Raw genomic sequence first — 111,128 nt, 5'->3', positions numbered from 1 at the left:
TACCAAGATGTCAACCGCGCCTCGGTCCGGCTCCTGAAGGCCATCGTCGGCGACGGCCGCAACCTGTGGGTTGTCGGCGATGCACGCCAGTCCATCTACCGCTTCCGCGGCGCCTCTGCGACGAACATCGCGCGCTTTTCGATCGACTTCCCTGGCGCGCAGGCCGCACGGCTGGGCGTCAACTATCGCTCTGACGAGCGCATTGTCGATGTGTTCACCGAGTTCGCGCGTGGTATGCAAGCATCCGCCGGTGCTTTGCCGCTGAAGCTAAAGGCCGACCGCGGCACCAAGGGAGAACGGGTAGAGCTTCGCGTTGCCGAGTCGGCTGACGACGAAGTCTCCGCGCTTGCCGCGTCGATTACAGCCCTGCGTGAGCAGGGCATTGCCTACGGTGGCCAGGCGGTTCTGTGCGCGTCCAACGCGCGCCTGAACGCCATTGCCGAAGGTCTTGAAGCCAGAGGCATTCCCGCGCTGCACCTTGGCAGCCTGTTCGAGAGGCCGGAAATCAAGGATCTCCTGGCCTTGCTGTCGCTTGCGTCCGACCCACGGGCGGCCGCGATGGTGCGCGTGGCAACCATGGCCCGGCATCAAATGCCGCTGCAGGATGTCATGCGGGTCATCGAGCACCTGCGAGCGGCGAATCCAGCCTCGATGGCATGGTTGGCCATGCATGCCGAGGTGGACGGCCTGGCAGAGGGCACTCGGGAAGCACTCTCGCGCTTGTCCACGCTTTTCGCGGGCGTGAGCGCATCGACGAACCCCTGGACTCTGCTAGCCGGATGGACGATCGACAGTCTCGGACTCGCGAAGACGCTGTATCAGGCTGGTGATGCGCAGAGCCGCATGCAAGGTCTGGCCATCTGGCAGTTCCTGAACTTCTGTCGCCGGCAGCCCAGAGGGCAGGGCGTGCCAGTGCTTCGGCTGCTTGATCGCATCCGACGCCTGGTGCTGCTCTCGGAGGATCGTGGACTGAGCCAGCTGCCCCGCAGCGCCGAGAACATCGACGCTGTGCGCTTGATGACCATCCACGGAAGCAAGGGGCTGGAGTTCGATGTCGTTCATCTGCCTGGCATGGTGACGTCCGGCCTGCCGCGCAACAACGTGCCGCCGCGTTGTCTTCCACCGGATGGTCTGATCCACGGTTCGGAGGGGTTGACCGGTATCGAGGCGGTGAAGGCCGGCCACGACGAGGAAGAAGAGTGCTTGTTCTTCGTCGCACTCTCGCGAGCGCGCGACAGGCTGCAGCTGTATGCCTACGCCAGGCAGGCTGATGGGCGTGCGCGTAGCCCCTCCAGGTTCGTCGCTCCGATCGACCGATTCCTTGTTCGTCCGGTCCCGGTGCCGTTGCGAGCCGGCCCGACATCGACGAGCGTGCCGCTATCCATCACATGGCAAGGGCGTCCTCAATGGACCGACATCCAGGTCAACCTCTTCGAGCGTTGCCCGCGCCGCTTCCTGTACACGCACGTGCTGAGGCTCGGCGGTCGGCGAGCCGAAACAGCGTTCATGAAGACGCACAACGTCGTGAGTGAGGTGTTCGAGTGGCTGAAGCGGGAGCACGAAACGACAAGTCCCACGGTGGACGATCTGGCGGCGCGCTTCGAGGAGGCGTGGCGCTCCAAGGGCGAGACAGAGCATGGGTACGCGGAAGACTACCGGCGTATCAGCAGACGGCTCGTAGAATTTCTCATCGAGAGCCGCAGCCGCGGGGTGCCCGCGCCGGCACCTCCGATCTCGTTGGGGTGGGCCGAGGGCGAGATCCTTGTAAGCCCGGATGGCGTAGCTCACGGAGCCGGCGGACGCGTCACGGTGCGGCGCGTCAAGACGGGCAAGCAGCGCTCGAACGCCTTCGATGACATCGAGTACACGGTTCTTCATCTCGCCGCCGTTCAGGCCTACGGCCCGCACGCGCAAGTCGAGGTGACCTACCTGACCAGCGAAACCATCCAGCCGGTGGAAATCTCGTCGCGCAAGCTGGAGTCCAGGCGCGAGAAGCTGCAGTCCTTCCTTCAAGCGATGCAGGCCGGGCAGTTCCCCGCGAAGCCCGAGGCGCGCAGCTGCCCACGCTGTCCGAGTTTCTTCCTCTGCGGCGACTTGCCTGGAGGGACGTGGGTGCAAGAAAAACTTTGACCGGCCTTTCCGGTCTGGCTTTGGACTGCGATTGACTGAGTAAGGGGCCCCAGAAAGCCTGCAATCCCGCAGGTGATGGCTCCCCAAGAAAGGCAATCAAATGCAAACCCAAACCCACAGCGGCGATGACCGCTCCGATGTCGAAGATGTCGCCGCCGCAATCCGCGAAGGCCGCAGCCTGCGCCCGGCGGCGCTCTACCGGATCGTCGTCCTGGACGACCAACTCCACGAGCGTCACGTCGATCTCGCCGATCCGGTGCCGACCGCGCGCCAGATCCTCCAGGCCGCCGGCTTGCGCCCGGGCGAAGGCTACAGCGTCTACGCGATCCTGACCTCCGGCGAGTTCGAAGACCTGCGCCTGGACGAAACCTACGATCTGCGCGGCCGCGGCGCGGAGCGCTTCGTCATCTTCCAGACCGACCGCGCGTTCAAGTTCACGATCGACGACAGGCAGCTCGAATGGGGCAAGCCCAGTATCAGCGGACGCGTGCTCAAGGCGCTGGCCGGCGTCCCGCCGGAGACCTACGACGTCTACCTCGAAGTGCGCGGCGGGGGCCAGGACATCCTGATCCGCGACGGCGACCTGATTGATCTGGGCAAGCCGGGCATCGAGCGCTTCATCACGCTGATCCGCGACACCACGGAGGGGCTGCTCGCGCTGCCTGAAGCGGACGAGCGCTATCTGAGCACCCACGGCGTGGTCTTCGAGATGGTGAGCGACGGCGCGCACACGGGCGTCGTCTTCAAACAGCTGCAGCTGCCCGCCGGAAAGTTCAACCACGCGGCGGCCGACGTGCTCGTTCTCCTGCCGCCCGGCTATCCCGATGTCGCGCCGGACATGTTCTATTGCGATCCCTGGCTGACGCTGCAAAGCGTGGGGCGCTACCCGACCTGCGCCGACCAGGCCCATGCGTTCCAGGGCCGCAACTGGCAGCGCTGGTCGCGCCACAACACGGCGTGGCGGCCGGGCATCGACGGCCTGCACACCATGCTCAAGCGCATCGAGCGCGCCCTGGCGGAGGCGAAGTGATGTCGCCGGCTGCTCTGGACATCGTCCTGCTGGAGCCGCACGAGGCGGCCCTGCGCTCGCTGCTGCAAAGGAGTGACGGGGCCGAGGCGTCCGCCTATGTGCAGTTCGGCAGGGCCGACATCTCGGCAGACCCGTGGTCCGGCCTGCCGCGCACCAGGTTGATTTCGCACGAGGTTATCCCAGTCGCGGCCGATGAGATGGTCTCGGCATCCCCGGTCCACGTCACGTGGTCCACCCGCGGCTTCATGCGTGTTCTCGGCGCCGCGAAGGAACGCGGCTTGGTCGCGGGCCTGGTGCACACGCATCCGAACGCGGCAGCGTTCTTCTCCGACCAGGATGACCGAAACGAGGCGGAGCTCGCCCGGACGACGTTCAACAAGGGCGTTTCCGGCCTGGCCAGCATGGTGTTCGGCCGCGATGACGCTATGACGGGCAGGCTCTGGATCGCACCCGGCGAGACGGTCACGGCGTCCTCGATCTCGCTGGTAGGTAGCCAGATCAAGATCGCGCGCACGGTGGCTGCAGCTGATGAAGTTCAATTCCTGGCGCGGCAGGCCGCGCTCTTCGGCCGAGGGTTCAATCCAGTCGTGCGCGGGCTGCGGGTCGGCGTGGTAGGAGGCGGCGGCACGGGCAGTGCAGTCGCGATGCTGTTGGCGCGACTGGGCGTCGGCTTTCTGGGGCTGATGGACAAAGACATCATCGATGTTACCAACCTCAACCGCGTGCATGGCTCGCGCGCCGCAGATGTGGCCGCCGGCCTGGCCAAGGTGGACATCCTCGCGCGTGAGATTCGCGCGGCGGATCTCGGCACCCAGGTCGTCACCAAGAAGGAGTGGGTCGGCCATCCCGATATGCGCGATCTGCTGCGTTCCTGCGATGTGCTGTTCGGTTGTACCGACGACCATCAGGGGCGTCTGATGCTCAACCGCCTGGCGCACTACTACGGCATCCCGCTGATCGATGTGGGCCTGCGCATGCGCGCGGCACGCAGCGGCGCGGACTACGACATGACGGGGCGCGTGTCGACGATTCGCCCCGGCAACCCTTGTCTCATGTGTCTGGGGGTGGCCGATCCGCGCCGCGCTGCGGCCGAAGGGCTCCGGCGCAGCGATCCGGCCGAGTTCGAGCGGCGTAAGGCGGAAGCCTATGTGGATGGCGGCGGCGACCCCGCACCCGCCGTGGTCACGTTCACCACGGCCATCGCCTGCGCAGCCGTCGATGAGCTCATTCAGGGCCTGACCAGTTTTCGCGGCCCCCAGGGCATGACGCACAACAGGATTCGCCGCTTCGACCGCATGGAGGATCGCGCCATGACCTGCCGGCCTGTCGCCTCTTGCCCGGTTTGTGCCAGCCAGGCGAGCTGGGGGCGCGGCGATGTCAATCCATTTCTTGGCGTGATCGGCTAGCCATGAAGCGGCTTATCGCTCGCGCGCTGCGCAGGTTCGGGTGGCTGCACTACGACCTGCTCGTTTCACCGGTCACGCAGCATCCGGGCAAGAGTCCGGTGCCGCCTGGCGAGCTGTGGCTGGTCATTGACAGCGGCGTCAAGAAATGGGCTTGCATGAGCTGCCCGGGAGGTTGTGGGGTGCAGATCTCGCTTTCGCTCAACCCGGATCGACGGCCCCGGTGGTCGGTCGAAACCGACTTCTGGGGCAGGCCGACGCTCTTCCCCTCGGTTCATCAGCACCGAGCATGCTCCTGCCACTTCTGGGTGAAGAATGGCTTGATCGAGTGGTGCAGGTAGGAAGCGCCGAGTGCTGTTCAGTCGCAGCGGCGCTTGTTGTCGGGGCCTGTCGGGCTTAGGTGCATCGGTATAGGCGGGCGAGTACATATTTCAGGCCGCCGACGAGCTCGCCAGAGGGATGGCAAGTTCCCGGTGGCCGCCAGGCCCTGATACAAAACCTTTGACATTTGCAGGCGATGCCCAAGGTCTTGTATCGATGGATCGGGTACCAGTCGTCGCGACCCGTCACGAGATCTTTGGTCGTGTCCATGGCCGAAATGATCGCGGTCAGGGCTGCGGGCCGGGCGCACATGCCCCCCCACTGCGGCCTCCGTCGATGACATCCTGCTAAAAACCGAAGGTGAATCCCGAGTGCAGGCCGCGCTGCGCCGAATGCCAATCAGCGTGCGGCACCTCGTCACATTTCTGCTCGGCAAGGAGTCAGACCAGTTCGCGACGCCGAAGTCTGGCGGCGTCCGCATCTAGCAGCAGGAAGGGCGAGAAGCCGAGAGACGCCGCGCCGTACCCGGCATTTCTAGTCCCAGGTCCGATGCTGGCTCCTGCAAAATCGTACACGCGGCGCGGCTTACATCCACGGCGTTGCAGCCGCCAGGACCGCGTCGATGACCTCGGCGACACCTGCCGCCGCTCGCCCCTCAAGCACGACGCCCATTTCCATCGAATGTTCAAGGGAGGCCGCTGTCACGTTGGACGAGCCGAGGTAGGCTGTGCTCCGGTCGCAAAGCACCGCCTTTGCGTGGAAGGTTTCCCGCCCGCCGTCCATGCGCGGAATCGAATAGTTGAAGACCCGCACGCCCTCCACCTTGAGCCACTGCGAGATGGCGTCGAATCCGAACGGGTAGTCCTTCCGCGTGTTGTCTTCCAGGCTGCGAAGAATCAGGATGCGCTCGACCCCCGGGGAAACGTTCGACAGCAGCTCCGTCAGCCAGGTTGCGCCGGTGCTGTCAAAGAACGGCGTCATGACGACCATGCGCCGTTTCGCCGCCCGCACCATGCCGTGGAAGGCGTGCTCAGTGGCCTCCAGTTCTGTTGTTCGCCAACCCAGCGCCGATAGCTTCTGCTCCAGCATGCTCGGCCGAGGCGGCTTGGTGAGCACAACCTGCGCCACGGTTGCATCGCGGTGTACGGACGACCGATAGTGCTCAACGGCATGAAGGGCGAAGGCCAGGCGCGGGAAGCGTTCGTGCGCACCGTTACGCGGTTTGTATCCCGCCGGCGTCAACTCAATGAGCCCCAGGCTCGTTGACCGCTCGAGTAGGCCCTGCGTCGCGCCTTCTTCGGTTACACCCAATTGCGCCGCATCGATGAGCGAGCGGGCTGACTGCGCCGAACCGGCGGGCAGGCCTGCCCACGCCTCCAGCACCGCTGCGGCGAGTCCGGCTTTCTCAGCCAGGCCGGCCAAGACGGCTTGCTCGAACGCGGTCAGCTTCTGGGTTGGCATTGCAGACCTACGGTTTGACCATGTCTAGGTAGCCGCGAATCGGCGTGCCCCGCTTGTCGAGACGAGGCCTGCCCCCGATGGACCGCAGAACCGACCGTGAGAGCAGCTTGTTGCCGGCAATGCACGACGTCTCCGGCATCATCACGCAGTCAGGGCAGGCGCCGCCGCGCTCCGTGCACAGTGAGCCGGTCCCGCATTGCGTCGCCTTGGCGCCGAGCATTGCGGTCAGCATCGCCGGGCCGGCATTACGCCAGAGCGCAGACAGGTTGCCCAGGTCCATCGTTGTGCCGTTGCGGTAGACCACGAAGGCCAGGTCAGCCGGAAAGATGTACTCGCCCAATGAACCCAGGTCCAGGCCGGAGTACTCCGACACGTGTTTCATCAGCAAGTGCGAGTAGCTGTGGAGCAGGGTGTACAGGTAGAAGTAGACCGGCGGCGTCGTGGTCTCAGGCAAGTTGTCCAGGAACGGACTCATCGGCTGTGCCGCGCCCAGCAGGCCTGCGCCAATCTTCTCTCCCGCGTTCAAGGTGAACATGTCCGGGCAGTTCAGGTCGCGGAGCCATTCGAGAACGAGTTCTTCCTTGACGCGTACATACAAGGCCTCGTTACCCTGTTGCACGACGTAGACCGGATAACGCGTGCTGTCGTTCTGCTTCACCGGTGGGAACAGGTTTAGGCGAACGGGCATGTCCATGCCCCGCTTGTCCCGCAGGATGGGCGTCGACTCCATGCGCGAGTAGCCGAAGCTGAAGCGACACAGGTCGAATTCCCGGATAAGGCCCATGTCCTCGAGCCCCAGTTTGTCGAGCAACGCGCGCGTCGCGGTCTGCACCTGGTCCGTCTTGTCCTTGTCTTCTGGTGCCAGGTCCTCATCCAGCCGAGTAAAGGACACATACGGCTTCTTCCCGTTGGTCCGCGTCTCCACATCCAGGCGCGTGTTCTTGAGGGCCGCGTGCTCGACGGCCAGGCGGAAAGGGTCGAACTTGGATGCGAACGTCGATTGCCTGTTCTGAAGGTTCGAGACAACCGACACCGGAAGGTCCAGCTTCGGCAGCAGAATCTGTCGTCGGCGAAGGTCATCCAGAATGCGCTGGCGACTCGTGTATGCCATTTCGATGGCGCCTTTCAGCGTAGTCCGCATCGGCTCCGCAAATCCCTCGAGCGTGCGAATCTGCTCCACGGCAGCAAGGTAGTCCGCCAGGTCCTTGGCGCATTCCGGCTTGCCATCGCAGGCCTTCTGCACGTCCTCATCCGTGATGGGTTGCGCGGCAAAACCATACTGCCTCGCCACGAAGTCCTTGAGCTCTGCTTCCCGTCCAGGACGTAGTCGGGTCAGCAACTGCTGGCTGCCGTCCTTGAAGTCGATGAACAGGTCGGACTTGACGTAATACGCGCTCGACGCGCGGTAGGGCGTCGCCTGCATCCGTACCTCGGTCAGGCGGTCCGGCCCCATTGCCGGTCCGAGAATGCGCAAGGTGTCTCGGTCGTTCTGCAGCCACTTCGGTGACAGCGGCTTGTCGCAGGCGGCGCACTCGAAGAACCAATCGCCGATGCCGGCAGAGCGCCGATTCAGCTTGAACAGGAAGCTCCCGCAGACGCAGTTGTCGCGGCGCTTGATGACTTTGGCATCCCGGTCGCTCCAGTGCCACTGGCCCGGAAAGGCTGCCTCCCAGTGACCGGACCAGTGCACGAAGACGACATCGAGCTGCTCCCAGTCGCACTGGCCCTTCTTCTTGGGGTTGGGGCAGCGGTCGGATGTCAAGTTCTCGAGGTTCTTGTCGAGCTCTGAGAGAGTCTCGTAGTCCTGGAACATTCCACAGGTTCGGCACACAAACGTCAGCGGCGCCGGCGTGTACTCCATGTGCGAGGGCCGGCACAGATAGAAGCGATCCTGGCCCGGCAGTTGGAACTCCGACCTGGTTGGGTCAAGCAGGGCCTGGTCGACGCACTGCGCCGGCAGGATGCGCGGCTTCGTTGGGTCGCCGTCGCGTGCAGACGAGGCGGTGTTGAACCAGGCCCGACCCAGCTCGTTCATCCGCTCGAACACCAAGTCCATCGTGGACTCCGTGAGCTGAATGGACTCGCCGGCCGAAGAGCGGGCAATGCAGGCCCCCATACCACCTTCGAAGGTAAAGAAGCTCTCTGGGGCGTAGGCCGTTGCGAGCTGGTTGCGCGACCGGTTCATTGTTTTGGCTTTTGCCATCTTGTTTTTCCCTCAGCTCCGCGCTTCTGTTGCGCTATCGGTCGAATCGATGTCTGCGCCGGAGCCTCGCCGAATGAAGGTCATCGCCCGCGCCGTCATTCCGTCTGCCACGCGCTTGTACGACGCATCGGCACCCGACTCGTGAATGAGGCCGGGCTGGTCCACGTCGCGCAGCGAAGTCATCGGCCGCAGCAGGCTGTTGCGCGCAGCGAAGAACTGGACCAGACGAGTACTGTTCACCAGTCGGTCCACACCCAGGTCCTGCTGGTAGTGGATGAGCTGGCCCTTGAGCAGCGAGCGGTAGTAGTTCTTCCCTTCAGGCGATGGCGAGAATGACAGCCCGAGCGCCTTCTCCATGAACGCCTCAGTGGCCTTCATGTTGGCCGGAACGGCCAGGAAGTCGCGCACGTCGGGCGCCATGGCAAAGGTGGTGCTGTTGCGCTTCTTGTCGTCGTCCGCCGTGCACAGGCGCTCGATGGCGTTCATACCGCACACATACTCTTGGAAGAAGCTCGGCATTACCCGCACCAGCGCCTTCTCGGCCCAGCGGTCAACCGCTGCCGGCAGAATCATTCGCTCCAGGAACCGGTGGAAAATGTCGTGAATCTCTAGCACAAAACGGTCGCGATACCGCTGCGGAACGGGCACCAGCAGCGAGAAGCCCACGTGTGTGCGGCCCACGCGTGACGACGCCTGGATGTACTCTGCGATGTCCGACGGGATGCCCGCGAAGAACATCGCGTTGAACTCTTCCACGTCGACGCCGTGCGAAATGGCGGAGGTGGCAATAACCGACCGAAGGGTGTCGTTCAGCTCCGGGAACGGCTTGTTGATACCAACACGGGTCTCGGCCCGCCGGACGATGTCCTGGATGTCGGCGGCCGACACCGCTCCCGAGATGAGTTCCGAGCTCAGGGCTTGGTCAGCGTAACCCTCGGCCTGGTGAAGCTTCTCGAACTGAACCTTTTCGGTATCGATAACTTGGTCGCCACCTTTCTTGTTCGTGACGTAGGTCAGGGCGATGCGGTGCAAGTCCACCAGTGTCAGCAATGTGGCGGCATCCGCGCCCGCCAGGAGCCGGACAAACTGAGCCCGCAGCGGGCCGGGAGACACCCATCGAATCAGCTCGTCGCGGGCGGCCTTCTCCTTGGTCGGGTCCTCGCTGCGCAGGCGCTCGTACAGGCCGGTGAGCATCACGTGGTAGTGGCCGAGCACCGAGGCCATGGCCACGGTATGGCGGTGCCCATTGGTCAGGACCGAGGAGTAGACGCGCGCCCAGTGGCTGCGCAGCTCCACGTCGCCTGCATCAAGGGCCGCGCGCTCGGTGTCGTCAGATGTAGCGTCTGGCTGGAGGGGCGTCGCGTAGAACGAGTCGTAGAGCGTGGGACCCGGATAAGGGAACTGGACCGTGTTATCGCGCTGGTAGAGGTTGCGCATCTGGCGCTGCGGCTCGCTGACCGTGGCCGACGCGGCAATGACCTTGATTTTTCGACGGACCGTGGACTCGGGCTCGTATGAGAGATGACCCTTCAGCAGCGGCGAGAGTTGGTCGAGCGCTGCCTCCAGCGCTGATTCGAACAGACCCGAGAACGTCCCCAGGGACTCGTCCAGCAGGTGGGCCTCGTCCTGAATCAGCAGGGCCGGAAACGGGTCGAAGAACTTCTTTTCGCCTGCGACGAAAGAGGGGAACAGGGCGCGCGTGCTGGTGCCAGGGTGACCATCCCAGTCCTTGGGTTTCATCGGCACGTACAGGCGCTCGCTGCCGGTCTCGACAAGCGGCGCAAAGCCGAACATCCCGAAGAACTTGCGAATGGTGCCCTGCGACTGGCCAATAGCAGCGAGCTTGTCGACCGTGCCCAGGAGGACGGACGGAGCCAAGTCGTAGATGTCCTCGTCGACGATGTAGAAGGGTAGCGGCGTGGGCTTGGCGAACCGGGCATTCCAGGAGCACTTGTCCTTCGGGGCCGTGCAGTAGTGCCCCATCGCGTTTGCACCGGTACCCGATTGACGGCGCAGCGCTAAGAGGCTCCCGTCCCTGTTGCCACAGAACGGGCACGAGGACAGCTTCAGCCAGCGCTCACGGGCGCTCTTGTAGGGCTGGACGTCCTTGTGCTCGGCCTCCGCACTCGGGGCGAGTTCATCATCGCTGGGGACTTCTGTGTAGCCGTCCTCGGAATGCCAGTTTGGAGTGTTGCTGCCGCCCACCCAGAATCCGAGCGAGAACGGCTCGCCGGGATGCCCGCGCGTGTGTCGGACTTCCTCGGCCGCGCCCATCGTCGCGAAGGTGCGGCGCGCTTGTTGCAAGGTGAGCAGGCGCAACGGGTAGCGCATAAGGGCCGAGACACCTCGGTGCTTGGCCCGCAGGCGGTCGAGAAAGAGAACGAAGGCCAACAGGCCCAAGAACGCCTCGGACTTGCCGCCGCCGGTGGAGAAGTACAGCAGCGTCACGGCATTGGCGTGCTTTGCAACCTCGGGCGTGTAGTAGCTGTGGAACTCTGGAATGCGCGTCGCGAAAGCCGGAATGGACGCCAGGATGAAGGCGAGCTGGAACAGGCGCCACTCGTCATAGCCCTTCGACTTCGCCACCTTGGCCATCGCGGTGTTCATCGAGACCCAGGCTTCGAACGGAATGCCGAGCGGCGACTTCTGCACGCCAGGCCCGCTCCAGCTTGCGCGGGACTTCTCGAGGATATCCAAGCCGCAGCGGATAGCGCCCAGCTCTCGGCGCCAGGCGGCGACGTCCAGGTGCAGTTTTTCCTTCTCGGCCGCCAGTTGCTCGGCGGCATTCGGCCCGTCCAGGCCCCGGTCCACCGGATGCTTCTCGACCTTGGTCAGCCATTGTTCGTAGGCCGTGATGAGTGGCCTCAGGTTGGCTAGGCAGTCGGGTTGCGACAGCTTCTCGATGTTTCGCTCAACGGCGCCATCGGTTGGAATGATGCGAGGCAGCACGTAGCGCGGGGCCCACGTCGTGGTCAGGCGGTGCAGCGCGCCGTCGACCGTCAGAGTGATACCGCCATTGAACCCCAGCGCCGGGTACTTGAGGTACTGGTTGTACCGGTAGGACGGCTTGACGCGGTCCAGGCGTAGGAACTGGTGGTCGGCCGCCGGCACCGCAGTGGTCACCGAGACATGGAAGAGTGAGGGTTCCAGCTCCTTGAAGTTCGCCTTCGTGAGCGGAGCGGTCCAGTTTTCCAGCGCCACGTGGACGGTCATGCGAGTCGTATCGACCGGGTCCGGCACCGCCTGGACAACCCAACGCAGTTCAATCTGGGGCACGATGACCGCCAGGCCCGAGGCGCGCACCCGTTCCAGGAAGCCCTTCCAGCCACGCACGTCAGACGGCCGCACTCGTGTGCGCCGGTATCCCCACAACTTGCCACCTGCTTCGGGGTCGGAGCTGGCGGCCCAGTCGCCGAGCTGCTTGGCGATGGCTTCATTCAGGGCATCGGTCGCCTTCTTCGCATCGGCCTCGGCTGTTCCCGGGGTGAACTCGAAGGAGGGCAGGGCGAGCTCGAGCCGGAACCACTTCGGCGGGGGAGGAATGTCGTCAGCCAGGCCGTCAGGAGTGGTCAGGCCGGTGGCGACCTCTTGAACTGGCCGAGCCTCGCCTTCCTCGCCGCCTTCGTCATTCTCACCTTCGGTGCCCTCGGTTTCGCCATCTTCCTCTGCTGGTGCACGGTCCAGTCGGTTGTCGAACGGCAGGCCCATCGACTCGTAGACGGCCTTGCGAGCGTCGTAGCTCTTCGCGGCCCACTCCGGGTGCGTCTTGCCGCCTGGCAGTGCGGCAACGAGCCTGCCTAGTGCGTCCTTGACCTTGCTCCGAATATCGGCGCGGGCCTCCCGCGTCAGGGGGAACGTTGCCTCCAGTCGTCCGCCGGGCTTCACTTCGTCCTCGGTCGGCAAAATGCGGACGTATACGGCGCCAGTTAGCGACACACCCAGCGTGGTGCTCACAGCAGCCGAGCGAATCTGGAAGTCCATGCCGTGCGCGCTGATGCGGATGGGATCCGCCTCCTCGTCGCCGCCGCGCTCCTCTGGCGGCATCGGCACGATGAACTCCGACATCAACGCGGCGCTCGGTTTGGCCCCGTAAATGACCTTGTAAAAGTCGCCTCGGCCGGCGAGTCGCGCAGACAGTCCGTTGAGCAGGCTGTCGACAACCGCCTCTTTGTAGGCCGGATGGATGTTGCGAGGATTCTTACTGAGAATGGACACGTGTCTCTCCCTTTGTGATCGTTGTCTCGCGCGCAAGTGGCGGCACAACCTGTTCGACTCGATAGACGCAGCGCAACGCCTCCTGCTGCAGTTGCCGTATGACGTCTTCGGACACCTTCCGGTAAGTCGCGGCGCTCTCGGGCTGGAACAGAATCTCGGCGTACCGGGCGACCAGCTCCCGTCCCAGGTACTGGTTCAGACGCCGCGCATTGCGCACGAAACCCCAGTGCTGCTCTGCAGCCTCCTCGCTGATACCCAAGGCCTTGCAGAACACCTTGAAGTACTTGGAGTCCTTGGAGGCGTGGGGCCGTGTGTCGTCCTTCGCTTGTAGGGCCAGCCAGTAGTACACACGACCCGGCCGGCAGTCCGCGGCCTTCGGGTCCAGTTCAACCATCTTGGCGTGAATCTCGCGAGCCAGTGCTGACCGCTTGGTGGACTTGAACATCAGCGCACAGCGCCGCTGAACATCGTCGTGGTACAGCTTGAGCAACATGCGCACCGGGTCCACCACGGAGCTCACGCCCTCGCCGTTCAGCTGCAGTGACGACTCCAGCTTGGCGCGCAGCTCGTCGCTCATGTCGAAGATGAAGTCATCAGGCTGGATAGCGCTTGCGGCCGCGCGGCGAAACGGAGGGTCTTCATCGGGTACGTGGCGATAGACCCAGCCAGAAGCATATGCCCGGCCACCACCTTCAAGCTCGAACTTGTAGTACGCCTGCTCGCCGCTCTGACCGTTGTGACCGTTGTCGTCGAACTTAAACGTGAGGGGCATCTCACGCAGCTTGTTGATGACCAGTGGGTTCGGCACCTCCGCTAGACGCCGCTCCAGCTCCTGGGCCAGCAGACCGATGCGACCGCGGTAGGCCTTGAACGCATCCACCTCCTTCATGCTGATGAGCGTTGTGAGCGTGGACTCGGCCTGACGATAGGCCACCAGCGCCACGGTGCCGTGCGGCACTTCCGGATGGGTCAACAGGATGCGGAGCACGTCGGGGTTGATGCCGATGAAGGTGAAGTGCTTGCCTTTGCGGTCGCCCGTGAGCGTCTTACCCACGGCAGAGAGCGTGTGCCAATCGATACGACCTTCAGCGGCGGCCCAATCCGCGCCCAGCTTGCGCTGCAAGAAGCGATGCGCCATTCGCACGTACCGGTTGCTCGGCAGCACCAGGGAGATGCCTTGCCGGCCAGCAACGGCGTGCTTGCGGACTTCCGAGAGCATGCGGGCCGCCATTGGCGTAGCGTCATTCCAGTCGTCGAGGAGCTTCTCCGCACGCTCGATGGCGCGTTCTACGGCGTTGCGTACCGAGTTCAACGTGCCGGAGTCGAGCGCCGAGGCCAGCCGGAGCTTCACGGGCGTCCAGGCGTTCTGCTGGCTGCAGTAGTCGCCTCCGCCGGTCTCCGCCGAAGCCGCTGTCAGGTCGGTGTATCCCGCCGGCATGTTTGACAGCCGCAGAACGTACATGCAGGCTTCAAGAAGTGCTTGATAGGCCGGACTCTCATCTTTGCCTGCCGACGCGGTCAGACGTTGGAATGCCAGCGCAAGCTGAGATGCGTCGCGGTCAACGATGCTCACGCTGAAGTTGGAGTTGCTACGCTGAGCGGGTTGCCAGTCGATAGCGACCGGGTGAGCCGAGAGCAGTACTTCTTCAGATTCGGCGGCCCACACCCGCGTCTTAAGCGTGCTCACGGTATTACGAAGCTGCGCCCGCAAGATGAAGAAGGTCTTGGGGTCGTCGGTCACGACCACGGCACCTGTATCGGAAAGACTACTTTCTTGTGCAATCGATAGAAAATCGGGAATCCGATCAACGGCAGCGTAGTTCGTACGTCGAGCCGCCTCCGTGGCGTCTAGCAGCAAGATTTCTGGGCGTCCGGGGCCCTTCAAAGCTTGGGCAGCCAATGCTGCGCGCCACGACTCCTTCTTCGCGGTATGGTGCATTACCATGAGAGCGCCGGGTGCCTTCTCGGGGATGTCCCATTCCTGGCTGACCCTCTCGCGGAGATCACGCCGGAGCGCCAGACGTCCGACTTTGGCGAGAGTGCGTTCCAGAGGGTTGGAAGCTGTCGTGGCCCAGGCCCGCTTGGTTGGGTCGAAGACGAACGTCGGAACGAGCTCCGCGAGGGATGGATTCGGGGCGCCGGGCGTGTGCTGGGTCAAGTCGTTCAGCGCCCACAAAGCGCCGAGGAACGCCGGTGACGTCGTGTACGACTCCGCCTCGAGTGTGCCGTTCGGTTGTTCCACCCATAAGCTGCGATAGAAAGTGCTCAATGCCTTGCGGTCGGCGAGCACGCTATGGAGTGGCGCACGGCAGGCATGCGTGCCCGGATAGAGCAAGGTGCGCATGCCGCGCAGGTCCTTGGCAAAAACGCGCTCGACGCTTGCTAGCAAGTGCAATAGAGGCAGCGCCGTTACCTTTGCCGGCCAGACCAGGCATAGTGTCACCCCGCCCTGATCGGCTACCTCAAGCACGGTGCTTACGAGCTCCTTGGTCCAAGGCTGCGCTGCCACGGTCTCCCCGGCAGTCCGTGATTGGTAGGTCAGGCGGGCATTGCCGGCGCGGACCTGCGCCCAAGGCCGTTGTGGACGGACAGGGGCTGGCGACTGCGGAGGGGGAAGCGGCACCACACGGGGTTTGACCGGTGAGTGCCTCCCTCCCACGGGCTTGGTGGCGTACTTGCGTGCCCGTTCGGCTTGTTTCTCGCGAGCCTTTGCTTGGTCTGCCTGGCGGTCGGCCAGTGATTTGAATTGAGGCATTACAAAGTCCGAACAGTTCTTGCCGTGTAGTCATCCCTCGGAAACGAGTCCGAAAGCCAGGTGCACTGCTTCCTCCATGGACCTGCCATCGGCGAGGGCCTCTCGAAGTGCCCGCGGGTCGGGGAGCGCAAGTTGATTGAGCTCAAACGCTGAGACGTTGATGGCACCCGAGATGCACCGGAAGTAGCGGTCGACCGCATGCGCGCTCAGCAGCTTGGCGAGCTTAGTGGGCGGCAACGCTGGCTTGTCGCTGACCGCTTCGATGATGACGACGTGGTTCTCACCGATGAAGCCGCCGTACGTGTCGAAGACGCCCGGTGACACTGCAGCCGCCACAAGGCGCCGCGGCTGGTCGTTCGACGTCACTCGCTGCATGACCACGCATGGCGACGTGACTACGGACATATGCCCCTTGTCGCCCAGGTCGACGAATCGATGCTCGCCGTCGTAGGCTGAGGTGTCCTCCAGCCGAACGATGCGGCCCGGGACGATGTCCCGCGACCACATGAGCGGCATCGCTGTGTGCGCCTTGGCCTTCCGGGCGTCCTGAAGCGAATCGAACTTGGGCCGTTTGTCGCGGTTCCAGACGTACGCCCCGATGCGCACCCGGTAGCCGTAGTCGGACAGGCGGAACCGGGATAGGGCGGCCGCCTTAAGCAGGGTCACGTCGTCGACGGAACGCGGGATGGGCCACACGGCGCCGGAGTTGGAGAGGGTGCATTCACCGACGCTCGTGTATTGTCCCGCCCCCGAGACGACGGAGACGTTGGCGCGCACCTGCGTGTGGTCTTCTTCGGCGCGGCGCCGTAGAACTGTCAAGGCGGTCTCTTGCTCGACGTCAATGAATACACCCTGGCGGTCGCTGACCATGCCAATGTGCTCGACGTCGGTGTTGCGCATAAGGAATTTGCGCAGTCGACCGAAGTACTGCCCTGAAAGGAAACTGGTCGGAGTGACCAGTGCGGTATGTCCGCCGATCCGAAGCAAGCGGACGCAGAGGGCGATGAAGAGGCAGTACAGGTTCGGCTGGGCCTCGATTACATCTGAGTACGTGTCGCGCAAGGGCTCCAACTCCTCGGCGGTCATCTTTCGGTAGGGCGGATTGCAGACGACGACATCCGCCGTACCGAGACAGGCGGCTAGGGTAGTCAGGGAGTTGGCCGTGTGGACGTTGAAGGATGGGACGTAGTTCGTTTTCTGGATTTCCGCGTGCAGCGCCATGCATAGGAAATGCTTGGACAACTCACACAGTGTCTTGTCCAGATCGCAGCCGCTGAGGTGCCTCTCGATGTGCTTGAGCACCTTCAGCGCCGTGAATCCCTGCGCAACCAGCGCGGTTCGCATTCGCAAGGCAATCGGTGCCAAAAAGGCCGCGCCTCCGCAGGCAGGGTCCATGAAGGACTGACTCCCAAAGTCGACGCCCTGCGCGGCAAGGTCTTCGAGTAGGCCCTCGGTCAGCGACGCCGGCGTAAAGAACATTGCCAGGCTCTTGCGGTAGCCCTCGTCGGCCAGTACGGCGTAGGCGGAACTCAGCCAGTACGTCGCCTCAAGGTAGCTCAGCTGACCCAGCAGTGCCACGAAAGCCGCAATCTGGGGCTCCGCAGCGAGCACCTTCGAATAAGGTAGGGAGGGCTGTGGGAGTGCCGGGAAAGCGGTCTTGCACCAAAGGCGAAGCACTGTCCCGACAAGCGTTGACGCGTCGCATTCGCAACGCTCAGTGACTTGGCCAAGGGCGCGGATGCGCCGGGTAATGGATAGCTTCGACGGGGGCGTCATTAGAACCGGCCCCATCCTCCGTCTGCTCTTGTTGGCCTATCCCTTTGTGACTGTATGACCATGCTTTTTCTCCCTGGGCACGTCGTTGCATATAGGTTCTTTGGCGAGGCAGGCGAGCGAGTAAGTGCGACAGTAGTCGAGTACCAGCTTCTCCAACATATTGGTCTGCGACCGCTGTTCGCGCGCTGCTGCTTCTTCGAGGCAGCGCTTCACCAGTGGCGACACCCGGAAGCTGATTGACACCGACTTCGTGGCTCGCTCCATCGAGGCCTCCTTAGGTCCGTATAGTAAGTCGCAATACGAATTACCGAAACAGGTGGTAACCCCGCGGGGGGGGGGGCGACCAGGCGGGATGGAGGCCACCAAGCCGATGGAGCGGAAGTTGGTCGCCATGGCTGCATGCCGTCACCGGATAAACAAAAGCCCGCTTGTGCGGGCTTTTGTTGCTCATCTGCTACGCGCTGCGCAGCGGATCGGTGTTTTTGGCGTCCGATTGGCGTCCATATTCGTAAGTTGTTGATTTTGTTTGTATTAATTCGATCTTGTAGCCGTCGGGGTCCGTCACGAAGGCGATCACGGTGGTGCCGCCCTTCACCGGGCCGGCCTCGCGCGTGACGTTGCCGCCCGCCGCCTTGATCTTCTCGCAGGCCGCGTAGGCATCGGGCACGCCCAGGGCGATGTGGCCGTAGGCGGTGCCGAGCTCGTAGCTGTCGGTGCCCCAGTTGTAGGTCAGCTCGATCTCGGCCTGCGCCGGGTTGCCCTCGTAGCCGACGAAGGCCAGGCTGTACTTGTACTCGGTGTTCTCGGAGCGGCGCAGCAGCTGCATGCCCAGCACCTTCGTATAGAAGTCGATGGAGCGCTGCATGTCGCCGACGCGCAGCATGGTGTGGAGGAGTCGCATCTCGTGGTGTCTTGGGTTGTCGAGGGCACCGATTGTCGGCTCAGTCGCGGGCAAGCGTCAGCAGATGGGCTTCGTGCTTTTCCAGGAAGGCGCGCAGATGCTGCCGGTACTCGGGCACCACCGCCTCGCGCACGCTGGGCCGCTCGCGCAGCGCCTGCCGCCAGGCGCGCACCTTGGGCGTGCGGTCGAACACGCGCGAGTCGTGCAGTTCGTCGAAGAGCTCGAAGTAGCGGAACACGGGCGCGAACACCGCGTCGACCAGGCTGAAGCGCTCGCCGGCGAAGAAGGGGCCGTCGCCCAGCGCCGCTTCCACGCGCTCGAACTTGGCGGCCAGGGCCTGGCGTTTCTGCTCGAAGACCTCGGCATCGCGCGTGGTCTCGTAGCCCCACAGGTCGACGAGGACGGCGGAGCCGAACTCCATCCAGGCGCGGTGCTCGGCGCGCTGCAGCGGATCCTCCGGATGCAGGCGCGGGCCGGGCTGGGTCTCCTCGATGTACTCGCAGATCACGTTGCTCTCGAACAGGATGGTCTCGCCGCCGCCGGGCCGCGGCACGCGCAGCAGCGGCACCTTGCCGAGGGGCGAGATATCGAGAAACCAGGCGGGCTTGTTCGCCAGGTCGATCACGATGCGCTCGAAGGCGACATCCTTCTCGCGCAGCGCGATCGCGGCGCGCTGCACGTAGGGGCACAGCAGGTGGCTGACGAGGGTGAGGGGGCGGGTCATCGGGGCTTCCTTCTTCCGGGGAGTGGTCGGGAAGCGCGATTCTTCCGAGGCTCGAAAACCTTATCTAAAAAAGCTCATCGCCAAAAACGCGCGCTGTGCTAGGCGGTCCAGCGCGTGAGCCGCCCGTTGTGCATCAGGCCGACGTGGTCAGCCATGGTCTGCGCCTCGGCCTCGTTGTGCGTGACCAGCACCGCGGTCTGGCCCGCCGCCTTGAGGATCTCCCGCACCTCGACGGTGAGCCGCTCGCGCGTCGCGGCATCGAGGTTGGAGAAAGGTTCGTCGAGCAGCAGCAGGGCGGGCGAGGGCGCCAGCGCGCGGGCCAGCGCGATGCGCTGCTGCTGGCCGCCGGAAAGCTCGTGCGGATAACGTCCGCCGGCATCGCCCAGGCCGACCAGCGCGAGCATCTCGGCCACGCGCGCCTGCCGGGCCCCATGTGCCAGTTTGCGCAGGCCGAAGCCTACGTTCTGCGCCGCTGTCAGGTGCGGGAACAGCGCGTATTCCTGGAACATCATGCCGACCCGGCGCTCTTCCGGCGGCAGGTGCAAGGTGCTGGAGGACAGCAGCCGATCGCCAAGGCGCACGCTGCCCGCGCGCACCGGCTCGAAGCCGGCGATGGCGCGCAGCACCGTGGTCTTGCCGCAGCCGGAGGGGCCGAGCAGGCATCCGATGCGGCCCGCGTCCAGCGTGAGCGAGAAGCCGTCGACCACGGTGTGCAGGCCGCGCGCGCCTTCGTAGGCGAGGCGCACCTCGTCGAGTCGCAGGGCGGCGCTCATGATCCCGTTCCCTCAAGATGCGCGCCGAGCCCGTTGCGCGCCAGCAGCATCACCGGCAGCAGGCCGGCGGCCACGATCGCCAGCGCGGCGATCGCGCCTTCCTCGTAGGTGCCGCGCGCGGCCTCGGCATAGAGCCAGGTCGCGAGCGTGTCGAAGTTGGCGGGGCGCAGCAGCAGGGTGGCGGGCAGTTCCTTCATCGCATCGACGAAGACCAGCAGGGCGCCGGCCGCGATGGCCGGGCGCAGGAGGGGCAGGTGCACGCGGCGCAGGGTGCCGGCGGCGCTCTCGCCCAGCAGGCGCGAGGCCTGCTCGAGCGCGGGCGGGATGCGCGCCAGTCCGGCCTCGATGCCGCCCACGGGCATGGCCAGGAAGCGGATCGCGCAGGCGATCACCAGCACGATGCCGGCGCTCATCAGCGGCAGGCCCTCGCGGCCGAGCAGCGTCGCCAGCATGGCGTCGATGCCCAGCGCGGGCGTCAGCAGCCCGATGGCCAGCACGGTGCCGGGCAGCGCGTAGCCGAGCGTGGCGGCGCGCGCCTGCCAGCGGGCGCGGTTGATGCCCGAGCCCTGGCTGCGCACCGCCCAGGCCACCACCAGGCCGGCGGCGACGGTGGCCGCCGTCACGCCGGCAGCCAGCGCCAGCGTGTTGCCCAGGCTCGCGAGCAGGCCGTCGGAAATGCCGCTGCCCAGGCGCAGCCGCTTGACCGTTTCCCACACCAGGTAGAGCGCCGGCGCGGCGAAGCCGATCAGCACCGGCAGCGCGGCCGCGATGCAGGCGAGCCAGGCGGCGGGGCCGTGCAGCCGCCGCGGTTCGACGCCGCGCATGCGTTGCGCCGAGCCGTAGCGCTGGTGGCGACGGCCATGGCGCTCCAGCAGTACCAGCGCGACCACGACCAGCAGCATGGCGCAGGCGATCTGCGCCGCGCCCGCCAGGTCGGAGCGCGTGATCCAGGTGGTGTAGACGGCCACGGTCAGCGTCTGGATGCCGAGGAACTCGGAGGCGCCGATGTCGTTGAGCGCTTCCAGCAGGGCCAGACTCAGGCCCACCGCCAGCGCCGGCCGTGCCAGCGGCAGGGCGACGCGGAAGAAGGCGCCGCGCGCGTTCTCGCCAAGGGTGCGGGCCGCCTCCATCAGATGAGCCGGCTGGGTCATGAACATGGCGCGCGCCGTCATGTAGACATAGGGGTACAGCACGAAGCCGAGCACCAGAATGGCGCCCGGCATCGAGCGCAGATCCGGCAGGCGGAACTGCCGCGGGCTGTCGAAGCCCAGCGCCCAGCGGATCGCGCCCTGAACCGGGCCGATGGGATGGAGCAGGTCGAGGTAGGCGAAGGCCACGATGTAGGTGGGCATGGCCAGCGGCAGCAGCAGGGCCCAGTGCAGCACGCGCCGGCCGGGGAAGTCGCAGGTGGTGACCAGCCAGGCGCAGCCGGTGCCGATCACCAGCACCAGCACGCCCACGCCGAGCAACAGGATCGCCGTGTTGAGCGCGGCCTGCGGCAGCACGTGCCGAGCCAGATGCGTCCAGTGCGAGAAGTCGGCGCCGAAGGCCAGCCAGCCGAGGCTGAGCACCGGCGCGAGCACGCCGAGGGCAATGGCGACCGAGGCGGTCCGCCAGAGCGGTCCGACCGGCCTCAACGGGTTCACCCGCTTATTGGTCGAAGCCGACCTTGTCCACCAGCGCGCTGGCCTGCTTGCGGTACTTGGCGATCTCGGCGATCGGCAGCGGGTCGACCTTCAGCTCGCCGATGCTGGCCGAGGTGATGGAGTCCAGCGCCACGCCCTTGCGCACGGGGTACTCGAAGTTGGTCTCGGCATAGAAAGCCTGGGCCGGCTCGGAGACCAGGAACTCGAGCAGCTTGACCGCGTTGGCGCGCTGCGGTGCGTTCTTCGCGACCGCGGCGCCGCTGACGTTGACGTGCGTGCCGCCGCTCTTCGAGTTGGCGAAGGTCGGGCGGATCACCTTGATGGCCTCGCCCCACTTGCGCGCGTCGCTGCCTTCCTTGGCGCTCTTCATCTGGCCGACGTAGTAGGAGTTGGCCAGGCCGATGTCGCAGATGCCGCCCAGGATGTCGCGCGCCACGTCGCGGTCGCCACCGGAGGCCTTGCGCGCCAGGTTGGCCTTGACGCCGCGCAGCCACTGCTCGGCCTTGGCCTCGCCGTCATGCGCGATCAGCGAGGCGACCAGCGCGGTGTTGTAGGGATGTTGGCCGGAACGGATGCAGACCTTGCCCTTGTACTTGGGGTTCGCGAGGTCTTCGTAGCGGAAGCTGCTGACCGGCAGGCTCTTGTCGGCGTAGAGCACGCGGGCGCGCATCGACAGCGAGAACCACTGGCCGTCCGCGCCGCGCAGGTTGGCGGGCACGGCCGATTCGAGCGCCGCGGACTTGACCGGCTGGGTGACGCCGCCCTCGACCAGGTCGATCAGGTTGCCGATGTCCACCGTCATCAGCACGTCGGCGGGGGAGCGGGCGCCCTCGGCCTTGACGCGTTCCAGCAGCCCGTCCTTCACGAACACCGTGTTCACCTTGACGCCGCTCTGGTTGCTGAAGGCGGTCAACAGCGGCTGGATCAGGCCGGCTTCACGCGTCGTGTAGACGGTGACCTCGTTGGCGAAGGCCGGGGCGGCCAGGCCGCCGGCGAGGGCGAGGCAGGCCAAGGTGCGGGTGGCGAGAGCGTGCGGGAAAGTGGTCATGGGTCCTCCGGGGTGTGTGTCGTTGGTACGTCCGCGCCGAGGCGCTGATACGAATCATTATCACTGCTGGCCTGTCGCGGCTGCGCATTTCCTTAGGGCGCTGATGGACGCCAGGAGGAAAGTCCAACTCGGTCGCAGGGGATGCCGGTGGAGCCTCACGCGGACTGTTCTGCTGTGCAGTACTGAAGGTCGAACTGGCAGCAAATTGGATGCTCACGAACTGCCCTGCGGAATAAGATTCTGCAAAAGCTGCAAGCGTCGCAACCCCCTCAGGACGGAGACATGACGAGCCTTTCTGCCAACGCCCCCGCTTCGCCTTCGCGCATCCATCACCTGCTGGACCGATGGGTCCGGGACCGTCCCGACGCGCCCGCGGTGCGGGATGCCCATGTGGCGCTCAGCTATGCCGGCCTGGAGGCGGCGGCCCGCGCGGCGGCGCGCCAACTGGCGGAACTGCAGGTCCGCCCCGGCGACCGGGTGCTGGTGGTGGGCGAGAACTGCGCCGCCGCCTGTGCGCTCGTGCTGGCGTCAAGCATGCTGGATGCCTGGTCGATCGTGGTCAACGCGCGCCTGTCCGAGCGCGAGGTCGACACCTTCATCGCCCACTCGGGCGCCCGCCGCGTGATCTTCACCTGCCATGTCTCGGCCGATGCGGAGAAGCATGCACGGCGTCTCGGCGCCGAGGCGCTGGACTGGGCAGGCCTGGGGCCGCTGTGGGTCGGCCCGCTGGCCGGGCAGGCGCAGCCGGAGGCCTGCGCGCCCGCGGCGCAGGACCAGGTCGCCGCGATGATCTACACCTCGGGCACCTCCGGCGCGCCCAAGGGCGTGATGCTCACCCATGCCAACCTGATGTTCGCGGCGCGCAGCGCGCACGAGATCCGCGGCCTGGGCCCTGGCGACCTGATCTACGGCGTGCTGCCCATGGCCCACGTCGTCGGCCTGTCGACGCAGTTCCTGGGCTGCATCGCCAGCGGCGCCGGCCTGGTGCTGGAGCCGCGCTACACGCCCGCGGGCCTGGCGCAGGCGCTGTCGCAGCAGGGCGTGACCGCCTTCACCGGCGTGCCTGCCATGTTCGCCAAGCTGCTGGACTGGGCGCGCGAGAACGGTCGCCCGGTCGAGGCGCCGGCCCTGCGTTTCGTGTGCGTGGTCGGCTCGCCGCTCACGCCCGCGCTGAAGGCCGGCGTCGAGGCCGCGCTCGGGATGCCGCTGCACAACGGCTACGGCCTGACCGAGACCGCGCCTACCGTGGCCCAGACGCGCATCGAGGCGCCGCGCGCCGACTGCACGGTCGGCTTCGCGCTGCCGGGCGTGCAGACGCGCATCGTGGATGCGCCCACCGGCGTGGACCTGGCCGCCGGCGAGATCGGCGAGCTCTGGGTGCGCGGACCGAACCTCATGAAGGGCTACTACCGCAACGAGGCGCTGACTCGCGAGGCGGTGAACGCCGAGGGCTGGTTCAACACCGGCGACATGGCGCGCCGCGACGCGGACGGCGCGCTGCACATCGTGGGCCGCAGCAAGGAACTGATCATCCGCTCGGGCTTCAACGTCTACCCGGTGGAGGTCGAGCAGGTGCTCAACAGCCATCCCGAGGTGGTGCAGTCCGCGGTGGTGGGGCGCAGCGTCGGCCACAACGAAGAGGTGGTGGCCTTCGTCGAGCGGGTGTCGGGTTCGACGCTGGATGACGAGACGATGCGGCCCTTCCTGCGCGCGCGGCTGTCGCCCTACAAAGTGCCGAGCGAGATCCGCTTCCTCGCTCAGCTGCCTTCCGCACCCACCGGCAAGATTCTCAAGAGCGTGCTGAAGACCCTTGCGCAGCAAGGCGACGCGCTTTCCTCCCACTGACTCGCTCGCTGCAAGGACTTCTGCATGGCACTCCCCGCGCTCCTGAAAGACAGGCTCACGCTGCCGCTGATCGGCTCGCCGCTGTTCATCATCTCCAACCCCGACCTGGTGCTGGCCCAATGCCTCGCCGGCGTGGTGGGTTCCTTCCCGGCGCTCAACGCGCGGCCCAAGGAACTGCTGGACGAATGGCTGACGCGGATCACCACCACGCTCGACCAGGCCCAGGAGGCCGAGCCCGCGCGCCGCATCGCGCCTTTCGCGGTGAACCAGATCATCCATTCGTCCAACGACCGGCTGGACCACGACATGGACCTGTGCGTGAAGCACCGCGTGCCGATCATCATCACCAGCCTCTCTGCGCCCACCGACTACGTCAGGCCGGTGCATGCCTACGGCGGCCTGGTGTTCCACGACGTGACCAACGTCAAGCATGCGCAGAAGGCGCTGGACGCCGGCGTGGACGGCCTGATCCTGGTGTGCGCGGGGGCCGGTGGTCATGCCGGCACGATGAGCCCTTTCGCGCTGGTGTCCGAGGTGCGGCGCTTCTTCGACGGGCCGATCGCGCTGTCGGGCTCCATCACCTCGGGCGCGCACGTGGCCGCGGCACTGGCCCTGGGCGCGGACCTGGCCTACGTCGGCACGCGCTTCATCGCCACGCCGGAGGCCAATGCGCAGGAAGCCTACAAGCAGATGATCGTCGACAGCGCCGCCAGCGAGGTGACCTACACCCCGCTCTTCACCGGCGTGCACGGCAACTACCTGACCCGCAGCATCGCCAACGCCGGGCTGGACCCGGCCAACCTGCCCACCGCCGACAAGTCCTCGATGAACTTCGCCACCACCCGCGTCAAGCCCTGGAAGGATGTCTGGGGCGCGGGGCAGGGCGTGGGCAACATCGACGAAGTGCTGCCCACGGCCGAGCTGGTCGCGCGCATGGCGCGCGAGTACCGCGGCGCCCTGGCGCAGATCGCGGCCTGAGAGCACCATTCATTCCACCAATTCCATCCCCAGGAGACAGCTGACATGAGCGACAAGAAAGCCATCCTCGTCATCGGCGCGGGCGACGCCACCGGCGGCGCCATCGCACGCCGCTTCGCCCGCGAGGGCTACATCGCCTGCGTGACGCGGCGCCAGGCCGACAAGCTGCAGCCGCTGGTCGACCAGATCAAGGCCGAGGGCGGCCAGGCGCACGGCTTCGGCAGCGATGCGCGCAAGGAAGAGGACATGGTCGCGCTGGTGGAGCAGATCGAGCGCGAGATCGCGCCGATCGAGGTGGCGGTGTTCAACATCGGCGCCAACGTGCGCTTCGGCATCACCGAGACCACGGCGCGCGTCTATCACAAGGTGTGGGAGATGGCCTGCTTCGGCGGCTTCCTCATGGGCCGCGAGACCGCCAAGGTGATGCTTCCGCGCGGGCGCGGCACCATCATCTTCACCGGCGCCACCGCCAGCCTGCGCGGTCGTGACGGCTACGCTGCCTTCGCCGGCGCCAAGCATGCGCTGCGCGCACTGGCGCAGAGCATGGCGCGTGAGCTGTGGCCCAAGGGCATCCACGTGGCGCATCCGGTGATCGACGGCGCCATCGACACCGAGTTCATCCGCACCACCTTCCCCGAGCGCTATGCGCTGAAGGAGCAGGACGGCATCCTGCAGCCCGACAGCATCGCCGACGCCTACTGGCAGATCCACATGCAGCCGCGCAACGCCTGGACGCACGAGACGGAGCTGCGCCCCTGGATGGAAACCTTCTGAAGGAATGCGCGCCATGGCCACGTCCGTCCCCGTGCAGTTCCTGTTCGACTTCGGCAGCCCCAATGCCTACATGTGCCACCGCGTGATCCCGGCGATCGAGGCGCGCACCGGCGTGCGCTTCGAGTACGTGCCGATCCTGTTGGGGGGGCTCTTCAAGCTCACCGGCAACCGCTCGCCGGCGGAGGCCTTCGCGGGCATCCCCAACAAGCGCGCCTACGACCGCCTGGAGATCGAGCGCTTCGTGGCGAAGCATGGCCTCGAGCGCTACCGCGCCAATCCGCACTGGCCGGTCAACACGCTGCAGATCATGCGCGGTGCGGTCGCGGCGCAGAAGCAGGGCTGCTTCGAGCGCTACGTCGAGGTGGTCAACGTGGCGATGTGGGAGGAGGGCCGCAACATGGAGGAGCCCGAGACCATCGTGCGCACCCTCGACGAGGCCGGGCTCGAGGGCCGGCGGCTCTACGAAGGCACGCAGGACCCGGAGGTCAAGAGCGTGCTGATGGCCAACACGCAGTCCGCCCACGAGCGCGGCGCCTTCGGCTCGCCGAGCTTCTTCGTCGGCAAGGAACTCTTCTTCGGCAAGGATCGCCTGCGCGAGGTCGAGGAAGAGATCGTGCGCGCGAGCGCCTAGCAACCCTTCGGAGTTTTTCATGAACAGACGTGAGCTCATGCGCACGGGGGGCGCGCTCGCCCTCGCGCACCTGGCAGGCCTGCGCGTGGCCCGGGCGCAGGAGGATCCGGCCGCGTACCCCACTCGCCCGATCCGCGTGATGATCGGCTTCGCGCCCGGCGGCTCTACCGATGCGCCGATGCGCGTGCTGGCCGAGGCGGCCGCGAAGATCCTGGGGCAGCCGGTGGTGATCGAGAACAAGCCCGGCGCGGCCGGCGTGATCCCTACGCAGATGCTGCAGGCCGCACCGCACGACGGCTACACCCTCGCCATCGCGCCGGCCGGCGTGTACCGCCTGCCTTACACGACCGACATCAAGTGGAACCCGGCCTCCGATCTCAGTTATGTGATCGGGCTGAGCGGCTACGCCTTCGGCACCGTGGTGCCGGCCTCCTCGCCGATCCGCAGCATGGCCGACTACATCGCCTACGCGAAGGCGAACCCGGACATGCTCACCTACAGCAGCCCGGGCGTCGGCACCACCAACCACCTCACCATGGAGCAGTTCTCGCGCGCGGCGGGAGTGAAGCTCAACCACGTGCCCTACAAGGGTTCGGCGGAATCGTTGCAGGCCCTGCTGGCCGGCCATGTGCAGTCGGCCGCCGAGACATCGGCCTTCGTGCCCCACGTGGAGAGCGGCAAGCTGCGGCTGCTTGCGGTGTGGAGCGACAAGCGCATGGCGCGCTTCCCGGATGTGCCGACGCTGAAGGAACTGGGCATCGACATCGTCCAGACCTCGCCTTGGGGCCTGGTCGCGCCCAAGGGCACGCATCCGAAGATCCAGGCCCGCCTGCACGACGCCTTCAAGCAGGCGATGGAGCTGCCGGCCTTCAAGGCGGCGCTGGCGCGCTTCGACATGGAGCCCGACTACCGCGACCCGGCGCAGTACCAGCGCTTCGCGCTCGCGTCGATGAAAAAAGAGAAGGACATCCTCGACACCCTCGGGCTGAGCCGCAAGTAGACGGCAGGGCCTCCATCCACAGGAGACAAGACATGAAGACGACAAGGCGATTCGTGATGGCCGCGGCGCTCTGCGCGCTCGGCGCCGCCACCGCCCCGGCCTGGGCACAGGACGCGGCGGCCGGCTTTCCGGCCAGGCCCATCAAGATCATGCTCGGCTTCCCGCCGGGCGGCTCCACCGATTCGCCGATGCGCGTGCTGGCGGAAGACGTCTCGAAGATCCTCAAGCAGCCGGTGGTGATCGAGAACAAGCCCGGCGCCGCCGGCCTGATGCCGGCGCAATTGCTGCAGGCCGCGCAGGCCGACGGCTACACGGTGGGCGTGATCCCGGCCAACCTGTTCCGCCTGCCTTACACCGGCACCATCAACTGGAACCCGGCCACCGACCTGCGCTACGTGATCGGCCTGACCTCCTTCGTCTACGGCATCGTGGTGCCGGCCGCTTCGCCCATCAAGACGATGGACGACTACGTGGCCTACGCGAAGGCGCATCCCGGCGAGCTGACCTACGCGACGCCCGGCGCCTACCTCGCGCAGCACCTGGCGATGGAGCAGGTGGCGCGCCGCAAGAACATCCAGCTCAGCCACGTGCCCTACAAGGGCACCTCCGAGTCGCTGCAGGCGGTGGTGGGCTCGCACGTGATGTCGGCGGCCGAGACCTCGGGCTGGGGGCCGTACGTGGAAAGCGGCAAGCTGCGCCTGCTGGTCACCTTCGGCGAGAAGCGGATGAGCCGCTTCCCGGACGTGCCCACGCTGAAGGAGGTGGGCATCGACATCCCGCCGCCTTCGGCCGCATGGGGCCTGGCGGTGCCGAAGAACACGCCCGCGCCGGTGGTGCGCAAGCTGCACGATGCCTTCAAGCAGGCGATGGAGCAGCCGGGCTTCCGCAATGCGCTGGCGCAGTACTACATGGAGCCGGTCTACATGAGCTCTGAGGGCTACCAGCAGTTCGCCGCCGAGTCTACGAAGCGCGAGAAGGAGCTGCTGGACGCGATCGGGTTCGTGCGGGAGAAGTAGCGACTGGCGCCGTTCAACTCTGCAGCCTGGGAGCGTTGCGAACGGGCTCGGGACGCTGGGCCCTGACGCAGGCCAGTCGTGAGCGCTTCGAGCAACTGAGTGCTGACGCTCTGGCGATGTCGGTCATCACCCTGGGCGAGCTGCAGTACGGTGCCGAAAAGAGCCAGGCCCGCTCGAAGGCCCTGGCCGCGCTGCGGCAACTGCAAAAGGTCATCCAGGTCGCGCCGCTGACCGATGCGGCGGGCCAGCACTGCGGTCAGATCCGCCGCACCCTCGAACGAAAAGGTCAGCCTATCGGCACAACGACCTCTGGATCGCTGCTCACGCCTGCGCTGAAGGCTGGGTGCTGGTCACCAACAACGAGCGAGAGTTTCGCGGCGTCGACAAACTGGCGATCGGGAACTGGGTTTGACGATCTTGCAGCCTAGCGCCGCGCGCCGAGCGCCTGCTCGATCTCGCGCACCGTCGCGATCAGCTTCGGGCGCACCTGGTCGAGCAGCGTTTCCTTCGACAGGCTCTGTGACGGCCCGGCCGCGTTGATTACCATCAGCGGCAGACCGCCGCCCGGCATGAAGGGCACCGCGATACCATGGATCTCCTTCTGCCATTCGCCGAAGGAGCCGACGCAGCCGCTCTCCGCGTAGTCCGCGCAGGCCTGGCGGATCCCTTTCTCGACGCGCGGCCAGGCGGCCGGGTCCAGCGCCTGGATGCGTTCCTCCAGCGCCTGGCGGACGTTCTCCGGCGCGGCCGCCAGGTAGGCCCGGCCCATCGCGGTCGTGGCCATCGGAATGCGCGCGCCGATGTCCAGCCGCAGCGTCACGATCGAATGGCCGCGGCAGATCTCGATGTAGAGCATCGACATCTCGTCGCGAAGGCCCAGCGAGATCTGCGTGCCGGTGTCGATCGCCAGCTGCTGCATCAGCGGACGGCTGACTTCCTTGACGTCCAGCCTGCCCAGCGTGGTGCCGCCCAGCATCAGCGTCGCCATGCCCAGCCGGTAGCGGCCCGACTCCTCCACGTGGTGCAGATAGCCCAGGCGGGTGAGCGTGTAGGTCAGGCGGGTGACGGTCGATTTGGGCAGCTTGCAGCGCTCGGCCAGTTCCTGGTTGCCCAGCCGTTCCTCGCCGGACTTGAAGCAGCGCAGCACGTCCAGGCCGCGGGCGAGGGCGGTGACGAAATGGCGGTCCTCGCGGCCTTCGTCGAGGGCGTCGGCATCGGTATCGGTATCGGGCGTGGTTTTCTTCATGGCCTGGGTCCTGTTCTGCACAGCGGTATCGACATGGCTTGACACAGCGCATCCCGCCTGGAAAGCCGATGCGGCGCTTCGCACAATTGCAGAATTATGAACCGCACTGCAAAACAAATGCAGTGAAAACCGCAGGAGACAGACCATGGATCAGCCCGTCGCCATCGGCGCCCACAACTTTGCTTCCATTGAACGCGTCGTGTTCGGCCAGGCGGCCGCCGGCGTGATCACGGCCGAGGCGGCGCGGCTGGGCGCGCGGCGCGTCTTCGTCGTCGCCAGCCGCACGCTGCGCATGCAGACCGGCGTCATCCGCGCCATCGAGGCCGCACTCGGCGAGCGGCACGCCGCCACCTTCGACGGCATTCCGCAACACACCACGCGCACCGGCGTCGCGCGCGCCACCGCCGCGGCGCTGGCAGCCGAGGCCGACCTGGTGGTGGCCGTGGGAGGCGGCTCGGTGATCGATGCCTCGAAGATGCTGACGCTGTGCATGCGCCACGGCATGACCGACGAGCACCTCGAGGCGCTGGATCGCTTCGAGGTCAAGCTGGGCGACGATGGCAAGCCGGTGCGCCCGAAGTTCGACGGCCCGGTCGTGCGCATGATCGCGGTGCCCAGCACGCTCAACGGCGGCGAGTTCAACGGCGGCTGCCTGGTGACCGACGAGCGGCGCCGGCTCAAGCAGACCTTCTTCCATCCGCTGATGATGCCGCGCACCATCGTGCTCGACCCTGCGCTCACGCTGCACACGCCCGAGTCGTTGTGGCAGGGCTCGGCCACCCGCGCGCTGGACCATGCGATCGAGGCGCTGCTGTCGACCACGCCCACGCCGATGGCCGATGCGGTGGTACTCGACGGCATAGCCCGCATGGCGCGTGCGCTGCCTGCGTGGAGGGCCCAGCCGGACAGCCTCGCGGCCCGTGCGGACTGCCAGGTCGCGAGCTGGCTCTGTTCCTTCGGCCTGTCCAGCCGGGGCCCGCAGGGCGGTGTGATGATGGGCCCCAGCCATGCCATCGGCCACGTGCTGGGCGGCAGCTGCGGCGTGCCGCACTACTACTGCACGCCGGTGATGATGCCGGCCATCCTGCGCTGGTCCGAGCCGGCGACGGCATCGCGCCAGCGAAACCTCGCGCAGGCGCTGGGTCGGCCGGAGATGGCGGCGGCCGATGCCTTCGCCGAACTCGTGAAGACGCTCGGCCTGCCGGCGACGCTGCGCGATGTCGGTGTCGGCGAAGATCAGTTCGAGATGATCGCCCGCACCAGCATGCGCGAGCTCTTCATCCACGGCAATGCGCGCCGCATCGCCGGGCCGGCCGACGTGCTGGAGATCCTCAGGCTGGCGGCCTGAGGGCCCTCAGCGCCTGGCCTCGAACACCAGACAGGTGGTCGTGGCATGCGCGTACAGCGTGCCGTCCGGCCCGACCAGCCGCGCCTCCGCGGTCGCGAGCTGGCGCCCGCAGTGGATCACCTTGCCCTCGGCGCGCACGCGCTGCACCTTGGGCAGCACGGCCTTCACGTAGTTCACGCTCAGCTCCGCCGTGGTGTAGGCGCGGCCGGGCGGCATCATGGTGTGGACCGAGCAGCCCAGCGACGAGTCGAGCAGGGTGGCGACCCAGCCGCCATGGACGGTGCCCAGCGGATTCAGGTGCTGGAGCAGCGGCGTGCCCTGGAACACGGCCGCGCCCGGTGCGACCGAGAGGAGGGTGAAGTCCAGCGTCTTCGCGATCGCGGCATAGGGGATCTCGCCGCGCAGCATGGCCTGCATCATCTCCAGGCCGGTCTTGCCTTCGATCTGCTCGGGCGTTGCCACGCCGGGCCCGGGGCCGGCTTCCAGGCGGGTGATGACGTCGCGCTCTTCGGCGATCCAGCCATCCAGGACGGTGTTCTGCGTCAAGGGTGCTCTCCAATTTTGGTTGCATATGCAACGATTGCAGCTACAATCGTCGGCCATGGATGCTATCGCAAAGCCGCAGGGCTGCACCAACTTCCGCCTGCGCCGGCTGAACCGCATGGTCTCTCGCCACTACGACGCGCACGTTGCCGCGGCGGGGCTGAAGACCACGCAGTACTCGCTCCTGTCGCACGTGCAGAGCCTCGGTCCGCTGCGGCCGGTGGACCTGGCACAGGCGATGAACGTGGACGCTTCCACGCTCACCCGCAACCTCAAGCCCATGCTGGCGGCAGGGTGGCTCACGCAGGGCGAAGGCCCGGACGCGCGCAGTCGGCTGATCGCCATCACCGAAGCCGGCCGCGCCAAGCGCGCCGAGGCCCAGCGCCTGTGGCGCAACGCGCAGATGGAGCTCAACGCCATGCTGGGCGTGGAGCGCGTGCTGGCCCTGCATCAATTGGTCGACGACAGCATCGCGCTGCTGCAGCGCGCCGGATTCCAGGAAGAGGACAGCAACGATGAGTGATTCGAAGCCAACGCCCGCCGCGAGTGCGGCCCACCCGGCCCTGCGCCATGCGCTGTGGCTGGTCCTGCTGGCCACTGCCGGCACCTTCGCCCTCACGATGGGCGTGCGCCAGACCATGGGCCTGTTCCTGTCGGCGGTGAATACCTCCACCGGTCTGGGGGTGGCCAGCATCAGCCTGGCCTTCGCCTTCGGCCAGCTCTGGTGGGGGCTGACCCAGCCCTTCGCCGGCGCGGTGGCCGACCGCATCGGCACCGGCCGCGTGGTCTTCATCGGGGTGCTGCTGGTGGCGCTGGGTACCATCATCACGCCCTACATGACCAGCACTGCCGGCCTGATCTTCGCGATCGGCGTGCTGGCCGCCGGCGGTGCCGGCATGGCCGGCCCCTCGGTGCTGATGGGCGCAGTGGCGCGCCTGGTGTCACCGGCGCAGCGCGGGCTGGCCACCGGCATCGTGAACGCAGGCGGCTCCTTCGGCCAGTTCGCGATGGCGCCGATCGCGATCGGCCTCACCGCGGCTTACGGCTGGGCCAATTCGATGCAGATTCTGGGCTTCCTGATCCTGCTGGCCCTGCCTGCCGTCTTCGTGTTGAAGGGCAACTCCAATGCGCTTGCAGCCGCCTCGGGCGCGAAGCGGCTCAGCGCACGCGAGGCGGTCGGCCAGGCGCTGGCACAGCCGAGCTACCGGCTGCTGAGCGTGGGCTTCTTCGTCTGCGGCTTCCACGTGGCCTTCCTCGCCACCCACCTGCCGGGCGTGATCGCCGCCTGCGGCCTGCCGCCGGAAGTGGGCGGCTGGTCGCTGGCCATCATCGGCCTGTTCAACATCGTCGGCAGCCTGGCGATGGGCTGGGCCGTCGGCCGCTGGCGCATGAAGTCGCTGCTCGCGCTGCTGTACGCGACGCGCGGCCTCGCGGTGCTGATCTTCCTGTTTGCGCCCAAGACCACCGCGGTGATGCTGATCTTCGCCGCCGTGATGGGCGTGACCTTCCTGTCCACCGTGCCGCCCACCGCGGGCCTGGTGGCCAAGATGTTCGGCCCGGCCAACATGGCGATGCTGTTCGGCATCGTGATGCTGGCGCACCAGGTCGGCGGCTTCCTCGGCGCCTACCTGGGCGGCACCATCTTCGAGGCCACCGGCAGCTACGACTGGGTCTGGTACATCGACATCGTGCTGGCCGCCGGGGCCGCGCTGATCAACCTGCCGATCCGCGAGGCGCACCTGCCGGCGCGCGCAGCGAAGGCCGCGGCCTGATCGACTCATGACCGCGCTCGATCCGCGCACCCGCCTCCTGCTGGAGGCGCCGATCGCCCCGACGCTGCTGCGCCTGGCCTTTCCCAACGTGCTGGTGATGGTGGCGCAGGCCTCGGTGGGCCTGATCGAGACCTACTTCGTCGGCAAGCTCGGCACCGACGCGCTGGCCGGCATGGCGCTGGTGTTCCCCATCGTGATGCTGATGCAGATGAGTTCCGCCGGCGCGATGGGCGGCGGCATCGCCTCGGCGATCGCGCGGGCGCTGGGCGCACGGCGGCGCGAAGACGCCGATGCGCTGGTGCTGCACGCGATCGTGGTGGCGGTGGCTTTCGGCCTGGCCTTCAGCGCCGTGCTGCTGCCCGGCGGGGCCTGGCTCTATGCGCGCATGGGCGGCGAAGGCGCCTCGCTGGCGGCCGCGCTGAGCTATTCGCACTGGGTGTTCGCTGGCGCGGTGCTGGTCTGGGTGTTCAACGCCCTGGCGGCCGCGATCCGCGGCACCGGCAACATGGCGGTTCCCGCGCGCGTCACGGTGGGCGGCGTGTTCTTCCTGCTGCCGGTCTCGCCGCTGCTGATCTTCGGGTGGGGGCCGATGCCCGCACTCGGCATTGCGGGCGGCGCGATCGCGCTGCTGCTGTACTACCTGGTCGGGACGCTGGTGTTGGTGGCGTACCTGCGCTCGAAGCACAGCGTCGCGAAGCTGCGCTTCACCGGCGTGCGGCTGCATTGGCCGCTGTTCCGAGACATCCTGCGCGTGGGGCTGATCTCCGCCATCGCAACGGTCTGCACCAATCTGTGCATCGGCGTCGGGACCGCGCAGGCGGGCCAGTTCGGCGCCGGCGCGATCGCCGGCTACGGCACCGGCGCGCGTCTCGAATACTTGCTGGTGCCGCTGGTCTTCGGCTTCGGCGCGCCGCTGCTGGCCATGGTGGGCACCTGCATGGGGGCGGGCCAGCGCGAGCGTGCCCTGCGTGCCACCTGGATCGGCGCGGCCATCGCCTTCACGATGGCCGAACTGGTCGGGCTCGTGGCCGCCCTGTTCCCGCGGGCCTGGCTGCAGATCTTCGGCCACGACGCCGCGATGCTGGAGGCGGGCACGCAGTACCTGCGCACGGTCGGGCCGTTCTATGGCTTCTTCGGCGTCGGGCTGATCCTGTACTTCGCCTCGCAGGGCGCCGGGCGGCTGCTGTGGCCCGTGCTCGGCAACCTGGCGCGCCTGGCGGTCGCGGCGCTGGGCGGCTGGCTGGCGCTGCGGTGGGGCGGCGCCCTGGCGCACGTGTTCGCGGTGCAGGCGTTGGCGCTGGTGGCCTATGGCGTCCTCATCGCAGGCGCCATCGCGGGCGGTGCCTGGTTCGGGCGCGTGGGCTGGCCACGCAGTACCAGCGGCCTGCTGCGGCGGCTCGAGCCTTCCTCCTGATTCGATTCTTTCCCCCACCTCAACCCCGGAGTCTTGCCATGCAGATCAAGGACGCTGTCGTTTTCATCACCGGCGCCAACCGCGGCCTCGGCCTGGCCTATGCGAAGGCCGCGCTCGCCGCCGGCGCGAAGAAGGTCTACGCCGCCGCGCGCGACCCGAAGTCGATCACGCTCGAGGGCGTGGTCCCGGTCGCGCTGGACGTCACGCAGCCCGCGCAGGCCGCGGCGGCCGCGCAGGCCTGCGGCGACGTCACCCTGCTCATCAACAACGCCGGCATCTCGCGTGGCTCGGGCCTGCTGGCGCCCGATGCGCTGGAGGCGGCGCGGGCCGAGCTGGAAACCAACTTCTTCGGCCCCTGGATCCTGAGCCGCGCCTTCGCACCGGTGCTGGCGAAGAACGGCGGCGGCGCCATCGTCAATGTGCTGTCAGTGCTCAGCTGGATCAGCTTCCCCAGCGTGGCGACCTACTGCACGTCGAAGTCGGCTGCCTGGTCGCTGAGCAACGGCCTGCGCAACGAGCTCGGCGCGCAGGGCACGCAGGTCGTCAGCGTTCACGTGGCCTACATGGATACCGACATGGCCAGCCACGTGCCCGGCGACAAGACCTCGCCGGACGACGTGGCCCGCCAGACGCTGGCGGCGGTGGAGCAGGGCGCGCCTGAGGTGCTGGCTGATGCGGTGACGCGCCAGGTCAAGCAGGGGTTTGTCGCTGATCCGCCGGCCTACGCGGCTGCGCGCTGAGGTTGCGTTTGCTGGCTTTGGCGTTGCTGTTTGTTCGGCGCAGGAGCCAGCGAGGCCAAACAAAGGCCCAACTGCCCTACGCCGCGGCGCGCCGAAGCATCGGCCGCTCGTGCTGCGGCGCCGGCAGCAACCGGCGCAACGCCTCGAAGAACAGGTCCGACTGCTCGCGCTCGCCCTGGATCTGCGCCGCCACGTGCGCGGCCAGCTTCGCATCGACCGGCACCAGCGGCCGCCCGGTGGACTGCGCGATCACCTGGTGCAGGCAGGCGCGCTCCAGGTAGTAGAGATCGTCGTAGGCATGGGCGATGCTCGCGCCCGCCACGATCACCCCGTGGTTGGCGAGGAAGGCGATGTCCTTGCCCGTCATGGCGCGGGCGATGCGCTCGCCTTCGCTGTCGTCGAGCGCCAGGCCGTTGTATTCGGCATCGATCGCAAGCCGGCCCATGAAGCGCATCGCGTTCTGGCTCAGCGTCGGGTCGAGCGCGCGGTCGCTGGTGAGTGTGAGCGCGGTCGCATAAGGCATGTGGCAATGAAGCACGACCGCACGCCCGGTGATGCGGTGCACAGCCCCATGGATGAAGAGGGCGGTGGGCTCGACGCCGTGACGGCCCGCCAGCACTTCGCCGCGCACGTCGATCAGCACGATGTCGTCCGGCCCGACCTCGCTCCAGTGGAGGCCGCGCGGGTTGATGAGGTAGCGGTCCTGCGCACCCGGCAATGCCACGCTGAAATGGTTGCACACGCCTTCGGACAGGCCATGGTGCGCGGCGGCGCGCAGGGCCAGTGCGAGGTCGTCGCGCAGGCGGCGGATGGCGGGGCTGGCGTACTCTGCGTCGAAGGACATCAAGACGCCTCAGCTGCGAAGAAGACCCTGGAAGGCGGCCACGAATTCCGCCGCCGACTCGCGCACCGCGGCGGCGCCCTTGCCAGGCTTGTAGAGCGCCGAGCCGATGCCGAAGCCGGCCGCGCCGGCCTCGCGCCAGGCCTTCATGCCGGCCGGCATGATGCCGCCCACCGGCAGCAGCGGCGTGCCCGGCGGCAGCACCGCGAGCAGGGCCTTGACCACGGCCGGCGAGGCCAGTTCGGCCGGAAAGAGCTTGAGGCCGGCGGCACCGGCGGCGAGCGCGCCGAAGGCCTCGGTCGGCGTCATCACGCCGGGGAGGCTCACCAGGCCCAGGCGTGCCGCCTCGGCCAGCACCGCGGGGTCGAAGTTGGGCGCCACGATCAACTGGCCGCCCGCGGCATGCACTTCGCGGACCTGCTGCGCGTCGAGCACGGTGCCCGCACCCACCAGCGCATCCGGAAAGCGCTCGCGCAGCAGGGCGATGCTCTTGAGCGGAGATGGCGAATTGAGCGGCACCTCCAGCAGCCGGAAGCCCGCGCCGACGATGGCATCGCCGACGTCCGGCGCCTCGGCCGGGGACAGGCCGCGCAGGATGGCGACCAGCGGCAATTGCGCCATGGCGGCGGAAAACGACTCGCTCAGAGTGCTCATTGGGTAACCTCCCCCAGGCTTGTCACTTCGTGTACTTCGCGCACCCCCTCCTGAAGGAGGGGGCGAGCGCCTTCGGACGGCCGGGCGGCGCTCATGACCTTGTCTTCTTCGCGTTGAGAAAGCCCGACAGCGCATGCAGCCCGGCCCAGGTGGCCTCCGAGCCCAGCGTGCGCGCCGTGTTGCCTGTGACCTGCAGCGCGAGCAGGTAGCGCTGTGTCAGGGCCGGCGTGCCGATCAGCACCAGGTCGCCGGCGGCGTGGATGGACTGGGTGCGCAGTTCCTCGCCGATCAGCAGGCCGGAGAGATAGCTTGCCAGCTCGCCGGCCGGCATGCGGTCGAACAGCGCCAGCGTGCGCGCGCCGAAGGCGTTGTGCAGCAGGCCCTGGCCGTTCTCGGCCTGGGTCACGCCCTCGAGGAAGGCCACCTCGTCCAGCGGCGCCTGCGCGTCCAGCGTGCGCGCGAGGATCGAGTGCTGGCTCAGCAGCGCATAGAACTCGCCCGTCATGAAGGTGCGGAAGCCCGTCACCCGGCCGCGCTTGACCGTGGCCCACTTGTTGTGCGTGCCCGGCAGCACGAACAGGCCGTCGGACAGGCCGGTCAGCGCCATGGCGCCGAAGATCTGCACCTCCTCGCCGCGCATCACGTCGGGCACGCCGTCGTGCATGTCGGACAGGCCGGGCACGATCGCGATGCGTCCGGACTCGATCTCGACGATGGCATCGCCCACCTCGACCCGGCCCGAGGGGCAGGGGCAGTAGGGCGCTTCGATCCAGCCCTGCTTGCTGCCGGCCATGCCCGAGATCAGGCAGAAGCTGCCGGTGGGACGCATCCAGTCGCCGAACAGCTCCTCGAAGAGCGCGGGGAAGCCGCCGGCCGGCACCGTGAGGATGCCGCGCGGGTGGCCGCGCTCCTCCAGCACGTGCCCCTTGCCGTCGAGCAGCGCGCCGCGCAGGGAGCTGGTGCCCCAGTCGATGGCGATCAGATGCATAGGCTTCGGGCGATGGGCCAAGGTCGACGGATCAGTGATTGTCCCTGGGAACGAAGGAACCCCGCTTGCCCCGCAGGAATCCGAGGTCGGCGCCCTGGTCGGCCTGCAGCACGTTGTCGACGTACAGCTTCCAGTAGCCCGAGGCCAGTGGCGGTTCCGGTGCCTTCCACAGCGCGCGCCGGCGCGCCAGCTCCTCGTCGCTCACGTGCAGGTGCAGCCGCCGGTTCGGAACGTCCAGCTCGACGATGTCGCCGTTCTGCACCAGCGCGAGCGGCCCGCCGGCGGCCGCCTCGGGCGCGGTGTGCAGCACCACGGTGCCGTAGGCGGTGCCGCTCATGCGCGCGTCGCTGATGCGCACCATGTCGGTGATGCCCTTGCGCAGCACCTTGGGCGGCAGCGGCATGTTGCCGGCCTCCGCCATGCCGGGGTAGCCCTTGGGGCCGCAGTTCTTCAGCACCATGATGCAGTGCTCGTCGATGTCCAGCGCCTCGTCGTCGATGCGCCGGTGCAGGTCGTCCGCGTTCTCGAAGACCACGGCGCGGCCCTTGTGCACCAGCAATTCGGGCGTGGCCGCACTGGGCTTGATGATGGCGCCGTTGGGCGCGAGGTTGCCGCGCAGCACGCAGATGCCGGCCTTGTCCTTGAAGGGCGTGGCCAGGGGCCGGATCACCTGCGGGTTGTAGTTCTCGGCGTCCTTGACGTTGTCCCAGACGCTCTGCCCGGTGGAGGTGACGATGTCCCTGTGCAGATGCTGCGCGATCTCCTTCATCACGACCGGCAGACCACCCGCGTAGCAGAAGTCCTCCATCAGGTACCGGCCGGAAGGCTGCAGATCCAGCAGGCAGGGCAGCTCGGAGGCGAGGCGGTCGAAGTCGTCGAGCGAGAGCTCCACGCCGATGCGCCCGGCGATCGCCAGCAGGTGGATCACCAGGTTGGTGGAGCCGCCGATGGCGGCGTTGACCTTGATCGCGTTCTCGATCGCCTGGCGTGTCAGGATCTTCGACATGAGCAGGTCCTCGTGGACCATGTCGACGATGCGGCGGCCCGCCATGCGCGCCAGCACGTTGCGCCGCCCGTCCACCGCGGGATAGGCGGCGTTGCCCGGCAGACCGATCCCGAGCGACTCGACCATGCTGGCCATGGTGCTGGCGGTGCCCATGGTCATGCAGTGGCCGTGGCTGCGGTGCATGCAGCTCTCGGCCTCGAAGAACTCCTGCAGCTTGAGCGTGCCGGCGCGCACCTGCTCGCTCATCTGCCACACGCCGGTGCCGCTGCCGAGCTCCTGGCCGCGCCACTTGCCCGAGAGCATGGGGCCGCCGGAGACGCCGATGGTGGGCAGGTCCACGCTGGCCGCGCCCATCATCAGCGCCGGGGTGGTCTTGTCGCAGCCCATCAGCAGCACCACGCCGTCGATCGGGTTGGCGCGGATGCTTTCCTCCACGTCCATGCTGGCGAGGTTGCGATAGAGCATGGCGGTGGGGCGCAGCAGTGTCTCGCCCAGCGACATCACCGGGAACTCGAGCGGGAAGCCGCCGGCCTCGTACACGCCGATCTTGACCTGCTCGGCCAGCGTGCGGAAGTGCGAGTTGCAGGGCGTGAGTTCGCTGAAGGTGTTGCAGATGCCGATGACGGGGCGGCCGTCGAACTGGTCGTGTGGCACACCCTTGCCCTTGACCCAGCTGCGGTAGATGAAGCCGTCGCGGTCGTGGCGGCCGAACCATTGCTGGCTGCGCAGTTCGTGGGCGGGCTTGCGGCGTGAATCGCTCATCGTCGTTGTCTCCGGATGGCTGCCAATCGGGGCCTCGGCGAATCAGGGTTTGTCCTGCCGGGCCGCTTTTTCAATCATCATATGATAAGTCCGGCTTCGCGAAGAGAGGCGAGTTTTTCGAGAGCGTTTCGAGACAGAAGCGGCGGCGCCGAGTCCGCCTGCAGCAGGAGACAAAGCCATGCCCCGTTCCTTCGACACCGTGCGCCGCCGCGTCCTTCAGGGCCTGGGCGTCGCCGTGCTTCCCATGTCCTGGCCGGCGCTGGCGGACACCTATCCCATCAAGCCGGTGGAGCTGGTCGTTCCGGCCTCCGCCGGCGGCGGCACCGACGCGCTGGCCCGTGCCTTCGCCGAGGCGGTGAAGAAGCACCTGCCGCAACCCGCGGTCGTCAACGACAAGCCCGGTGCCAGCGGCGTGGTCGGCATGAGCGACGTGCTCAACGGCAAGCCCGACGGCTACAAGGTCAGCGTGGTGATCGCCGAGCTGGTGATCCTGCCGCACCTGGGCCTGTCGAAGTTCACCTATGCCGACTTCCAGCCGGTCGCGCGGCTCAATGCCGATCCGGCCGCCATCACCGTGCAGGCCGACGCACCCTGGAACAGCATCGAGGAGTTCCTGGCCGCCGCGAAGGCCAAGCCGGGCGAAGTCAAGGTCGGCAACTCGGGCAATGGCTCGATCTGGCATCTCGCTGCCGCGGGCCTGGAAGACAAGGCCGGCGTCAAGTTCAACCACGTGCCCTACCAGGGCGCGGCACCCGGCGTGGTGGCGCTGCTCGGCGGCCACATCGACGCGGTGGCCGTGAGCCCGGGCGAAGTGGCCGCGCATGTGCAGGGCGGCAAGCTCAAGATGCTGGCGGTCATGGCCGACCAGCGCCTCAAGGCCTTCGACAAGGTGCCCACGCTGAAGGAGCGCAAGGTCGACCTGTCGATCGGCACCTGGCGCGGCCTGGCGGTGCACAAGGCCACGCCGCCGGACATCGTGACCGTGCTGCGCACTGCCACGCGCAAGGCGGCCGACGAGCCGATGCTGCGCGAGCAACTGGAGAAGCTGAACCTCGGTTTCGCCTACCTCGATGCCGAGGCCTTCGGCCAGGCGATGCAGCGCGACCACGACTTCTTCAAGCAACTGGTGCAGAAGCTGGGCATCAAGCCATGAGCGTTTCGTCGCGCCCGGAGGTCCTGGTCGTCGCGCCGCTGATGCCCTTCCTCATGGAGGCACTGCAGCGAGAGTACGTGGTGCACGACCGCACGCACGTGAGCGACCCGGCCGCCTTTGCCGCGGCCGCGCCGCGCATCCGCGGGGTGGTCGCCAACGGCGAGGCCAAGGTGCCGCGCGCACTGATGGACCAGTTGCCGGCCCTGGAAGTGATCTCGGTGTTCGGCGTGGGCTATGACGGCGTCGATGTGCCTGCGGCGCACGAGCGCAAGGTGCCCGTGACCAACACGCCGGAGGTGCTGAACGACGACGTGGCCGACCTCGCCATCGGCCTGATGCTGTCGATCGCCCGCCGCATCCCGCAGGCCGACCGCTTCGTGCGCGAGGGGCAATGGCCGCAGGGGCCGTTCCCGCTCGCCCGCAAGGTGTCGGGCGCGCGGCTGGGGCTGGTCGGCATCGGCCGCATCGGCCAGGCCATCGCGCACCGCGCCCGTGCCTTCGGCATGTCGATCGCCTACACCGCGCGCTCGCCGCGCGCCGGCGTCGAGGGCAGCTATCACCCGGACGCCGTGGCGCTGGCCGAGGCGGTCGATTTCCTGGTCGTCATCACGCCCGGCGGCGCCGGCACGCGTGGGCTGATCGATGCGCGCGTGCTGGAGGCCCTGGGACCGAAGGGGTACCTGATCAACGTCGCGCGCGGCAGCGTGGTCGACGAGCCGGCGCTGATCGATGCCCTGCAGAAAGGCACGATCGCCGGCGCGGCGCTCGACGTCTTCGCGGCCGAGCCCCAGGTACCGGAAGCACTGCGCGCCATGCCCAACGTCGTGCTCACGCCGCACATGGCCAGCGGCACCCGGCAGACGCGCGAGGCCATGGCGCAGCTGACCTTCGACAACCTGCGCGCGCATTTCGCGGGTGCGCCACTTCTCACGCCCGTCACGCCCGTGGACGCCTGAGCATCTCCATGAGCAAGAACATCCACGGCCGCACGCTGGACCTGCTGGGCGAGGCGATCGTCTCGCGCCGCTACGCGGTGGGCGCGCCGATGCCGGCTGAGCCCCTGCTGTGCGAGGAATTCGGCGTCAGCCGCACTGTGGTGCGCGAGGCGGTGAAGTCGCTGGTGGCCAAGGGGCTGATCGTCACCGGCCCCAAGGTCGGCACGCGCGTGCTGCCGGAAGACCGCTGGAACTGGTTCGATCCCGACGTCATCACCTGGCAGTCGCGCGTGGGGCTCACGCCCGAATTCCTGCGCGACCTGGTGGACCTGCGCCGCGTGGTGGAGCCGGCGGCCGTGCGGCTGGCGGCCGAGCGCGCGACCGATGCCGACATCGCGGCGATCGAGGAAGCCTATGCCGGCATGAAGGCGGCGATCGAGCGGGGCGGCGACTACGTGAGCAACGACCTGCGCTTCCACCACGGCCTGCTGGCGGCCGCGCAGAACCGCATGCTGGCGCAGATGAGCAAGGCGCTGGATGCGCTGCTGCGCACCAGCTTCGAGCTCTCCACCGCCAAGAAGGACGGCCCGGCCCAGTCGCTGCCGCTGCACCGGGCGGTGCTCGATGCGGTGATCGCGCACAATCCGGCGCGTGCCGAGCGCGCCATCCTCAAGCTGATCGAGGGCGCGCGCGAGGACATCGAGCAAGTCCTGCAATCGCGCCGCCGCCTGCCGCGCGTCAACCGCGCGCCGCCCCGGCTCAAGGCCGCGGCCTGAGCCCGCGCCCCGTTTTTTCCGTCCCAGTCCGCTCGTCGATCGAGCATTTCATCGAACCGAAGAGGAGACAAAGCATGAAACTCAAGGCACTCGTGATCCCCGTCCTGGCCGCATTGGGCCTGGCCGTTGCCGGCCAGGCCGCCGCGCAGGAGAAGCTCACCGTCTGGTGGGTCAAGGGCTTCTACAAGGCGGAGGACGATGCGCTGTTCGCAGCCATCAAGAAGTTCGAAGACAAGCACAAGAACGTGAAAATCGAGCTGTCGCAGTACCCGGTGCAGGACATGATCCCCAAGACGGTGTCGGCGCTCGATTCGGGCAGTCCGCCCGACGTGGCCTATGCCGACGTCTACGACTTCCAGGTCACCGGCAAGTGGGCTTTCGACGGCAAGTTGGAAGACATCAGCAGCGTGCTCTCGCCGATGGTGAACCGCTTTGCGCCCAACACGGTCGAGACCACCTTCCTCTACAACGACCAGACGAAGTCGAAGGCCTACTACGCCTTCCCGATCAAGCAGCAGACGATGCACATCGAGTACTGGATCGACATGCTGACCGAGGCGGGCTTCAAGGAGTCGGACATCCCGACCACCTGGAAGGAGTACTGGTCCTTCTGGTGCGACAAGGTCCAGCCGGCCAGCCGCCAGAAGAGCGGCAAGCGCACCTTCGGCATCGGCATGCCGATGGGCGTGGACTCGAGCGACTCCTTCTATTCCTTCCTGACCTTCATGGACGCCTACAACGTCAAGCTGGTCAACGACAGCGGCAAGCTGCTGGTGGACGATCCGAGCGTGCGCCAGGGGCTGATCGGCGCGATCACCGACTACACCGCGCCCTACACCAAGGGCTGCACGCCGCCGTCATCCACCAGCTGGAAGGACCCGGACAACAACGTCGCCTTCCACAACAAGACCACCGTGATGACGCACAACGCGACCATCTCGATCGCCGCGAAGTGGCTGGACGACATGAACAATGCCTCGCTCACGCCTGAGCAGCGCGAGGAAGCGAAGAAGAACTTCACCGAGCGGATCCGCACGGCCGGCTTCCCGAGCAAGCCGGACGGCAGCAAGATGGTCTACCGCACGGCGGTGAAGACCGGCGTGATCTTCAAGGACGCGAAGAACAAGGCCCGTGCCAAGGAGTTCGTCAGTTTCCTGATGCAGGAGGAGAACCTCACGCCCTACGTGGAAGGCTCGCTGGGCCGCTGGTTCCCGGTGACCAAGGCCGGCCAGGCGCGTGAATTCTGGAAGGCCGACCCGCATCGCCTGTCGGTGTTCAACCAGTACGCCGCGGGCACCGTGCCTTTCGAGTTCACCAAGAACTACAAATTCACCGTGCTCAACAACGAGAACGTGTGGGCCAAGACGATGAACCGCGTGATCAACGACAAGGTGCCGGTGGACAAGGCGGTCGACGAGATGATCGAGCGCATCAAGACTGTCGCGCGCTGAGTTTCGACAAAGGGGGTCTGCCATGAGCTCCACAGCAACTGCCGTGGCCGGCGCCGCCGCCGGCACCGCGCCTGCCGCCGCACGCCCGGGCCGCTGGCAGTTCTGGGGGCGGCTGATGGTCGCGCCCTACCTGCTGGTGTTCGCGGTCTTCGTGCTCTACCCGGTGTGCTATGGGCTCTGGCTGGCCCGGCACCCGCAGAGCTACGTGCACCTGGCGGACGACCCGATCTTCTTCCGCTCGGTGATCAACACCCTGGTCTTCCTGGTGGTGGCGATCAACGTGAAGATGCTGCTGGCGCTGGTGCTTTCGGGCTTCTTCGTGCAGTCGCGCTGGTGGATCAAGATCCTGGCGGGCATCTTCATCCTGCCCTGGGCCATGCCCTCGATCCCCACCATCCTCTCGGTGCGCTTCATGCTCAACCCGGAGTGGGGCGTGATCAACAGCACCATCTTCCGCCTGACCGGCGCCGACGGGCCCAACTGGCTCAACGACCCGACGCTGGCGCTGAGCTTCGCGATGCTGATGCACATCTGGAAATCGCTGCCCTTCTGGACGCTGATCCTTGTGGCCGGGCGGCTGGCGATCCCGAGCGAGCAGTACGAGGCGGCCTCGGTCGACGGCGCCAGTTCGTGGCAGAAGTTCCGCTTCATCAGCTGGCCTTCGCTGCGCACGCTCTACCTGACTTCGACCATCCTGTCGATGATCTGGACGCTGGGTGATTTCAACAGCGTCTACCTGCTGACCGGCGGCGGGCCGGCCGACCTCACGCACGTGCTGGCGACGCTGGGCATCCGCTACCTGCGGCTGGACCAGGTGGACCTGTCGATGGCCTCGATCGTGGTGGCGATGCCGCTGGTATTGCCACTCGTCTACTTCATGATGAAGAGGTTGTCGAAATGACCCCCACGCTCGTCACTTCGTGTACTCGCTGCGCTCCGAGGGGGCTCGCCCTCCCAGAGGCGGCTCGTCGGAGGGCGAAATGAAACGCCTCAGCATGAAGGCCATCGGAACCGAGGCCAAGCTGCTGCTGATCGGCATCCCCGTGCTGCTGTGGACGCTGATCCCGGTCTACCACATGGTGCTGTTCGCGATCTCGCCGCGCGACTCCGCGACTTCGGGGCGGCTGTGGCCCACCTCGCCGACGCTGAGCAACTTCCGCATCGTGTTCGAGCAGAAGCATTTCTATCTCGACCACTTCTGGGTGCAACTGGGCAATTCGCTGCTGATCGCGCTGTCGGTGGGGGTGCTCACGCTCTTCGTCGCCACCACTGCGGCCTTCGCGATCAGCCGGCTGAAGGTGCGCGGCGGGCGCACGGTGATGAACATGGCGCTGTTCACCTACTTCATTCCCGCTGCCTTCCTGGCCGTGCCCATGTACAAGACCATGGGCAACTATGGCCTGCTCAACAGCCAGTGGTCGCTGATCCTGGCGATGGTGACCATCGCGTCGCCGTACTGCATCTGGGTGCTCAAGCAGGCCTCGGACAAACTGCCCTACGAGCTGGACGAAGCGGCTCGCATGGACGGCGCATCGCCGCTGCAGCTGTTCCGCCTGGTGTACCTGCCGCTGATGGTGCCCTCGCTCGTGGCGGTCGGCACCTACTCGCTGCTTTTGGCCTGGAACGAATACCTCTATGCCTTCCTGCTGCTGTCCAACGACCGCAGCGTGACGCTGGCGGTGGCGCTGGGCAACTTCCTCGCGGCCGACGATTCGCCGTGGGAACTGCTGATGGCCACCGGCCTGATCTATGCGCTGCCGCCCGCGGCCATTTATTACGCCTTCAAGCGCTACATGGTCGGCGGCCTCACGGCCGGCGCGGTCAAAAGCTAACCCCCAGGCTTCGCGCACTTCGTGTCGCTACGCCAACCCCTTCCAGGGGGCAACACCAGCGGCCCGGCAAAGCCGGTTCCGCGGTGGTTCCCGAAAAGAGTCACTCGAGGTTCCTATGGCAGCTGTTTCCTTCCGCAACGTCAAGAAATCCTTCGGCAAGACCGAGATCATCCAGGGCCTGGGCTTCGACATCGCCGACGGCGAGTTCGTGGTGCTGGTCGGGCCTTCGGGCTGCGGCAAGTCGACCCTGCTGCGCATGCTGGCCGGCCTGGAGGACATCACGGGCGGCGAGATCCTGATCGACGGCCGCGTGGTGAACGAGCTGGAGTCCAAGGACCGCGATATCGCGATGGTGTTCCAGAGCTACGCGCTCTATCCGCACATGACGGTGGGCGAGAACATGGGCTTCAGCCTGCGCCTGCGCAACGCGGACAAGGCGTTGACCGAGCAGCGCGTGGCCAACGCGGCGAAGATACTGAACCTCGACGCGCTGCTGGCGCGCTACCCGCGCGAGCTTTCAGGTGGGCAGCGCCAGCGCGTGGCGATGGGGCGGGCCATCGTGCGCGACCCGAAGGTCTTCCTGTTCGACGAGCCGCTGTCCAACCTGGACGCCAAGCTCCGGGTGGCGATGCGTGCCGAGATCAAGGCGCTGCACCAGCGGCTGAAGACCACCACCGTCTACGTGACGCACGACCAGATCGAAGCGATGACCATGGCCGACCGCATCGTGGTGATGCACGACGGCATCGTGGAGCAGATCGGCACGCCGCTGGCGCTCTATGACCGGCCCGAGAACCTGTTCGTTGCGCAGTTCATCGGCTCGCCGGCGATGAACGTGGTGGAGGGCGTGCTGCGGCGCAACGGCGCGGGCAGTTTCGTCGAGGCCCATGGTGCGCACTGGCCGGCGCCGGCTGCCGGTGCGGCGGGCGACGGGCAGGCGGTGCACTACGGCATCCGACCGGGTGACATCGTCCTGGGCGATGCAGGCAGCGGCGTGCCGGCGCGCGTGATCGTGGTCGAGCCCACCGGCAACGAGACCGAACTGCTGGTGCAGGTCGGCGAGGCCCGCATCGGCCTGGTGGTGCACGGGCGGGTCAATGCGATGCCGGATGACCAGGTCGGCCTGTCGATCCGCGCCGACAGTGCGCACCTGTTCGATCGGCAGAGCGGGCGCAGGCTGAACTGAACCGCGCCCCGGCAAGAGAAAAGGGCGCCGCAGCGCCCTTTTTGGGTCCTCGGTCGCTCAGCGGCCGAAGGAGCGGCCGCCGCCGTAGCCGCCGCCCGAGCGGCCACCACCCGAACGGCCACCGCCACCGCCGCCACCGCCCGAACGGTTGCCGCCGCCGCGGCGCCCACGGCCGCCGAAGCTGTCGACGCTGGTGCGCAGCGGATCCGGCTGACCCGCCGCGCCAACGATCGCCTCGGCGCGCTGGTGCGCGAGCGCATCGGCCTGCGTGGGGCTGTGGCTGTTGCCGTGGTGGCGGGGTTGGCGCTCCTCGTGCGGCAGATGGTTCTGGCCGTGGTGGTGCGGGGCATGGTGCGCGCCGCGCCCCTGGCCCTGGCCCTGGCCTTGGCCTTGGCGTCCGCCCTGGCCGCGCGGGCCTTGGCCCTGGCCGTTGCCGTTCCCGCTGCGGCCGGGCTGTGCGCCCTGGCCGCCATTGGCGCGGCGTTGTCCGCCGTTGCCATTGCCGCCGCCATTGCCGCCGCGCTCGCCCTGCGTCGCCTTGTTGTCGCGGATGCGCTGCATCATTTCCTGGCGCGCGGCCTTGGCTGCGGCCTGCATCACCTCGCGGCTGGGCGGCCGGCCGGCGCCGCCCCACAGGGTCTGGCGGCCCATCGCGATGGGCTCGGCGCGTTCGCCTTCCTCGGGGCCGAAGCCCTCGATCACCTTCACCGGGATCTGCTGCTTGGTGAAGCGCTCGATCTCCTGCATGAAGCCTTCCTCGTCCAGGCAGACCAAGCTCACCGCCTCGCCGCTGGCGCCCGCGCGGCCGGTGCGGCCGATGCGGTGGACGTAGTCTTCGCTGATGTTGGGGATCTCGTAGTTCACGACGTGCGGCAGCTCGTCGATGTCGATGCCGCGGGCCGCGATGTCGGTCGCCACCAGCGCGCGGATCTCGCCGCTCTTGAAGCCGGCCAGCGCCTGCGTGCGCGCGCTCTGGCTCTTGTTGCCGTGCAGCGCCATCGCCTCGATGCCGTTCTTGGTCAGGAATTCGGCCACGCTGTTGGCGCCGAACTTGGTGCGGGTGAAGACCAGCACCTGGCTCCAGTCGTGCTCGTTGATGATGTGGGCGAGCAGGGCCTTCTTCTTGCCGCGGCCCACCGGGTGGATCACCTGGGTGATGCGCTGCACGGTGGTGTTGCGCGGCGTGACCTGGATGCTCTGCGGGTTCTTGAGCAGCGTGGCGGCCAGGTCGCGGATCTCGTCGCTGAAGGTGGCGGAGAAGAGCAGGCTCTGCTTCTGGGCGGGCACCAGCGCGAGGATCTTCTTCACGTCGTGGATGAAGCCCATGTCCAGCATGCGGTCGGCCTCATCCAGCACCAGGATCTGCACGGTCGACAGGTCGAGCATGCCCTGCTGCTGCAGGTCGAGCAGGCGGCCGGGCGTGGCCACCAGGATGTCGACGCCGCGCTTGAGGCGGTCGATCTGCGGGTTCATGCCGACGCCGCCGAAGATCACGGTGGAGCTCAGCTGCAGGTACTTGCCGTAGGTGCGCACCGATTCCTCGACCTGGGCGGCGAGTTCGCGCGTGGGGGTGAGAACCAGGGCGCGCACGCCGGTGCCGCCGAACTTGTTGGTGGCGCTGCGGCTCATGGTGAGCTTGTGCAGCAGCGGCAGGGTGAAGGCAGCGGTCTTGCCGGTGCCGGTCTGGGCGCCGCCCAGCAGGTCGTGGCCTTCGAGCACGGCGGGGATCGCCTGGGCCTGGATCGGGGTAGGAGTTTCGTAGCCCTGCTCGTGCACGGCTTTCAAGATGGCCGGGGCCAGCTTCAGATCGTCAAAGTTCATTGATGTCAAACAAGCGCCTTTGCACGGCGCGGTGGTATCGGCCCACCCACGCGACTCGTTTCTTGACGCGGGGCCAGTAGGGGCAGATGAGGGTCAGGGGTGGAGCTCGAGGGCCTTGGGTGGGCCTTCTTCGTCCCCGGCAGAGAGCCGGTGTTGCGGGCAACTGGACCCGGCAACGTCCAGTATTGTCGCACGAGTCGGAAGAGCCCGCCCGGCGCAGGGTTCAGCGGCGCGCCAGGTAGACGAACAGGCCCGGGATGGATTCGCGCTGGTCCTCGCGGATCGGCGCGCGGATCAGCTGGAGCAGATCGAAGCGGTGGCGTGCCGCCAGCGCACGCAGGTAGCGCTCCGAATGCGCGTAGCGCAGGCTCGGCAAGAGCTCGAAATCGGCGCTTTCGGTGGAGGCGCACTCGGCAGAGAAGCAGAAGAGTCCGTGCGCTTGCATCGCGTGGTCGAGTGCCGCGAAAACGGGTTCCAGATCGCCGACGTAGATGAAGACATCGGCCGCCGTGACCAGGTCGTAGCGCTCGTCCGTGCCTCGAAGATGGTCCACGATGTCCGCGTGCACGAGGCTGTCGTAGAGGCCGAGGGCCTGCGCCTTGTCCAGCATCAGGCTGGACAGGTCGACGCCGGTGAGCCGCTGCGTCATCGGTTTCAGCAGCGGGGCGCACAGGCCCGTTCCGCAGCCGAGATCCAGGGTGGAGCGGAACGGGCCGCGGCCCAGCGTCGCCAGTTGCCTGACCAGCGTGTCGTGCGCGCGGTAGCCGAGGACGCCCACCAGGTGCGCATCGAACTCGTCCGCGTAGTCGTCGAAGAGCGTCTCGACGTAGTGGGCCGGCGCCGTGGGCGGGGTCGGCTGCGCGGACACCGAGGCCAGGTAGTAGTGGTGCAGTTCGGGATCGGCGCCATGCGCCAGCGCCTGCCTGAAGGCTTCTGCGGCTTCTTCGTTGCGCTTCATCTCCCGCAGAATCCCGCCCCGATTGCTCCAGGCCTGGGCCAACCCGGGGGCCGCGGCCAGCGCCCGCTCGTAGGAGGTCAGCGCACGTTCCGGCTGGTCCAGCGCCTGCAGGGTCTGGCCGTGGCGAAGCCAGGGCTCGGCGGCGGGGAGCGTGCCGAGCGCCAGCACCTTCTCGTAGCCGGCCAGCGCCTCCCGGTGGCGCTCCAGTTGCCCCAGCGCGCTGGCCTTGTGGAACCAGGCGTCGGCATTGCCGGGCTCGGCCGCCAGCACCTGCTCGGCCGTCGCCAGGGCATCCTGCGGCCGCGCCAGCTTCACCTGCGTAGCGGCGAGGTTGATCAGCGTCGAGACTCGTCCTGGAAGCAGGGCGAGCGAGGACTGGAAGAGCCGTTCGGCGTCGTCGAAGCGCTGCGCCTCGAAGGCCTGCAGCCCGTCGAGAAAGAGCTGCTTGGCCTGTTCGAAGGCATCGGGGGCGGGCATCGGCCGAGAATAGCAGCGCTTCAAGGCCCATGGCGACGCTCCCGGCCTCGGTGGCGGCGGCTGCGGTAAACTCTTACTTTGCCAGTATTACCGGAGGCGCAGCATGCGGCTCACATCCAAGGGACAGGTGACCATTCCCCAGAACATCCGCGAGCTCGCCGGCCTCAAACCCTATGACGAGGTCGAGTTCGAGTACCGCAACAAGCAGATCGTGGTGAAGCCCGTCAAGCGCACGACCACGCCCGCCGAAGAGGCGATTGCGCTGCTGCGCGGCAGCGCCACCTCGAAGCTCGACCTGTCGGCCGACGAATGGCTGGAGATGACGCGTGGCGAGCGCTGAGGCGGCGACCGAGCTGTTCCTGATCGACAGCAACGTCCTGATCGATGTCATCCATGAGGACCCGAAATGGATGGACTGGTCGGCCGCCGCCATCACCGATTGCCTTACCCGCGGTAAGCTAGCGATCAATCCGCTGATTTACGCCGAAGTTTCGGTGTATTTCAGCTCGGATCGCGACGCCGACGCCGCGCTCCCCCCGAGGCTGTACGAGCGGCTGGATCTGCCGTATGCCGCGGCACGAGGGGCGGCGGTGGCGTTCCACAAGTACCGCAGGGCCGGCGGCACGCGTCCCTCGCTGCTGCCGGATTTCTACATCGGGGCGCATGCCCAGCATCTGGGATGCACCCTCGTGTCGCGCGATCGCGCACGCTACAAGACCTATTTTCCGAAGCTCAAGCTGATTACACCCAAGCAAAGATAGCCATGGCCCAGTACGTCTACACCATGAACAAGGTCAGCAAGACCGTGCCGCCCAAGCGGCAGATCTTGAAGGACATTTCGCTTTCCTTTTTCCCCGGCGCCAAGATCGGCGTGCTGGGCCTGAACGGCTCGGGCAAGTCCTCGCTGCTCAAGATCATGGCCGGCATCGACAAGGAGATCGAGGGCGAGGCGATCCCGATGCCCGGCCTGTCGATCGGCTACCTGGAGCAGGAGCCCAAGCTGAATCCCGAGCACACGGTGCGCCAGGAAGTCGACGAGGCCATGAAGGAGGTCAACGCCGCCAAGACCCGGCTGGAGGAGATCTACGCGGCATACGCCGAGCCCGATGCCGACTTCGACGCGCTGGCGGCCGAGCAGGGCGAGTTGGAGGCGCTGATCGCCGCCGCCGGTACCGACTCCGAGCACCAGCTCGAGATCGCCGCCGACGCGCTGCGCCTGCCGCCCTGGGACGCCAACATCGGCCTGCTCTCCGGCGGCGAGAAGCGCCGCGTGGCGCTGTGCAAGCTGCTGCTGTCCAAGCCCGACATGCTGCTGCTGGACGAGCCGACCAACCACCTGGATGCCGAATCGGTGGAATGGCTCGAAGTCTTCCTGCAGCGCTTCCCCGGCACCGTGGTCGCGATCACCCACGATCGCTACTTCCTCGACAACGCGGCCGAGTGGATTCTCGAACTCGACCGCGGCCGCGGCATCCCGTGGAAGGGCAACTACAGCACCTGGCTGGAGCAGAAGGAAGCCCGCCTCGAAGCCGAGCAGAAGGGCGAGGAAGCCCATGCCAAGGCGATGAAGAAGGAACTGGAGTGGGTGCGCCAGAACGCCAAGGGCCGCCAGGCCAAGAGCAAGGCCCGCATCGCCCGCTTCGAGGAACTGTCCGACTACGAATACCAGCGCCGCAACGAGACGCAGGAGATCTTCATCCCCGTCGCCGACCGCCTGGGCAGCCAGGTGATCGAGTTCAAGAACGTCAGCAAGAGCTTCGGCGACCGGGTGCTGATCGACAACCTGAGCTTCAACATCCCGGCCGGCGCCATCGTGGGCATCATCGGCCCGAACGGCGCGGGCAAGTCGACGCTCTTCAAGCTGATCGCCGGCAAGGAAAAGCCCGACAGCGGCGAGGTGGTGGTCGGGCAGACCGTGAAGATGGCTTTTGTCGACCAGAGTCGCGACGCGCTGACCGACCAGAAAACGGTGTGGGAAGACATCTCCGGCGGCCTGGACATCCTCAATGTCGGCAAGTTCCAGATGGCCAGTCGCGCCTACGCGGGCCGCTTCAACTTCAACGGCAGCGACCAGCAGAAGAAGGTCGGGTCGCTGTCCGGTGGCGAGCGCGGCCGCCTGCACCTGGCCAAGACGCTGATCGCGGGCGGCAACGTGCTGATGCTGGACGAGCCCTCGAACGACCTCGACGTCGAGACGCTGCGCGCGCTGGAGGACGCCCTGCTCGAGTTCGCCGGCTCGGTGATGGTGATCAGCCACGATCGCTGGTTCCTCGACCGTATCGCCACCCACATCCTGGCGGCCGAGGGCGACAGCCAGTGGACCTTCTTCGACGGCAACTACCAGGAGTACGAGGCCGACAAGAAGAAGCGCCTGGGCGAGGAAGGCGCCAAGCCGCACCGGATGCGCTTCAAGGCGCTCAAGTAGGCAAGTCGTAACGCGGCTTCGTCCTATTGCCGGCGCGAGCCGGCTGCGCTCTCATTCCCGTCCGGGCGCCGGTGGCGCCTGCAAGGAGCGGACATGGCGGCAGCGATCCGGTGCGTGGCGGCGTCGATGGTGCTTCTCGCGGGCTGCGGGGGTGGCGGCGGTGGCGGTAGCGTCGCCATCGGCGGCTTCGGCGTCAGCGGCACGGCCGGGCCGACGCCCGCCCCGGCGCCCACACCTGCGCCTGCGCCTGCGCCTGCACCCGCGGCGCCACCCGTTGCAAGCCCTGCGCCGCCTTCGGGTCCGATGCAGGTCAAGGTCGTCGAACTGGCCAGCGGCCTGAACACGCCCTGGAGCGTGGCCTTCCTGCCGGACGGGAAACTGCTGATCACCCAGCGCGGCGGCCAGTTGCGCCTGCGCAATGCCGACGGCACGCCGGTCAACGGCGGCGCGGACCAGGTCAGCGGCCTGCCGGCGGTCGAGGCCGCGGGGCAGGGCGGGCTGCTCGACGTGGCCGTCGACCCAGGCTTCGCGACCAACCGCCGCATCTACCTCAGCTATGCCGAGCGCGACGGCGGCAATGCCGGCCTCAACGGCACCGCGGTTGCGCGTGGGGAACTCGACGTGGCCAACCGCAGCCTCGGCAACGTGGTCGTGATCTTCCGTCAGCTGCCCAAGGCGCAGAGCACGTCGCACTTCGGGTCCCGGCTGGTCTTCGACCGCGGCGGCAACCTCTTCGTGACGCTGGGCGAGCGCCTCAACAACGACCAGCGCGACTTTGCCCAGGACCTGACCCGCGGCCATGGCAAGGTGATGCGCATCACCACCGACGGCGCGCCGGCAGCGGGCAATCCGAACTTCGGTGTGGCCGGCGCGCAGCCACAGATCTGGAGCTATGGCCACCGCAACGTGCAGGGCGCGGCGCTGCATCCGGCGACCGGCGAGCTGTGGGTCGACGAGCACGGCCCGCAGGGCGGCGACGAGGTCAACCTGGCGCTGCCCGGCCGGAACTACGGCTGGCCCGTCATCAGCCACGGACAGGAGTACGGCACGCTCACGCAGGTGGGCGAGGGCACGGCCAAGGCCGGCATGGAGCAGCCGCTGACCTACTGGGAGAAGATCGACGGCACAGCCTGGACGCCGGGCACGCAGAAGTCCTCCATTGCGCCCAGCGGCATGGCCTTCTACACCGGCGATGCACTGCCGAACTGGAAAGGCAGCCTGTTCGTCGGCGCACTCGCGGGCACCGCGCTGTGGCGGCTCACGCTGAGCGGCAACACGGTGGTGGCGCGCGAACGCCTGCTGGCCGATCGCGGCGAGCGCATCCGCGACGTGCGGCAGGGGCCGGACGGCTGGCTCTACCTCCTGACCGACAGCACCAACGGCAAGCTGCTGCGCCTGGAGCGTTAGGCCGGCATCCGGGCCAGCACCCGCTTGCGCACCGCATAGATGTTGTTGCGCAGCGCGTAGAGCTCTTCGGCGTACGACAGCGGCACGGCCACCTTGTTGACCACGCGGTCGAGGTTGTCCAGCTCCTCGATGAGCGCCTCGCGCTCGCCCTTGCCGGCCTCCAGCTTGTTCTCGACCTCGCGCAGCCGCGCATACCAGCGGAACACGCGCCTGCGCACGCGGAACTGGTAGAGCGGCGGCACCACGCGCGACAGCGGCAGCATCAGCACCAGCAGGCCGCCCAGTACCAGCCACATGCGCTCCACCAGGTTGCTGGCCCAGAAGGGCAGGTAGCGCTGCCAGAAGGGCGGCGTGCCGTTGATGGCGCGGTCGCCCTCGGGGCTGACCGGCAGCTCGCTCGTGCGGGTGTTCGGGAAATCGCGGGCGCGGTTGAACCAGCCGGCGCTGCTGTGCAGCGTCTGCGCGCTCTGCGCGAACAACTGGCGCAGGGCGGGATGCGTCTTCTCGCGCGCGAGCAGGGAGGTGGTGGCGGCCAGCAGGCTCTTGTCACCGGGCGGCAGGTCGATCGCGAGATCGACCACGCCGCGCGGCAGCGTGACGGGCTGCAGGAAGGCGAAGCGCCGCGAGTAGGCGTCGGCCTGGTCGAAGTCCATGAGCCGGATGTCGGGCGCGCGCAGCAGCCGCTGCACCAGCGGCGACTGCGGTGCCGAAGCCAGCACGATCACGTCCAGCAGGCCGGCCTGCAGCGCCTCGGTGGCGGGGGTCTGCTCGAGGTTGGAGAGCTGCAGCTTCTGCGGGTCCATGTGGTTGGCGCGGAACATCCGCTCCATGATCTCGGGGACGCCGCTTCCGGGCTTGTCGACGTTGACGCGCAGGTCCTTGAGCTGCGTGATCGTGCTCAGCTGGCCGGTCTTGCGGTCGACCGCGCGACCCGCGTCGGCGCGGTAGAAGACCCACAGCGGCTCGTAGAACAGGCTGCCCAGCGAACTCAGGCCCGCCTCCTCGTCGGCCACCGGATCGGCGCTGCCGCCGCGCACGAAGCCCACGTCGGCGGCACCGTCGCGCAGCAGCTGGAGGTTGTCTTGCGAGCCGTCGGTGGTCTTGAGCTCGACCTCGATGCCGTTGGCCTTGAGCGCCGCCGCATAGCGCTTGCCGAACTCCGCATAGGCGCTGCCCGCCGGGCCGGTGGCCAGCGTGACGCGCCGTGGCGGCTGCGGATCCAGCCACCAGTAGGCGGCGATCAGGAGTCCGATGACGAGGAAGACGATGGGGCCCGCGGAGGCGAGGAGGTCGCGGATGGACAGGAGGATGAGTCGGATGGTGCGGGGCATGCGATGGGGTCGGGAGCTCGCGCACGCGACGTGCGCGGCAGCGCATTTTGAGGGCTTTCGGCCCGCGCGCGGTTACAAAGCGCGTGCGGCTAGGCCGGGGATGCCTGGCCCAGGTCCGAAGCGCACGGAAAGACGCTCTTACCCAGCTGTACCGTGCGCGCGGCCTGCACCGCCCGCAGCGTGGCCCGCGCCACGGCCTCGGCCGCCATGGTGCTCAGCACCGTCATGCCCGGCGCGCCGCCTTCCAGTGGCACGCGCCCGGCGGCCAGCGCGAACAGGGTGTCGCCATCGCTCATGGTGTGCACCGGATTGATGGCGCGCGCCAGGCCGTCGTGGGCCACGGTCGCGAGCCGGTTGGCCTGCACCTTGGTGAGCCGCGCATCCGTTGCCACGACGCCCAGCGTCGTGTTGGTGCCCGCCAGCAGCGGCTGGGGCAGCTCACCGCGCAGCAGGGCGCGGCGGGTGTCGAGCAAGGCGCGGCCGTCCTCGGTGCGTGCGCCGGCGACGACCCGGCCGGTATCCGGGTCCAGCACGTCGCCCAGCGCATTGCAGGCGATCAGCGCGCCGACCGTCACGCCCTGCACCGTCACCGAGGCAGTGCCGATGCCGCCCTTCATCGCGCGGTGCACGCCGAAGAGCTTGCCCACCAGCGCGCCGCTGCCGGCGCCCACGTTGCCCTCCGCGGGTACGGCCTTCGACGCCGCTTCGCAGGCCGCGTAGCCGGCCGCCGCATCGGGGCGGATGCGGGCGTCTCCCAGCGGCAGGTCGAAGAGCACGGCTGCCGGCACGATCGGCAGGGTGCCGAAGCGCACGTCGAGGCCGACGCCGCGCTCCTCCAGCCAGCGCATCGCGCCCTCGGCCGCCGCCAGGCCCCAGGCGCTTCCGCCGGCCAGCATCACCGCGTGCACCTGCTGCACGAAGTTGCCGGGTGCGAGCAGGTCGGTCTCGCGCGTGCCCGGCGCCGCGCCGCGCACGTCCACGCCTGCCACGGCGCCCTCGCGCGCCAGGATGACGGTGCAGCCCGTGGGGCGGCGGGGATCGGTGAAGTGGCCGACCTCGATGCCGGCCACGTCGGTGATGGCGCCCGCGGACGGCGCGCCGGAAGAAGAGCTTTGCTGGGACATCGCCGGCGATTATGGAACCGCCGTCGATGCGCTTCACAGCTTGTCAGGCCCGGTGCACGTGCCCGTCGGCCGCGCGGCCCAGCTCGCCGCGTGCCTGCTTCAGCACCGACAAGCCGCCGCTGATCGCCAGCGCCGCCATCACCGCGGCCACCGCCAGGTCGGGCCAGGCGGTGCCGGTGCCGAAGACGCCCAGGGCCGCCAGCATCACCGCCACGTTGCCGATCGCGTCGTTGCGCGAGCACAGCCACACGCTGCGCATGTTGGCGTCGCCCTCGCGGAAGGCATAGAGCATCAGCGCGACTGCCACGTTCACGCCCAGGGCCAGCGCGCCGATCAGCCCCATGGTCAGCGCCTCGGGCGGCACGCCTTGCGTGGCCGACCACAGCGTCTTGCCAGCCACGAAGACGCCGAAGCCCAGCATGCTCAGGCCCTTGAGCACCGCCGCGCGGGCGCGCCAGGCCAGGCCCATGGAGAGCACAGCCAGGGTCACGCCATAGTTGGCCGCGTCGCCGAAGAAATCGATGGCGTCCGCCAGCAGCGACACCGAGCCAGAGCGGAAGCCGGCTCCGATCTCGACGGCGAACATGGCCGCATTGAGCGCCAGCGCCACCCAGAGCACGCGCCGGTAGCGCGGCGTGTCGCTGGCGGACAGATGTTCGTGGTCGTGATCGCAGCAGTTCGCAGACATGTTTTCTCCAGTGATGGCACCATTGGAAAGCTTGAAGTCACTGGAAGGTCAAACCATGATGGTCGCAAACCCGCCCGGCGAACAGGGTTATCGCATCGGCGATGCAGCCGCCCGAAGCGGGCTCTCCGCCACCAATATCCGCTACTACGAGAAAGAGGGCCTGATCGCCCCGCAGGCCCGCGGCGACAACAGCTACCGGCTCTACACCGATGCCGACGTGCACCAGCTGCGCTTCATCCGCCTCTGCCGCGCGATGGACATGTCGCTGGACGAGGTCCGTGCGCTGCTCGCGCTCGACCTGCGCAGCAAGGCCGACTGCGCCGCGGCCAATGTGGCGCTCGATGCCCACCTGGGCCACGTGCGCGAGCGGCTGCGCGAGCTGCGTGCGCTGGAGAAGGAGCTGATCGCCCTGCGCGACTGCTGCGACGGCAGCGACGCGCACTGCCACATCATCGAGGCGCTGCACGCGCGGGCCGACCGTCAGCCCTTGAACGACGCACCACGTACGCCGGCGGCCCGGCACGTCTGAAAGCTCAGCGCCCGGCCGGCAGCGCGATCCCGCGCTCGCGCATCAGGTCGCGCAGCACCGCGGGATCGTCCGTGATGATCCCGTCCACCTTCCAGTCCATCAGCCGCGCCATGTCGGCACGCTGGTTCACGGTCCAGGGCAGCACCTGCAGGCCCAGCGACCGGGCCTCCTGCACCTGGACGGCCGTGAGGTCGTTGAAGGCCGGCGACCAGATCACCGGCCGGTCGCTGCGGCCTGCCGCGGCCCTTACCAGTTGGGGCGTGGAGCCGAAGTCCTCCCGACGCAGCCCGCCGGCCCAGCGCGGATCCTGGAGCGTGCGGCTGCTGGTGAGGTAGGCGCGCTGCAGTTGCGGCGCCCACTGGCCCACCAGCGCCAGGGTGCGCCAGTCGAAGCTCTGCACCGTCACCCGCGGGCCCATGCCGGCCTTGTCGATCTCGGCCAGGAGCGCGCGCACCATGGTCTCGGGCGCGGCGGTTTCATCGGGGCGGCCGGGATCGAGCTTGGTCTCGATGTTGAAGCGGACCTGTGTCGCGCCGCGCTCGCGCACCCGGTCGAAGAGCGCGGCCAGCGTCGGGATGCGCTCGCCGTCGCGCGCCAATTGCCTGGCGAACTGCCGGCCGTAGTTCGTGGACGGGTCAATGCGGCCGACGTCGTAGCGCTGCACCTGCGCGAGCGTGAGCGCGCGGATTGCCGGCCCCTTGGCCGGCAGGAAGCCGCCGCTCGCGTCGCGCGTGTGGTCGGGGTTGAGCACCGTGTCGTGCGAGATCACCACCACGCCGTCGGCGGTGAGGCCGATGTCGAGCTCCAGCGTGGTGACGCCCATGTCCATCGCATTGTCGAAGGCGGCCAGCGTGTTCTCGGGCGCGAGGGCGCGGCCGCCGCGGTGGGCCTGAAGGTCGAAGTCGCCCCTGGCGGCAGGCGCGAGTGTCGAGCAGGCGGTGATCAGGAGCGTTGCGGCAAGGCCGGCGAGAGAGAGCGTGCGCGTCATTTCAACTCTACCGTGATGCCATCCTGTTGCACGGTGATGTCACCGATCTCGTAGGTCTTGCGGCCCACCGTCAGCTCCTCGGCGGTGAAGGTGCGCAGCGGCTGGCCGCGCAGCAGCTCCTGCGCGACCATCGCGCCGATGCGCTGCAGGCGCTCGGCATCGCGGCCGGTCACGCCCTGCAGCTCCAGCCGCTCGGCGCGGGGCTGGTCCAGGCGCAGCGCGCGGGCCGGCGCGTCGTACTTGAGCGCGCTGCTGATCGAGACCACGCCCTCGACGGTGGAAGGTTGCAGCAGCGGGCTCGCAATGCTGAGCACGGCCGTGATCGCCGCACGGTTGGTCGTCGCGTCCAGGCCCAGGCGCGGATCGCGCAGGCCCACGGTGAAGATCTCCGCATAGCGCTGCTGCACCGGGAAGCGCTTGGCGATCTGGGCTTGCAGCTCCTCGCGCGTGGCGGTGTACTCGCTGGTGAAGAAATTGAAGCCCGCCAGCGCCGCCAGGGGCGCGGACGCAACGGCGCCCAGCACGGCACGAAGCAGGAGGCGCCGGGGTGGCGGCGAGAGAGCGAGGTGTCGAGAGCGGTGTCGAGAGCGGTATCGCATACCGCTGCGAGCTTGCCACAGCCCGCGGGTTCCCCCTCAGTCCTGCAGCGAGGAAAGGAACTGTTTCAGCTCGGGCGTCTTCGGATCGCCGAAGAGCTGCTGCGGCGGCCCCATTTCGTGCACCCGCCCCTGGTGCATGAAGATCACCCGGTCGCTCACCTTGCGCGCGAAGCTCATCTCGTGCGTCACCATCAGCAGCGTCATGCCTTCCTCGGCCAGCGACTCGACCACCCGCAGTACCTCGCCCACCAGTTCGGGGTCGAGCGCGGAGGTGATCTCGTCGCACAGCAGCACCGCCGGCTCCATCGCCAGCGCCCGGGCGATGGCGACGCGCTGCTGCTGGCCGCCGGAGAGCTGGTCGGGCATGGCGTCGAACTTCTGCTCCAGGCCCACCCGCGCGAGCAGCTTGCGCGCCTGGGAGGCGGCCTCGAGGCTGCCGAGCTTCTTGACCAGCGTCGGCGCCAGCATCACGTTGCGGCCCACCGACAGGTGCGGGAACAGGTTGAAGCTCTGGAAGATCATGCCCACGCGCTGCCGCAGCTCGCGCATGGCCATCGCGCTCTCGTGCAGCAGCGGCTTGCCGTCCACCGTGAGCGATCCTTCCTGGAACACCTCCAGGCCGTTGATGCAGCGAAGCAGCGTGCTCTTGCCCGAGCCGCTCTTGCCGATGATGGCGATCACCTCGCCGCGCCGGACCTCCAGGTCGATGCCCTTGAGCACCTCGTTCGTGCCATAGGCCTTGCGCAGCGCGGTGATGCGCACGATGGGTGCCGCACCCGCGGAGACCGGTGCGGCCGCAGGGATTTCAGCGACGAGCGCCATGGATCTTCCTTTCGAGGTTTTTGGCGTACAGGCTCACGGGAAAGCACAGCGCGAAATAGAGCAGCGCCACGCAGCTGAAGACCACGAAGGGCTTGAAGGTGGCGTTGGAGATCATGCTGCCCGCCTTGGTCAGCTCCACGAAGCCGATCACCGAGGCCAGCGCCGTGCCCTTGATCACCTGCACCAGGAAGCCCACCGTGGGCGCAATGGCGATGCGCGTGGCCTGCGGCAGGATCACGTGGCGCATCTGCTCGCCGAAGCTCAGGGCCAGGCTGCCCGAGGCCTCCCACTGCCCCTTGGGAATGGCGGCGACGCAGCCGCGCCAGATCTCGGTGAGGAAGGCGCTGGTGTAGAGCGTGAGCGCCACCGAGGCCGCGGTCCAGGCCGAGACTTCGATGCCCAGGAGCGCGATGCCGAAGTAGGCGAGGAACAGCTGCATCAGCAGGGGCGTGCCCTGGAACAGCTGCACGTAGAGTGCGATCAGCCGCTCGGCCGTGCGGCCGCCCGAGAGGCGCAGGAAGAGCAGCAAACCGCCCACGATGCCGCCGCCGACGAAGGCGATGAGGGACAGCACCACCGTCCAGCGCAGCGCCAGCAGCAGATTGCGCAGGATGTCCCAGAGCGAGAACTCGATCATGGTGCGCTCCCTACCGGCCGAAGAAGAACTTCGGTCCCGCCCAGTTCAGCAGCCGCCGCGCCAGCACCGACAGCGCCAGGTAGATCGCGGTGGCGATGATGAAGGCCTCGAAGGCGCGGAAGTTGCGGCTCTGGATCAGGTTGGCCGCGTAGCTCAGCTCCTCGGTGGAGATCTGGCTGCACACCGCCGAGCCCAGCATCACGATGATGATCTGGCTCACCATCGCGGGCCAGACCTTCTTCAATGCCGGCGGCAGCACCACGCGGGTGAATACCTGCACCCGGTTGAGCGCCAGGCTCACCGCCGCCTCGATCTGCCCGCGCGGCGTGGCCTCGATGCCGGCGCGGATGATCTCGGTGGCGTAGGCGCCGAGGTTCATCACCATCGCGATGACCGAGGCCACCTCCGGCGAGAGCTTGAATCCCGCGGCCGGCAGCCCGAAGAAGATGAAGAAGAGCTGCACGATGAAGGGCGTGTTGCGGATCAGCTCCACGTAGCTGCCGACGACCCAGCGCAGCCAGGCCGGCCCGCTCGCGCGCGCCCAGGCGCAGGCGATGCCCACCGCCATGCCGATCAGTGTGGCGATCAGCGTCAGGCCCAGCGTCCAAGCGATGCCTTTCGCGAGAAGCGGCCAGTCGACGAGGACGGCGCCGAAATCAAAGTTCATGGCTGACCTTGTGGAGCGGCTTTGCCGCGACTGTTCGGGAAACACCGCGGAACCGGCTTGGCCGGGCCGCTGGTGTTGCCCCCTTGAGGGGGGATTCGGCTACACGAAGTGAGCAAGAAACGGCGGTGGGTCAGGACGGAAGGTCGCCGGCTTCCTTGCCGAGGAACTTCTTCGACAGCATGTCCAGCGTGCCGTCCTTCTTGGCCGCCGCGATGATCTCGTTGACCTTGGCCTTCAGCGCATCCTCGCCCTTGGCGATGCCGACGAAGCAGGGGCTGTCCTTCAGCAGCAGCTTGTATTCGGCGCCCAGCTGCGGGTTCTTCTGCATCATGTTGCCGGCCACGGCGGCGCTGGTGGCGAGCGTCTGCGTCTGGCCGGCGACGAAGGCGGCGATGGTGGCGTTGTTGTCCTCGAAGCGCTTGTAGTCGAGGCTGGCGGGGGCGACCTTGGCGAGTTCCTGGTCCTCCATCGCACCGCGGGTCACGGCCACGCTCTTGCCGGCCAGGTCGGCGAAGCTCTTGATGTTCAGGCTCTTCGACGCGTACACGGCCTGGAAGAAGGGCGCGTAGGCAGAGCTGAAGTCGATCACCTTCTCGCGCTCGGCGTTCTTGCCCAGCGTGGAGATCACGAGATCCGCCTTCTTCGTCTGCAGGTAGGGGATGCGGTTGGCGCTGGTGACGGGCACCAGCTCGACCTTGGCGCCCAGCTTGGCGGCGATCAGCTTCGCCACTTCGACATCCAGCCCCTGCGGCTGCATGTCGGGGCCGACGAAGCCGTAGGGCGGGTAGTCGGTGGGAATCGCGACCTTGAGGGTCTTGGACTTCTGGATGTTCTCGAGTGCGCCTTGGGCTTGCGCGGCACCGGAGGCGAGCAGGGCGGCGCAGGCGAAGGCCAGCGCGAAGTGACGCTTGGAAATGGTCATAACAGGGCTCCTAGGTAGGTCGATGAGTTGTCGGATGAGTCGGGTGCAGAGGGGGCGCCGGAGGCCTTGCGCCGGCTGGGCTTACGCAAGACCTGTGCCTTGGCCTCGCCGTGGGGCGGCGTGCCTTGAAGTGGTGCGAGCGCGTCGCGCAGCTGCGCCAGCGGATCGGCCTGGCTCGGCACGCGCAGCGCGGCCTGGACCGTGCCGATGTGCTCGTTCATCAGCGCCTCGGCGCCGGCCGTGTCGCCACGTTCCAGTGCGGCGACGATGCGCACGTGGTCCTCGCAGGACTGCGCCGCGTCGTGCGAGGACTGGTAGAGCATGGCGATCAGCGTGGTGCGCGCGGTGAAGTCGCGCAGCGTGTCGGCCAGCAGCGAGTTGCCCAGGCACTCGGCCAGGCAGACGTGGAAGTCGCCCAGCAGGTAGCTGCGCGCGCCGACGTCGCTGCCCTTCAGCGCGGCCTTCTCGCGCTGCACGTGGGTCTTCAGGGCGCGCAGCTTCTGCCTGTCGATGGGGCCGGCGCTGCGGATCAGGCCGGATTCGATGACGCGGCGTGCCTCGAAGGCCTCGCGCGCCTCGTCCTGCGAGGGCTCGATCACGTACCAGCCGCGGCGTGCGCTCACCGTGACGATGCCGCGCGCCGCCAGGCGCGTGAGCGCCTCCCGCACGATGGTGCGGCTGCAGTCGAAGAGCATCGCGAGCTGCTGCTCGCCCAGGCGCGCGCCCGGGGCGAGCTTCTGCGCCATCACCGCTTCGACGATGCGCGCACTGATTTCGGGAGCGGTGATGGACATGAGCCTGCATGCCAGCAGCTTTCATGCCAACTGGTATGCAAGATATGTGCATCAAGGGGCGCGCCGGCCCCCCGGGGCGGCTTTAGTCCAGACGGGCGCCGGAGGCCTTGACGGCTTTTTCCCAACGTGGGGTTTCCGCAACCAGGAAGCGCCCGAAATCCTCGCTGCCCAGGAAGGCCGGGTCGGCGCCCTGGCTGGTCATGCGCTCGCGCACTTCGGGGTTGGCCAGCACCTGCCGGAAGGCGTCGGAAAGCTTCGCGACCACGTCCTTCGGCGTCGCCGCAGGCGCGAGGAAGCCGTAGAAGCCGACCACCTCGAAGCCCTTGATGCCGGTCTCGATGACCGTCGGAATGTCCGGCAGGGCGGCATTGCGCTGGGCGCTGGTGACGGCCAGCGCGCGCACCTTGCCCTGCTTGTGGTAGTTGGCGGCCTGGGGAATGGATTCGGCCATGAACTGCACCTGGCCACCCATCAGGTCGGTGAAGGCGGGTGCGCTGCCGCGGTAGGGGATGTGGACCATGTAGAGGCCGGTCGCGGTCTTGAACATCTCCGGCACCAGGTGGCTGATGCCGCCGTTGCCGGCCGATCCGTAGTTGATCTGGCCCGGGCGCGCCTTGGCATAGCGCACGAATTCCTGGAGGCTGTTCACCGGCAGCTTGGGCGTGACCAGCAGCGCCAGCGGCTGCATCGCGGTGCGCGCGATCGGCGTGAAGTCTTTCAGCGTGCTGTAGGGCAGCTTGCTGTAGAGCGCGCCGTTGATCACGGCCACGCCGGTGTTGGCGAGCATGAGCGTATAGCCGTCCGCCGGGCTCTTGGCGACCGCGTCGGCACCGACGGCGCCGCCGGCACCGGGCTTGTAGTCGATGACCACGGGCTGACCCAGCACGGCCTGCAGCTTGTCGCTCAGCAGCCGTGCGTGCTGGTCGAGCGGGCCGCCGGCCGGAAAGCCGATCACGACCTTGATGGGCTTCTCGGGAAAGGCGGCCAGGGCCGCGGCCGAGGCCGCCAGGCACGCGGCCGCGACCAGCGTCTTCATGCTGCTGTTCATGTTCGTCTCCTCGTTGGCCGGACGATCATAAACAGCGCGGCTTCATCAGCTCTTCAGCGTCGCCTTCAGCGTGATCTCGGGCACGCTGGCGAGTGCCTTCGACAGCGGGCAGCCGGCCTTGGCGCCCGCCGCCAGTTCCTGGAATTTCGCCTCGTCGATGCCGGGGATCGCCGCCTCCAGCTCCAGCTGGATGCGGTCGATCTTGAAGCCGGGTCCGTCCTGCGCCAGGCGCACCGCAGCCTTGGTGTCGATGCTGGTGGCGGTGAAGCCCGCGCCTTCGAGCGCGAAGGCGAAGGCCATCGTCAGGCAGCCGGCATGCGCCGCGCCGAGGATCTCCTCGGGGTTGGTGCCTGTCACGTCGTTCTCGAAGCGGCTCTTGAAGCCGTAGGGGTAGTTCTTGAGCGCACCGGTCTCGGTGCTGATCTGGCCCTTGCCGGTCTTGCCGGCGCCTTCCCAATGGACATCTGCGCGCTTGTCTGCTGCCATGTGAGCTCCTCGTGGTGGTTTGAACAAAGGGGACCGCCGTTGTACGGCAGAACGGCCCGGCTGTCTGTCGGCCGCCGGGCCGAGGAAAGCATCCGCCTTCGGCGAGTCGCCCATGTGACGCCGTCCGGGCTTCCCCGATGCGGCCGGCAAGGGTCGGCGGCGTAGGCTTGCCCGCTTACCGGAGACTTCATGGACCGCCCGCACTTCAAGTTCTGGCCCCAGCGCCTGCCCCGATCGATCACCGTCCCCGCCACGTCGCTGTGGCACAACCTGGCCACCTCGGCGGCGCGCTTCCCCGACAAGGCCGCGCTGGTCTTCTTCGGCCGCGAGACCTCCTACCGAGCGCTGGCCGAACAGGCCGAGCGCCTGGCGGGCACGCTGCAGGCCCTGGGCGTGAAGCGTGGGGACCGCGTGGTGCTCGACATGCAGAACTGCCCGCAGCTGGTGATCGCGCATTTCGCGATCCTGCGCGCCAACGCGGTGGTGGTGCCGGTCAACCCGATGAACCGGGCCGAGGAGCTCAAGCACTACATCACCGATCCCGATGCGAAAGTGGCCATCACCACCGCCGACCTGGCGCCCGAGCTGGCCAAGGCCAGCGATGCGCTGCCGGCCGGCGAGCGCCTGGCGCACCTCGTCGTCACCCAGTTCACCGATGCCTTCGACGCCGAGGTGCAGGGCGACGAGGCGCCGCCACCGGCCTGGCGCGACTGGCTGCTGACGCGGCACCCGCTGCCGGCACTGGCCGGCGGCGAGGTGACGGCCTGGACCGACGCGCTGGCCGCGGGCCATGCGCCGCCGGAGCACGTGGTGGGCGCGAACGACATGGCGCTGCTGCCCTACACCAGCGGCACCACAGGCCTGCCCAAGGGCTGCATCCACCACCACGCCAGCCTGATGCACAACGCCTACGCCAGCATGCTCTGGGGCCTGGCCTCGTGCGAGACGGTGGTGCTGGCGGTGGTGCCGATGTTCCACATCACCGGCGTGGTGAGCATGCTGCACACCACCATCGTGAGCGCCGGCACGCTGGTCGTCATGCCGCGCTGGGACCGGGAGGTGGCGGGCCGCCTGATCTCGCGCCGCAAGGTCACGAGCTGGACCAACATCCCGACCATGGTGATCGACCTGCTCGGCAGTCCCAATTTCGCGAGCTTCGACCTGAGCAGCCTGGTCCACATCGGCGGAGGCGGGGCCGCCATGCCGCAGGCGGTGGCGCAGCGCCTCTTCGAGCAGTACGGGCTGCGCTACCAGGAGGGCTACGGCCTCACCGAGACCGCGGCGCCTTCGCATGCCAATCCCTTCGACAACCCGAAGCAGCAGTGCCTGGGCATCCCCTTCATGAGCACCGACGCGCGGGTGGTCGATCCGGACACGCTGCAGGAGATGCCGGTGGGCGAGTCGGGCGAGATCATCATGCACGGCCCCGAGGTGTTCCAGGGCTACTGGAAGCGGCCGGACGCGACCGCGGCAGCCTTCGTCGAGTTCGAGGGCAAGCGCTTCTTCCGCTCGGGCGACATGGGGCGCATGGACGAGGACGGCTACTTCTTCATCACCGACCGCCTGAAGCGCATGATCAACGCGAGCGGCTTCAAGGTCTGGCCGGCCGAGGTCGAGTTGCTGATGTTCCGCCACCCGGCGATCCAGGAGGCCTGCGTGATCTCGACCCGCGACGCCTACCGCGGCGAATCGGTCAAGGCGGTGGTGGTGCTGCGCGCCACGCACAAGAGCACCACCGCGCAGGAGATCATCGACTGGTGCCGCGAGAACATGGCCGTCTACAAGATTCCGCGCGCGGTCGAGTTCGTGGACGTGCTGCCCAAGAGCGGCAGCGGCAAGGTGATGTGGCGGCTGCTGCAGGAGGCGGAGAACGGCAAGAATCGATGATGGCGGCACCACCTTCCGGCCAGGGACGTCGAAGCGCTGAGAGGCGTGGAGGCGAGACCCGGCCGCTTGCCCACCGGCTCAGGCCCGATTCCACTCCCTCAACTGCCGCGTGCGCAATTCGGTGTGCGCGATCTGGCAGCCCAGCGCCGCGATGTCGCGCACCGTGCCGGTAGCGCTGCGCATGTACTTCGCCCTGCAGTCGTTCTCGCGGAACTGCACCCATGCCCGCTGCGCCTGCTGCAGCAGCCGGCGGGTGGCTGCGTAGTCGACCGGATCGTCCTTGCCGGCGGGGGCGAGCGACTTGAGCAGGGCCTGGTAGGCGTCGTTGAGTTCCCTGTCCCTGCGCGCCAGCGTCTGTTGAGCGCACTGGTTGATCTCTACCGTGGTGCGGGTCCGACAGGGCTCGTCGGACTGGGCGAGGGCGGTGCCCGGAAGCAGGAGCAGGGCCATGGCGAGGCAGAGGAGGCGCTTCATGAGACTCTCCGCGATGCGTGGATCGAGTGCCTATTCTGCGCCGGCCGGACGCCGAATTCGACCGCCCCGGTCTCCATCGCCCAGGGGGCGGCGCCGTGCTTCGATGCGGCTCAGTGGTCGTGAATCAGGCGGCGGCCCAGGCTGACCACGTCGTCCCGCGTGTAGCCGAGCTTGTCGTAGAAGGCCAGCACCTCGGTGTTGGAAGAGCGCACGAGCAGGTTGATCTTCGGGCAGCCGCGCTCCGTCAACAGGCGCTCGGCCTCCTGCATGAGCGCGCGGCCGAGGGAAAGCCGGCGGTGCTGCGGCGACACCGCGAGGTAGTAGACCCAGCCGCGGTGGCCGTCGAAGCCCACCATGGCCGTGCCGATCAGCGTCTCGCCTTCGACCGCCACGAGGAACAGCTCGGGCTGCTCGCCGAGCTTGCGCTGGATGTCGCGGTGCGGGTCGTTCCATGGGCGGGTGAGGCCGCAAGCCTGCCAGAGGCCGATCACCGTGTCTTCGTCGGCGGGCTGGAAAGGTCGGATCTTCATCGAGGCAAAAAGCCGATCATGCACGCGATGTGTGACGCTTCGTGCGTGGCGAGAAACCGCGGTCGCTCAGGCGCCGCCGGGCGGCCCCTTGAGCTCGACCACGTTGCCCTCCGGGTCCCGGATGTACAAGGAAGGCCCGCGGCCTTCCGCGCCATAGCGTGGCTCGGCCGGACCGGCGTCGATGCCGTGTGCCTGCAGATGGCCGCGGATGGCTGCTTCGTCGAAGGGCTCGACGCGCAGGCAGAAGTGATCGAGGTTGCGGCCCTCCGGACCGGGCGGCGCGCCGCCGGCGCGTCCCAGTTCGCCATCGACGGGCACCAGGTCCACGATGGAGCGCCCGGCGCGCAGCTGGACCAGTCCGATCGCTTCCTGCCGGCGCTCGATCGTGCAGCCGAGCACGTCGCAGTAGAAGGCGACCATCGCGTCGAGGTCGACGACGCGCAGGACGAGGTGGTCGATCTCGCGCACATGGATCATGGCGGGTTCCTTCGCAAGTTCGGATGGCGGGTGCCGAAGGCCTCAGCCGGCCTCGCGCTCATGGTGGATCACGTGCCGGAAGCCGCGCTCCGGCGATGCCAGCGCGCGTGCCAGGACGGAGGGCCGGACCTCGATCTCGTCCAGCCGCGTGCAGTCGAACCAGGCGAAGGTCAGCGCGAGGCCGTCCTCGCTGCCCAGGAAGGGCACCGGGCCGGCGAGCAGGCGGGAGCCGGCCGGTCTCGCCGGGCTCCACGCGTCCGCCGGCATGGACCAGAAATCGTCGCCTTCGATGCGGTGCAGCAGCACTGCGCCCTCGTGCAGCACGACAGCGGCGGCGCGCAGGTTGAAGCGGTGCGTGTGAGCGTCGAAGGAGATCACGGCGTGCCTGGACTCAGGCACCGCTGGTGTCGTAGAAGAATTCCTCGCGCGCCACCTTGCCGTCGCGCACTGTGTACAGCGCCACCTCGTCCAGCTTCATGCGCTGTCCGGTGGGCTTGAAGGTGACGTCGAACTGGAAGCCGACCACGAAGCGGTTGTCGTGCGGCCAGGGGCCGCTGACGCTGAAGGAATGCACCTCGTGGTTGCTGCCCCACCACTCGCCCTTGCGGCGCACCGCCTCGAGTCCCCGGGCTTCGCGTTCCATGCCCGGCGGGGCAGCGGCCTCCACGCTGACCACGTCGTCGGCGAGCAGCGTGTTGCTGCATTCGTCGAACCTGCCTTCCTTGCACAGCGCGACCAGCTTCCTGGCCACTTCCATCGTCGTGTTCATGGGGATCCTTTCGCGGCTAGACCAGGCGTCGTGCGGCAGGTGCCGCACGTTCCGGCGCGCGCCCCTGCGCGGGCCAGGACAGGAGCTTGCAAGAACGCCGCCCCCGGCGTGCCCACGCAGCGCAAGACCCGGGTCGCGTCGCGGACTTGGACGGCCGCTGCGGTTCAGGCCTCGCCCCGGCCGCGCACCTCCGCCACCACGCGCGCATGCCGTTGGAAGCTCCAGTAGGCGCTGGCCCAGTCCATCAGCACCACGATGCGGTTGCGGAAGCCGATCAGGAAATAGGCATGGGCGAACAGCCAGAACAGCCAGGCCAGCCGGCCCGAGAAGCGCAGCGGCCCGAAAGGCGTGCCGAGGTCGACCACGGCGGAGTTGCGGCCGATGGTGGCGAGATTGCCGTAATCGCGGTAGCGGAAGGGCACGGTCTCCTTGCCGGCGATGCGGCGCAGGATGTTGGTCGCCGCGGCGCGGCCGGCCTGCTTGGCGCCGGGCGAGACCCCGGGCACCGGCTTGGGCTCCTTGCCGGGCCGGTGGCTCATGGCGGCGGCCAGGTCGCCCACCACGCTGATCTCCGGATGGCCGGGCAGGCTGAGGTCGGGCAGTACTTTCACGCGGCCGGCACGGTCGCACTCGGCGCCGGTGGCCTCGGCCAGCAGCCGGCCCAGCGGCGAGGCGGCCACGCCGGCCGCCCAGATCACGCAGTTGCAATCGATGCGGTGGGTGCCGACGCCGGCGCCGCCGTCGCTGAAGGGCGATTCGACCTGCAGCCCGGTGGGGGTGACGGCGGTGACGCGGGCATTGAGGCGCACCTGCACGCCCAGCTTCTGCAACTGCTCGAGCGCGCGCTGGCTCAGGCTCTCGGGCATGGCCAGCAGCACCCGCGGGCCGCCCTCGATCAGCAGCACCTCGGCGCTGGCGGGGTCGATGCGGCGGAACTCGCCGCTGAGCGTATGGCGCGCGATCTCGGCCAGCGTGCCGGCCATCTCGACGCCGGTCGGGCCGGCGCCGATCACGGCGAAGGTGAGCAGGGCGCGCTGGCGCACCGGGTCGGGCTCGATCTCGGCCGCCTCGAAGCTCATGAGCACCCGGCGGCGGATCTCGAAGGCATCGGCCAGGGTTTTCAGGCCGGGTGCCAGGCGCGACCAGTCGTCGTGGCCGAAATAGCTATGGGTCGCGCCGGCCGCGACGACCAGGTGGTCCCAGCCCAGGCGGGTGCCGTCGGCCAACTGCACCTCGCGCGCGGCCGGGTCGATGGTGGTCACCTCGCCGAGCAGGGTCGTGATGTTGGACTGGCGGCGAAACAGCAGGCGCACCGGCGCCGAGATCGACGGCGCCGCCAGGCCCGCGGTCGCGACCTGGTAGAGCAGGGGCTGGAACAGGTGGTGGTTGGTCTTGTCGATGATGGTGACGTCGACCGCCTGGCCCTGGAACTTGCGCGCCGCCTCCAGGCCGCCGAAGCCGCAGCCGACGATGACGACACGGGGGCGGCGGGAGGTGGCGGGCGTGTTCATGCGGCGGATGATACGCAGGCGCCGTGCACGTTCCGGCGTCTTGTGCCAAAGTCGCGAGTTCGGCCGTGCCGGCGCCCGGGTCCTTGTCCTACGGCGCCGGGCGGCATGCATGGGCTAAAAAACCGTTCCATCCCAACAATGGAGACCCCATGAAGCTGACCCGGCCGGCCAAGCCAGCGTCGGATGACCTGCGCGAACGTTTCCAGGCGGTGCGTGCCCACAGCCTCGCGCTGGCGGCGCCGCTGTCGGCCGAGGACCAGTGCATCCAGTCGATGCCCGATGCCAGCCCGACCAAGTGGCACCTGGCGCACACGACCTGGTTCTTCGAAACGCTGTTGGTGCAGCCGCATGCCGCGGGCTATCGCGTCTTCGATGCGCGCTTTGCCTACCTCTTCAACTCCTACTACGAGGCGCTGGGGCCGCGCCATCCGCGGCCGCAGCGCGGGCTGCTGACGCGACCCGCGCTCGAGGAGGTGCATGCCTATCGGCAGCACGTGGACGAAGCGGTGCTGGCGCTGCTCGACCGCGGTGGCGGGGCGGACTCGGCGGCGATCTCGGCGGTCGTCGAGCTGGGGCTGAACCACGAGCAGCAGCACCAGGAATTGCTGCTCACCGACATCCTGCATGCCCTGTCCTGCAATCCGCTGCTGCCGGCCTATCGTGGGGCGCCCAGCCCGACGCTGCGGCTGGCCACGGTCGCGCCCGCGGTGCAATGGCTCGCGCAGTCCGGCGGGGTGGTCCAGGTCGGCCACGCCGGCGACGGCTTCTGCTTCGACAACGAGACGCCGCGCCATGCGGTGCTGCTCGCACCCCATGCCATCGCCGACCGGTTGGTGAATTGCGGCGACTATGCGCAGTTCATCGCCGACGGCGGCTATCAGCGTCCGGAGCTCTGGCTGTCCGACGGCTGGGCGGCGGTGCAGGCGCAGGGCTGGCGTCATCCGGCCTACTGGCTGGCGGCCGACGATCCGCGCCTGGTCCATCAGCCGCACCAGGGTGCGACTGCCGGCTGGCAGGTCTTCGGCCTGCATGGCGTGCGGCCGATGGAGCCCGAGGCGCCGGTGGCCCAGCTGAGCTTCTACGAGGCGGCCGCCTACGCTGAATGGGCCGGGGCGCGGCTGCCCACCGAATTCGAATGGGAGGCCGCGCACGAGCTGCCCGGCATCTCGCAGATGAGCGGCAACGTCTGGCAATGGACGCGCTCCTCCTACGACCCCTATCCGGGCTTCCGGCCGCTGGCCGGCGCGGCGGCCGAGTACAACGGCAAGTTCATGGTCGGCCAACTGGTGCTGCGCGGCGGCAGCGTCGCGACGCCGGTGGGCCATGCGCGGCCGAGCTATCGCAACTTCTTTCCGCCGGCCGCGCGCTGGCAGTTCTCGGGCCTGCGGCTCGCCAAGGATCTCTGATGGCCATTCCTGCACTCAGCCTCCATGCCTTTCGCACCGCCCAGCGGGCCGCACCCCTGTCGGATTTCGGCCGCGAACTGTTCGAGGGACTGAACCGCAGCGCGCGCAGCATCTCGCCCAAGTTCTTTTACGACGCGGCCGGCTCGCAGCTGTTCGATCGCATCTGCGAGCTGCCGGAGTATTACCCGACGCGCACCGAGACGCGCATCCTCACCGAGCATGCGGCAGAGATCGCCGAACAGATCGGGCCGCATGCCGAGGTCATCGAGTTCGGCGCGGGCTCGCTCACCAAGGTGCGCCTGCTGCTCGACGCGCTGCGCTCGCCGCGGCGCTACGTGCCGATCGACATTTCGGGAGAGCATCTCGAGGCGGCGGCGCAGCGCCTGCGTGTCGACTACCCGCAGCTTGCGGTGCTGCCGGTGGTGGCCGACTACACCATGCCGCTGGTGCTGCCGGCGCGCGGTGAAGGGCTGGGCCAGCGCGTGGGCTTCTTCCCCGGCTCGACGCTCGGCAACTTCAGCCCCGACGAGGCGCTCGCCTTCCTGCAGCTCGCGCAACGCCTGCTGCGCGGCGGCGGCCTGCTGCTGGGCGTGGACCTGGTCAAGGACCCGGCGCTCCTGCATGCCGCCTACAACGACGCACAGGGCGTGACGGCCGCCTTCAACCTCAACCTGCTGCGGCGCGCCAACCGCGAGCTCGGCACCGACTTCGACCTCGAGGGCTTCACGCACGCGGCCTTCTACAACGCGCCGCTGCGCCGCGTCGAGATGCACCTGGTGAGCCGCCGCGCGCAGGGCGTGAGGCTGGACGGCCAACGCTTCGAGTTCGAGGAAGGCGAGACCATCCACACCGAGAACTCGCACAAGTTCACCGTCGAGGGCCTGCGCGCGCTGGCGGTGAAGGCGGGCCTCCGGCCGGCCGCGGTGTGGACGGACCCGGAGCGATTGTTCAGCGTGCACTGGCTGCAGTCGCCCGCGGCACAATAGGCTCCGCCCCGCGTGCCGCGGGGCCTGGAGACCTGGATGAAAGCAACCTGGAACGGCGTCACCATCGCCGAGAGCGACGACACCGTGCTCGTCGAAGGCAACCACTATTTCCCGGCGAGCGCGCTCAAGCGCGAGTACGTGAGCTTCAGCAACCACAAGAGCACCTGCCCGTGGAAGGGCACGGCGAGCTACTACTCGCTGCTGGTGAACGGCGAGCTCAACGCCGACGCCGTCTGGTACTACGCCGACCCCAAGCCCGAGGCCGAGATGGTGCGCGACCGCGTCGCCTTCTGGAAGGGTGTGAAGGTGGGCGAGTGAGCGCCGCCCGGCCGCCCGAAGGCGCTCGCCCCCTCCTTCGGGAGGGGGTGCGCGAAGTACACGCAGTGACGAGCCGGGGGGAGGTTTTCCAGTGACTACAGGGCTCTTCGATCCGCCTTTCGCGCCAGTCGATCGGCTCGCGCCGGCCCTTCGCCAGGACGGCTACGCGGTGCTGAGTCCCCAGGGCGTGGCCGAATGGCTGGGCCATCCGCTCGCGGAACTCGCGCAACTGGAGGCCGACTGGAATCACCTGCCGCTGGACGAATACCTGAAGGACGGCGGGCGCTACCGCACCCGGCGCCATGCCTGCTTCACCGTCGAGAACGCGCAGATCGAGCAGGTGCCGCACCGGGCGCATTGGCAGCCGGTCGAGTACAACGCGCTGCACGGCGGCATGCAGCGCTGGTTCGCACCCATGGAGTCGGGCACGCTGGTGCAGCCGGCCTGGCAGGCGCTCATCAGGGCCCTGGTCGGCGTGGCCGACGGCCTGCGCGGCACGCAGCGCTGGTTCGTCGAGGCGCACCAGTTCCGCATCGACACGGCCGAGGGCATCGGGCGACCTACGCCCGAGGGCGCGCACCGCGACGGCGTGGACCTGGTGGCCGTGGCGCTGGTTGGCCGCCACAACATCAAGGGCGGCGAGACGCGCGTGTTCGAGGCGGCCGGGCGGCGCGGCGAGCGTTTCACGATGACGGAACCGTGGACGCTGCTGCTGGCCGACGACGCGCGCGTGATCCACGAATCGACGCCGATCCAGCCGCTGGTGGACAGCCAGCCGGGCTGGCGGGATACGTTGGTCGTGACCTGCCGCGCAGGCAGTTTTCAGGGCGATTGAGCATCACCCGCCGGGCCGTAGCAGTCCTACAGCCCGGCGCCGCACCTTGGATGTACATTCGAGGCCCGGTTCCGATGCGAGCCGCATGTGAACAAACGAGGTCTGGCATGTTCAATCACATCCTGGTTCCGATCGACGGGTCTGAAACGTCGATGCTCGCGGTCAGCAAGGCCAGTGGTCTCGCGCTGGCCTTCGGCAGCCGCATCACCCTGATCCACGTGGTGGACAACTATCCCTTCATCGGCGTCGGTGCCGACTACGCGCTGGGCCAGAACGAATACCTCGCAGCGGCCACCAGCAGCGCCAATGCGGCGCTGGCACGCGGCGTTGCGGCGCTGGCGGCCGAGGGGCTGCACAGCGACCAGCGCGTGATCGATGGCCACGTGGTGCACGAAGGCATCGTCGACACGGCCGAGGCGATCGCGGCCGACCTGATCGTCATGGGCTCGCATGGGCGCTCCGGCATCGAGAAGCTGCTGCTGGGCAGCGTGACGCAGCGCGTGCTGCAGGATGCCAAGGTACCCGTCCTGGTGGTCAAGGGCTGAACAACCGGACGGCACTCAGGACACTCAGGAAAAAGGCGGCGCACTTTCGAAGCGCAGCACCCGGCCGTCGCCGGGATGGGCAAATTCGAGCACGCTCGCATGCAGCAGCAGGCGCCCGGCACGCTGGCGCACCGTATCGCTGCCGTAGAGCGCATCGCCGAGGATCGGGTGACCGATCGACAGCAGGTGCACCCGCAACTGGTGGCTGCGTCCGGTCTGGGGCTCCAGCCACAGATGCGTGGCGTCGCGCTCGGGCAGCAGCCGCTTCACGCGCCAGCGGGTCTGGCTGGGCTTGCCGTGCACCACGTCGATCTTCTGCAGCGGCCGGCGCGGCCAGTCGGCCATGAGCGGCGCATCGATCAGTGACCAGTCGGCCGCGAGCGGCATCAGGCCGTCCACGATCGCGTCGTAGCGCTTGTGCACGCGACGTGTCGCGAAGGCATCGCCCATCGCGCGCTGCATCGCCGGGCTGCGCGCCATCAGCACCAGGCCGCTTGTGGCCATGTCGAGCCGATGCACGACCAGCGCATCGGGCCAGCGTGCCTGCGCACGGGCGCTCAGGCAATCCTGCTTGTCGTCGCCGCGGCCGGGCACGCAGAGCAGGCCGGCGGGCTTGTCGAGCACCAGCAGGTCAGCGTCTTCGTGGATCACGGCAAGGTCGGTCATGCCCGAGCGAGTCTATGAGGCTTCGAGCCTGGGCTATGCTCGATTCGATGTCCGTTCCCGCCGCCGCCTCGCCGAGCTTTTCCGATCTCACGCGCGAGCGGCCCTTCATGCGGATGTGGATCGCGCGGCTGTTCGGCACCGCGGGCAGCCAGATGCTGCTGGTGGCGATCGGCTGGCACATGTACGAGCTGACCGGCAGCGCGTGGGACCTGGGCCTGGTCGGTCTCTACCAATTCGTGCCGGCCCTCCTGCTGGCGCTGCTGGCCGGGCACGTGGTGGACCGCCACCATCGCGGACGCATCGTCGCCGCCTGCCTGGGCGTGCAGGGCGCGGTCGCGCTGGTGCTGCTGCTGGCCGTGCGGGGCGGCCACGACTCGCGCGCGCTGCTGCTCGGGCTGTCGCTGGTCCTCGGCGCGGTGCGCGCCTTCCAGATGCCGGCGCAGCAGGCGCTGACGCCGCTGCTGGTGCCGCCGCTGATGCTTCCGCGCGCGATGGCCTTCAGCTCGGCCGGGATGCAGGGCGCGATCATCGGCGGGCCGGCATTGGGCGGCCTGCTGTTCGCCGCCGGCACCGGCGTGGTGTACGCCGCCGGCCTGCTGTGCTTCGCCGTCGGCTGCATGCTGGTGATGCAGGTGCGCTACGACCATGCACCGGCGCCGCGCGAGCCGGTATCGCTGGCGACGGTGCTGGCGGGCGTGCATTTCATCTGGCATCGCAAGCCGGTGCTGGGGGCCGTCTCGCTCGACCTGTTCGCGGTGCTGCTGGGCGGCGCGGTCGCGCTGCTGCCGATCTTCGCCAAGGACATCCTGCACACCGGGCCGTGGGGGCTGGGCCTCCTGCGCAGCGCGCCGGCGGTGGGTGCGCTCGTCACCTCCATCGCGCTGACGCGGCGGCCCATCGAACGGCATGTTGGGCGCACGCTGCTGTTGGCGGTGGCGGCCTTCGGCATCTGCATGATCGTATTCGGCTTCTCGCGCAGCTTCCTGGTGTCGCTGATCGCGCTGGCGGTCTCCGGCGGCGCCGACATGGTCAATGTCGTGATCCGCCAGACGCTGGTGCAGCTGGAGACGCCGGACGCGATGCGTGGGCGCGTCAGCGCGGTGAACTCGATCTTCATCGGTGCCAGCAATCAGCTCGGCGAGTTCGAGTCGGGCGCCACGGCGGCGCTGCTGGGGCCGGTGGGCTCGGTGGTGACGGGCGGCCTCGGCACCGTGCTGGTGGCGCTGGCCTGGTTCCGGCTCTTTCCTTCGCTGGCGCGGCGTGACCGGCTGGTGAAGCCCGCGCCCTAGAAGTGCGAGAAGGCGCAGGGCGCGTCCAGCCTGACGTCGCCCAGCGGCTCCGCCACGCAGGGCAGGATCCAGCCCTCGGCCTTCTCTTCCCGGCTCAGGCCGGGCCATTCGATGCGGTAGCGCACCTCGCCTTCGAGCAGGCGGCAGATGCAGGTACGGCAGGTCCCGTTGCGGCAGGAGCTGGGCAGCTCGATGCCGGCTGCCTCGGCGGATTGCAGGAGGGTGCGGCCCGGCTCGGTCTCGAAGCGGAAGCCGCCGGGCTCGACCTCGGCCATGGCGTGGGACCCACCCCCGGCGCTCATTCCTTGTTCTTCAGCTTGCCGCGCGGAATGACCGCGGTGGTGACGGTCCGCACCGGCTCCAGCCCCGCGAGCGGTGCCTTCGGCGGCGAGGTGTCCTTCTTCGGCTTCTTGGATTCCTTGTTGCTGCGCTGCTGGCCCTTGGGCATATGTTTTCTCCGTGAATGCGGGGGAGGCAGTTTAGCGAGGCGGCGACAATATGGCGTTTCATCGATCGATTTCCCGTTCTGTCCATGTCCGATTACGAAGTTCGCCCCGCCGTCCTGCGCGATGCCAAGGCCATTGCCGAAGTCCATGCCGTTTCCGCCCGCGCGGCCTATGCGGACATCCTGTCCGAAGACCAGCTGCGCGCGTTGGCGCCATCCACGCGCGAGGCGAAATGGCGCGAGGCCATCGAATTCGCCGAGCCGCAGGTGCACGTGGCCGTGCTGGGCGAGGAGGTGGTGGGCTTCGTCGGCTTCGACCGCTCGCGCGATCCCAAGACGCCCTCGACCACCGGCGAGATCTGGGCGATCTACGTCCGGCCCGAGCACTGGGGCAAGGGCGTGGGCGTGGCGCTGTGGGATGCCGCGCGCGACGGCCTCGAAGAGGAGGGCTGCACCGTCGTCACGATCTGGGTGCCGCTGCGCAACGACCGCGCGCTGCGCTTCCATGAGCTGGCAGGCTTCAAGCGCGAGATGAAGACGGCCAAGACCACATCCCTGGGCGACATCAAGATCGAAGAGATCCGCCTGAAACGCGACGTCTGACGGTCAGCCGATGGCCACCAGTCTTCTCCTCCTGCTCGACGACATCGCCACTGTCCTCGACGACGTTTCCATCCTCACCAAGGTCGCCGCCAAGAAGACCGCCGGCGTGCTCGGCGACGACCTGGCGCTGAACGCGCAGCAGGTCTCGGGCGTCAAGGCCGAGCGCGAGCTGCCGGTGGTGTGGGCGGTGTGCAAGGGCTCCTTCGTCAACAAGGCGATCCTGGTGCCGGCGGCACTCGCGATCGGCACCTGGTTGCCCTGGCTGGTGACGCCGCTGCTCATGATCGGCGGCGCCTTCCTGTGCTTCGAGGGCTGCGAAAAGCTGGCGCACAAGTTCCTGCACAAGGAGGAGCATGCGGCCGATACGGCGCGGCACGAGCATGCGGTCGCCGACGAGGCGGTCGACGTGGTGGCCGCCGAGAAAAGCAAGATCAAGGGCGCGGTGCGCACCGATTTCATCCTCTCGGCCGAAATCATCGCCATCACGCTGGGCACGGTCCAGGGCCAGCCCTTCACGACACAGCTGACGGTGCTGGTCGGCATCGCGCTCCTGATGACGGTCGGCGTCTACGGGCTGGTGGCGGGCATCGTCAAGCTCGATGACGCCGGGCTCTACCTGAGCCGGCGCGAGGGCGCCGGGGCGCAGGCGCTGGGGCGCGGCATCCTGGCGATGGCACCCTGGCTCATGAAGGCGCTCTCCATCGCCGGCACGGCCGCCATGTTCCTGGTCGGCGGCGGCATCCTGGTGCATGGCGTGCCGGTGCTGGGGCATGCGGTCGAGGCCTGGGCCGTGAGCGCGGGCAGCCTGGTCGGCAGCCTCGGCTCGATGGGCGTCAACGCGGGCGTGGGCATCGTGGCCGGCGCGATCGTTCTGGCCGGCGTCGAGCTTGCGAAGAAGCTCTTCAAGAAAAGCTAGCCGAGTTCCGTCACGCGGCGCGCCAGCGCCTCGATGCCGGCGTCGGACAGGTCGTCGGCGGGCACCGGCCGCCGCTCGCTCCAGCGCGCGAAATGGCTGGCCTGCGAGCGTCGGTAGGCCGGGTCGTAGTGCAGCGCGGTCAGCTCGGCGAAGAGCGAGGGCAACTCGCCCGCGGCGGCCCATTGCTGCCAGCGGCCGATCACGGCCTTGCCGTGCAGTTCCTTCAACAACCCGAGCTGGCGCGACAGCGCCTCGGGGTCATCCCCCAGGTAGGCATAGTCGCGCAGCAGGTAGGCCAGGCGGGCCTGCGGCGTTGCCACGACCTCGATGCAGGGGCTTTCGCGCATGCGCGTCACCAGGGCCGTGGGCAGGTCGAGCCGGCCGATGCGGCGGCTCTCGCCCTCGATGTAGAGTGGACGCGCGGTGTCGATGCCTTCCAGCAGCGCGGCGATGCGCGTCTCGAAGGCGGTCTGCGACGGCTGCGGCGTACCGGGCCGGGCGCCCAGCAGCGATCCCTTGTGGGCGGCGAAGCCCTCCAGGTCCAGCACCTGCTGCCCCTGCGCTGCCATGGCCTGCAGCACGCGCGTCTTGGCGCTGCCGGTGGCGCCGCACAGCACGCGCAGATCGAGCCGGGGGCACAGCGCCTCCAACCGGTCGATCACGTGGCGGCGCCAACTCTTGTAGCCGCCGGCCAATTGCTGGGCATCCCACCCCACCAGGCGCAGCCAGGTGACCATGGAGCCGCTGCGCAGCCCGCCGCGCCAGCAGTAGACCAGCGGCTTCCAGCCGGCCGGCCGGTCGGCGAAGCGCTCCTCGAGATGGCGCGCCAGGTTCGCCGCCACCATCGCGCCACCCACGCGCCGCGCCTCGAAGGCGCCCTGCTGCTTGTAGAGCGTGCCGACGATGCGGCGCTCCTCGTCGTCGAGCACAGGGCAGTTGATCGCACCGGGGATGTGGTCGATCGCGTACTCGGCGGGCGAGCGCGCGTCGATCAGGGTGTCGAAGCGGTGCCGGTCTTCCACGCGCACCGGTACGGGCGCGCGCATCAGCGGTCCTTGCCGCGGACGCGCTGGACGAGGTCGACCACCACCAGCGCAATGCCGAGCACCAGCGCGAACCAGCCCACCACATGGGCGCCGCCGATCATGTCGTGCCAGGTTGGCGAGCTCAGGAAATGGGGCGCGATCAGCACGGCCGCGCCGATGAGGATGCACAGCAGTCCGCGCTCGTACATGCGCGGTGCCCTGGAAGGTCTGGAAGCCATGCCCGAGTTTACGGGGGGCGCCTGTCAATCCCGTGCTGCACCAATGAAGGGCGCTCCCGGGCGGTTCCGTGATGTAGTTCCTTAGAAATTGTGAACCTAAGAACTACATTCTTAAGTATTCAATGTAATACGAAAGAAGTCTATGAATCGCGTTTTCCGGGTGGTCTGGAACCCGACACAGGGACTCTGGACGGTGGCATCCGAACTGGCGCGCAGCCTGGGCAAATCGAGCACCCTGGCGCCCGCGGTGGCCATCGCCCTGCTGGGCGTGGCCGGCAGCGCCGCCGCCGACTGTGCGGGCCCCAGCGGCGGCACCATCACGTGCACGCCGGGCACGCCGCAGACCTTCGTCGTCATCGGCGGCTACGACCCGGTGCCCGGCGGCACGGTGGACGTGCAGCCCGGCGCCGTCATCAGCACCACCAACCTGCCAGCCATCAGCATGGGCAGCGACGGGACGATCCGGATCCAGCGCAACGCGACGGTGGAGAACAATGCCGCGCCGGGCGCGACCGGCCACTACGGCACCGGCGCCAACACGATCGAGTTCCTCTCGAACACCACGCTCACGATCGAGCAGGGCGCCCGAGTGCTGTCCAACGGCACCGCGTACGACGCCGAGGCGATCAATCCGCACGGCAGCGGCAACCTGATCGTCAACCGTGGTGAAGTGCGATCGCAGGCGGGCGGCGCCGCGATCTGGTTCCAGGACTCGAGCGGCTCGAACACGGTGGTCAACGGCACGACCGGGGTCATCCAGTACAAGGGCGGCACGGACAACATCCTGGGCGTCTCTGGCACCATGGCCCTGGACTTCACCAACCAGGGGCGGGTGATCGGCTCGCTGGGCTTCGCCAACGGCGACGACGCGCTGCACGTCCACACCGGCTCCTCCATCACCGGCCCGATCGACGGCGGCGGCGGCAACAACCTGCTGACGCTCGACGGCACGGGCACCGACACGTTCGGCCAGGCACTGGCGAACTTCCAGACGCTGGTGAAGCGGGACACCGGCACCTGGACCTTCAACAACCCGTTGCAGGCCGGCGGCATCACCAGCACCCGCGTGGCCGAGGGCACCCTGATCCTGGGCACCGACGCCAGCGACTACACCGGCAGCATGACGGTGGACGCCGCCGGCACGCTGCAGACGCGCGCCGAGTTCGCGCCGCTGGCCATCACCGACAACGGCCTGGTGCGCTTCGCCCAGCCCGCCGATGCCACCTACGCCGGCCTGCTGACCGGCACGGGCGGCATCGAGAAGACCGGCGCCGGAAGCCTGGTGCTCGCGCGCGGCCAGTCCTACGGCGGCACCACCACGGTGGCCGCCGGCACCCTGAAGGCCGCTGCGGCCAACATCTTCAGCGCCGCCTCCGCTCACACCGTGGCGGCCGGCGCCACCCTCGACACCGGCGGCTTCGACCAGCGCGTGGCCGCGCTGCGCAATGCCGGCACGGTGAACCTGCTGAGCGGCCGCGCCGGCAGCACGCTTACCGTCACGGGCTCCTACGTGGGGCAAGGCGGCGTGATCAACCTGGGCACTGTGCTGGGCGACAGCGGCAGTCTGAGCGACCGGCTGGTGCTCAGCGGCCCCGGCGCCAGCGCCAGCGGCCGCACCCTGCTCCGCATCACCAACCTCGGCGGCCTCGGCGCGCTGACCACGGGCAACGGCATCGAGGTGGTGGGCGCGCGCAACGGCGCCACGACCACCGCGCAGACCACGCGTGATGCCTTCACGCTGGCCAATGGCCACGTGGATGCGGGCGCCTACGAGTACCGCCTCTACGCCGCCGACGCGCAGGGGGCGGGCGAGAGCTGGTATCTGCGCTCCACCACCACGCTCCAGCCACCGGTCACGCCGGGCACACCCGTCACGCCGGTCGATCCGGGCACGCCCGCCGATCCGGCAACCCCTGTCGGGACCGACCCGCTGACCACTGTCAAGCTGCCGCCCCTGGTCCAGCTGCCGACCTACCGGGCCGAGGTGCCGCTGTTCGCCGCGCTGCCGGCACAGCAGCGCCAGGCCGATCTTGCGATGCTGGGCAACCTGCATCGCCGCATCGGCGACGAGGATGGGCCGGTGTCCGGCGGCGACTCCGCGCCGCGCCGCGCCTGGGCGCGCGCGGTCTACAGCGACCTCGACATCCGCCAGGACGGCGTCGCCGATGCGGCGAGCCGCGGCCACGTCAGCGGGCTGCAGGCCGGTACCGACCTGCTGGCCAGCGGCAACTGGCGCGCCGGCCTCTATGTCGGCTTCCTGGACGGTGGCGCGGACGTGAGCGGCAATGCCCGCGGCACCGTCGGCCGCGTCGGCAGCACCGACCTGCGCTCGCGCTACCTCGGCGCCTATGCCACCTGGATGGACGGCAGCGGCCTCTATGCCGATGCCGTGATCCAGGGCGGCAGCCACCGCTACACCGTGCGTCCGGACGGCAACTTCAGCGCATCGGGCAAGGGCGACAGCTTCACCGCCTCGATCGAGACCGGCAAGTCCTTCGCCATCTCGGAGCGCTGGACGGTGGAGCCGCAGGCCCAGCTGATCTACCAGCGCGCGCGCTTCGACGCCACGCCGATCAGCGGCGCGATCGTGCGGCAGGACACGCACGGCGGCTGGATCGGCCGCTTGGGCGCGCGGGTCAAGGGCGACTTCGCGACCGCAGCCGGCCGCCTGCAGCCTTATGCCCGCGTCAACCTGTACCGCGCGAGCGGCGGTGCCGACTTCGCCGAGTTCACTGGCCCGGCCGGCTCGACCCGCGTCGCGAGCGGCAACGGCTACAGCGCGGCCGAGGTGGCAGGCGGCTTCACGTTGGCGCTGACGCCGGCCGCCAGCCTGTACGGCGAACTGGGCCGGGTGTTCGCGATGGGCGGCGACGCGCGCGTCAAGTCATCGGTGCAGGGCTCGGTCGGCGTGAAGCTGCGCTGGTAGGCATCGCGGGGGCCTCGGCCGTCTTGGGTTCCAATAGCGCTTTCGCGTCCGCCGGCCGGCGGGCCACCCCCGAAGCCATTGCAGAACTTGAGACCATGGGACTTCTCCGCCATTGCCTTCCCGCTGTCCTGTGCCTCGCCGCCGCCGCGGCCGGTGCCCAGCAGCAGCCTGCCGACCGTTTCCCCGCCGCCGCCATGAGCTTCCTCGGCACCGAGCTGCCGGCCATGGAAGCGGCCGTCGCCGCGCGGGACCGCGACTATTTCGAGGAGGCGATGGGCCGCATGCTGGACTTCTCCGGCAGCTGGGGCTTCAAGTCACAGGACAACCCGGCCCTGGTCCGTTTCCCGATGTGTACCGAGGCGGTGTCCGATTTCCTGGTGGTCGGAATGTGCCGCATCATGACCACCGCCGACGGCTGCGAACCCGGGCTGGCGGCCCGCTTCAATGCCAACCTGCAGAAGTGCCGCGAGCTCGCGTCGCGGCAGTGAGAAGCGCGGGGCTGCCGCCGCCGTTCAGTCGTTGAAGCGATAGGACAAGCCGGCGCGCATCACCGCGTCGCTGCCGGTCGTGCCGATGCCGACGCTGTAGCGCATCCGCGCATTGGATGCCATGTGGACCAGGCCGACAGCGATGGCGCCATAGCCACGATAGCTTCCGACGCCGGCAAAGGCCGCGGTTTCGCCAGGCTTGAGTTCCGGCACGCCTTCCGACAGCGCCGCGGTCATGGCCACGCCGCGGTAGGCGTTGCTGGCCACCACCTGCAACTCGCGCCGTGCAGTGGCAGCCACCACCTGCAGCTCGCGGTGGGCATTGGCGGCCACTGTCTGCAGCTCGCGGTGGGCATTGTCGGCCACCGTCTGCACGTCGCGGTCGGTCTGGGTGGCCAGCGCCTGCAGCTGGTTCACGTTCACCGCATCGGTGCCGGCCGTGCCCGGCGCCACGTTGCTGATCTGCCGCTCCCCGCCTGGCCTGCCGATCGACACCGTGTTGACTCGCGTCGCGAGCGAACCCTGGCCCAGTGCCACGCTGCTGGCGGCCGTCGCCGCGGCGCCTTCGCCATACGCGGCGGCGTTGGCTGCCGAGACCTGGGCACCGGCTCCGATGGCGATGGCTCCGGAGGCGCCTGGGGCGATGGTCGACCGTGACCCGATGGCAATGGCCCCAGGGGCGAGTTCGGCGACCGCCGCGTTGAAGCCGATGGCGACGCCCTCCGGCGAAGACACGGCGGCACGCGCGCCGCCGACGAATGCGCCGTCGGCGGTGGCGCGGGCCTGATAGCCAATCACCGTGTCGAGTGCACGCGCCTGGCTGCCGGCACCGACAGCGGTGGCGCCCGCACCGAGCGCAGAAGTGTTGTGGCCGATGGCCGTCGCATCCGCGGCTGTAGCGTTGCTGGTCGCGCCCACCGCCGTGGCGCGCAAGCCAGTGGCCAAGGCGGAAGCGCCGGCCGCCGTGCTGTTGTCCTGCACGGCCTGCGATCCTGCGCCCACGGCTGTCGTGCGGGCGCCGGTGGCCTGACTTCCCGCTCCGAGCGCGGTGGTGGCGTTTGCCGTGGCTTGCGCACCAGTGCCCAGGGCCGTGGACGTCGCCGTACTGGCGATGCTCCCGTTGCCGATCGCGATCGCATCCGGATCGGCCGTCTGCGCGGCGGGCCGGCCATTGCCGCCCAGTCCGGAGACGGCGCCGCCGCCCACGGTGATGCCGGGCGCATAGGTCTGGCCGTCGGCATTGCCGAGGCGAAGCGCGCCGCCCATGGCCGAGATCCCTTGCGCGGCGTCCAGCGAATTGGTTGACACGGCTCCTGCCACATCGAGTTGGCCGCGGACCGCTAGGTTGTTGTTGAAGATGGAGTCGCCGGTCACGTCGGCGCCGCCTGCATCGACCGTCACGGTGCCGGTGAAGGTCTGGTCGCAGCTCGGGAGGCTGCGGGTCTCTGCGTCGAGATTGGTCAATTCCGTGCTGTTGATGTGGGCATCGATGGCCAAACCCAGCCCTACGAGATTGGCGGCCGCCGCGGCGCCTTGGGCCACGATGCCGGGTATTTCAGCGGCGACGATGACCGCTCCGACGGCTTCCGCGGCCAAGCCTGCGATGTCTGCTGTCGTCGTCGCCGCCTGGGTGGTGAGCAGCCCTATGTTCACATCATTGATCTTCTTCTGGAGCGCGATGGCCCGGTCGTCCAGCTGTTGCGCGCAGCTGGCCTGGCCGAGGCCCACCTGGGTCGTGCTTGTCGTGACCTTGGGTGGCGGCGTCGGCTGCGGCTTCGGCGTGGTGCCGATGCTCGTTTGCGCCTGTGTCGTGCCGATGCCGAGAGACATGCTCAAGCCCAGCAGCATCACCAGTGTTCGAAGTGGTCCTGGCCGCGCCGGGCGGTCTGCATACTTGAAAGCACCGTTGATCATCGTTGTGTCCAACTGACAAAAGTTGGGCATCGTGCCGAATCTTCGAAGCCGACGCGGCAGCGTTGTCACAATTGATCAGGTCCGCGGCTTGGGCGCGCGCCTCAGACCGCGCAGTGGAAGGCCTCGCGCAGTTGCTGCCGGATGGCGGCGCGCCTGCTAGGCGCGAGCGGTCCTCGAGGACGGCTCGGCGTCCGCTCGGTGCGCGCCGGCCTCGTCGATGTCGCGGCCGGTGAAGTCCTTGAGCCAGAGCAGGCCCAGCAGCGATACGAGCGTCATCCCCAGCAGGTACCAGGCCGGCGCCAGCTTGCTGCCGGTGGCGCCCACCAGCCAGGTGCTGACGAAAGGCGAGAAGCCGCCGAACAGCGCCACGCCCACGCTGTAGACCAGCGACATGCCGCTCGCGCGCACGTGCTTGGGGAACATCTCCGGCAGCATGGTGATGGCGGGCACGGTCTGCACCACCAGCGCGACGCTCAGCAGGCCGACGACGGTGAACAGCACGGCCGGCGTGGGCGAGGCGATCATCCAGAGGAAGCCCGGGTAGATCATCAGCATCATCGCCACGCGGCCCCAGACGATCAGCGTCTTGCGCCCGACCCGGTCGGAGGCCAGGCCCACCAGCGGGGCGAGCACGAAGGACAGCAGGCCGGTGAGCACCGCGCCGAAGAGCGCGACCGTGGGCGGCAGGCCGAGCTCGCGCACCGCGTAGGTCGGCATGTAGAAGGTCACCACGTAGGCCGCCGCCGTGCCGCCCAGCACGCTGAGGATGGCCGAGAGCACCGTGCGGCCATGCTCGCCGCACACCTCGGCCAGGCTGCTGCGCGCCTCGCGGGGCGCCGGCTGGCCGGCCGTCTCCAGCGACTCGTGCAGGTGGCGGCGGATGTACATGCCCACCGGCGCGATCAGCATGCCGATGATGAAGGGCACGCGCCAGCCCCATTCCTCCATGCCCTTCGGGCCCAGTGCCGCGGTCAGGCCGCCGGCCACCGCCGCGCCCAGCAGGATGCCCAGGCCCTGGCTGGCGAATTGCCAGCTCGCCATGTAGCCGCGGTTGGCCGGCGTCGCGTGCTCCACCAGCAGGGTGGTGGATGCGCCGACCTCGCCGCCGGCGGAGAAGCCCTGGATCAGCCGCGCCGACACGATCAGGATCGGCGCCCAGACGCCGATCTGCGCGTAGGTCGGTGCGAAGCCGATCATGGCGCAGCCCAGCGCCATCAGGAAGATGGTGAGCGTCATCGCCTTCTTGCGGCCCGCGCGGTCGGCATAGGCGCCGATGACGATGCCGCCCAAGGGCCGCATGATGAAACCGACGCCGAAGGTGCCGACCGTCAGCAGCAGCTGGTTGTAGCTGTCCAGGGCGGGGAAGAAGAGCTTGCCGATCACCAGCGCCAGGAAGCCGTAGATGGTGAAGTCGAAGAACTCGAGGCCGTTGCCGATGGTGGTGGCGACGATGGTCTTGCGCCGGCTCACCGGGGTACCTGTGCTGTGCTGCGTCATCTGGTTCCTGTTGCTCATGCTTCGATGGACGAAATCCGACGTGTTCCTGATGCGTCGAGTCGCTGAGCATATCGGCAGGGCGGACGCAAAGCTGAAGGCCGGCCCGCGATGCGGGATCGGGCACACTCGGGCCATCCACGCTCGCAATCCCGCTCCATCCATGTCCCTCGCTCCCATCGAAATCGAAACCGGCCCCAACCCCACCGCCTCCGTGATCGTGATGCACGGCCTGGGCGCCGACGGCAACGACTTCGTGCCCATCGCCCGCGAGCTCGATCTCTCGGCCGCCGGGCCGGTGCGCTTCGTGTTCCCGCATGCGCCGGTGATTCCCGTGACCATCAACGGCGGCTATCCCATGCCCGCCTGGTACGACATCGCCGTGGCCGACCTCGTCAAGCGCGAGGACGATGCCGGCCTGCGCCGTTCGCAGGCCACCATCGAGGGCCTGATCGCCACGGAGAAGCAGCGCGGCGTCGCGGCCGGCCGCATCGTGGTCGCCGGCTTCTCCCAGGGCTGCGCGATGGCGCTGATGACCGGGCTGCGCCATGCCGAGCGGCTGGGCGGCATCGTGGGGCTGTCGGGCTACCTGCCGCTGGCCGAGACCACCGCCGCCGAGCGCCATGCAGCGAACCACAAGACACCCGTCTTCCTCGCCCACGGCACACGCGACGGCGTGGTGCCGATCGCGCGCGCGGCCGCCTCGCGCGATGCGCTGATCGCGCTGGGCTACGGCGTCGAGTGGCACGAGTACCCGATGGAGCACTCGGTGTGCATGGAGGAGATCGCCGATCTCAACGGCTTCCTGCTGCGCGTGCTGGGCTGAGCACCCAGCCCCTCAGGTTCTGAAGACGCCGTCGTCGAAGGCCTCGCAGTAGGTCTTCCACTCGAGCGCCACGTCGGCTGCGCAGGCCCGCGAGGCCTCCAGCAGCGGCTGATGCCACTTCCGGTCGTGGCCATGGGCGATGAGCTCGTCGGCGATGGCCGAGCCCTGGCGGCCGGCGCTGCGCAGCTGGCCCCACGCGACCATGCGGCCCATGGTGCGCAGGACCTGCGCCAGCGACTTGAGCTTCTGCGCGGAGCGGTCCAGCGTCACGCGGTCTTCGGAGGGCTGCAGGTGGCGCAGCACGAGGTCGCGTCCGTTCATGCGCAGCGGCTGCAGCAGGCCGGCCGACACCGCCTGTACGCGCTGCTGCAGCGCCACCGCGCGCAGGGCCTCGTTCTTCCAGTCCGGTTGTGCGGTCGCCAGGTGCGGCAGCAGCGAGGAGGCGTTGACCCGCTTCAGGTCGAGCAGGCCGTTGCCGCCGGGCGAGCCCTTGCCGGCGACCAGGATCACGTAGCGCTCCACGCCCAGGCTGCCGGTGCCGGCGATGCGCCGCGCGACGTCGAGCACCTCGTAGTAGGCCGGGTCGGGCTGCTTCCCGGCAAAGGCGCGCACCAGTTCGCCGACGCGCTCGCGTTCCTCGTGGCTCGCGGGCAGCGCCTTCTTGCCGTCTGTGCGCAGCACGCGCCGCATGCGCCGACGCTTGCCTTCGCCGCGCTCCAGCCGGGTGCGCTCGTCGAGGAATGACCTGCGCTTGCGGTCGCGCAGGCCGCGCAGCAGCGCGCCCACCAGGCCCTCGGCCGTGTCGCGCTCGACCCAGCGCACCTCGCCCAGCGCCAGCGTTTCGGCATAGGCCTCGACGAAGCAGCCGCACAGCTTCCGGGCCTCCGCCTTGCCGACCGAGATGCTGGCCGCGCCCACGCGCACGCTGGCGAGGAAGCGCACCAGGTCCCAGGCGGTGGGGGCCAGCGCGGCCTCGTCGAAGTCGTTGATGTCGAAGTACACCAGGCCGTTGTCGCCCTTGAAACTGCCGAAGTTCTCCAGGTGCAGGTCGCCGCAGACCCAGCCCGGCGGGGAGGCCGGCAGCGCGCCGCGCGGGAGGCGCTCGTAGAAGCGGTGGCAGCTCCCGCGCAGGAAGACGAAGGGGCTCTTGCGCATCGCCGCGTACTTCATTGCGAGCCGCTCGGGGTCGCGCCCGGCATTGAAGGCCAGCACGCTTTGCACCACATCGACCATGCTTTTCCTCCTGTTTTCCGCCGCGTTTCCCTGGCGGCGCCGGCGGATGCTAGCAGCGCCCGCCGGCGCGGGGGCCACCGCGGCCATAGGGGAGTGCCGTATAGCAGAAACGGCCAGCCCGGGAAAAATACCGCTGCCAGCACGCCGTGCGCGGCCGTGCTACCTTCCGCCCCACAAAGATTCACGGGTCATAACGACATGAGCAAATTGCAGGAGCGCCTGGGAGCGCTCACACCCGCGCGCCTGAAGGGAGTTCGTCGAGGAATCGAGAAGGAGAGCCTGCGCGTCCAGCCCGACGGCAAGCTCGCGCTGACGCCGCACCCGGCTGCCCTGGGATCGGCCCTGACCCATCCGCACATCACCACCGACTTCAGCGAGTCCCAGCTGGAGCTGATCACCGGCGTGCACACCGACGTCGAGGCCTGCCTGGCCGAGCTGACCCGCATCCACCAGTACACCTACCGGGTGCTGGCCGAGGCCGGCGACGAGCGCCTGTGGGTGTCGAGCATGCCCTGCGGCCTGCCGACCGACGAGACCATCCCGATCGGGCGTTACGGCTCGTCGAACGTGGGCCGCGCCAAGAGCGTCTACCGCATGGGCCTGAGCCACCGCTACGGGCGGCGCATGCAGACCATCTCGGGCATCCACTACAACTGGTCGCTGCCGGAGGTGTCGAGCGAGCAGTACTTCGCGCTGATCCGCAACTTCCGCCGCCATGCCTTCCTGCTGCTGTACCTTTTCGGCGCCTCGCCGGCGTTGTGCTCCAGCTTCGTCGCCGGGCGCAAGCACGAGCTGGTGCCGCTGGGCGAGGGCAGCATGCACATGCCCCACGGCACCTCGCTGCGCATGGGGCGCCTGGGCTACCAGAGCGAAGCCCAGGCCTCGCTCACGGTGAGTTACAACAGCCTCGACGGCTATGCCGCCTCGCTGCAGGACGCGCTCACCCGGCCCTGGCCCCCCTACGAGGCGATCGGCATCCAGAACCTGGGCGGCGACTACAACCAGCTCGCCACCACCTTGCTGCAGATCGAGAACGAGTTCTACGGCACCATCCGGCCCAAGCGGGTGATCTTCCCAGGCGAGCGGCCGCTGCACGCGCTGCGCGAGCGCGGCGTGGAGTACGTGGAGGTGCGGCTGATGGACCTCGACCCCTTCGAGACCATCGGCATCAACGCTTCCACCATGCGTCTGCTGGACGTGTTCCTGCTGCATTGCCTGCTGGCCGACAGCCCGCCCGACACGCGCGAGGAGATCGCCGAGCTCGCCCACAACCAGCACCTGACGGCGGCGCGCGGGCGCGAGCCCGGCCTGCGCCTGCTGCGCGGCGGGCGCGAGGTGGGCCTGACCGACTGGGGCGGCGAACTGCTCGAGGCCTTCGAGCCGATCGCGGCCGCACTCGATGCGGCCCATGGCGGCGAGCGCCATGCCGAGGCGGTGCGTGCGGCGAAGAAGGCGCTGGCCGACCCGGCCGTGCTGCCCTCGGCCCGCGTGCTGGAGGCGACGCGCTCGCACGGCGATTCCTTCATCGGCTTCGTGCGCGGGCGTTCGGAGGCCACGCGCGCCGCGCTGGAGGCCCTGCCGTTCCCGGCCGCCCAGCAGGCCGAGTTCGAACGCATGACCCAGAGCTCGATCCAGGCGCAGAAGCAGATCGAAGGCGCCGACACCATGCCTTTCGAGATCTACCGCGAGGAGTACGTCTCGCCGTCGCGGCTGGGCTTCCGGAAGCACTGGATCGACGCGCCTCACGCGGTCAGCCAGCCGGCGGCCTTGTGAGCCGGAACAGGTCCTTGGGATCGCCGTTCTCCGGTGCCAGGGCGATGTCCTGTCCGACGCCGTGCGCCATCGCGAGGCGGTGCACCAGCCGCAGCGCGGAGTAGTCCTCCAGCGCGAAGCCCACCGAGTCGAAGACCGTCACCTGGCCCGGATCCTCGCGGCCGGGCAGTTCGCCCGCCAGCACACGCCACAGCTCGACCACCGGGAAGTCGGGCGGCATCTGCTGCAGCTCGCCCTCGATGCGGGTCTGCGGCTCGTACTCCACGAACACGCGCGCGGCCTTCAGCACATCGGGATGCAGCTCGGTCTTGCCGGGGCAGTCGCCGCCGACCGCGTTGATGTGCATGCCGGGCGCCAGCATGTCCGGCGTGAGCAAGGTGGCGCGCGCCTTGCGCGCGGTCAGCGTGCTCACGATGTCGGCGCCCCGCACCGCATCGGCAATGTCGGCCGCGCGATGCACGCGCAGGGCGGGCCAGGGTGCGAGGTTGCGCACCAGCTTGTCGGTGGCGGCGGGATCGATGTCATAGGCGCGCAGCTCCTCCACGCCCAGCAGGGCGTGAAAAGCCAGCGCCTGGAATTCGCTCTGCGCGCCGTTGCCGATCAGCGCCATGCTGCGCGCTCCCGGCCGCGCCACCGCCTGCGCCGCCAGCGCCGACATGGCGGCGGTGCGCAGCGCGGTGGTCAGCGTGAGCTCGGCCAGCAGCAGTGGGAAGCCGGTCTCGACCTCGGCCAGCACACCGAAGGCCATGACGGTGGGCAGGCCGCGGGCCGTGTTGCCCGGATGGCCGTTGACATACTTGAAGGCATAGCGCTCCCGGTCCGACACCGGCATCAGCTCGATCACGCCCACCGGCGAATGGCTGGCCAGGCGCGCCGATTTGTCGAACTCGGGCCAGCGCAGGAAGTCCTCACGCATGGCCTCGGCCAGTGCCAGCAGGAAGGGTTGGGGGCCCAGGGCCCGGACCAGGTCCGAGACCGCCTGGATGTCGACGAAGCGTGTCAGTGCCATATCTGCTCGGTACTGCTTCCGTTGTAGGGAGGTAGGCCTTCGCCTACCCGCGTTGACCGCGATGGCTCACCGTGCGGCATCGGTCCATCTCGTCATGATCGCATCAAGCCTGCAAAACAATCACGACAAACCTTTTGATCTCTTCCCGTGCCATGACTTTCAAGACCTACCTGGTCGAAGACAACCCAGTGATCCGCGAGAATCTCGCTGGGTTTCTGGAAGACCTTGCGGACGCCACCGTGGTGGCCCATGCGGCCGGCGAGAGCGAGGCCGTGGATTGGCTGGCGCGGCACCGGGACGGCTGGGACGTGGCGATCGTCGATCTGTTCCTCAAGGACGGGAACGGGCTCGCGGTGATCGACGCCTGCCGCCGGCGGGCCGCGCACCAGAAGGTGGTGGTGCTGAGCAACTACGCTACACCCGACATGCGCGAGCGCTCCAAGGCGCTGGGTGCGGATGCCTTCTTCGACAAGTCGGCGGAAATCGAGCTGCTGCTCGACTATTGCGAACGCCTGAGCCACCGGGACGATTGAGATCGGCTGGGACTTGAGCCGGCGGAGGGCTTGACCTAGAGTGCGCTCCAGCATTTCCAATGAATGAACCGAGTCGTCCGGTCCATTCAAAGGAGCCATGCCATCAACGCCCTGCCTTGCCTGCCATGCCATCCCATCCGCTGTCCGACGGCATCGCCTTCGTGCGCGGCGATTACGTGCCGATCGCCGAGGCCGCGATCCCCATCACCGACTGGGGCTTCCTGCGCTCCGACGCCACCTACGACGTGGTGACGGTGTGGGAAGGCGCTTTCTTCCGGCTCGATGAGCACCTGGAGCGTTTCATGCACAGCTGCGAGCGCTTCCGCCTCGATCCCGGCCTCACGCCGGCGCAGATCGAGGGGGTGCTGGCCGAATGCGTGCGCCGCAGCGGGCTGCGCAGTTCCTATGTGGAAATGATCGTCACGCGCGGGCAGCCGCCCTGGGGCTCGCGCGATCCGCGGCAGGCGGTCAACCGCTTCTATGCCTTCGCGGTGCCCTTCGTCTGGATCGCCAACGAGGCGCAGCGCGAGCGCGGCCTCCACGTGAAGGTGAGTGCGGTCCAGCGCATCCCGGCGAGCTCGGTCGATCCCCGGGCCAAGAACTACCACTGGAACGACCTCACGATGGGCCTGCTCGTCGCCCTCGACGACGGCGCCGACACGGTGGTGCTGAGCGATGCCCAGGGCAATGTGGTGGAAGGCCCCGGCTTCAACATCTTCTGCATCAAGGACGGCGCGCTGGTCACGCCGAGGGAAGGCGTGCTCGAGGGCATCTCGCGCCGCACCGTGATCGAGATCGCCGCTTCGCTGGGCCTGCCCGTCGCGCTGCGCGCGCTGCCGGCCGAGGAACTGCGCGGCGCCGACGAGGCCTTCCTCACCAGTTCCGGCGGCGGCGTGCTGCCGGTGACGCGGGTGGACGACCGGGTGGTGGGCACGGGGCGGCCCGGCCCGGTCACGCAGCGCCTGCTCGCGACCTACTGGGACTGGCATCGCGACCCGGCCTACAGCCGGGCCATCGACTACGGCCAGTCGTAGTCCGGTAGTTCGGTCGCTCAGGGAAGCGAGACGCGGTTCAGCGTCGGCGGATCAGCCATGACGGTCTTCACCGTGCCGCCCGCTTCGAACACCACCTGGTACTCCGCCCAGCTGTCGAGCCAGTAGCGCCACACCGGCGCGTCCAGCGTCGGGTTCTCGCTGGCGATGGGGTAGCCCAGCGCCATCAGCACCTGCTCGCGCGTCATGCCGGGGATCACCTTCATCGCCTGAATTGCGGCGCGCGTCTTTTCCGGGAAGCCGGCCAGCTTGGCCTTCGGGTCCTCCGTCACGACGTAGCGCTGCCCGAAGGAGACGGTCGACATGTTGCGGCTGTAGTCGTTCTTGAGCCGCTGCGGGCGGCCGCCGACGTCCAGATCGACCCAGCGGAAGTCGTAGCCGGTGATGCGCGCGCGCGTGCCCACGGCCAGGATGCTCATGCCCTGCTCGTCGTAGTTGATGTCGCTGATCTGCTTGCCGTAGCTGCGCATGTTGCAGCACAGGTAGCCGTCGGTCATCGGGCCCTGCGGCGGCGCAGGGCGCTGGGCGTGGGCGGCGGACAGGGGGAGGGTGGCCGCCAGGACGGCGGCCAGGGCGAAGCGCTGGAACATCGGAGCTCTCTCTTGTTTGTTGTGAAGCGCTGCGGGCCCGGGCGGCGCGCAGCGCGGGGATTCTAAGCACCTTGTTACAAGTTCAGCGCGCTACAACTTCTCGAAATCGCCGTGGATCGCCCGCCTGCTGCGCCCTCCGCTTGAGGCCGAAGAGAGGCCGCAGCCAGGGAGTGCGTCGGATCAGTCCGTCGGTCAGCAGCCAGCACCCGCCCACGGTGAAGCCGACCAGCAGCAGCGGCTCCAGGAACGGCCCGAGCCGCCACGGCGCGAGCAGCACCGCGCCGGCCACGATCAGCGTCTGGTGCAGCACGTACCAGGGATAGACCGACTCGTTGGCCCAGCCCAGCCAGGGCCAGGGGCGGTCCAGGTATCGGCGTGCGAAGCCCAGGATCGCGGCAAGCGCGGCCCAGAGGTAGAAGGCGCGCAGCGCGCGCAGCAGCCAGGCCTCGGCGCCGGCCGCCCGCAGAGCCAGGTAGGCGGCCACCAGGGTCACGGCCAGGGCCAGCGCCCAGCGGCGCAGGCGCATCAGCTCTTCCCACAGGCCGGTGTCGATGCCCATCCAGTAGCCATAGAGAAAGACCGTGAAGTACAGCGCGTGCAGATAGCCGTCGTGGACCAGGTCGTGCGTGGCGGGGAAACGCGGCGCCAGCACCAGCGCATGGAGCAGCAGCGGCAGGGCGGGCAGCACCAGCACCCGCCAGCGCCGCAGCCCGGTGAGGGCGGCGCGCAGCCGCTGTCCCGCGGCCGAGGCGAGCAGCGGCTGGAGGAGCGCCACCAGCGCGGTGTAGACGAAGAGGTAGGGCAGGTACCACAGGTGGTTCCAGGTCATGCCGAAGTCGGAGCCCGCGAAGGCGCCGCGCGGCCAGGGGCCCATCGACCAGTAGCGCAGCAGGAAGGCGCCGAAGCCCGGCGCCACCATCCCGCGGGCCAGCGCCTCGGCATAGGCCTGGTACGGCACCACCACCGTCATGCCGAAGACCAGCGGCAGCAGCAGGCGCAGCGCGCGCTGCCCCACCAGCGCCAGCGGGCTGCGACCGCGCAGCAGGAAGCCCAGCGCCACGCCCGAGATCAGGAACACCAGGTCCATGCGCCAGATGTTCACCACCTGCATGGGCGCCTGCAGCCAGGCCGCCGCATGCGGGCTCTTGAGGTGCCAGGGCCAGGCGGCCACGTAGTACATCCCCACGTGATAGAGGATCAGCAGGCCGAAGGCCAGCGCGCGCAGCGCGTCGATGTCGTGGCGTCGGGATGGGTCGGGGGCGGTCATGGCGGCTCCAGCGGTTCGAAGGCGGTCATGCTGGGCGCGGGCCGGGCCGCGGGGGGCGCCGAAGTGACGATCCGCCGGGCTTTTGGGACGAGCGGCGGCCTAAAGGGACGAAATCCGGGCCGGATTCAGGAGAATGCCGCCATGCCCGCGACCCCCGGCAAGAATCCGAAAAACCTGTTCGAGCGCTACCAGCCCTACCGCCGGCGCGCCGAGATCGCATTCTGGGTGCTGGTGATGGCGCTGCAGGCCGCCTTCAACTGCGTGGTCGCGGTGATCGACGCCGACCGCGCCGGGCGGGCGCTGCCGGCGTGGCAGCCGGTGACCTGGGAGCTGTCCAGCCACCTGGTGCTGCTTGCGCTGGTGCCGGCGGTGGTCGCCTTCGAGCGGCGCTTTCCGCTCGGCTTTGCAGGCTTCGCCCGCAACCTGCCCTGGCATCTGGCGGCCAGCGTCGTCTTCAGCCTGCTCCACGTGGCGGGCATGGTGGCGCTGCGCAAGGCGGTCTACGCCCTGGCCGGCGGCCGCTACGACTTCGGCGGGTCCGAGCAGTGGGTATACGAATACCTGAAGGACGTGCGCGTCTACGCGCTGTTCCTGATCGCGATCCTGAGCTACCGGCTCTTCATGCTGCGGCTGCAGGGCGAGGCGCGCGTGCTCGACCCGCCGGAGGAGGCGGCCGGGACGGCGCCGCCCGTGCCGGAGCTGCAGCCTTCGGTGCGGCCGGAGCGCTTCCTGGTGCGCAAGCTGCGGCGCGAATTCCTGATCGCGGCCAGCGACATCGACTGGCTGCAGGCCCAGGGCAACTATGTCGGCCTGCGCGTCAAGGGCCACGACTACCTGCTGCGCGCCACCCTGACCGAATTCCTGACCCAGCTCGACCCGGGGCGCTACGCGCGGGTGCACCGCAGCTACGCCGCCAACCTGGACCGGGTGGCCGAGATCGAGCCGCTGGAGGGCGGCGACGCCCGCCTGCACATGCAGGACGGCACGCACATTCCTTGCAGCCGGCGGTACCGCGAGGCATTGCGAGCCTGAGGCGGCTGAGAGCCTGAGAAGCCGCAGCGGCGACAATCCCCGCCTCCCCCCGACCTCGCCGAGAGAAAGAAGTCCCGATGGCCATCCAGTGGTTCCCCGGCCACATGCACCTGACCCGGAAGGCCATCGCCGAGCGCGTCGCCGACATCGACGTGGTCATCGAGTTGCTCGATGCGCGCCTGCCCGGTTCCAGCGCCAACCCGATGCTGGCCGAGCTCACCGGCCACAAGCCCGGACTCAAGGTGCTCAACAAGCAGGACCTGGCCGATCCGGACCGCACCCCGGCCTGGCTGGCGTACTACAACGCACAGCCGGCCACGCGCGCCATCGGGCTCGATGCCAGCCAGGCGGCGCCGGCGCGCCGGCTCATCGACGCCTGCCGCGAACTTGCGCCGCAGCGCGCCGGCCTGGCCAAGCCGATGCGGGTGCTGATCTGCGGCATTCCCAACGTCGGCAAGTCCACGCTGATCAACACCCTGGTCGGCAGCCGCAAGGCCAAGACCGGCGACGAAGCCGGCATCACCAAGCTGGAGCAGCGCATCGTCCTGGCCGACGACTTCTACCTCTGGGACACGCCCGGCGTGCTGTGGCCGAGGATCATCGTGGCGCAGAGCGGCTACAACCTGGCAGCCAGCGGCGCCATCGGCCGCAATGCCTTCGACGAGGAAATCGTGGCGCTGGAACTGCTGGGCTATTTGAAGCGGCACTACGCGGGGCTGCTGGAGGCCCGCTTCAGGCTCGAGGCGGCTGCTGGTCTTGCCGACGACGAACTGCTGGAGGCCATCGGACGCCAGCGCGGCGCCCTGCTGGGCAAGGGCCGCGTCAACCTGCAGAAGGCGGCCGAGATCGTGATGAACGAATTCCGCAGCGGCACGCTCGGGCGCATCACGCTGGAGACGCCGGAGGAATTTGCGCAGTGGCTGGTGGCGGGGCAGGTGCTGGATGCGCAGAGGCAGGCGAAGAAGGAGGCGCGGGCCGGGAAGCGTGCGCCGCGACGCGAGGGCGCTCCGCCGGCGTGAGCTGCATCTCGCGACTTGCGGCTCAAGCCCCGTCGCGCAAGAACGCCAGACTCGTCACGTCGCCGGCTTGCCGCCCAGGCGAGGCTGCTCGAAAACCTGCGTCTCGAGGGCTTCGAACGTGGCCTTCGCCTGGACCAGCGCGGCATCGTGCTGCAGGGAGAGCGCGTGCATGGCCGCCATCCGCCGCGCGAAGGCTTCCTGCAGCCGTGCCGGCGGCAGCATGACGGGCAGCTTGCGCAGCCGCTCCTTGGAGATGTTGGGCATCGACGCGGCCGTGCCGCTGGCCATCAGCTGCAGCCGCTGCCGCACGCCGGGCGCGCGCAGCAGCGCCCACAGGTAGAGCGGGTGGAGGCCGGCCTCGGGCCGCGGGCGCAGGCGGAAGATCAGGTCCGGCAGCAGGATCCGGCCGCCGGTCTTCCAGACATAGGCCGGCGTGCCGACCAATTCGGGCGTGTTCTTGCGGCTGAACAGCAGGTCGCCGGCGCGCACCTCGCAGCGCATGTCCGGCTGCTCGCCGGGCGGCAGGGTCTTGTGGTCGGACTCGTCGTAGAGCCCGTTTTTCAGCGCGCTCAGGCGCAGCACCGCCCATTCGTCCTCGCCCTTGGGCCGGTCGAGGCAGCGCGGGCTCTTGCCGCTGTCGATGCCTTCGAGCAATTCGCCCAGGTTCACCACCGGCCATCCCTTGGGGTTGTCCGCCGGATCGCCGAACATGTCGACCAGCAGGCCTGGGCTCATTTGCCCTGCGAGCACGCGCGACCGCCGCCGCAGGCGCACCACGCTGTCGGCACAACCGAGCAGTTCGACCACGTGGCGTTGATGGGCCAGGTCGGGCACCGGGATGGCCGACGCGGCCATGTGCGCGAGCGGCACGCGCTGCTGGCCGGCCGTACCGGTGAAGCTGCGCCGCGCCTCGTTGCGGAAGCGCTGCCGGCGCAGGTAGTAGTAGACCCACTCGGGCAGTACCGCCTCGTTGGCGCGCAGCACGTGGAACTCGGTGGAGCCGAAGCCGCGGCCGCCGGGCAGGTCGCGCGCGATGGCCACCTTGCCGTTCTCCATGCAGGGCGTGATCTTCGCGAAGAGCACGTCGTTCTCGGCGAAAGGGGTGTAGCCCTTTCGGACCTCGGCGAAGCGGCGGGTCAGGCGCTGCCGGATGGTGCCGGTGAGCTCGTCCACCGCGGCCATCGGCACGAAGCCGACCTCGCTGTCGTCCTCCAGGCCATGCGGCCTCGGAAGCCGAGGATTGATCTCGCAGACTTCGTCCAGGCGGGCCATTCGCACCGGGGGCACCGGCGGCATCGGGGCCTTCATGCATCGTCCTCCGACAGCAGGCTGCGCAGCTGTTCGAGTTCTTCAACGATCTCCGCCTCGATGGCGGCCAGCTCGTCCAGCAGCGCGCGCGGGTCCTGGTGCTCGATCTGCGACTGGCTCATCGGCCGGTAGCGGCTCGCGGAGAGGCTGAAGTCGTTCGTGCGCAGCGCCGTGGCGTCGGCGAACCACCATTTCTCGTTCCATTCCTCGGCCGCATCGCGCGCCAGCCAGCGCGCCCAGGCGGCTTCGCGGCCGATGAAGGCCTGTGCCAGCGCGGGCAGGTCATCCGCCTCGATGGGCGTGTCGTGATTGGCGTCCAGCCGGTAGCCGTCGTTCTCGACGTGCAGGAACAGGACGCGATCGGTGCGGCCGTCGCGGCGGAAGAAGAGCACCGAGGTCTTCACGCCCGAGTAGGGCTGGAACACGCCGCCGGGCAGGCTCATCACCGCGTCGACCCCATGGTGCTCGATCAACTGCCGGCGCAGCTCGCGGTGCGCCACCGTCGAGCCGAACAGCACGCCCTCCGGCACCACGACGGCGGCGCGGCCGCCGGACTGCAGGCTGTCGAGCATGTACTTGAGGAACAGCAGCTCGGTCGCGCTGGTCGCGCCGATCTTCACCGCATCGACGATGCGGTTCTTGTCGATGCGGCCGGAGAAGGGCGGGTTCGCCAGCACGATGTGGAAGCCCTCGGCCGGCTGGCCCAGCCGGTTCCGGGCGTCCTCGTCGAGCTGCGTGGTCAGCACGTTGCGCTGCAGGATGCGCACGTTGCCCAGGCCGCGCAGCGACAGGTTCATGGTGGCCAGGCGCACCATCTTCGGATCGACGTCGTTGCCGAAGAAGCTGCCGCGCTGCAGCGTGGCGACCTGGGCCGGCGTCAGCCGGTCGCCGAGGCCGCGGCGGTGGACCTTGCCCTCGAGCTCGGCCTCCACGATGCTGCCCGGCGAGGAGTTGGCCAGCCGCATGTGGTTGTAGGCGGCCACCAGGAAGCCGGCGGTGCCGGCCGCCGGGTCGTAGACGGTCTCGCCCACCTTCGGGTCCACCATCTCGACGATGGTGCGGAGGATGTGGCGCGGCGTGCGGAACTGGCCGAGCTCGCCGGCCTGCTTCATCTGGCGCAGCACGTGTTCGAACAGGTCGCCCTTGGTGTCGGCATCGGCCTGGTCCAGCCGCAGGCCGCCCACCAGCCGAACGACCTGCGTCAGCACGGTCGGCTCGTCGATGCCCAGGCGCGCCCCGTGCATGAAGTCGTGGGCCAGGGCCTCGCTGATCTCGGCGAAGAAAGGGAAGACCTCGTCGCGCACGAAGCGCACCAGCGCGTCGCCCGACAGCTCCTCCGCCCACACCGACCAGCGGAAGCGGCTGCGCGGGATGCAGGGTGTGCCCGTGTGCAGCACGGCCGCTGGCAGCCACCCTTCGCGCGTCCCCGGCACCATTGCATTGGCGGGGTTGCGCAGCTCCCATTCGCCTTCGAACAGGCTGCGGAAGGGGAGCTTGAGCATCCGGGCGCGCTCGGTGGCTTCCGCGTCGAGGCCCTGGATCAGGTAGAAGTAGAAGAGGAAGCAGAGCTGCTCGGTGTTGCTGACGGGGTCTGGATAGCCGCCTCCGAACAGGTAATCGCGGATCTGGTCGATCGACCGTCGCATGTCGGCAGTCAGGGGCATGGGGGAGGGCGCTCTTCGGATTTTTTGGCTTGTGGCCCGCGAGTCTACGAGGCAATCGGGAGGCACCCGCCGGCCGCCGCCCTGGAGCGCCCGCGCGGTGCTCCCTTGTAGCAAACTAAAGGCCTATCACTACTGCGGGCCGCCGCGCCCTTCCGCCATGCCGCCGATTCCTCCGCGCCTCGAAGTCGTCCAGGGCGACCTCTCTTCCTATCGCCACGGCAACACGGGGGTCGACTACGTGCACCGCTTCGAATCCGGGCGGCCGGGCCCGCACGTGCTCATCAACGCGCTGACGCATGGCAACGAGATCTGCGGCATGGTGGCGGCGCGGCACCTGCTGGACCAGGGCGTGCGGCCGAGGATCGGCACGCTGACCGTGAGCTTCGCCCACGTGGAGGCCTACAACGCCTTCGATGCCGAGAAGCCTTTCGAGAACCGCCAGCTGGTGCACAACCTCAACCGCATCTGGTCGGACGAATGGCTGGACGGCCCCGAGCACAGTCCCGAACTGCGGCGCGCCCGGGAACTGCGGCCGGTGGTGGCAGCAGCCGATCACATCCTCGATCTGCACTCCACCAGCCAGGACGTCGTGCCCTTCTGGGTCTACCCGGCCTTCGCGCGGAACGCGGCCGTGGCGCTGGCGATCGGGCGCCCGGCCGTGCACCTGGTCATGCCCAAGGGCCTGGGCTCGGGCACGCCCTTGATCCAGCATGGCCGGCACGGGGAGGACGAAGGCCCGGCCGGCGCGGCGCTGGTGGCCGAATGCGGCCAGCATTTCCTGCAGGCCACGGCGGACATGGCGGTGGCGGTGACGCTGGATTTCCTCGGGCACTTCGGGCTGATCGAGCATGAGCCCCAGCCGGCGCCGGCGCCGCAGCGGCGTTTCGAACTGCTGGAGACGCGGATGGTGAGGACGCCGGAATTCCGCTTCGTGCGGCCGCTGGTCGGCTTCGAGGTGTTCGCGAAGGACGAGCTGATCGCGGTCGACGGCGACGAAGAGATCCGGGCGCCCTGCGACGACTGCACCGTGCTGATGCCGGCGCGGGTGCCGATCGTGGGGCGGGAGGCCGTGTACCTGACGCGGCCCCTGTAATCCGGCCGGGGCTATTTGCCCCAGCTGTCCTTCATCCCCGCCGCGCGGTTGAACACCAGCCCGGTGCCTGCAGCCCGGCGGCTGTCCGGCACGAAGTAGCCGTGCCGCTCGAACTGGAAAGCGCTGCCGGCCGGGGCCTGGGCCAGGGCCGGCTCCACGTAGGCCTGCGCGACGACGAGGCTGCCCGGGTTGAGCTCCTCCTGTACTTCGCCAGCACCCGGCTGCGCCGCCGCGAACAGCCGCTCGTACAGCCGCACCTCGGCCGGCACCGCGTCCGCTGCCGCCACCCAGGTGATGTTGCCCTTGACCTTGATCGCATCCGCTCCCGGCGTGCCGCTCTTGGTGTCCGGCACCAGCCTGGCCTGCACCTCGACCAGCTGGCCATCCGCGTCGCGCGTGCCGCCGGTGCATTCGATGACGTGGCCGTACTTCAGCCGCACCTTGTTGCCCGGGAACAGGCGGAAGAAGCCCTTGGGCTGCACGTCCTCGTAGTCGGTGCGCTCGATCCAGACCTCGCGGCCCAGCTTGAAGCTGCGCTTGCCCATCTCCGGGTGGTGCGGGTGGACCGGGGCCGCGCATTCGTCGAGGAAGCCGGCGCCCATCAGCTCGTCCCAGTTGCCGATGACCAGCTTGACCGGGTCCAGCACGGCCATGGCGCGCGGGGCGACCGGGTCCAGCGTGTCGCGCAGGGCGGCCTCGAGGCTGGCGTAGTCGATCCAGCCGCCCGACTTGGTGACGCCGGAGCGCTCGCAGAAGAGCTTCAGGGCCTCGGGCGTATAGCCGCGGCGGCGCAGGCCAGCCAGGGTGGGCATGCGGGGGTCGTCCCAGCCGTCCACGTGGCCTTCCTCGACCAGCTGGCGCAGGCGGCGCTTGCTGGTGATCACGTGGGTCACGTTGAGCCGCGCGAACTCGTACTGGCGCGGGTGGGGCGAGGCGATCAGGCCGCCTTCGGCCAGACGATCGAGCAGCCAGTCGTAGAAGGGGCGCTGGTCCTCGAATTCCAGCGTGCAGATGCTGTGGGTGATCTGCTCCAGCGCGTCCTCGATCGGGTGGGCGAAGGTGTACATCGGGTAGATGCACCAGCGGTCGCCCGTGTTGTGGTGCGTGGCCCGGCGGATGCGGTAGAGCGCCGGGTCGCGCATGTTGATGTTGGGGCTGGCCATGTCGATCTTCGCGCGCAGCACGGCGGCGCCGTCGGGCAGTTGACCGTCGCGCATGGCGCGGAAGCGGGCGAGGTTCTCCTCGGGCGTGCGGCTGCGGTAGGGGCTGTCGGTGCCGGGGGTGTTGAAGTCGCCCCGGGTGGCGCGGATCTCCTCCGCGCTCTGCTCGTCCACGTAGGCCAGGCCGGCGCCGACCAGGTACTCGGCCGCGCGGTACATGAAGTCGAAGTAGTTGCTGGCGAAATAGACGTGCTCGTTGGCCTGGCCCGGATGGGCCGGGTCGTCGGCCAGGGTGACGTCGTAGCCCATCCAGCGGACGGCGTCGCGGATCGCGTCGACGTATTCCTGCTCTTCCTTCTCGGGGTTGGTGTCGTCGAAGCGCAGGTGGCACACGCCGCCGTATTCCCGGGCCAGCTCGAAGTTGAGCCAGATGCTCTTGGCATGGCCGATGTGCAGGTAGCCGTTGGGTTCCGGCGGGAAGCGAAGCCGCACGCGGGCCGGGTCCTGCATGCCCTGGGCGTGGTGGACGGCATCGCCCGGAGTGCCGCCCCAGCGGCGGGTGGCATAGTGGCCCTGTTCGAGATCGTTTTCGATGACGTGGCGCAGGAAATTGCTCGGTTTGGCGGTGTCGTGATCGGCAGCGGAAGTCATCTCTTCATTCTAGGTGTCACTGTGGAGGCGTTACTTTTTGAAACCTTCTTCACAGAGGAATGTGAACCCCATTGACACTTGGCGCGTTCAATACAGGCATGGGTGCATTGCGCCCCCTCCATAGGAGCCCTACACCATGAGTCTCACCCGTTCCACCTTCTTCAAATGGGCTGCCGCCGGCGCCGTCGCCGCAGGTGCCCTGTTCACTGCCGCTTCGGCCAACGCCCGTGGCGACGTCAGCTGGTCTGTCGGCATCAGCGCGCCTGGCGTGGCCGTCGGCGTCGCAGCGCCTCCGGTGTATTACGCACCGCCGCCGCCGGTCTATTACCGTCCGGCCCCGGTCTACTACGCGCCGCCGCCGCCCGTCTACTACCGTCCCGCCCCCGTGTACTACGGCCCGCCCGCTTACTACGGCCCGCCGCGCGGCTACTACCGCCACCATCGCCACGGCCACTGGCGCTGATTGCAGACAGCCACGATTGCCTGCTGTCACATGAAAAAGCCGGCCCCGTCGAACGGGCCGGCTTTTTCATGGGTGCTGCACGGCGCTACATGGCTTTGAAAAGGTGGGCGTAGAGACGGCTGACCGGGATCTTCTCCGGGCGGCCGCGCAGTACAAGGTGCAGCTTGCCGGCCTCGTCGCGGTGCACCGACTCGATGGCATCGCTGCGGACCACGGTGGCGCGGTGCACCTGCCAGAACTGCTGGGCGTCGAGCTGCGGCAGGAGCTGCTTGAGCGGGGTTCGGATCAGGTATTCGTGGCCGGTGGTGAGCACCCGCACGTATTTGTCGGCCGCCTCGAAGTACTGAACCTCGTCGATCGGCACCATGCGCACGGTGTTGCCGGCGCTGCCGGCCTCGCTGGCGGCGATCAGCTTGAGGGGCGCCGCGCCGGTGGCGCCGGGCAGGGCCCCGCCGCCGGCCGCGGCCAGCAACTGGCGCCACTGCGCGAGCGTGCCGGCCAGCGCCTCGTCCGGGGCCGGCGGGGTGCCGTTGCGCACGGGCTCCAGCGCCTGTTGCAGCCGCGCGACAGTGCGCCGCAGCCGCTCGGGCTGGACCGGCTTCAGCACGTAGTCGATGGCCTGGGCGTCGAAGGCCCGGGCCGCGTATTCGTCGTAGGCGGTCACGAAAACCAGCTGCGGCATCGGCGCCTCGTCCGCCGGCCAGGCATCGGCCAGTTCGGCGGCGGCGGCCAGGCCGTCCTGGCCCGGCATGCGGATGTCGAAGAAGAGCACCTGCGGCAGCAGGCGCAGCGCCTCGCGCACCGCGCTGCGGCCGTCGGCCACGCTGGCCAGCAGTTCCAGCTCGGGCCAGGCGGCGGCGAGTTCGGCGCGCAGGGCCTGGGCCAGCAGCGGTTCGTCTTCGGCGATGAGGGCGGTGGCTTTCATTCGGGCAGGGGCAGGGTGAGGGTTGCGATGGTGCCGCCGGCCGGGGCCGCGGCCAGGCGCAGCGTCGCCTGGGGTCCATAGACGGTAACCAAGCGCTCGCGCACCTGGGCCAGGCCGAAGCCGCCGTCGCTCGAAGGAGGCAGACTGGGATTCACATCGATGCCCACGCCGGTGTCGCTCACCTCGATCAGCAGCCGGCCGCCCTCGCGGCGGGCGCCGATCGCGATCTCGCCGCCCTCGACCTGAGGCTCCAGGCCGTGGCGGATCGCGTTCTCCACCAGCGGCTGCAGCAGCAGCGGCGGCACGGGCACCTCGCGCAGGGCATCCGGCAAGTCGAGGCGAAAGCGCAGCCGCGGGCCCATGCGCACGGCCATCAGCGCGAGGTAGTCGCCCAGCCGCTGGAATTCCGCCGCGAGCGGATGGGCGAGGGCGCGCGAGCCGGCGAGCGTCACGCGCAGGTAGCTGTTGAGGCGGTCCAGCATGTCCACCGCGCGCGGCGGGTCGGTGGCGATCAGCACGCGCAGGTTGGCCAGGGTGTTGAAGAGCATGTGCGGCTCGAGCTGGGTCTCGAGCAGCTTGAGCCGGGCGTCGGTGGCATCGCGCTGGGCCAGCGCGATCTCGCCTTCGAGGTATTTGCTCTTGCCGCGGGCGTAGTAGAAATAGCAGATCACGATGCTCGCCCCGATCGTGATCAGCAGCGTGGAGGCGAACTTGTCGGCCGGGAAGCTCAGGAACTCCAGCATTGGCTTGCCGGTCCAGGCGTCGCCGATGGCGTTGCCACCCAGGAAGCCGGCCACGGTGCCCACGGCGATCAGCACCACGCCGCGCCAGCCCATCGGCCAGGGGGTGGCGCTGCGGCCGGCGAGCAGCAGGCGGCCGATGTCGATCACGAGCCAGGCGATCAGGCCGATGGAGAGCGAATAGACCAGCTGCGAGCCCCATGCGCCGCGGCCCGAGAGCGCGAGCGCGATGGCGATGAGGCAGCAGAAGACCGCGGTGGAGACACCATGCCGCAGGACGTGGCGGACGTTCTCCGCCGAGAACCTGCGCGGCAGGGTGTCGTCCACCGTGTTGTTCACCGGTGGCCCTCGCCGCGCAGCGCCCGGCGCTCGCGTTCCAGGATCCGGTCGTACAGGTTGCCGCCCGGCGCGACGAAGAACACCACCGCGCCGTGGATCAGCAGGCCCAGGCCCCATCCAAGCAGGGGGTACATGGCCCAGTTCTGGCCGCGCGAGCTGGCCAGCAGCACGAGGAAGAGATTGACCAGCAGATAGACGGTGGCGTGGATGTACCAGCCCATCTTGGCGCCGGCGCGGCGGCGGGCAAGGCGCTCGATGCGGTCGCCGGCGGGGTGGAGGTCGTCGTTCATGGCGTGGGTCGGGCGAATGGGATTCTTGCGGAAGAAGAAGGAAAGAGTGAGGGCCAGGTCGCGATCCTAGGCGCTCGCGGCCGGCAGGGCAGCCCGGTCCTCGCGGATCGCCAGCTTCCACAGCCGCAGCGTGCGGGCCGCGAAGATGCCGCTGAAGGCGCCGTAGAGCAGGCCGATGGCGAGCGCGAAGCCGGTGTGCAGGTGCAGCAGCGGGTGCATCGCCATCAGCACGGCCACCACGTACTTGGTGAAGAAGATGCCCATCATCAGCGCCAGCGGCACGGCGCTGCCGGGCAGGTGGAAGCGGCGGGTCGCGGCGTCGTAGCGCGCGGCGGCCGGCAGGGGCCAGCGCTGCACCGTCAGCAGCAGCGCCGCCGCGGCGCCGGCCCAGCCGAGCAGGGCGACCGGCGAGTCGCCGAAGGCCGAGAGCATGCCGTAGAAGGACAGGCCGGTCATCGCCAGCGGCATCAGCGTCACCCGGGTCAGGCTGACGGTGCCGGTCAGCATCTGCTTGAGGCCCAGCCAGACCAGCAGGGCGAAGAGCACGAACACCCAGCGCGGGGTGTGGAGGAGGATCTGGGTCAGCATCTGCATGTTGTTGCTCCGGTTGGAAAGTGGATCGATGGGTGGACTGTGCCGGCCGGCCCTTTCGCCTGCCATGCGCTTGCGACGAACTGCCGCCCCACGGCGCCAGTTGCAGTCCGCAAGCGCCGGATGCATTGCGCAACGCCGGCTTTACCGGGGCTTTACGGTTCGTCAGGACTGGGCGCTACGATTCGGCGCTCCACTACAGGCTGCCCCGGCGCCCATCTACAGCCTTTTCCAGCGATGACCTCCGCCACTTCCGAGCCGAATCCCCCAGCCCCTCTCACCGAGCCGCCCGCACCCCGGCCGCCCTCGCGCCGTCGGCTCTGGCTCGGCAGCCTGGCGGCGCTGGTGGTGGTGCTGGCCCTGGGTGGCGGTGCGTGGTACCTGATCAAGCGGTCGAGCGAGCCGGCCGGGGGCCGCGCCGGTTTCGGCGGCGGCGGCTCCACGGTCGGCCATGCGGAGGCGCGCAAGCATCGGCTTGCCGTGACCATCGACGCCCTGGGCACCGTGACGCCGCTGGCCACCATCACGCTGAAGCCGCAGGTGGGCGGCGTGCTGACCGAGGTCCTCTACACCGAGGGCCAGACCGTGAGCAAGGGCCAGCTGCTGGCGCGCATCGACCCGCGCCCCTACGAGCAGGCCCAGGCCCAGGCCCAGGGCACGCGCGTGCGCGACGAGGCGCAGCTGGAAGCCGCCCGCGTCACGCTGGCGCGCTACCGCACGCTGCTCGGCCAGGACTCGATCGCGCGGCAGGACGTGGACACCCAGGCCGCGCTGGTCAAGCAGCTCGAGGGCACGGTGATCACCGACCGCGCCGCCGAGGCCGCGGCGAAGCTGAACGTCGAATACACCCGCATCACGGCCCCCGTGGCCGGGCGCATCGGCCTGCGCACCGTCGATCCCGGCAACACGGTGACGGCCAACGCCGCCACCGGCATTGCGGTGATCACGCAGATGAACCCGATCGACGTGCAGTTCGCGGTGCCGCAGGACCGTCTGCCCGACATCCAGGCCCAGCTCGCCAAGGGCGAACCCCTGCCGGTCAAGGCGATGGACCGCACCCGGACCACCGAACTGGACACGGGCACCTTCTCCACGCTCGACAACGTGGTGGACACCAGCACCGGCACGGTGAAAGGCAAGGCGCGCTTCGCCAACGCCAAGACCACGCTGTTCCCCAACCAGTTCGTCAACATCCAGATGACGCTGCGCACCATCGAGGCGCTCGTGGTGCCGGTGACCGCGGTGCGCACCGGCCCCGAGGGCACCTTCGTCTACGTGATCAACGAGGACCGCAAGGTCTCGATGCGGGCGGTCAAGCGCGGCGAGACGACGGTCGAGCTGGTGGCCATCACCGAGGGCCTGCAGCCCGGCGAGCTGGTGGTGACCGAAGGCGGTGACCGCCTGAAGGACGGGGCCCAGGTGATCCTGCAGGGCGAGAAGCCGGTTGCCGGCCCGCGCCCGGGTGCCTCCGGTCCGCGCGGACAGGGCCAGGGCGAGCGCCGGCGCAGGGCGCCGCCGCAGTGAGAGGTTCGTCGTGACAAGCCCGTCGCGCCCCTTCATCGAGCGGCCGGTGGCGACGGCCCTGCTGATGCTCGCGATCGTGCTCGCGGGCCTGGTGGGCTTCCGCTTCCTGCCGCTGGCGGCGCTGCCGCAGGTGGACTACCCGACCATCCAGGTGCAGACCCTCTATCCGGGCGGCAGCCCCGAGGTGATGAGCCGCACCGTCACCGCGCCGCTGGAGCGCCAGTTCGGCCAGATGGCCGGGCTGGACCGCATGAGTTCGGTGAGTTCCAACGGCGTGTCCATCGTCACGCTGCAGTTCGCGCTCGACCAGACGCTGGACGTGGCCGAGCAGCAGGTGCAGGCCGCGATCAATGCCGGCGGCTCGCTGCTGCCGGCCGACCTGCCGGCGCCGCCGGTGTACGCCAAGGTCAACCCGGCCGATGCGCCCATCCTCACGCTGGCGGTGAGCAGCCGGACCATGCCGCTGACCGAGGTGCAGAACCTCGTCAACACGCGGCTCGCGCAGAAGATCAGCCAGGTGAGCGGCGTGGGCCTGGTCTCGCTCTCGGGCGGGCAGCGCCCGGCGGTGCGCATCCAGGCCGACACCAACGCGCTGGCCTCGGTGGGCATCGGCCTGGACACCCTGCGCACCGCGATCGCGGCGGCCAATGCCAACAGCGCCAAGGGCAGTTTCGACGGGCCCCAGCGCGCCTACACCATCAACGCCAACGACCAGCTGCTGGCGGCCGCCGAGTACAAGAACCTCATCATCGCGTGGAAGAACGGCGCGCCGGTGCGCATGAGCGACGTCGCGCGCGTGGTCGACGGCGCCGAGAACACGCAGCTGGGCGCGTGGGCCGCGGCGCGGGCCGAGTCGCGCGAGGACGAGAGCGCCAACCTGTACCCGGCGATCATTCTGAACGTGCAGCGGCAACCCGGCGCCAACGTGATCGGCACGGTCGACGCCATCAGGAAGCAACTGCCCGAGCTGGAAGCCTCGCTGCCCGGCGCGCTCAAGGTGGAGGTGCTGAGCGACCGCACCACCGGCATCCGCGCCTCGGTGCGCCACGTGCAGTTCGAGCTCGCGCTGGCGGTGGTGCTGGTGGTGCTGGTGATCTTCTTCTTCCTGCACAGCCTGCGCGCCACGGTGATCGCCAGCATCGCGGTGCCGATCTCGCTCATCGGCACGCTGGGGCTGATGTACCTGCTGGGCTACAGCCTCAACAACCTGAGCCTGATGGCGCTGACCATCGCCACCGGCTTCGTGGTGGACGACGCGATCGTCATGATCGAGAACATCGCGCGCTACCTGGAGGAGGGCGATCCGCCGTTCAAGGCCGCGCTCAAGGGGGCGACCCAGATCGGCTTCACCATCATCTCGCTGACGGTGTCGCTGGTGGCGGTGCTGATCCCGCTGCTGTTCATGGGCGACGTGGTGGGGCGCCTGTTCCGCGAGTTCGCGGTGACGCTGGCCATCACCATCCTGATCTCGGCGGTGGTCTCGCTGACGCTGGTGCCGATGATGTCCGCGCGCTGGTTGAAGCCACAGGCCGAGGAGGGTGGCCGCTTCGGCGCGCGCGTGCACGCCTTCTTCGAGCGCGTGATCGGCCGCTACGACGTCTGGCTGCAATGGGTGCTGCGCCACCAGGCTTCCACGCTGGTGGTGGCGGCGCTGACGCTGGCGCTGACCGTTCTGCTCTACGTCGTCATCCCCAAGGGCCTGTTCCCGACGCAGGACACGGGCCAGCTGCAGGCGCGCGTCGAGGCCGCGCAGGACGTGTCCTATCTGCGCATGGCGCAGCTGCAGAAGGCGGCGGCCGAGGCCATCCTCGCCGACCCTGACGTGCGCAGCCTGAGCTCGGTGGTGGGCGTGGACGCGGCCAACAACACCGCGCTCAACACCGGCCGCATGCTCATCAACCTGCGCTCGGGCCGCGACGACCAGGAGGCCGTGATGCAGCGCCTGCGCGATCGCGTGCGCGCGGTGGCCGGAGTCACGCTCTACCTGCAACCCACGCAGGACCTGACCATCGATGCCGAGACCGGCCCGACCGAGTTCCGCGTGGCGCTGGAAGGCGTGGACACCACGGTGGTGAACGACTGGGCGAAGAAGCTGGTGGAGCGGCTGCGCGGCGTGCCGCAGGTGCGCAACGCCACCACCGACGCCGGCGCCCAGGGCCTGGCGGCCTACGTGGACGTCGACCGCAACACCGCCTCGCGCCTGTCGGTCACCGCCAGCTCGGTGGACGACGCGCTCTACAGCGCCTTCGGCCAGCGCATCGTCTCCACCATCTTCACCGAGACCAACCAGTACCGCGTGATCCTGGAGGCGCAGCGCGAGGCGCTCGCCTCGCCACAGGCGCTGGGCAACCTGCAGTTGCGCACCGGCTCGGGCGCGCCGACGCCGCTGTCGTCCATCGCCACCATCCGCGAGCAGCTGGCGCCGCTGTCGATCACGCGCGTGGCGCAGTACCCGTCCGCCACGGTGGGCTTCGACACGGCGCCCGGCGTGGCACTGGGCAAGTCGGTGGCCGCGATCCGCGAGGCCGCCAGGGAGATCGGGCTGCCCGCCAGCGTGCGGCTGAATTTCCTCGGTGCGGCCGGGGCCTACGAGAAGTCGCTGACCAACCAGCTGTGGCTGATCCTGGCGGCGGTGGTGTGCGTGTACATCGTGCTGGGCGTGCTGTACGAGAGCTACGTCCATCCGCTCACGATCCTCTCGACTCTGCCCTCGGCGGGCGTGGGCGCGCTGCTGGCGCTGATGCTGACCGGCAACGACCTGGGGGTGATCGGGATCATCGGCATCATCCTGCTGATCGGCATCGTGAAGAAGAACGCGATCATGATGATCGACTTCGCGATCGACGCGGAACGGCACGAGGGCAAGCCGCCGCAGGAGGCGATCCACCAGGCGGCGCTGCTGCGCTTCCGGCCCATCCTGATGACCACGCTGGCGGCGCTGTTCGCGGCGCTGCCCTTGATGTTCGGGTGGGGCGAGGGGGCGGAGCTGCGGCGGCCGCTGGGCCTGGCGATCTTCGGCGGGCTGGTGGTGAGCCAGGTGCTGACGCTGTTCACGACGCCTGTGATCTACCTGGCGTTTGATCGGATGGGACGCAGGTTCGAGGGGAAGCGTGATGCTGCGCGCGCCTGAGGTCTTGCTCCCTCTCCCTCTGGGAGAGGGCGGGGGTGAGGGCTCCGGGCCTTTGTTCTTGCCTTGCTGTTCGTTCAAGGCAGGAGCCGGGAATTCGCCCCGGCGGGCGAGTCACTTTCTTTGCTTCGCCAAAGAAAGTAACCAAAGAAAGGCGACCCCACTGTGCGTGACCC

At 68.5% G+C, this 111,128-nt stretch carries 103 protein-coding genes (1 of these 103 running past the window's edge); 49 read left to right on the top strand and 54 right to left on the bottom strand.

The window, feature by feature from the left end; genetic code table 11:
• The 4 genes from A8M77_RS06645 to A8M77_RS37190 all read left to right on the top strand — a co-directional run.
• Positions 1 to 2,130 carry the 3' portion of an ATP-dependent helicase gene (locus A8M77_RS06645; RefSeq protein ID WP_086920767.1) on the top strand. It extends 1,299 nt beyond the left edge of the window, so only the last 2,130 of its 3,429 coding nucleotides appear in the window; the start codon falls outside the window, past its left edge; it ends in the stop codon at positions 2,128 to 2,130.
• A gap of 100 nt (positions 2,131 to 2,230) precedes the next feature.
• A complete protein-coding gene (locus A8M77_RS06640; RefSeq protein WP_086920766.1) occupies positions 2,231 to 3,160 on the top strand; it encodes a multiubiquitin domain-containing protein in 930 nt (309 codons plus the stop codon).
• A complete protein-coding gene (locus A8M77_RS06635; protein WP_086920765.1) occupies positions 3,160 to 4,566 on the top strand; it encodes a ThiF family adenylyltransferase in 1,407 nt (468 codons plus the stop codon). The genes A8M77_RS06640 and A8M77_RS06635 overlap by 1 nt, the downstream gene beginning before the upstream one ends.
• A gap of 2 nt (positions 4,567 to 4,568) precedes the next feature.
• Positions 4,569 to 4,904, top strand: a complete 336-nt coding sequence (locus tag A8M77_RS37190; protein ID WP_086920764.1) for a DUF6527 family protein — start codon at positions 4,569 to 4,571, stop codon at positions 4,902 to 4,904.
• A gap of 565 nt (positions 4,905 to 5,469) precedes the next feature.
• On the opposite strand, the gene A8M77_RS06625 is transcribed toward A8M77_RS37190, so the two are convergent.
• The 10 genes from A8M77_RS06625 to A8M77_RS06575 form a co-directional block, all read right to left on the bottom strand.
• Entirely contained in the window at positions 5,470 to 6,345 is an 876-nt protein-coding gene (locus A8M77_RS06625; protein WP_086920763.1) for a phospholipase D-like domain-containing protein, read from the bottom strand.
• A 7-nt stretch (positions 6,346 to 6,352) separates the two neighbouring features.
• Positions 6,353 to 8,548, bottom strand: coding sequence for a hypothetical protein (locus A8M77_RS06620; protein WP_086920762.1), 2,196 nt, complete (start codon positions 8,546 to 8,548; stop codon positions 6,353 to 6,355).
• 12 nt (positions 8,549 to 8,560) lie between these two features.
• Positions 8,561 to 12,763 carry a C-terminal helicase domain-containing protein gene (locus tag A8M77_RS06615; RefSeq protein ID WP_086920761.1) on the bottom strand — a complete coding sequence of 1,401 codons (4,203 nt, stop codon included), beginning with the start codon at positions 12,761 to 12,763 and terminating at the stop codon, positions 8,561 to 8,563.
• Positions 12,747 to 15,233 carry a hypothetical protein gene (locus A8M77_RS06610; protein ID WP_192871557.1) on the bottom strand — a complete coding sequence of 829 codons (2,487 nt, stop codon included), beginning with the start codon at positions 15,231 to 15,233 and terminating at the stop codon, positions 12,747 to 12,749. The genes A8M77_RS06615 and A8M77_RS06610 overlap by 17 nt, the downstream gene beginning before the upstream one ends.
• A gap of 315 nt (positions 15,234 to 15,548) precedes the next feature.
• Positions 15,549 to 17,096 (bottom strand): HsdM family class I SAM-dependent methyltransferase, encoded by a 1,548-nt coding sequence (locus A8M77_RS06605; RefSeq protein WP_238136737.1) that lies wholly within the window; start codon positions 17,094 to 17,096, stop codon positions 15,549 to 15,551.
• 652 nt (positions 17,097 to 17,748) lie between these two features.
• Positions 17,749 to 18,195, bottom strand: a complete 447-nt coding sequence (gloA, locus tag A8M77_RS06595) for a lactoylglutathione lyase (protein WP_086920759.1) — start codon at positions 18,193 to 18,195, stop codon at positions 17,749 to 17,751.
• A 40-nt stretch (positions 18,196 to 18,235) separates the two neighbouring features.
• Positions 18,236 to 18,919: a glutathione S-transferase family protein gene (locus A8M77_RS06590; protein WP_086920758.1), complete on the bottom strand. Its 684-nt coding sequence runs from the start codon at positions 18,917 to 18,919 to the stop codon at positions 18,236 to 18,238.
• Positions 18,920 to 19,017: 98 nt separating this feature from the next.
• Positions 19,018 to 19,692, bottom strand: a complete 675-nt coding sequence (locus A8M77_RS06585; protein ID WP_086920757.1) for an ABC transporter ATP-binding protein — start codon at positions 19,690 to 19,692, stop codon at positions 19,018 to 19,020.
• Positions 19,689 to 21,338, bottom strand: coding sequence for an ABC transporter permease (locus A8M77_RS06580; RefSeq protein ID WP_086920756.1), 1,650 nt, complete (start codon positions 21,336 to 21,338; stop codon positions 19,689 to 19,691). Before A8M77_RS06580 ends, A8M77_RS06585 begins: the two co-directional genes overlap by 4 nt.
• A 4-nt stretch (positions 21,339 to 21,342) precedes the next feature.
• The gene (locus A8M77_RS06575; RefSeq protein WP_086920755.1) at positions 21,343 to 22,386 is read right to left on the bottom strand and encodes a Fe(3+) ABC transporter substrate-binding protein; all 1,044 of its coding nucleotides are present in this window, start codon (positions 22,384 to 22,386) and stop codon (positions 21,343 to 21,345) included.
• Positions 22,387 to 22,668: 282 nt separating this feature from the next.
• On the opposite strand from A8M77_RS06575, the gene A8M77_RS06570 reads away from it, so the two are divergent.
• From A8M77_RS06570 to A8M77_RS06540, 7 genes are read left to right on the top strand one after another with little or no spacing between them, the layout of a single operon-like run.
• On the top strand, positions 22,669 to 24,231 hold the full coding sequence (locus tag A8M77_RS06570; protein WP_192871556.1) for a class I adenylate-forming enzyme family protein: 1,563 nt from the start codon (positions 22,669 to 22,671) through the stop codon (positions 24,229 to 24,231).
• Between the two features lie 24 nt (positions 24,232 to 24,255).
• Complete coding sequence (locus tag A8M77_RS06565; protein WP_086920753.1) at positions 24,256 to 25,209, top strand: NAD(P)H-dependent flavin oxidoreductase; 954 nt, start codon at positions 24,256 to 24,258, stop codon at positions 25,207 to 25,209.
• A gap of 45 nt (positions 25,210 to 25,254) precedes the next feature.
• Positions 25,255 to 25,983, top strand: coding sequence for an SDR family oxidoreductase (locus A8M77_RS06560; RefSeq protein WP_086920752.1), 729 nt, complete (start codon positions 25,255 to 25,257; stop codon positions 25,981 to 25,983).
• A 13-nt stretch (positions 25,984 to 25,996) separates the two neighbouring features.
• The gene (locus A8M77_RS06555) at positions 25,997 to 26,614 is read left to right on the top strand and encodes a 2-hydroxychromene-2-carboxylate isomerase (protein WP_086920846.1); all 618 of its coding nucleotides are present in this window, start codon (positions 25,997 to 25,999) and stop codon (positions 26,612 to 26,614) included.
• Positions 26,615 to 26,633: 19 nt separating this feature from the next.
• Entirely contained in the window at positions 26,634 to 27,614 is a 981-nt protein-coding gene (locus A8M77_RS06550; protein WP_086920751.1) for a tripartite tricarboxylate transporter substrate binding protein, read from the top strand.
• A gap of 32 nt (positions 27,615 to 27,646) precedes the next feature.
• Positions 27,647 to 28,630, top strand: a complete 984-nt coding sequence (locus A8M77_RS06545; RefSeq protein WP_086920750.1) for a tripartite tricarboxylate transporter substrate binding protein — start codon at positions 27,647 to 27,649, stop codon at positions 28,628 to 28,630.
• Between the two features lie 35 nt (positions 28,631 to 28,665).
• On the top strand, positions 28,666 to 29,058 hold the full coding sequence (locus A8M77_RS06540; RefSeq protein WP_337590008.1) for a PIN domain-containing protein: 393 nt from the start codon (positions 28,666 to 28,668) through the stop codon (positions 29,056 to 29,058).
• Here A8M77_RS06540 and A8M77_RS06535 read toward each other — a convergent pair.
• Entirely contained in the window at positions 29,055 to 29,876 is an 822-nt protein-coding gene (locus tag A8M77_RS06535; RefSeq protein ID WP_086920749.1) for an IclR family transcriptional regulator, read from the bottom strand. The two genes, A8M77_RS06540 and A8M77_RS06535, sit on opposite strands and share 4 nt — an antisense overlap.
• 145 nt (positions 29,877 to 30,021) lie before the next feature.
• On the opposite strand from A8M77_RS06535, the gene A8M77_RS06530 reads away from it, so the two are divergent.
• Positions 30,022 to 31,224: an iron-containing alcohol dehydrogenase gene (locus A8M77_RS06530; RefSeq protein ID WP_086920748.1), complete on the top strand. Its 1,203-nt coding sequence runs from the start codon at positions 30,022 to 30,024 to the stop codon at positions 31,222 to 31,224.
• 6 nt (positions 31,225 to 31,230) lie between these two features.
• Here A8M77_RS06530 and A8M77_RS06525 read toward each other — a convergent pair whose 3' ends face one another.
• Positions 31,231 to 31,770, bottom strand: coding sequence for a PaaI family thioesterase (locus A8M77_RS06525; protein ID WP_086920747.1), 540 nt, complete (start codon positions 31,768 to 31,770; stop codon positions 31,231 to 31,233).
• Positions 31,771 to 31,825: 55 nt separating this feature from the next.
• Between A8M77_RS06525 and A8M77_RS06520 the strand changes: the two genes are divergently transcribed.
• Genes A8M77_RS06520 through A8M77_RS06505 form a run of 4 tightly spaced genes read left to right on the top strand, consistent with a single transcriptional unit; the run spans position 31,826 to position 35,693 of the window.
• On the top strand, positions 31,826 to 32,290 hold the full coding sequence (locus tag A8M77_RS06520; RefSeq protein WP_086920746.1) for a MarR family winged helix-turn-helix transcriptional regulator: 465 nt from the start codon (positions 31,826 to 31,828) through the stop codon (positions 32,288 to 32,290).
• The gene (locus tag A8M77_RS06515; protein WP_086920745.1) at positions 32,283 to 33,539 is read left to right on the top strand and encodes an MFS transporter; all 1,257 of its coding nucleotides are present in this window, start codon (positions 32,283 to 32,285) and stop codon (positions 33,537 to 33,539) included. Before A8M77_RS06520 ends, A8M77_RS06515 begins: the two co-directional genes overlap by 8 nt.
• A 7-nt stretch (positions 33,540 to 33,546) precedes the next feature.
• The gene (locus A8M77_RS06510) at positions 33,547 to 34,953 is read left to right on the top strand and encodes an MATE family efflux transporter (protein WP_086920744.1); all 1,407 of its coding nucleotides are present in this window, start codon (positions 33,547 to 33,549) and stop codon (positions 34,951 to 34,953) included.
• Between the two features lie 38 nt (positions 34,954 to 34,991).
• Positions 34,992 to 35,693: an SDR family oxidoreductase gene (locus A8M77_RS06505; protein WP_086920743.1), complete on the top strand. Its 702-nt coding sequence runs from the start codon at positions 34,992 to 34,994 to the stop codon at positions 35,691 to 35,693.
• 76 nt (positions 35,694 to 35,769) lie between these two features.
• Here the strand turns inward: A8M77_RS06505 and A8M77_RS06500 are convergent, their stop codons facing one another.
• The 4 genes from A8M77_RS06500 to A8M77_RS06485 form a co-directional block, all read right to left on the bottom strand.
• The gene (locus tag A8M77_RS06500) at positions 35,770 to 36,537 is read right to left on the bottom strand and encodes an aldolase (RefSeq protein ID WP_086920742.1); all 768 of its coding nucleotides are present in this window, start codon (positions 36,535 to 36,537) and stop codon (positions 35,770 to 35,772) included.
• Between the two features lie 9 nt (positions 36,538 to 36,546).
• Positions 36,547 to 37,188 (bottom strand): 2-dehydro-3-deoxy-6-phosphogalactonate aldolase, encoded by a 642-nt coding sequence (locus tag A8M77_RS06495; protein ID WP_086920741.1) that lies wholly within the window; start codon positions 37,186 to 37,188, stop codon positions 36,547 to 36,549.
• Positions 37,189 to 37,279: 91 nt separating this feature from the next.
• Positions 37,280 to 38,176: a 2-dehydro-3-deoxygalactonokinase gene (locus tag A8M77_RS06490; RefSeq protein WP_086920740.1), complete on the bottom strand. Its 897-nt coding sequence runs from the start codon at positions 38,174 to 38,176 to the stop codon at positions 37,280 to 37,282.
• 31 nt (positions 38,177 to 38,207) lie between these two features.
• The gene (locus A8M77_RS06485) at positions 38,208 to 39,944 is read right to left on the bottom strand and encodes an IlvD/Edd family dehydratase (RefSeq protein WP_086920739.1); all 1,737 of its coding nucleotides are present in this window, start codon (positions 39,942 to 39,944) and stop codon (positions 38,208 to 38,210) included.
• Positions 39,945 to 40,122: 178 nt separating this feature from the next.
• Here A8M77_RS06485 and A8M77_RS06480 point away from each other — a divergent pair, with 178 nt between their 5' ends.
• From A8M77_RS06480 to A8M77_RS06450, 7 genes are all read left to right on the top strand, one after another.
• Complete coding sequence (locus A8M77_RS06480) at positions 40,123 to 41,097, top strand: Bug family tripartite tricarboxylate transporter substrate binding protein (protein ID WP_086920738.1); 975 nt, start codon at positions 40,123 to 40,125, stop codon at positions 41,095 to 41,097.
• Entirely contained in the window at positions 41,094 to 42,053 is a 960-nt protein-coding gene (locus tag A8M77_RS06475) for a 2-hydroxyacid dehydrogenase (protein ID WP_086920737.1), read from the top strand. Before A8M77_RS06480 ends, A8M77_RS06475 begins: the two co-directional genes overlap by 4 nt.
• Before the next feature lie 8 nt (positions 42,054 to 42,061).
• Complete coding sequence (locus tag A8M77_RS06470; protein WP_086920736.1) at positions 42,062 to 42,808, top strand: FadR/GntR family transcriptional regulator; 747 nt, start codon at positions 42,062 to 42,064, stop codon at positions 42,806 to 42,808.
• A gap of 74 nt (positions 42,809 to 42,882) precedes the next feature.
• Positions 42,883 to 44,259 carry an ABC transporter substrate-binding protein gene (locus A8M77_RS06465; RefSeq protein ID WP_086920735.1) on the top strand — a complete coding sequence of 459 codons (1,377 nt, stop codon included), beginning with the start codon at positions 42,883 to 42,885 and terminating at the stop codon, positions 44,257 to 44,259.
• Between the two features lie 22 nt (positions 44,260 to 44,281).
• Entirely contained in the window at positions 44,282 to 45,160 is an 879-nt protein-coding gene (locus A8M77_RS06460) for a carbohydrate ABC transporter permease (protein WP_086920734.1), read from the top strand.
• A gap of 79 nt (positions 45,161 to 45,239) precedes the next feature.
• Positions 45,240 to 46,091, top strand: coding sequence for a carbohydrate ABC transporter permease (locus A8M77_RS06455; protein ID WP_086920733.1), 852 nt, complete (start codon positions 45,240 to 45,242; stop codon positions 46,089 to 46,091).
• Between the two features lie 115 nt (positions 46,092 to 46,206).
• Positions 46,207 to 47,277 carry an ABC transporter ATP-binding protein gene (locus tag A8M77_RS06450; RefSeq protein WP_086920732.1) on the top strand — a complete coding sequence of 357 codons (1,071 nt, stop codon included), beginning with the start codon at positions 46,207 to 46,209 and terminating at the stop codon, positions 47,275 to 47,277.
• A 57-nt stretch (positions 47,278 to 47,334) separates the two neighbouring features.
• Here the strand turns inward: A8M77_RS06450 and A8M77_RS06445 are convergent, their stop codons facing one another.
• Positions 47,335 to 49,098, bottom strand: coding sequence for a DEAD/DEAH box helicase (locus A8M77_RS06445; protein WP_086920731.1), 1,764 nt, complete (start codon positions 49,096 to 49,098; stop codon positions 47,335 to 47,337).
• Positions 49,099 to 49,321: 223 nt separating this feature from the next.
• On the bottom strand, positions 49,322 to 50,533 hold the full coding sequence (locus A8M77_RS06440; protein ID WP_086920730.1) for a methyltransferase domain-containing protein: 1,212 nt from the start codon (positions 50,531 to 50,533) through the stop codon (positions 49,322 to 49,324).
• A 103-nt stretch (positions 50,534 to 50,636) separates the two neighbouring features.
• Between A8M77_RS06440 and A8M77_RS06435 the strand changes: the two genes are divergently transcribed.
• The 4 genes from A8M77_RS06435 (at position 50,637) to A8M77_RS06420 (ending at position 54,365) form a co-directional block, all read left to right on the top strand.
• Positions 50,637 to 50,873 carry an AbrB/MazE/SpoVT family DNA-binding domain-containing protein gene (locus A8M77_RS06435; RefSeq protein WP_086920729.1) on the top strand — a complete coding sequence of 79 codons (237 nt, stop codon included), beginning with the start codon at positions 50,637 to 50,639 and terminating at the stop codon, positions 50,871 to 50,873.
• Positions 50,860 to 51,294, top strand: a complete 435-nt coding sequence (locus A8M77_RS06430) for a type II toxin-antitoxin system VapC family toxin (RefSeq protein WP_086920728.1) — start codon at positions 50,860 to 50,862, stop codon at positions 51,292 to 51,294. The genes A8M77_RS06435 and A8M77_RS06430 overlap by 14 nt, the downstream gene beginning before the upstream one ends.
• 2 nt (positions 51,295 to 51,296) lie before the next feature.
• Complete coding sequence (gene ettA / locus A8M77_RS06425; protein WP_086920727.1) at positions 51,297 to 52,958, top strand: energy-dependent translational throttle protein EttA; 1,662 nt, start codon at positions 51,297 to 51,299, stop codon at positions 52,956 to 52,958.
• Positions 52,959 to 53,051: 93 nt separating this feature from the next.
• Positions 53,052 to 54,365, top strand: a complete 1,314-nt coding sequence (locus tag A8M77_RS06420) for a PQQ-dependent sugar dehydrogenase (protein ID WP_238136736.1) — start codon at positions 53,052 to 53,054, stop codon at positions 54,363 to 54,365.
• On the opposite strand, the gene A8M77_RS06415 is transcribed toward A8M77_RS06420, so the two are convergent.
• From A8M77_RS06415 to A8M77_RS06405, 3 genes are all read right to left on the bottom strand, one after another.
• Positions 54,362 to 55,696 (bottom strand): TAXI family TRAP transporter solute-binding subunit, encoded by a 1,335-nt coding sequence (locus A8M77_RS06415; RefSeq protein ID WP_086920726.1) that lies wholly within the window; start codon positions 55,694 to 55,696, stop codon positions 54,362 to 54,364. The genes A8M77_RS06420 and A8M77_RS06415 overlap by 4 nt on opposite strands.
• A gap of 89 nt (positions 55,697 to 55,785) precedes the next feature.
• Entirely contained in the window at positions 55,786 to 56,820 is a 1,035-nt protein-coding gene (locus A8M77_RS06410; RefSeq protein ID WP_086920725.1) for a P1 family peptidase, read from the bottom strand.
• A 43-nt stretch (positions 56,821 to 56,863) separates the two neighbouring features.
• Complete coding sequence (locus A8M77_RS06405) at positions 56,864 to 57,508, bottom strand: cation transporter (protein WP_086920724.1); 645 nt, start codon at positions 57,506 to 57,508, stop codon at positions 56,864 to 56,866.
• A gap of 58 nt (positions 57,509 to 57,566) precedes the next feature.
• On the opposite strand from A8M77_RS06405, the gene A8M77_RS06400 reads away from it, so the two are divergent.
• Positions 57,567 to 58,037: a Cd(II)/Pb(II)-responsive transcriptional regulator gene (locus A8M77_RS06400; RefSeq protein ID WP_086920844.1), complete on the top strand. Its 471-nt coding sequence runs from the start codon at positions 57,567 to 57,569 to the stop codon at positions 58,035 to 58,037.
• Positions 58,038 to 58,041: 4 nt separating this feature from the next.
• Here A8M77_RS06400 and A8M77_RS06395 read toward each other — a convergent pair whose 3' ends face one another.
• From A8M77_RS06395 to A8M77_RS06355, 9 genes are all read right to left on the bottom strand, one after another.
• The gene (locus A8M77_RS06395; protein WP_086920723.1) at positions 58,042 to 59,025 is read right to left on the bottom strand and encodes a glycerophosphodiester phosphodiesterase; all 984 of its coding nucleotides are present in this window, start codon (positions 59,023 to 59,025) and stop codon (positions 58,042 to 58,044) included.
• The gene (locus A8M77_RS06390; RefSeq protein WP_238136735.1) at positions 59,022 to 59,549 is read right to left on the bottom strand and encodes a DUF1439 domain-containing protein; all 528 of its coding nucleotides are present in this window, start codon (positions 59,547 to 59,549) and stop codon (positions 59,022 to 59,024) included. The genes A8M77_RS06395 and A8M77_RS06390 overlap by 4 nt, the downstream gene beginning before the upstream one ends.
• Positions 59,550 to 59,660: 111 nt before the next feature.
• Complete coding sequence (locus A8M77_RS06385) at positions 59,661 to 60,446, bottom strand: amino acid ABC transporter ATP-binding protein (RefSeq protein WP_086920721.1); 786 nt, start codon at positions 60,444 to 60,446, stop codon at positions 59,661 to 59,663.
• Positions 60,430 to 61,083: an amino acid ABC transporter permease gene (locus A8M77_RS06380; RefSeq protein ID WP_086920720.1), complete on the bottom strand. Its 654-nt coding sequence runs from the start codon at positions 61,081 to 61,083 to the stop codon at positions 60,430 to 60,432. Before A8M77_RS06380 ends, A8M77_RS06385 begins: the two co-directional genes overlap by 17 nt.
• A 10-nt stretch (positions 61,084 to 61,093) precedes the next feature.
• Complete coding sequence (locus A8M77_RS06375; RefSeq protein WP_086920719.1) at positions 61,094 to 61,750, bottom strand: amino acid ABC transporter permease; 657 nt, start codon at positions 61,748 to 61,750, stop codon at positions 61,094 to 61,096.
• Between the two features lie 130 nt (positions 61,751 to 61,880).
• Positions 61,881 to 62,672, bottom strand: a complete 792-nt coding sequence (locus A8M77_RS06370; RefSeq protein WP_086920718.1) for a transporter substrate-binding domain-containing protein — start codon at positions 62,670 to 62,672, stop codon at positions 61,881 to 61,883.
• Positions 62,669 to 63,466 (bottom strand): GntR family transcriptional regulator, encoded by a 798-nt coding sequence (locus tag A8M77_RS06365; RefSeq protein WP_086920717.1) that lies wholly within the window; start codon positions 63,464 to 63,466, stop codon positions 62,669 to 62,671. Before A8M77_RS06365 ends, A8M77_RS06370 begins: the two co-directional genes overlap by 4 nt.
• Positions 63,467 to 63,548: 82 nt before the next feature.
• Entirely contained in the window at positions 63,549 to 64,514 is a 966-nt protein-coding gene (locus tag A8M77_RS06360; RefSeq protein WP_086920716.1) for a Bug family tripartite tricarboxylate transporter substrate binding protein, read from the bottom strand.
• Positions 64,515 to 64,559: 45 nt separating this feature from the next.
• Complete coding sequence (locus tag A8M77_RS06355) at positions 64,560 to 65,000, bottom strand: OsmC family protein (RefSeq protein ID WP_086920715.1); 441 nt, start codon at positions 64,998 to 65,000, stop codon at positions 64,560 to 64,562.
• A 189-nt stretch (positions 65,001 to 65,189) separates the two neighbouring features.
• Between A8M77_RS06355 and A8M77_RS06350 the strand changes: the two genes are divergently transcribed.
• Entirely contained in the window at positions 65,190 to 66,887 is a 1,698-nt protein-coding gene (locus A8M77_RS06350) for a long-chain fatty acid--CoA ligase (protein ID WP_086920714.1), read from the top strand.
• Positions 66,888 to 66,965: 78 nt separating this feature from the next.
• On the opposite strand, the gene A8M77_RS06345 is transcribed toward A8M77_RS06350, so the two are convergent.
• The 6 genes from A8M77_RS06345 to A8M77_RS06320 all read right to left on the bottom strand — a co-directional run bounded on the left by A8M77_RS06345 (position 66,966) and on the right by A8M77_RS06320 (position 70,648).
• On the bottom strand, positions 66,966 to 67,361 hold the full coding sequence (locus A8M77_RS06345) for a lysozyme inhibitor LprI family protein (RefSeq protein WP_086920713.1): 396 nt from the start codon (positions 67,359 to 67,361) through the stop codon (positions 66,966 to 66,968).
• Positions 67,362 to 67,471: 110 nt separating this feature from the next.
• Positions 67,472 to 67,891 (bottom strand): GNAT family acetyltransferase, encoded by a 420-nt coding sequence (locus A8M77_RS06340; RefSeq protein WP_086920712.1) that lies wholly within the window; start codon positions 67,889 to 67,891, stop codon positions 67,472 to 67,474.
• 66 nt (positions 67,892 to 67,957) lie between these two features.
• On the bottom strand, positions 67,958 to 68,368 hold the full coding sequence (locus A8M77_RS06335) for a VOC family protein (RefSeq protein ID WP_086920711.1): 411 nt from the start codon (positions 68,366 to 68,368) through the stop codon (positions 67,958 to 67,960).
• A 42-nt stretch (positions 68,369 to 68,410) separates the two neighbouring features.
• Positions 68,411 to 68,767, bottom strand: coding sequence for a hypothetical protein (locus tag A8M77_RS06330; RefSeq protein ID WP_143694555.1), 357 nt, complete (start codon positions 68,765 to 68,767; stop codon positions 68,411 to 68,413).
• Positions 68,760 to 69,137, bottom strand: coding sequence for a nuclear transport factor 2 family protein (locus A8M77_RS06325; protein ID WP_086920709.1), 378 nt, complete (start codon positions 69,135 to 69,137; stop codon positions 68,760 to 68,762). Before A8M77_RS06325 ends, A8M77_RS06330 begins: the two co-directional genes overlap by 8 nt.
• A gap of 164 nt (positions 69,138 to 69,301) precedes the next feature.
• Positions 69,302 to 70,648 carry an NAD(P)/FAD-dependent oxidoreductase gene (locus A8M77_RS06320; RefSeq protein WP_086920708.1) on the bottom strand — a complete coding sequence of 449 codons (1,347 nt, stop codon included), beginning with the start codon at positions 70,646 to 70,648 and terminating at the stop codon, positions 69,302 to 69,304.
• A gap of 149 nt (positions 70,649 to 70,797) precedes the next feature.
• On the opposite strand from A8M77_RS06320, the gene egtB reads away from it, so the two are divergent.
• The 5 genes from egtB to A8M77_RS06295 all read left to right on the top strand — a co-directional run bounded on the left by egtB (position 70,798) and on the right by A8M77_RS06295 (position 74,738).
• A complete protein-coding gene (gene egtB / locus A8M77_RS06315) occupies positions 70,798 to 72,054 on the top strand; it encodes an ergothioneine biosynthesis protein EgtB (RefSeq protein WP_086920707.1) in 1,257 nt (418 codons plus the stop codon).
• Positions 72,054 to 73,040, top strand: coding sequence for an L-histidine N(alpha)-methyltransferase (gene egtD / locus A8M77_RS06310; RefSeq protein ID WP_086920706.1), 987 nt, complete (start codon positions 72,054 to 72,056; stop codon positions 73,038 to 73,040). Before egtB ends, egtD begins: the two co-directional genes overlap by 1 nt.
• Before the next feature lie 36 nt (positions 73,041 to 73,076).
• A complete protein-coding gene (locus tag A8M77_RS06305; RefSeq protein ID WP_086920705.1) occupies positions 73,077 to 73,358 on the top strand; it encodes a DUF427 domain-containing protein in 282 nt (93 codons plus the stop codon).
• Positions 73,359 to 73,449: 91 nt separating this feature from the next.
• Complete coding sequence (locus tag A8M77_RS06300; RefSeq protein ID WP_086920704.1) at positions 73,450 to 74,193, top strand: 2OG-Fe dioxygenase family protein; 744 nt, start codon at positions 73,450 to 73,452, stop codon at positions 74,191 to 74,193.
• Between the two features lie 107 nt (positions 74,194 to 74,300).
• Complete coding sequence (locus A8M77_RS06295; protein WP_086920703.1) at positions 74,301 to 74,738, top strand: universal stress protein; 438 nt, start codon at positions 74,301 to 74,303, stop codon at positions 74,736 to 74,738.
• Between the two features lie 24 nt (positions 74,739 to 74,762).
• Here A8M77_RS06295 and A8M77_RS06290 read toward each other — a convergent pair whose 3' ends face one another.
• Complete coding sequence (locus A8M77_RS06290) at positions 74,763 to 75,404, bottom strand: RluA family pseudouridine synthase (protein WP_086920702.1); 642 nt, start codon at positions 75,402 to 75,404, stop codon at positions 74,763 to 74,765.
• A gap of 47 nt (positions 75,405 to 75,451) precedes the next feature.
• Between A8M77_RS06290 and A8M77_RS06285 the strand changes: the two genes are divergently transcribed.
• Positions 75,452 to 76,693 carry an MFS transporter gene (locus A8M77_RS06285; RefSeq protein WP_238136734.1) on the top strand — a complete coding sequence of 414 codons (1,242 nt, stop codon included), beginning with the start codon at positions 75,452 to 75,454 and terminating at the stop codon, positions 76,691 to 76,693.
• Here A8M77_RS06285 and A8M77_RS06280 read toward each other — a convergent pair.
• Together A8M77_RS06280 and A8M77_RS36410 are read right to left on the bottom strand one after the other, a co-directional pair.
• Positions 76,690 to 76,995, bottom strand: coding sequence for a 2Fe-2S iron-sulfur cluster-binding protein (locus A8M77_RS06280; protein WP_052171169.1), 306 nt, complete (start codon positions 76,993 to 76,995; stop codon positions 76,690 to 76,692). The genes A8M77_RS06285 and A8M77_RS06280 overlap by 4 nt on opposite strands.
• A complete protein-coding gene (locus tag A8M77_RS36410) occupies positions 76,992 to 77,141 on the bottom strand; it encodes a hypothetical protein (protein WP_192871555.1) in 150 nt (49 codons plus the stop codon). The genes A8M77_RS06280 and A8M77_RS36410 overlap by 4 nt, the downstream gene beginning before the upstream one ends.
• 84 nt (positions 77,142 to 77,225) lie before the next feature.
• Between A8M77_RS36410 and A8M77_RS06275 the strand changes: the two genes are divergently transcribed.
• The gene (locus tag A8M77_RS06275) at positions 77,226 to 77,741 is read left to right on the top strand and encodes a GNAT family N-acetyltransferase (RefSeq protein ID WP_086920701.1); all 516 of its coding nucleotides are present in this window, start codon (positions 77,226 to 77,228) and stop codon (positions 77,739 to 77,741) included.
• A 10-nt stretch (positions 77,742 to 77,751) separates the two neighbouring features.
• A complete protein-coding gene (locus A8M77_RS06270; protein ID WP_086920700.1) occupies positions 77,752 to 78,657 on the top strand; it encodes a DUF808 domain-containing protein in 906 nt (301 codons plus the stop codon).
• Here the strand turns inward: A8M77_RS06270 and mnmH are convergent.
• A complete protein-coding gene (gene mnmH / locus A8M77_RS06265; RefSeq protein ID WP_086920699.1) occupies positions 78,654 to 79,703 on the bottom strand; it encodes a tRNA 2-selenouridine(34) synthase MnmH in 1,050 nt (349 codons plus the stop codon). The genes A8M77_RS06270 and mnmH overlap by 4 nt on opposite strands.
• Positions 79,703 to 79,921: a hypothetical protein gene (locus A8M77_RS06260; protein ID WP_086920698.1), complete on the bottom strand. Its 219-nt coding sequence runs from the start codon at positions 79,919 to 79,921 to the stop codon at positions 79,703 to 79,705. Before A8M77_RS06260 ends, mnmH begins: the two co-directional genes overlap by 1 nt.
• 142 nt (positions 79,922 to 80,063) lie before the next feature.
• On the opposite strand from A8M77_RS06260, the gene A8M77_RS06255 reads away from it, so the two are divergent.
• Both A8M77_RS06255 and A8M77_RS06250 read left to right on the top strand, forming a co-directional pair.
• Positions 80,064 to 82,847, top strand: a complete 2,784-nt coding sequence (locus A8M77_RS06255; RefSeq protein WP_086920697.1) for an autotransporter outer membrane beta-barrel domain-containing protein — start codon at positions 80,064 to 80,066, stop codon at positions 82,845 to 82,847.
• 95 nt (positions 82,848 to 82,942) lie between these two features.
• The gene (locus tag A8M77_RS06250; RefSeq protein ID WP_086920696.1) at positions 82,943 to 83,335 is read left to right on the top strand and encodes a hypothetical protein; all 393 of its coding nucleotides are present in this window, start codon (positions 82,943 to 82,945) and stop codon (positions 83,333 to 83,335) included.
• A 24-nt stretch (positions 83,336 to 83,359) separates the two neighbouring features.
• On the opposite strand, the gene A8M77_RS06245 is transcribed toward A8M77_RS06250, so the two are convergent.
• The gene (locus A8M77_RS06245; protein WP_143694554.1) at positions 83,360 to 85,165 is read right to left on the bottom strand and encodes a YadA family autotransporter adhesin; all 1,806 of its coding nucleotides are present in this window, start codon (positions 85,163 to 85,165) and stop codon (positions 83,360 to 83,362) included.
• A gap of 240 nt (positions 85,166 to 85,405) precedes the next feature.
• The gene (locus A8M77_RS06240) at positions 85,406 to 86,764 is read right to left on the bottom strand and encodes an MFS transporter (RefSeq protein WP_238136733.1); all 1,359 of its coding nucleotides are present in this window, start codon (positions 86,762 to 86,764) and stop codon (positions 85,406 to 85,408) included.
• Positions 86,765 to 86,906: 142 nt separating this feature from the next.
• Between A8M77_RS06240 and A8M77_RS06235 the strand changes: the two genes are divergently transcribed.
• A complete protein-coding gene (locus tag A8M77_RS06235) occupies positions 86,907 to 87,569 on the top strand; it encodes an alpha/beta hydrolase (protein ID WP_086920694.1) in 663 nt (220 codons plus the stop codon).
• A gap of 12 nt (positions 87,570 to 87,581) precedes the next feature.
• Here A8M77_RS06235 and A8M77_RS06230 read toward each other — a convergent pair whose 3' ends face one another.
• The gene (locus A8M77_RS06230) at positions 87,582 to 88,802 is read right to left on the bottom strand and encodes a DUF2252 domain-containing protein (protein WP_086920693.1); all 1,221 of its coding nucleotides are present in this window, start codon (positions 88,800 to 88,802) and stop codon (positions 87,582 to 87,584) included.
• 198 nt (positions 88,803 to 89,000) lie between these two features.
• Between A8M77_RS06230 and gshA the strand changes: the two genes are divergently transcribed.
• Complete coding sequence (gene gshA, locus A8M77_RS06225) at positions 89,001 to 90,575, top strand: glutamate--cysteine ligase (RefSeq protein WP_086920692.1); 1,575 nt, start codon at positions 89,001 to 89,003, stop codon at positions 90,573 to 90,575.
• Here the strand turns inward: gshA and A8M77_RS06220 are convergent.
• Complete coding sequence (locus A8M77_RS06220) at positions 90,553 to 91,578, bottom strand: ornithine cyclodeaminase (protein WP_086920841.1); 1,026 nt, start codon at positions 91,576 to 91,578, stop codon at positions 90,553 to 90,555. The genes gshA and A8M77_RS06220 overlap by 23 nt on opposite strands.
• A 158-nt stretch (positions 91,579 to 91,736) precedes the next feature.
• Here A8M77_RS06220 and A8M77_RS06215 point away from each other — a divergent pair, with 158 nt between their 5' ends.
• Together A8M77_RS06215 and A8M77_RS06210 are read left to right on the top strand one after the other, a co-directional pair.
• Positions 91,737 to 92,117 carry a response regulator gene (locus A8M77_RS06215; protein ID WP_086920691.1) on the top strand — a complete coding sequence of 127 codons (381 nt, stop codon included), beginning with the start codon at positions 91,737 to 91,739 and terminating at the stop codon, positions 92,115 to 92,117.
• 125 nt (positions 92,118 to 92,242) lie between these two features.
• Positions 92,243 to 93,151 carry an aminotransferase class IV gene (locus A8M77_RS06210; protein ID WP_086920690.1) on the top strand — a complete coding sequence of 303 codons (909 nt, stop codon included), beginning with the start codon at positions 92,243 to 92,245 and terminating at the stop codon, positions 93,149 to 93,151.
• A 17-nt stretch (positions 93,152 to 93,168) separates the two neighbouring features.
• Here the strand turns inward: A8M77_RS06210 and A8M77_RS06205 are convergent, their stop codons facing one another.
• Together A8M77_RS06205 and A8M77_RS06200 are read right to left on the bottom strand one after the other, a co-directional pair.
• Complete coding sequence (locus tag A8M77_RS06205) at positions 93,169 to 93,759, bottom strand: cell envelope protein SmpA (RefSeq protein ID WP_086920689.1); 591 nt, start codon at positions 93,757 to 93,759, stop codon at positions 93,169 to 93,171.
• Between the two features lie 82 nt (positions 93,760 to 93,841).
• Positions 93,842 to 95,026 (bottom strand): acyltransferase family protein, encoded by a 1,185-nt coding sequence (locus A8M77_RS06200; protein ID WP_086920688.1) that lies wholly within the window; start codon positions 95,024 to 95,026, stop codon positions 93,842 to 93,844.
• Between the two features lie 141 nt (positions 95,027 to 95,167).
• Between A8M77_RS06200 and A8M77_RS06195 the strand changes: the two genes are divergently transcribed.
• Together A8M77_RS06195 and ylqF are read left to right on the top strand one after the other, a co-directional pair.
• Complete coding sequence (locus tag A8M77_RS06195) at positions 95,168 to 96,058, top strand: LytTR family DNA-binding domain-containing protein (protein WP_086920687.1); 891 nt, start codon at positions 95,168 to 95,170, stop codon at positions 96,056 to 96,058.
• Positions 96,059 to 96,135: 77 nt separating this feature from the next.
• Positions 96,136 to 97,077, top strand: a complete 942-nt coding sequence (gene ylqF, locus A8M77_RS06190) for a ribosome biogenesis GTPase YlqF (RefSeq protein WP_086920686.1) — start codon at positions 96,136 to 96,138, stop codon at positions 97,075 to 97,077.
• Between the two features lie 54 nt (positions 97,078 to 97,131).
• Here the strand turns inward: ylqF and A8M77_RS06185 are convergent, their stop codons facing one another.
• Both A8M77_RS06185 and A8M77_RS06180 read right to left on the bottom strand, forming a co-directional pair.
• Positions 97,132 to 98,385: a restriction endonuclease subunit S gene (locus tag A8M77_RS06185; RefSeq protein ID WP_086920685.1), complete on the bottom strand. Its 1,254-nt coding sequence runs from the start codon at positions 98,383 to 98,385 to the stop codon at positions 97,132 to 97,134.
• Positions 98,382 to 100,049: a class I SAM-dependent DNA methyltransferase gene (locus A8M77_RS06180; RefSeq protein ID WP_086920684.1), complete on the bottom strand. Its 1,668-nt coding sequence runs from the start codon at positions 100,047 to 100,049 to the stop codon at positions 98,382 to 98,384. Before A8M77_RS06180 ends, A8M77_RS06185 begins: the two co-directional genes overlap by 4 nt.
• Positions 100,050 to 100,206: 157 nt before the next feature.
• On the opposite strand from A8M77_RS06180, the gene A8M77_RS06175 reads away from it, so the two are divergent.
• Complete coding sequence (locus tag A8M77_RS06175; RefSeq protein WP_086920683.1) at positions 100,207 to 101,142, top strand: succinylglutamate desuccinylase/aspartoacylase domain-containing protein; 936 nt, start codon at positions 100,207 to 100,209, stop codon at positions 101,140 to 101,142.
• 11 nt (positions 101,143 to 101,153) lie between these two features.
• Here A8M77_RS06175 and A8M77_RS06170 read toward each other — a convergent pair whose 3' ends face one another.
• A complete protein-coding gene (locus A8M77_RS06170; protein ID WP_086920682.1) occupies positions 101,154 to 102,953 on the bottom strand; it encodes a glutamine--tRNA ligase/YqeY domain fusion protein in 1,800 nt (599 codons plus the stop codon).
• Positions 102,954 to 103,089: 136 nt separating this feature from the next.
• On the opposite strand from A8M77_RS06170, the gene A8M77_RS06165 reads away from it, so the two are divergent.
• Positions 103,090 to 103,416 (top strand): hypothetical protein, encoded by a 327-nt coding sequence (locus A8M77_RS06165; RefSeq protein ID WP_086920681.1) that lies wholly within the window; start codon positions 103,090 to 103,092, stop codon positions 103,414 to 103,416.
• Between the two features lie 85 nt (positions 103,417 to 103,501).
• On the opposite strand, the gene A8M77_RS06160 is transcribed toward A8M77_RS06165, so the two are convergent.
• The 4 genes from A8M77_RS06160 to A8M77_RS06145 form a co-directional block, all read right to left on the bottom strand.
• Positions 103,502 to 104,341, bottom strand: a complete 840-nt coding sequence (locus A8M77_RS06160; RefSeq protein ID WP_086920680.1) for a LytR/AlgR family response regulator transcription factor — start codon at positions 104,339 to 104,341, stop codon at positions 103,502 to 103,504.
• Positions 104,338 to 105,420 (bottom strand): sensor histidine kinase, encoded by a 1,083-nt coding sequence (locus A8M77_RS06155; protein WP_192871562.1) that lies wholly within the window; start codon positions 105,418 to 105,420, stop codon positions 104,338 to 104,340. The genes A8M77_RS06160 and A8M77_RS06155 overlap by 4 nt, the downstream gene beginning before the upstream one ends.
• On the bottom strand, positions 105,417 to 105,710 hold the full coding sequence (locus A8M77_RS06150; RefSeq protein ID WP_086920840.1) for a 2TM domain-containing protein: 294 nt from the start codon (positions 105,708 to 105,710) through the stop codon (positions 105,417 to 105,419). Before A8M77_RS06150 ends, A8M77_RS06155 begins: the two co-directional genes overlap by 4 nt.
• Before the next feature lie 66 nt (positions 105,711 to 105,776).
• Positions 105,777 to 106,304, bottom strand: coding sequence for a DUF6622 family protein (locus A8M77_RS06145; RefSeq protein WP_443270390.1), 528 nt, complete (start codon positions 106,302 to 106,304; stop codon positions 105,777 to 105,779).
• Positions 106,305 to 106,538: 234 nt separating this feature from the next.
• On the opposite strand from A8M77_RS06145, the gene A8M77_RS06140 reads away from it, so the two are divergent.
• Together A8M77_RS06140 and A8M77_RS06135 are read left to right on the top strand one after the other, a co-directional pair.
• On the top strand, positions 106,539 to 107,825 hold the full coding sequence (locus A8M77_RS06140) for an efflux RND transporter periplasmic adaptor subunit (protein ID WP_086920678.1): 1,287 nt from the start codon (positions 106,539 to 106,541) through the stop codon (positions 107,823 to 107,825).
• A gap of 64 nt (positions 107,826 to 107,889) precedes the next feature.
• Complete coding sequence (locus A8M77_RS06135) at positions 107,890 to 110,955, top strand: efflux RND transporter permease subunit (protein WP_086920838.1); 3,066 nt, start codon at positions 107,890 to 107,892, stop codon at positions 110,953 to 110,955.
• Positions 110,956 to 111,128 lie beyond the last annotated feature (173 nt).

This window comes from Variovorax sp. JS1663 (assembly GCF_002157355.1).
In the GTDB taxonomy this organism is placed as follows: Bacteria; Pseudomonadota; Gammaproteobacteria; order Burkholderiales; family Burkholderiaceae_C; genus Variovorax.
This window is presented reverse-complemented; position numbering and strand designations above follow the sequence as displayed.

What these genes read in the sequence shown, in the direction of transcription:
- A8M77_RS06165 (WP_086920681.1), top strand. Translation starts at nt 103,090, where the DNA reads ATGAGTCTCACCCGTTCCACCTTCTTCAAATGGGCTGCCGCCGGCGCC.
- A8M77_RS06270 (WP_086920700.1), top strand. Translation starts at nt 77,752, where the DNA reads ATGGCCACCAGTCTTCTCCTCCTGCTCGACGACATCGCCACTGTCCTC.
- A8M77_RS06235 (WP_086920694.1), top strand. Translation starts at nt 86,907, where the DNA reads ATGTCCCTCGCTCCCATCGAAATCGAAACCGGCCCCAACCCCACCGCC.
- A8M77_RS06285 (WP_238136734.1), top strand. Translation starts at nt 75,452, where the DNA reads ATGTCCGTTCCCGCCGCCGCCTCGCCGAGCTTTTCCGATCTCACGCGC.
- A8M77_RS06170 (WP_086920682.1), bottom strand. Translation starts at nt 102,953, where the DNA reads ATGACTTCCGCTGCCGATCACGACACCGCCAAACCGAGCAATTTCCTG.
- A8M77_RS06275 (WP_086920701.1), top strand. Translation starts at nt 77,226, where the DNA reads ATGTCCGATTACGAAGTTCGCCCCGCCGTCCTGCGCGATGCCAAGGCC.
- A8M77_RS06465 (WP_086920735.1), top strand. Translation starts at nt 42,883, where the DNA reads ATGAAACTCAAGGCACTCGTGATCCCCGTCCTGGCCGCATTGGGCCTG.
- A8M77_RS06625 (WP_086920763.1), bottom strand. Translation starts at nt 6,345, where the DNA reads ATGCCAACCCAGAAGCTGACCGCGTTCGAGCAAGCCGTCTTGGCCGGC.
- A8M77_RS06370 (WP_086920718.1), bottom strand. Translation starts at nt 62,672, where the DNA reads ATGACCATTTCCAAGCGTCACTTCGCGCTGGCCTTCGCCTGCGCCGCC.
- A8M77_RS06450 (WP_086920732.1), top strand. Translation starts at nt 46,207, where the DNA reads ATGGCAGCTGTTTCCTTCCGCAACGTCAAGAAATCCTTCGGCAAGACC.
- A8M77_RS06240 (WP_238136733.1), bottom strand. Translation starts at nt 86,764, where the DNA reads ATGAGCAACAGGAACCAGATGACGCAGCACAGCACAGGTACCCCGGTG.
- A8M77_RS06335 (WP_086920711.1), bottom strand. Translation starts at nt 68,368, where the DNA reads ATGATCCATGTGCGCGAGATCGACCACCTCGTCCTGCGCGTCGTCGAC.
- A8M77_RS06345 (WP_086920713.1), bottom strand. Translation starts at nt 67,361, where the DNA reads ATGAAGCGCCTCCTCTGCCTCGCCATGGCCCTGCTCCTGCTTCCGGGC.
- A8M77_RS06635 (WP_086920765.1), top strand. Translation starts at nt 3,160, where the DNA reads ATGTCGCCGGCTGCTCTGGACATCGTCCTGCTGGAGCCGCACGAGGCG.
- A8M77_RS06420 (WP_238136736.1), top strand. Translation starts at nt 53,052, where the DNA reads ATGGCGGCAGCGATCCGGTGCGTGGCGGCGTCGATGGTGCTTCTCGCG.
- A8M77_RS06585 (WP_086920757.1), bottom strand. Translation starts at nt 19,692, where the DNA reads ATGAGCGCCGCCCTGCGACTCGACGAGGTGCGCCTCGCCTACGAAGGC.
- A8M77_RS06445 (WP_086920731.1), bottom strand. Translation starts at nt 49,098, where the DNA reads ATGAACTTTGACGATCTGAAGCTGGCCCCGGCCATCTTGAAAGCCGTG.
- ylqF (WP_086920686.1), top strand. Translation starts at nt 96,136, where the DNA reads ATGGCCATCCAGTGGTTCCCCGGCCACATGCACCTGACCCGGAAGGCC.
- A8M77_RS06555 (WP_086920846.1), top strand. Translation starts at nt 25,997, where the DNA reads ATGGCCACGTCCGTCCCCGTGCAGTTCCTGTTCGACTTCGGCAGCCCC.
- A8M77_RS06480 (WP_086920738.1), top strand. Translation starts at nt 40,123, where the DNA reads ATGCCCCGTTCCTTCGACACCGTGCGCCGCCGCGTCCTTCAGGGCCTG.
- A8M77_RS06505 (WP_086920743.1), top strand. Translation starts at nt 34,992, where the DNA reads ATGCAGATCAAGGACGCTGTCGTTTTCATCACCGGCGCCAACCGCGGC.
- A8M77_RS06145 (WP_443270390.1), bottom strand. Translation starts at nt 106,304, where the DNA reads ATGCAGATGCTGACCCAGATCCTCCTCCACACCCCGCGCTGGGTGTTC.
- A8M77_RS06365 (WP_086920717.1), bottom strand. Translation starts at nt 63,466, where the DNA reads ATGTCCATCACCGCTCCCGAAATCAGTGCGCGCATCGTCGAAGCGGTG.
- A8M77_RS06135 (WP_086920838.1), top strand. Translation starts at nt 107,890, where the DNA reads ATGCTCGCGATCGTGCTCGCGGGCCTGGTGGGCTTCCGCTTCCTGCCG.
- A8M77_RS36410 (WP_192871555.1), bottom strand. Translation starts at nt 77,141, where the DNA reads ATGCCCAAGGGCCAGCAGCGCAGCAACAAGGAATCCAAGAAGCCGAAG.
- A8M77_RS06200 (WP_086920688.1), bottom strand. Translation starts at nt 95,026, where the DNA reads ATGACCGCCCCCGACCCATCCCGACGCCACGACATCGACGCGCTGCGC.
- A8M77_RS06470 (WP_086920736.1), top strand. Translation starts at nt 42,062, where the DNA reads ATGAGCAAGAACATCCACGGCCGCACGCTGGACCTGCTGGGCGAGGCG.
- A8M77_RS06490 (WP_086920740.1), bottom strand. Translation starts at nt 38,176, where the DNA reads ATGCATCTGATCGCCATCGACTGGGGCACCAGCTCCCTGCGCGGCGCG.
- A8M77_RS06325 (WP_086920709.1), bottom strand. Translation starts at nt 69,137, where the DNA reads ATGAACACGACGATGGAAGTGGCCAGGAAGCTGGTCGCGCTGTGCAAG.
- A8M77_RS06360 (WP_086920716.1), bottom strand. Translation starts at nt 64,514, where the DNA reads ATGAACAGCAGCATGAAGACGCTGGTCGCGGCCGCGTGCCTGGCGGCC.
- A8M77_RS06435 (WP_086920729.1), top strand. Translation starts at nt 50,637, where the DNA reads ATGCGGCTCACATCCAAGGGACAGGTGACCATTCCCCAGAACATCCGC.
- A8M77_RS06550 (WP_086920751.1), top strand. Translation starts at nt 26,634, where the DNA reads ATGAACAGACGTGAGCTCATGCGCACGGGGGGCGCGCTCGCCCTCGCG.
- A8M77_RS06620 (WP_086920762.1), bottom strand. Translation starts at nt 8,548, where the DNA reads ATGGCAAAAGCCAAAACAATGAACCGGTCGCGCAACCAGCTCGCAACG.
- A8M77_RS06305 (WP_086920705.1), top strand. Translation starts at nt 73,077, where the DNA reads ATGAAAGCAACCTGGAACGGCGTCACCATCGCCGAGAGCGACGACACC.
- A8M77_RS06460 (WP_086920734.1), top strand. Translation starts at nt 44,282, where the DNA reads ATGAGCTCCACAGCAACTGCCGTGGCCGGCGCCGCCGCCGGCACCGCG.
- A8M77_RS06440 (WP_086920730.1), bottom strand. Translation starts at nt 50,533, where the DNA reads ATGCCCGCCCCCGATGCCTTCGAACAGGCCAAGCAGCTCTTTCTCGAC.
- A8M77_RS37190 (WP_086920764.1), top strand. Translation starts at nt 4,569, where the DNA reads ATGAAGCGGCTTATCGCTCGCGCGCTGCGCAGGTTCGGGTGGCTGCAC.
- gshA (WP_086920692.1), top strand. Translation starts at nt 89,001, where the DNA reads ATGAGCAAATTGCAGGAGCGCCTGGGAGCGCTCACACCCGCGCGCCTG.
- mnmH (WP_086920699.1), bottom strand. Translation starts at nt 79,703, where the DNA reads ATGCGCGCGCCCGTACCGGTGCGCGTGGAAGACCGGCACCGCTTCGAC.
- A8M77_RS06355 (WP_086920715.1), bottom strand. Translation starts at nt 65,000, where the DNA reads ATGGCAGCAGACAAGCGCGCAGATGTCCATTGGGAAGGCGCCGGCAAG.
- A8M77_RS06395 (WP_086920723.1), bottom strand. Translation starts at nt 59,025, where the DNA reads ATGACGCGCACGCTCTCTCTCGCCGGCCTTGCCGCAACGCTCCTGATC.
- A8M77_RS06475 (WP_086920737.1), top strand. Translation starts at nt 41,094, where the DNA reads ATGAGCGTTTCGTCGCGCCCGGAGGTCCTGGTCGTCGCGCCGCTGATG.
- A8M77_RS06380 (WP_086920720.1), bottom strand. Translation starts at nt 61,083, where the DNA reads ATGATCGAGTTCTCGCTCTGGGACATCCTGCGCAATCTGCTGCTGGCG.
- A8M77_RS06350 (WP_086920714.1), top strand. Translation starts at nt 65,190, where the DNA reads ATGGACCGCCCGCACTTCAAGTTCTGGCCCCAGCGCCTGCCCCGATCG.
- A8M77_RS06215 (WP_086920691.1), top strand. Translation starts at nt 91,737, where the DNA reads ATGACTTTCAAGACCTACCTGGTCGAAGACAACCCAGTGATCCGCGAG.
- A8M77_RS06515 (WP_086920745.1), top strand. Translation starts at nt 32,283, where the DNA reads ATGAGTGATTCGAAGCCAACGCCCGCCGCGAGTGCGGCCCACCCGGCC.
- A8M77_RS06535 (WP_086920749.1), bottom strand. Translation starts at nt 29,876, where the DNA reads ATGAAGAAAACCACGCCCGATACCGATACCGATGCCGACGCCCTCGAC.
- A8M77_RS06575 (WP_086920755.1), bottom strand. Translation starts at nt 22,386, where the DNA reads ATGACCACTTTCCCGCACGCTCTCGCCACCCGCACCTTGGCCTGCCTC.
- A8M77_RS06455 (WP_086920733.1), top strand. Translation starts at nt 45,240, where the DNA reads ATGAAACGCCTCAGCATGAAGGCCATCGGAACCGAGGCCAAGCTGCTG.
- A8M77_RS06210 (WP_086920690.1), top strand. Translation starts at nt 92,243, where the DNA reads ATGCCATCCCATCCGCTGTCCGACGGCATCGCCTTCGTGCGCGGCGAT.
- A8M77_RS06405 (WP_086920724.1), bottom strand. Translation starts at nt 57,508, where the DNA reads ATGTCTGCGAACTGCTGCGATCACGACCACGAACATCTGTCCGCCAGC.
- A8M77_RS06565 (WP_086920753.1), top strand. Translation starts at nt 24,256, where the DNA reads ATGGCACTCCCCGCGCTCCTGAAAGACAGGCTCACGCTGCCGCTGATC.
- A8M77_RS06510 (WP_086920744.1), top strand. Translation starts at nt 33,547, where the DNA reads ATGACCGCGCTCGATCCGCGCACCCGCCTCCTGCTGGAGGCGCCGATC.
- A8M77_RS06150 (WP_086920840.1), bottom strand. Translation starts at nt 105,710, where the DNA reads ATGAACGACGACCTCCACCCCGCCGGCGACCGCATCGAGCGCCTTGCC.
- A8M77_RS06260 (WP_086920698.1), bottom strand. Translation starts at nt 79,921, where the DNA reads ATGGCTTCCAGACCTTCCAGGGCACCGCGCATGTACGAGCGCGGACTG.
- ettA (WP_086920727.1), top strand. Translation starts at nt 51,297, where the DNA reads ATGGCCCAGTACGTCTACACCATGAACAAGGTCAGCAAGACCGTGCCG.
- A8M77_RS06255 (WP_086920697.1), top strand. Translation starts at nt 80,064, where the DNA reads ATGAATCGCGTTTTCCGGGTGGTCTGGAACCCGACACAGGGACTCTGG.
- A8M77_RS06640 (WP_086920766.1), top strand. Translation starts at nt 2,231, where the DNA reads ATGCAAACCCAAACCCACAGCGGCGATGACCGCTCCGATGTCGAAGAT.
- A8M77_RS06280 (WP_052171169.1), bottom strand. Translation starts at nt 76,995, where the DNA reads ATGAGCGCCGGGGGTGGGTCCCACGCCATGGCCGAGGTCGAGCCCGGC.
- A8M77_RS06570 (WP_192871556.1), top strand. Translation starts at nt 22,669, where the DNA reads ATGACGAGCCTTTCTGCCAACGCCCCCGCTTCGCCTTCGCGCATCCAT.
- egtB (WP_086920707.1), top strand. Translation starts at nt 70,798, where the DNA reads ATGAAGCTGACCCGGCCGGCCAAGCCAGCGTCGGATGACCTGCGCGAA.
- A8M77_RS06545 (WP_086920750.1), top strand. Translation starts at nt 27,647, where the DNA reads ATGAAGACGACAAGGCGATTCGTGATGGCCGCGGCGCTCTGCGCGCTC.
- A8M77_RS06500 (WP_086920742.1), bottom strand. Translation starts at nt 36,537, where the DNA reads ATGTCCTTCGACGCAGAGTACGCCAGCCCCGCCATCCGCCGCCTGCGC.
- A8M77_RS06250 (WP_086920696.1), top strand. Translation starts at nt 82,943, where the DNA reads ATGGGACTTCTCCGCCATTGCCTTCCCGCTGTCCTGTGCCTCGCCGCC.
- A8M77_RS06385 (WP_086920721.1), bottom strand. Translation starts at nt 60,446, where the DNA reads ATGGCGCTCGTCGCTGAAATCCCTGCGGCCGCACCGGTCTCCGCGGGT.
- A8M77_RS06140 (WP_086920678.1), top strand. Translation starts at nt 106,539, where the DNA reads ATGACCTCCGCCACTTCCGAGCCGAATCCCCCAGCCCCTCTCACCGAG.
- egtD (WP_086920706.1), top strand. Translation starts at nt 72,054, where the DNA reads ATGGCCATTCCTGCACTCAGCCTCCATGCCTTTCGCACCGCCCAGCGG.
- A8M77_RS06245 (WP_143694554.1), bottom strand. Translation starts at nt 85,165, where the DNA reads ATGTCTCTCGGCATCGGCACGACACAGGCGCAAACGAGCATCGGCACC.
- A8M77_RS06340 (WP_086920712.1), bottom strand. Translation starts at nt 67,891, where the DNA reads ATGAAGATCCGACCTTTCCAGCCCGCCGACGAAGACACGGTGATCGGC.
- A8M77_RS06400 (WP_086920844.1), top strand. Translation starts at nt 57,567, where the DNA reads ATGGTCGCAAACCCGCCCGGCGAACAGGGTTATCGCATCGGCGATGCA.
- A8M77_RS06520 (WP_086920746.1), top strand. Translation starts at nt 31,826, where the DNA reads ATGGATGCTATCGCAAAGCCGCAGGGCTGCACCAACTTCCGCCTGCGC.
- A8M77_RS06195 (WP_086920687.1), top strand. Translation starts at nt 95,168, where the DNA reads ATGCCCGCGACCCCCGGCAAGAATCCGAAAAACCTGTTCGAGCGCTAC.
- A8M77_RS06230 (WP_086920693.1), bottom strand. Translation starts at nt 88,802, where the DNA reads ATGGTCGATGTGGTGCAAAGCGTGCTGGCCTTCAATGCCGGGCGCGAC.
- A8M77_RS06175 (WP_086920683.1), top strand. Translation starts at nt 100,207, where the DNA reads ATGCCGCCGATTCCTCCGCGCCTCGAAGTCGTCCAGGGCGACCTCTCT.
- A8M77_RS06485 (WP_086920739.1), bottom strand. Translation starts at nt 39,944, where the DNA reads ATGAGCGATTCACGCCGCAAGCCCGCCCACGAACTGCGCAGCCAGCAA.
- A8M77_RS06495 (WP_086920741.1), bottom strand. Translation starts at nt 37,188, where the DNA reads ATGAGCACTCTGAGCGAGTCGTTTTCCGCCGCCATGGCGCAATTGCCG.
- A8M77_RS06590 (WP_086920758.1), bottom strand. Translation starts at nt 18,919, where the DNA reads ATGACCCGCCCCCTCACCCTCGTCAGCCACCTGCTGTGCCCCTACGTG.
- A8M77_RS06530 (WP_086920748.1), top strand. Translation starts at nt 30,022, where the DNA reads ATGGATCAGCCCGTCGCCATCGGCGCCCACAACTTTGCTTCCATTGAA.
- gloA (WP_086920759.1), bottom strand. Translation starts at nt 18,195, where the DNA reads ATGCGACTCCTCCACACCATGCTGCGCGTCGGCGACATGCAGCGCTCC.
- A8M77_RS06295 (WP_086920703.1), top strand. Translation starts at nt 74,301, where the DNA reads ATGTTCAATCACATCCTGGTTCCGATCGACGGGTCTGAAACGTCGATG.
- A8M77_RS06205 (WP_086920689.1), bottom strand. Translation starts at nt 93,759, where the DNA reads ATGTTCCAGCGCTTCGCCCTGGCCGCCGTCCTGGCGGCCACCCTCCCC.
- A8M77_RS06290 (WP_086920702.1), bottom strand. Translation starts at nt 75,404, where the DNA reads ATGACCGACCTTGCCGTGATCCACGAAGACGCTGACCTGCTGGTGCTC.
- A8M77_RS06160 (WP_086920680.1), bottom strand. Translation starts at nt 104,341, where the DNA reads ATGAAAGCCACCGCCCTCATCGCCGAAGACGAACCGCTGCTGGCCCAG.
- A8M77_RS06415 (WP_086920726.1), bottom strand. Translation starts at nt 55,696, where the DNA reads ATGCCCCGCACCATCCGACTCATCCTCCTGTCCATCCGCGACCTCCTC.
- A8M77_RS06185 (WP_086920685.1), bottom strand. Translation starts at nt 98,385, where the DNA reads ATGAAGGCCCCGATGCCGCCGGTGCCCCCGGTGCGAATGGCCCGCCTG.
- A8M77_RS06320 (WP_086920708.1), bottom strand. Translation starts at nt 70,648, where the DNA reads ATGAACACGCCCGCCACCTCCCGCCGCCCCCGTGTCGTCATCGTCGGC.
- A8M77_RS06375 (WP_086920719.1), bottom strand. Translation starts at nt 61,750, where the DNA reads ATGAACTTTGATTTCGGCGCCGTCCTCGTCGACTGGCCGCTTCTCGCG.
- A8M77_RS06410 (WP_086920725.1), bottom strand. Translation starts at nt 56,820, where the DNA reads ATGTCCCAGCAAAGCTCTTCTTCCGGCGCGCCGTCCGCGGGCGCCATC.
- A8M77_RS06180 (WP_086920684.1), bottom strand. Translation starts at nt 100,049, where the DNA reads ATGCCCCTGACTGCCGACATGCGACGGTCGATCGACCAGATCCGCGAT.
- A8M77_RS06560 (WP_086920752.1), top strand. Translation starts at nt 25,255, where the DNA reads ATGAGCGACAAGAAAGCCATCCTCGTCATCGGCGCGGGCGACGCCACC.